Raw genomic sequence first — 115,343 nt, 5'->3', positions numbered from 1 at the left:
CGCGGCTGCGAGCAACCGATCACCGCGATGATCCGCGCTGCCGGCCTCGCCGCCACCACCGGGCTGTCCTCCGGCGGCGTGGAGTCCGGAGGGTTCTGGGAAGGCAAAGCACGCTCAGCAATCCAGGCCCTGCTCCACGCCGCCGCTCTGGGAAATCTGTCGACGCGTGAACTGTTCGAATGGTCGCTCTCCGCATCGTCAGCTGCCGACGCCATCGGGATCCTTGCCAGTGACACCCAAGCGGCGCCCGGATGGTCCGACTCGCTCGACACCATGATCAACGCCGACCCCAGGACCCGCGACTCGATCTGGATGGCCGTCAGCCAAGCCCTTACCTGCCTCGCCGACCCAGCCGTCCTCGATGCCGTCAACCCGTCGCCCGGCGAAGAGTTCGACCCCCGACAGTTCCTGGAACGGAACGGGACTCTCTACCTGCTCGCCACTGGCGCCGGGGCCGGAGCGTCCTGGCCCCTCGTCGCCGCATTCATGGAGGACCTCGCCGAGGTCGCCCGCCACATAGCGGCGGGGTCATCTGGGTCAAGACTCGACCCGCCGCTACTACTCGCGCTCGACGAAATCGGCAACCTGTCCCCGCTCCCCTCCCTACCCGTCCTCATGGCAGAAGGCGGCGGCACCGGCATCACCACCATGCCCGTCCTACAGTCACTCGCCCAAGCCAGATCACGCTGGGGCGACCACGCAGCCAGCACCATCTGGGACGCCTCCATCGTGAAGATCATCCTGGGCGGCGCGTCCGCCTCCAAGGACCTCCAAGAACTCTCCGTCCTCATCGGAGAACGAGACGAGAACGCCGACTCAATCACCATCGGCGACCACGGCCAACGCTCACACCAACGCTCAACGCGGCGGAGGGCAGTGCTACCCCCAGAGCGAATCCGGACGCTGCCCTTCGGCACCGGCCTCGTGCTCCTTCGCAGCGCTCCACCCATCGTCGCCGACCTTCGCCCGTGGACTGCTCGCTGACGATGGGAGAACCGCGTCATTGCGCCCACAATGGGGCAGTTCCGACTGTGATCAGTTCGTGCAGCAGCCCGTACCGCAGCGGGAACCGTTCTCGGCTAGTAGACCTTCGTAATGACGCCTGCTGGCGCTGTAGTGACGAGGTCGACGACAGGCACGTAGCGCGGTCGGTGGTCACCATCGGCGGGGTCAGCTGGAGCCCATTCGAAGGCGGTCATGCGCAACGTGTTGGTGAGCCTGCCCACGAGGACGGCCACACCGAACGGACAGTGCAGCAGAACATGGACATCAGCGTTGTCGTGCTTTGCCGAAAGTTCTCGCATGTGGTCTGCGACCTCACGAGCTAACGCACCCGCGTCGCTGGGGTCGAGCCGACCTTCTTGAGTGGGAACGACGTGGGCCCACGCCGCGAGGCCGCTCCCATGCTCATCGAGATACCGCCGGAAAGCAGCGTCAGAGCGGGGTGCGGTGAGATCCACATAAACGGCGACGGTTCGTCGCCCGGCTGGTGGCGTTTGGTTCGTCCAGTCAGATTCGGCTGAAACGAGCGCTTCGCTGTTCCCCGCATCGCTTGACCATGTGCAGCCGAAGGTGTCCGTGACGTCGATGTAACCAACGCGGGTCTCAGGAAGCGCGGCCCCGAGAGCGAAAGCGACGGCAAGGTGTGCACCGCCTTCGATGCGAACCCGTTGGGCGGCTGCTCGGGTGGCGGCGGTCGGCAGGTTACCGACGGTGTCGGCGAGGTCACGAAGGCCGTTCGGGCTAGGAAGGCGTTCGTCGCTCCCCGGCTGGAGACGAATGTCGAGGTCGGCGCCTGTGCGGTCGTAGACCTGTGGCGTGTTCCGAGTCTGCACCGAGATGGTGAACGGGGTGTCTTCGTAGATGCCTCTAGCGCGGCGGTTCGCGACCCGCTGGAGAACCATGCCCTTTGCCAACCCGACCATCCCGCCCCTACTGACTTCGGTCTGGTCTACGCCCGAAAGGGTTCCCTGGCGCTTGAGGAGGACCCGCTCGGGTGCCGTGTAATCAATCTTGCCGGGCTCGCGCTCGACTGCGTTGACGATGCCGAGAGTGAACTCCGGGTGTTGTTGGTGCAATTCGATCAACCGAGGCGATTCGACGTGCTGGACGACTTCGCTCTTCTCGACGTCTGGCGTGATGATAAGGACCGCGCCGCTCAAGCCATCACCCAAGGCCTGGTCGAGACGTTGTTCGGTGTCACCGGGCGGGAGATCGTCGCGGTCCCGCCAGACAGGCAGACCGGCAGCGCGGAGGATCCAAGCGAGTTCCGCGCATATATCGAAGCCGTCGCTATGACGGTACGAGATGAAAACTGGATCGGTCTGGTTGATGGTCATGAGGGTTCGCTTTCGACGACAAGTTCTTGGATCGTGACGGTGCGCCCGTGACGGCGACCGGCTGCTCCCAGTGGGCTGACTGCACCATCCGCATTAACCGCGAAGACGACAAGCGCGACTGTCTGATCGGTGACTTCGGTGAGCTCGGCGAGGCTGTCCAGATCGACGCGCGACGGTGGATGCGGGGCGGGGTGGCTGTGCCACTCGCCGACGTATCCGACGTTCTTGTCGGCGGTCTGCTTCCGGTGCTGGTTGAGGACGCGTTGGGCTCGCTTGTGGTTCCGGCTGTAGTGGTGCCCACCGGCGCGCTTGTCGAGAACGGGCAGGACGTCGGTGACTACAACGGTGTCGCCGTCGTACCAGCCGACGAGGATGCCGCCGGTTTCGCGGGGAAGGGCTGCCAGAGCCAGATCGGAGCCGTTAATGAGAGCCGTCGCGGCGAGTTGGAGCCGGGGCGCGACGGTCTCGTCATCGGTAGTCATTGACAACCCCCGTGGCATTGACGGGCTCATCGAGGAGAAGGCCGATGGCGTGGCGTGCCGTAAGAGCGCCTGCTTCGACAACGGCGTAATGCGGGGTCAGGGACACAGGATCTCCGCAACCGGTGGCGTAACCAACGGCGGCATGGGCACCTGACGGCGTGACCGGATCCGGGGTGGCTTGTCCATCGAGAGTCGGGATGACGTCGACGCGGACCACGGCTCCGTTCTCTTGGAGGCAGGCGGAGATGAAGCGTTCTCCGAGCGTCTCGGCGGCATGTTTGAGCATGGCGGTGACAGGTCCGCTAGCGGTCGCGTCGATCACGAGGTCGTAAGCCTGCAACAGGTCGGGCACTTCGCGTGGGTTGTTGAGGCTGTCAGCGATGGGACGCACTTCTGTCCGGTTGTACGACCGGCTCTCGACGACGTCTTTTACGGCGTGGGGCTTGGGCCAGCCAACGTGTCGGTCGGTGGCGATGTGTCGGACGAGGTTGCCGGGCTCGACGATGCCGTGGTCGCGGACGGTGAGTCGTCCGAGTCCTGCTCGGGCGAGCGAGTCACAGACGTAGGACCCGAGCGCTCCGGCACCGAGCACGAGCACATGCTTGGTCCGCAGGACCTCCTGTTGTGTTCCAGCCCGCAGTGCCAGGTCGGCAGGCTGGTTGCTGGCGACATCGGCCCACCGGGCATCGACCTCACCGTCGGCGGTGCCCGTGAGGGCGAGCGCGAGGAGTCCTTGGTGTCCGCCGCGTTCGTATTGGACGAGGGCGTATCCGATGTTGCCGCTCTTGGCGGCGCTGTCGACTTCGCGGGCTGTGTGCTCGTCAAGGCGGCTGAGGATGCCGGTCCACGTAGTCGGAGGTTCGGCGGGTGCCGTGATGTCGAGGACGTACCCGACCTGCCGACGGCCCTTCACCGAGCGTTGCCGGTTCGCTCGACGGGATGCCGTTGTCGGTCCGGTGACGGTGAGCGCGGTCTTGCTGGCTGCGAACTTCACGTAGGTCAGGCCAGTGAGGTCTCCGCAGACGACGAGCCTGGGCTCGTCAGAGCGTTTGAAGTAGGCGTTGAGGTCGAGGACGGGTGCGTCCTTGGGCCATCCGGCTGCTGATTCGTCGAACCAGCGGCTGATCATGGCGACCAGGTCATCCGGGTCGAGCCATGGGAGTCGTTCTTCGCGGTCTTCGCCGTATAGGCACATAGCGCCGTCGGGTTCGCGGTGCCACGACCGGGGGAAGTTGTCGCTGGGGTAGACCTTAGGAGCGCAGAACGGAAACTCATCTCGCAGGTCTACGCGGACCTGCTGAGGTCCGGCGGCTGTGGGGACAGAACCGGACAGCGTGGCGTAATCTTGGGCAATCACGCCGCGCTGTTCGAGCTGTTCGACGAACCGGGATCGGGTTGCGCCGATGCTGTCTGCCCAGTCGGTCATCCGAAGCGGCGGTCTCCGGCAGGAACGTTGTGGGCACCCGGCGTGATTAGCCGGGCTGCGGCCTTGGGGACCTCGGGGAATACGTCGTCGCCGTCACCGTTGACTCCGAGGAGGTCCCGGTATGCCTTCGCGGCTTCGTGCTCGTCGTCATTCTTGTAGGCGTCGCGGGCCTTGGTGGCAGCGGCCCGGAACTTGTCCCGTGCAGTCTCCCACTGCTTGTCCGTGGCGCGGAAGAACATGTCGTAGCCGGGTCGTGACGGGTCCGGGAGTTTCTTGCCCCACCCCACCTTCGCGTCGAGGTAATCCGCGATGGCTTCAAGCGCGGTCACGAACGCGAGAGCATGGCTCGCGGTGTCGACCTTCCGGTTGAGGAAAGCGTCGTAGAGGCACATCTCTACAAAGAACCCGCCTGGGCGTGCGTCGTTGATGGCGCGGCGGGCCTGCCGGGCCAACTTCACGGTTGGCACGTACATACCGTTGTGGTTCTTGTTCATCGCCGTTGTCAGTTCGTTGACGTTCAGCGGGTTCGTGGGCTGCCACTCGCCGTCCTTGGTCGGGATCTCCCACGTTCCGTCCCAATTCTGCCGGGCGGGGACAGCGTCGACATGGAGGTCGTCGTACTCAGGGAACGTGACCTTGAACGAGCGAGCGTTGCGGGTCACTCGGGCGCTCCCGAAGGCGTCTTCGAGCGCCTTGTAGAACCTGTTGAGCACGGTGACGGGCTGAACGTCGTCGCCGATGTCGTACATGCGACAGAACACGTCCACGTCTTTCACCCGTCGGATGGCGACACTGCGTGCATACGAGCCGATCAGGATCGGCTTCACGTCCCAGTCGTCGAGCCCGGTCGCGTCGGCGAGGGCGTCGCGGACCTCGTTGTGCGCGAGGGGTGCGTTCTTGATGTCGGCGTCGGACGGCTCGATCCGGGTGAGCGCGTCCTTAAACTTGCTGGTCAGGATCGCCATTCGGGTCCTTTGTTCGGGACCCTTCGGGTCACAGTGTCCGGTTGCTCTAACGATAGAGACCACCACCGACACTTTTCGGGTGCCGCAGTTGTCGTCACTCAGCCGCTCCCCGAGAACCTCCATATGTGACGCGGCCTACAACCAGAATAGGGATGGCGACGCAGCTATTCCGTCGAACGTCAGGCGACCAGTGGGCGTCGGATCAGATTTCGTCGGCGGTGGCAGTTTCCGCAGAGGACAGGTCGGAAGTTGCTGACCTTGCGGGCAGGGGTGCTTCCACGCTGTGCGCCGTGCCTTAGTAGTTGGCAAGCTCTCTGGCGGCTAAGGTCGGGCCGGTGGGAGCACGGGCGTGGTGGCGCGAGACAGGCCGGGGGCAGCGGTCCGTGGCCGTCCTCGGTGTGGCCGGGCTGGCCGCCGTCCTCGGCTCCATGCTGCCCAACCCTGGTCCGGACGACGCGTGGTTCCGCGACCTTCTGATGACGGTGGGCTCGTCGGCCCTCCTGTTTGTGCCGTTCTACGCCATCACGCGCTCGCTCGACCGGCACCTAGACCGGGTGGCCGATGACACGGCCCAGCAGGTCGAAGAGGTCCGGACCGACACGGCGCGGCAGGTAGAGGAGGTCCGGACCAAGACGGCCCAACAGGTAGAAGAGGTCCGGGCCGAGGCCCAGAGCCGCATAGACGACGTCACATCGCGGGTCGCCGCGCGACTGGAGGCCGAAGCCGCTGCCGACCGCGACGCCTTCGCGGCCCTACGCTCCCCCGACCCGACGCGTGACACCTTCTGGGATGCCTTCGATCGGGCACTGCGGCTCGGCCTCGTCAGCGAAACCCGGCACCCCCGGGTCAACATCAGCCGCCAGTCGCACCTCTACGTCAGCGTCGAGATCGACACCAACGACTGGGCCGACGAGCCACTGCAATTCCGTGTCGAGACGCTGGCGGGGCGGGTCGAGGATTACGTCCCGTGGCCAGCGGACCAGACCGCCGAGGACGTGCTGGTCGAAGTCGGGCGCTTGCTCTTCAAGCACACGGCTGAGGCGTTCGACCCCGCCCTGCTCCTCCGCGGGTTTGCCGACCTCCTGGAGGCGGCCATGTCTCACCCCGAGCGCCGCCCGGCGATCCAGTTGTGTCCGCCGCAGTGGATGGTTTGCGACTGGGGCGTGATCGCCTACGACGAGCACATATACGGCGTGAACCTGCCGAAGCTGCAGACCTCATCCACCATCTCGAGCCACGTTGCCGAGAAGGGCTGGGTGCACCTGGACTCGTGGGAATCCGCCTACGAGGCCGCGTTGGCGCTATTTCCCAAGCACGATCCGTGGGCGTCACCGGGCGACGACGCCCAGTTCTGAGTCAGCCGGCCGCCGGGAAATGGATGCCGAGATCCTGGCGGGCGATGGCAAGGAACCGCTCGAAGGACGCGTGCAGCCGCGCCCGCGCCTCCTCCTGCTTGCCGCACCGCTTGACGTGCCACTCGCCCCCGTGCGGCGGGGGGTTTGTCACCGACATCCCGAGTTGCAGGCTGAGTGAGGAGTCGGCGTAGTCCTCGAACTTCTCCAGCAACTCCTCGACCGCGTCCCGCGCTTCTGCGGAGCCGAGCACCTGCACGTCGGGCAGCGCGCCCCAGAGCACTGCGCGGCAGGCGTCGAGGTCGTCGTCGCCCCACTCAGCGCTGACCAACAGCCGTTGGCAGGCCCGAAGGATCTTCCGGTGCGCGTCGTAGCGGGCGTCCCGCCAGTGGTCTTCAAGGGCGTAGTGGCGCGCGGCCTCCCGGTCCTCCACGCGGGCCTTCGCCTCGTTGGTGAGCCTCGTGTCATCGCGCGCTTCCTGCCGCCGGGACTGCGCCAGTAGGAAGGACCCTGTGATCAGCGCGGACAGCACCGACCCAAGCCCGACCGCGCTGAGCAGGGCCAGCCACGGCGTCCCCGCGGGCTCGGAGGCGGCGGCGAGTACGAGCACGCCTGGATGCTACGTGGCTCCGCCGGGATTGGCGTCCGGTTCCGGGGGCATGGCGAGTCGCCCTGAACGCAAGGACCCGCCCAGACGACCCCGACGTCCGCACTCGGTGCACGTCACCACGGTCATATCGGGCTGCTGCACGGATCGGTGCCAGCCGACATGACCCATTCCGCGGCCTCCAGACGACGCCTACGACGCGCTGGAGTAACTGCGACTCTGGCTGTCTCTACGCCAGAGACCATGGCGTGATGCACCAACCGCCACCGGACCTCGGCCACGCGTACGTGTTCGCAAGGAAAGCGGCGATGTCAGTCGCGCGCACGGATTGCGCGGACCAAACCCGGTTGCAGGACCCAGTAAAGCGCGTGCCAAGCAACCGCTCCTCCGAGTCCGAGCGCCATCTGAGCCGCGAACGGGCGCCCGTCCGTTTCTAGCAAGTTGAGCGTCTGACCGAGCAATATCAGCGTCGCGCCAGTCGCGAGCACGAATGCCCAAAGGCGGGCCTTGCCCTCGGCTGTCTCTAGCCCACGCGGCGCCAGGTATCGCTCGACACGAAGATGGGCGCTGGAATGCAAACGCTCGGCAAGATCCTGGTCGAGCTGAATGAGTCCGGCCACCTCAAGCTCGTGGCGGGCCAGCGCGAGAGTCCTCCATCGTCGTCCTCCGCGAGTGACTCGATGCCCGATCCACAACAGAGCGGCACCGCTCAACACGGGCCCGGCAAGGTCTTCCCACATGCCCACAGACAGTAGTGATCATCGCGGACGCCCGAGGACGAACGAGGGCTCACCACGGTTCGGCAGCAAAGACCGCTCCATCACGTGCGTCTATTCGCCGCCTCGTTGCCACCGGGTTGCGGCGGATACCCCGAAGCGCGGGTGATCGCTGCGGCTCACCTCCGCGGCAACAGATCCTCCACCGCTTGCTGGATTGCTCTTCCCAGTGCTGCGTGGGTGCGCTTGATCCAATCTGTTGCCGCGTGAGCATCGGCATCGTCCGACCCCAAGAACTCGAGAAGCTTCGGATTGTCGTACTCGCTCTGGTAGTGAAAAACCTGATTGCGAAAGCGGCGCAGCTTGTCGACGTGGCCATCAGTCAGGAGAACGTCGAGTTCGGCATCAGCAAGGTTCGCGGTGCGCCACCCTTCGATGACTACGTAGACCGTGGCGTACCACAGGCTCATGGCGATCATGTCATCCATCGCAGTGACTGGATCCGTGTCTGCAGGCGACTGACCGCGTTTGATCCGGCGGACGAATACGTCACGCAGGAAGTCCGCATTGAGGAAGTACTTGTGCAGCGCCAACAACTGAAGAATCTGTTCGCCGTCGGGATCTCTAGGCTCGACCATGCCGGAACCCCTAGGACGACCATGGCGACCTCTTGATAGACCACTTAGGCTATTGGCGCGAGAGTTGCCTTTGCGTCCTACCGCCGCGCCAGGAAACATCCCCGCGCGGGGATTTCGTCCGCAGGAGCTCACCCGCCCTTCAAACTCGACATTTGGCTCGCGGGTCACTGTTGGGAATTGGGAAAGATCGGCTGGCACGGCAGGCCGCGGTCCTTTGCCCAGCGTTCTACCTCCCGGCGCCGGTCGCCCCATCCCCACGGCAAGATGGCGCCGTCCGCTTCGAGTTGACGTGGTTCAGGGAGTCCGAAGTGGTGGAGCAGGACGGTGAGGGCGTCTCGTGCAGTCCGCAGGCGCCCGGCAGGGTCTTCTCCCTCACTGAGGTCAGTGACACTGTTGGACTGGATCGGTCCGCGGATCGGGCGGGTGCCGTGGATCCGGCGAAGGTCTTGGTTCTCTGCGGATTGAAGCGTGAGTGGTTCGTCGAAGGAGCCTGTCAACAGGCCGTCCTTCGCAATGCCGATGACGATTTCCGCGGTGCCCCACGCGCCGGCCTGGTGGCATGACCAGGACACGGCGAGGTCCGTCAGGATGATCGTGTCGTCGGCGAGGGTGCGTTCGCCGATGCATGCAGGGTCTTCATGGCTGCTGTTCGCTGTGATCGGCGTTGCAACGAAGGCCCGTCCGTCTACCCACAGCTCCAGATATCCATTGCCGCGGGGGTCGGCATCTTCGTCGTCCTCGCGGTGTGCAGGCGTGGAGATGGTGATGCGGCCTGGTGCTGGCGTTGGTGTCCCTTGGAAATGGAAGCCGCGGTCAAGGGGAGAGGAGAACCCGTAGTCGCTCCGCCACCACTTGGTTGTTGCTTCGAGGGTGTGCCTGTCGAGCTGATGGGGAGCGGGCGCCTCGGGCACGATCGCAAGGTAGAGCCAGGTTTCGTTGTCGGCGCGTTGAAGGGCCTTCAGCCCTGTGTCCAGAGTCTCGTCGCGGAGCAATGCGAGTGCGGAGCGACCTGCGAACCGGGCGCGGTACCGCTCGGCGATCTCGTGCTCAAGGAGCCATCGGGTGTCTTGGCCGTCGCGTACGGGGTAGTGGAGGGGGCGCTTGTCGTTGCCTGCCGTGCCGCGCACGGCGTGCGGGGAGAGGGGGCTCGGCGCGACAATCAATGCGAGGTAGTAGCCGCCGGCGGCCGCCGCGATCGGGACCGGGTGAAATCGGGGCACGGGGCTGGCGTAATTCGAAAGAGCTTGGCGGAGCCGTTGGGTGAGTTTGCTGGGGTCGGTGACGGTGGGTGATGCGCTGACCGCGGCGCCCTTGTCGTCCTTCACACCGATCAGGAGGATTCCGCCGATGTGGTTGGCGAACGCGCACACATCCTTGGCGAACTCCTGCTCGGAACTCCAGCCCCTCTCCGAGGATGCCGCGGCCTTGCCGGATTCGGGGAGATGCGGTTCCAGCTTGAAGTCGAGCTGCTCGCCTTCGTGTACCGCGCTTGTGACCACTCGGTTGATAGCGGCCTCGGTGAGCCCGTCCTCGTCGAGCGAAGCTTCGAGGAGCGCTTCGAGGTCAGGGGATCGCCAGATGGGCACGGCCAGCCTTCCGTTGGAGGGTGCGGGACCGGCAAACCTACCGGGAGCATCTGATGGGTAGGTGTCTCTTGGGTGAAGTGGACGCCGCGGGGCTCCCGCCAATCAAAGCGCGATCAGGGGCATCGTGGCGAGTCGACCAAGCGGCCCAACTCTGAGCCCGCATTCCGCTTCGCCTTGCCTCATTTCTGTGACCATTCCTCATCTGGGTAGATGACATGTGCGCCAACGTCAGGGCGCATCGCGTCCACAGGCATCGGCGCATCGTTCCGCCGCTTGGAGCCCGCCCGATTGCTTGAGAGTGGTCGGCGTCGGGCCGGGTCCACAATCGCGACCTCGGCGCAATCCCGTTACTGGTCCTGCGTTCAGCAAGAGCCCTGCCTGACAACGCGATACCGTGCCCGCGCCCGCTCTGACCTTGTCGCACGAGGAGACCGCATGATCCGCACCGTAGCCGACCTTCTTAGTGCGGTGCTCGCGAGCGAGCTACCCAAACTCGACGCCAGCGAGGTGGTCCACGCGCCGACCATCGGCGACATGTATGAGGGCCTGTCAGGACATCTGCTTGAGCGAGCAGTGCCAGAGGGACTCGGTCTCCGCGTCGTGACTGGTTTCGTCCGTGGGCACGACGGGACGCTGAGCGGGCAGATAGACCGGATGCTCGTCGTAGGCGAAGGTGAGCAAGTTCCGCAGACGATCAACTACATCTACTCGGTTGAGGACGTCATCGCGGTTATCGAGGTCAAGAAGACGCTAACGAAGGCCGACCTTGGAGACGCGATGGCCCAACTTCAGCAGGTCCGGGCCATTGAGAAGTCTTACCGCGCCACGGCCCAGGGTCAGTTGCAGCCCGCCGACGAAATGTCCGCCTATAAGGCGTACTCCGAGATGACCGGGAGAGTCTTACCTCCCGTTTCGGACGCCGACTCCCTGACACTGTTCGATCAACTCTTGTTACAAGCGCTACTCGAGGAAGCCACATCCATTATCCGAGTTGCGATCGGTTGGCATGGATTCAAATTCGAGCGAGCACTCCGGAAGGCCGTCGGTGAGCTCGTCGCCGAGAATGTGGGCCAAGCCAGTTCCGGTCCAGCCAGCTTGCCTCAGTTGATCATCTCCGGGGACTTCTCGATTGTGAAGGCGAACGGACAGCCGTACTCGCCCAACACCGCAGGTGACCGCTGGCCCTTCTATGGCTCGAGCTCGATCAATCCCTTGCTTCTCCTACTCGAGTTCATCTGGACCCGGCTCGATGTCAAGTTCGGCCTCGGGAACCCCTGGGGTGAGGACCTGACCCAGGAAGTACTGAGAGCGTTGCTCATTGGCGAAGCCGTCGAGCAGAACGGTCAGCGAGGATGGCGTATCGAGGTAGTAGACGCGACTACGAAGGATCTCCGCGCGGCTCCCGTCGAAGAGCCTTGGGAACCCGAGCGGTTCACGCTGGAAGCGTTTGTGGTCATTCAGCGTCTATGCGCGGGGAAGATCGTTCGGCTCGACGACCCCAAACTGTTGGCTTGGCTCGGCGAACAGAGTCGGACCGTTGAAGACCTTGCAAGCGAACTGGTGGCGAGTCGACTCGTCGCTCGCACGGCGGACGGCAATGCGATCGAACTCATCACCAAGGAATGTCTGGCAGCCATCCTGCCAACCGGCCAGTACGTCGCCGCCGACAACAACACCGGCAGACTTACACGATGGATCGCGCAAGGCGTCGCCGCCCAGAGAGCAGGCACAGAAGGCGGCACAGGCAACACAACGGAGCAACGATGCGTCTGAGCTTGCGAACTGGGACCGCTGCACCTTGAGTCAAGGAGCACCGGCGGTGCCGCCAAACCGCGGTCGCAAAGCACATCATTCCGCCGCCAGAGTCGCAAACTCCTGCGGCCGCACCTGCGTGAACCAAAGTTGCTGTCGTGGTTCGAAACGGTCGAGTCATCATCCACCGCACGCAAGCGTCTGATTGGTGCGCAAGATGGACGGCCGACGATCGGGAGTTGGTTCGCGCTGCGGTCGACGCTGCGCCCCAAAGTCGTTCATCTATCAACCAGCGTCGAGCGACTACATCGCGATCAAGTACGACTTCTACTGGCCAGATCCGGCAGAGGGCGCCCGGTATGGGCACGGCATCGTGATTCACCGTGGCTTGATCCGCTGGCACGACGTCCACCACTTGCCGCGCGGCCAGGACGTCCGAGCGAGATTGCTCGAGGGCGCCGATCACTTCGGCCGCCTCGTCGCTTGGGTGCCGTTATCGCTGCACAACCCGGCGGGCCCAGGCGGTCATCGGCGGACGCTGAAGAAGCCCGACATCTGCCCCGGTTGTTTCATCGCACTTTCTGCGACCGGGGTCTGTTCGAACTCTTGAGACCCGCTCCGCTTCGCAGGGAAGCACTCGGCCGCAACGCTGCATTCCGCCGCACGGAGTCCTCCACGCCTGTCAGGATGAGCCCGGCCCGAGAGGAGAAGACGTGGATCCGGATTCCGTACCAGTATTGACCGGCTTCTCTGACTTCGAACTGATCGGCCGTGGCGGTTTCTCCAAGGTCTATCGCGCTCGGCAGGACGCTCTCAACCGAGTGGTCGCCGTAAAGGTGCTTGTCGACCCCGTTCACACGGACGCACCGGCTCTTGAGAGTCAGCTCGCTGCCTTGGGCGGGATAGCGCACCCCAACATCGTGACGGTGCTCGAAGCCGGGGTCGACAGCCTTAGACGTCCCTACATCGTGACTCCGTTCTACCCCGGCGGTTCCCTCGGGGATCGGATCGCTCGTCAGGGGGCTTTCGACGCCGAGGCCGTATTGCGCATTGGCGTGAAGTTGTGCGGAGCCGTGGCCACGTTGCACCACCAAGGCATCCTGCATTGCGACATCAAGCCTCAAAACGTCCTCCTGGACTCTTTCGGCGAAGTTGTCCTGGCCGACTTCGGCGTGGCGCGACAGATCTACGGAGAAGACGGCGCGGCCGCGGGAATCACCCTCCATTTCGCCGCTCCCGAGCTGCTCGGCAGTGGGCGTGTCACCGCGTCGGCAGACGTCTTCGCGCTGGGGATGACCCTCTACACGCTTATCGAGGGACGTCCGGCGGACTCGATGTTCTCGCAGGATCAGCTCCTGACACGACGCCTAAGGGGTTCCTCGATCAAGCTGAACGCTGAGGTCCCGCCCGGCCTGCGCGACGCGATCGCCGACTGCCTCTCGTCCGATCCTGCGGCGCGACCTAGTGCCGAGACCCTCGGACGCCTCCTGCAAGAGGTGCAGCGCGATTCTGGGCTCCCTGTGACACCGATGCCCTGGCGAGAAGACGACGGTTCGATAGGTTCGGGACCAGCGGTGGACCCGATTACCGGCGTTCCCGATTCCGGCACGACCATGACTTCGCCGGCTGGCACCCAGTCGTCGACGCTTGAACCTGGCGTCAAGGCTGTCCGGCGGTCGACTGACATTCCTCCGACGCCGGCCTACGGTCACACGACCGCCCCGCCACCCAGGGCAGCCGATAGCGAGCGTCAAGACAGCTGGCACCACAGACCACCAGACACCTCGGGATCAGCAAGTTTGCCGTGGGGCGACACGGGGCCGCTGCCGCAATGGGGTTCTCCCAGTCCGGGAATGGGGAACCCGCGCCGCCGAGATGGACTCAGCACCCGCCTCGCGGCGGCGGTGTCTTTGCCACTTGTGGGTCTCTCCCGACTAGTCGGGTCTATCGCACGCATCTTGGGACGCGCGACCCGATCGCTCATGCAGAGAATCAAGGCAAGGACCAAGCCGGACGCCGCACCCCGTCCGACTGTGTCGCTGGGCATGATGGCTCCGGACCGCCCGACCGCGATCGACCGTCTAGGTCAGGAGCCGTTGGTCGTCGGGCTTGGGCGACTACTCGACGATCCATGCACAGCACTGCCGTTGACCATCGGGATCGGTGGCCGCTGGGGAGCGGGAAAGTCCAGCCTGATGCTCCAACTTGCCGAGTACCTGACTTCGCCAGCGAGGTCGAGCGAATCACGAAGGTGGTTCCCCGTGCGGTTCGAGGCGTGGCGCTATCAGGGTCGGGAGACGGTCTGGGTTGGTCTGGCACGAGCCATCTACGAGCAGTGTCAGGGTCACCGCCTGCGCGAGCGCGTCTGGTTCCGAGTTCGTCTTGAAGTCCGGCGTCGCGGGTTCGTTCGGAGCGCCGCAGCCGTGTTCGTCCTCCTGATCGGCTTCGGGCTCGCAGTCTCGGTCGCAGGAAAGCAGTTCGCCGGCGACCGGGATCTCATCGTCGACGCCGGATTCGCGGCTGCGGCACTGTCGGCGCTCACGGCCGCCATCAGCTACCTAGGAATCGTCGGCCAACCGTTCTCGCGGGCTCTGCACCGTAGCGGGCCGGCCAAGGCCTTCGAGGACTTCCTCGGGGTGACGCACCAGGCAGAGAGAGACCTCAACTGCTTGTTCCGCACCATCACCCCGGCCGGACAACGTCAGGCCATCGTCGTGCTGCTCGACGATCTGGATCGGTGTCTGCCCTCCACCATCACCGAGACCCTCGCCACGATTACTGAGGTCTTCGCCAAGCATGACGATCGTGCCGTTGCGTTCGTACTCGGCGTCGACCTCGACATCGTCGCCAGCGCCGTCTCAAATTCTCTGCGAGACATCTCCACCGAGCTCGCGACCCTCGACCCCCGGCGATCGGCTCAACTGAGCGAGCAGTACTTGGAAAAGATCTTCCAACTGAGCGTCACCGTCTCCGGGCGCCCGCAGTTCAATCTAGACCGACTGCTCTTCGGACTGCAGGACGCGGACGGGATGGTGCTGCGCGGCGTGGGCGGTACGGCGACGACATCGACCACCTACGACGTCGACCTAGTCTCGTCCTGGGCGGCGAGGATCATCGCTGCCGAACCGTCGAATCCTGTCGAAGCCACCCTATCCGGACTTTTCGCCACGGGACACGTCTCGGAGCAGGATCGTAATGCCATGCAGCGAGCCCTCCGCGGCGTGCGCGCCGCCTTGCTCTCGGTGAACAGTTCAGACGTTCGCGAAGCCGAACTTCGTGCACTTAGGCCGCTGTCCTTAACGCCGCGAGCGATCAAACGCTTCGACAACGCCTTTCGACTCCAACTCCAAGTAGCCAACAGCAGTCCGAACAGCCAACTCGGCTACTCATTGCCCGAGTTGACCGCACTGGCCAAATGGGTCGCCGCTCGGATGTTCTTCCCGCGTCTTGTCCGCGTTCTTGACCGCGAACCGGGCATCCTGGGAGAACTGGAAGACCTCGCGACCGAGCAGGAAAACTTCAACCTCGTAACCCGACTTCAGGAGCTCCTACCCGGAACCCCGCCGGAAGTCGCCGCCGAGGCAGCTGGTCTGCTGCGCTCTCATACACTCGAGTCCCGGATCACCCGACTGCCGCTCGATTCATTCCTGAGCACGACCTGATCGCAGGCGGCGAGTGCGCCTCGCGAGCGAAGTCTTGTGATCGACTGGGTTGTAAAGCCCATGCAAACAGAAGAACCCCCACCGTTTCGGCGCTGAGACCTGCCACCAGTTCGTGCAGCAGATCCGGAGGTTCTCACACCGGCCAACATCTCCACCGGCTTCGCGAGTGTCGCTGAGTGCGTCAAAGCGCCGCGAACCAGCCAGGTCGATCCGAAGCGGACACGTCACACCAGCCACGTCGAACCGCCCTCTCGCAACTAGGGACTCAGGTCGTCGGAGGCGGACCCGCGTCGAGCGATGGTGTCTCAGTCGCCTTGAGGGTCGGGTCGGGTGAGCCCGGGTAATACGCCGCTCGGAATGCCGAGCTCCGGGCATCAACGCTGTCGGCACCCGTCAGCCTCAAGAAGACGTACGTCGCGACAAACTGGACTGGTCGCAGCACTGTAAGGAAACTCGCAAGGATGACAATGGTCGTGAGCCACACGGGCGCGCCCGAAGCAACTAGGCCAACCGTCGGTAGGGGCGCCGCAACGAGGCCGGCAAGCCGGTGTACCTCGCGCGACGGCAGCTCCTGTGAGACGCTCATATGGACCTCCCGGCACTCGGACTCAATGAGTCCATGATCCCGGGCACTGAGTACAAACTCGACGCTTTGCGGCGCGCATGAGCGCAGTGTCGTCCTGACAAATGCGAAAATCATGGCCATGCAAGAGCAGCACCTCCTACGTCTGGCACTCTTCCGAGAGATCGCGGAGACGGCCCACACCACGCTCGAACTCATCTCGAAGCCAAGTACGGCGCACCTTGAGCGGCTGCGGACCATCCGAGATGACCTCGACCGCATCGAAGCCGGCTTGGTCGCCATCCTGCGCGAGGAGGGCTCGACCTGGGAGAGTATGGCCGTAGCGGCAGGAGTGACCCGGCAGTCCTTGTATGGACGGCTCAAGAATCGAGCTCCGAGATGGGTCGACAGCGTTCGGCGCGTAGCTGGAGGGTCTGACGCCGCTCTCCAGACAATGCTTCGTCCAGCGTGGGAGCGTATTACTTCCGAACTGAGCATTTTGGTGACAGCCCTCACCGATCTTGACATCGATGGTCAGCCCGGCTTGGGGGCGTTGCCGCCGGTCCCAGCATTCACCTCGACACGTGTCGATGTCGAACGTCGCACTTCGCCGTCCAGAACGCCCCGATAGATCCTCGAGGCGCGACCCGCCAGCGCTGGGTGTGCTCGTAGATGCGATTGTTCACCCGCGGCGGAGCCACGTCATTCCGCCGCGTTCGCGGCGGGCCGGGCGAACGGCTACAGGGCCCAACGGCACGCGGTGCGCACCTTCTTGTTGAGAACTGGTTCCGATCGGAGGACCAGTCCATGGCAAGGAGGAAGAATGTCGATTCCCACCCAGATGAGTTTGGTCGGCTTCATCGCCTCTGATCCCGAGCTTCATTTCACCGAGGTCGGCAAGGAGCGCTGCCGGGTCCGGATCGGGGTCGAGCAATGGCGCAAGGAAGTCGACGGCAACTTCACGAAGCTGGATCCGACCTTCCACGACATGGTGGCCTTTGAGAGCACCGCGCGGGAGACCTATGCACGGTTCCGCAAGGGCGATTCTTTCGTGGCCAGCGGCTATGTCCACGAGTACGAGGTCGAGCGCACTGGCACGATCAAGGGGGAGTTCGTGGCCCGCAAGATCGGCCACAACGTGAACAAGACCGCCTACGAAGTCCAGCGGCGTCGCCTCGCGCCAGCCGAAGCCCCGCCGACTCCCCCGCCGCCGGTGTCTCCGCCATCGAGTCCGGCCGTCGGCTTCTGACGCCCCCACGGCGATGGGCGAGTACGAGCCGTCGTACGCCGACGACTATCCGTTCGAATCGGACGAGGAACGGCCGCCGGCGCCGGTCAACTGGAATCTGCTCGACGCCGAGGAGGCCGAGATCCACTGGCGGGACCTTGACGCCTGGGTGACCTGGCTGAAGGTCACGTTCGGCCTCCCGCCGGCGGTGGTGCCGCCGTACTGGCATCGTCATGACGAGCTGATCTGGGAGCTGTCGGCGCTGCACACCCACTTCCTCTCCTGCTACACCACCAACGGGTCGCCCTCGGCACCGGTCGTGTGGATGCGTGACTTCGCTGACGCCCGGATCCGGCTCCGGGACTGGGTAGCGGTGTGCGGAACGCGGCTGGACCGGGATCGGCCGACCCGCCAGACCCGGTGGCCGGGTGAGGCCGAACTCCCAACAGTCGGCGAGGTCGAGATCCGCGACCGGACCGGGGACTTCGAGGAGTTCGTCCGAGCGGACGTTCTTCGCCGACGACGCCTCCAGCACCTCATCGACACAACTGACTCCTGATGACGCCCCGGACACCGGGGCACATCCCGCGTCGCTGGGTGGCCCGCTGTCCACAGGCAACACCCGATCACGAGCCGACGGCGCCCTGCACGTGGAGCGTCGATGGCAACTCGCACGAAGGAGAGCCCATGCTGCTTGCTCACGAAGTCACCTTGGCCCAAGCCCGGTCGTACCTCGCTGCGCTGGCCGACAACGCGGCCACGCTCGACGCCTCGTCGGCCTACGAACACACCCTCATCGAACTGGACCAGATCTATCGCGACGAGGTGCCCGCGCTCGACGCCGAGGGCCTGACCACCGACCGGGCCATCCTGGCCGCGGACGCAACGTCGGCCATCAAGGAACTGATCGACCACGGCCTCGACCCGCTCCAGCACGAACTGCTCCTGGCGATGCTCCAGGACGCGGCCACCCTGGACGCGAGCTGATGTACGCCGAAACGGGTGCACTCCTGCGTACCGAACTCGCCGCCCTTCTCAAGATGCACCGAGTCCAGGGCCCCCTCCGAAACGTCGATAGCGCACCGGCCGAGCAGGAACGGACCGGACACCTGATCCGCCGCTATCGGCAATCCGTGCTGATCTGGTGCACCCAGTCCGCGATCTCGGCCCGCCCGCTGGCGTTCAGCAACCTGACCAAGCGGCCCAGCAACCCCTTTCTGCTGGCCGCAGCCGATGAGCCACTGGTCAGTGAACTGGTACGGGCCCTCGAACACACAAGAGCGGCGTCGACCACGCCCCTCGCCTCACTCGCCGAACTCACCACACCGCATCCGAATGACCTGGTCGAACACTGGCGCCATGCCGCTCGCGCCGCAGCACTGGCTGAACACGACACCGGGCCGGACCTCCACGGACGGCTCTCGACGCCGGAATCGCTCGCCCTGCTCGGCGACGTCGCCGCGGTGACCCAGGCCCTGGTCGTGCTCGACCAGCGGTACCGCAACACCCCCGGGTGGCAGCCCTTGGCCTCCAGCCAACGACTGGGCTGGAGCGCACTCGCCTGCGCCCTGGACGTCGGCCTGGGCCAACCGGACTACTCCGTCGACCAGGCCGGGTGGCAACCGCGCGTCAAAGCCATCCGCGGCCCCGTGAGGCCCGGAATCCTCGGCGTCCTCCAGGCCGAACACAACGTGCTCGTGCGACTCAAGGCCTTCCCCAATGTTCTCAACCTGCGCCGAATCGTCGACTCCCAACATCTCCTCTCCCCCGCCCTGGCGCGCCTGGCAGCACCGGTCGCCCCTGAGGTCGCCGACGCCTGGACCGACCGCGGCGAGACCTACGGCCTCGTCCAGAAGCAACTGCGCGACCTCGGCGGAAACCTCGGCGCCGGCGCCCACGCCGCAGCGGAAGCAGCCAACGCGGTCAGCCGGCTGCGCCACGTCCCCCACGACGACGTGCTCGAGCCCCGGACGATCTCCGCGTTCCAGATGCTCTTCCACAGGACCGACGACCGGATCTGCGACGTCATCGAGGAAGGTGTGCGCCGCGGCGCGTTCGTACAACGCGTCACCGTGCCCCGCCTCGTCGACAACACTCATCAGATGGTCCACCCCGTCCGCGAGCGCTTCGTCGTCGTCGCGGATCCCCGTGAACTCGCCGTGGTCACCACCGCCCGTGAACGCCTCCGTCCAACGGCCACCTCAGGCAGCCCGTCGTACTCGGATCGGACTCGCGCGGAACTCCAAGCCGCTCTCGTCCACCGCCCCCCGCCACGGCAGCGTTCAGTCCCGGATGCAGCGCAGCTCTGACCAACCCGGCTGGGCTACCAACCGAGCGCGGCGAGCGAATCGCTGATGTCGTCTTTGGCGCCCGAGACGTACCGAGCGATGGTGAACTCCGCGGACTCATGACCGGCCAGGGTCGCCACCCTCGAGGGTGGCTGCTGGAGATCTTCGAGCTGCCAAGTCACGAAGGTGTGCCGCAGCGAATGCCAGGTGAGTGCCCACGTGCGCTGGTGTCGGGTCTTCCCGACGCCCCACGGCTTGACCTCCTCGACATAGGGCCAAGCGGCCAGCAGCGCCGCAGGCTCGAAGACATCGCGGTGGAAGTTGCTGCCAAGCAGCCAGGTTCCGCGTTCGGACGGGAACAGCAGCCCCCGCGGATTGGTGCCGGCCGCCCGTTCGTGGGCGACTTCATCGAGTCGCTGCTGCACCGCGTCCGCGAGCCGGAAACCGGTCGGCGTGATCTGCGGATAGGTCGTCCAGCGACGCTTGTTTCCCTTCGGCAGGGCCAGGTGCGGACCACCGATGCTCTCCAGCCGCCACAGGACCCGCACGCGACCGTCCCGATGGACTGTGGTGTCATCCAGCACGGCGAGCTCGCCGCGACGCACCCCGGAGTACGCGGCCAGCTCGACGGCCAGTGCACGCCAGGACTTGTTCCCGCGCCGCCGCCGCTCGGAGGTGGCGGCGCGCAGCGCCTTCACCTGAGCGTGTGTAGGCCGCTTGGTGCGCGACACGAAGTCGGTCTTGTCGTCGCCCTGCTCGGCGGCCTTGACCCGACGCTCGCCATGCCACCACACCGTCGACAGGTCGATCATCTGGTTCTCGAGGAGGTAGTCGCCTTGGCGCAACGCACCGATCAGGGAGCGTGCCGCCCGGCGGACGTTGCGGCCCTCGGACTCGGTCGGCGCAAGGTTCACGGCTTGCTGGAAGTGGGCGCGCCGCAGGTCGAGGTGCCGGACACCGCCGAAGGTCGTCTTGAAGTACCGCTCGGCGTAGTACGTCATGGTCTTGGTGTGGGACTCGCCCCACGAGCCGCGCGGCTTTGGCCGATCCGGCGAGAGCCAGTAGTCGATCCCGACGAAGGTGGCCCACTCCGTCTTGGCAGTAGCGCCCGCGAGGATCAGCTGTTCGCGTGCCAGCGCCTTGCGCCAGGCCCGGTCGAAGCGACGCCCTGCGGTGGTGCCTTCCTGCGGGCTGCCCCAGACGATCCGGTAGTACGGCACGGCTCTGGTCGGCGCGTACATCGCGACCAGCCCGACCGGGGTCTCCCACGATGCGTCTTCACCGGCAGGGCGCGTCGTGTCGGTCCGACGCTCATAGGGTTGGGGGGTCGCCACGAACGTCCTCCGCTCACCGAGGCGTGCTCTCCGCCGCCGCCGCTGCCCCGGGCGAGCGACGTCGCCTGGCGCGGGGCCTGGGTGGGGCGGACGCCGGTCCGGCGCCGGAGGCGGCGCTCGGGTCGAGCGGGACGGCGCGTCGCTGGTGCTCCTTCTTGGGGGCGCGGCGCGAGGCGACGTACGCGGCGACCTCGTCCGCGTACCACCGGTAGCAGGAGCCCGAGATGACGAGCGGGTCGGGGAAGTCGGGGTCACGTGTTCGGGCGTATGCGGCGGTCCGGTGGATGCGGAGCAGGGCTGCGATGTCGTGGATGGTGAGGAGGGCCGGCACAGCGGTCGACCGGGAGGGCGAGGCGCTCATGTCCCCAAGGTGTGCGGGCCGTGCCGGAGTGTTCCGTTGTGACTTTCTGGACCGCGCCGCGGCCGGCCGCGGCCCAGATCCGTATGTCAATCTTCTGTCAACGGACCCAAGAGACCGGTGTTGTCGCAGGTCAGGGCGATAAGTGCAGCCGCCTCCTAAGCGAAAGGTCGCAAGTTCGACTCTTGCCTGGGGCACCATCACAAAAGCGCAGGTCAGGGAGCCGGATCGGCTCCTGATCGCCAGTGAGACCCGCCGGTCGCGACCCGGACCACAGGTCCCGGTCGCGACCCGAACTGCTGGTTCACGCTGCGTCGGGCGCGACCGTGCCGGAGAGCTGAGCAACGACTGCGGCACTGTCGATGAAGACGCGTTCGCCGACGACGCGACCGTCGTCGTCGAAGGTGATGACCGCGACCATCTCGAGGGAGATGGTGTTCCCGGTCGGTGCCATGCCTGCGTACCACCCGTCATGGGTGCCGGTGAAGCGGACGAGCGCGGCGCCCGTGGACTGCTCCTGCCCCAGGGGCTGGAGGGTGGCGGAGAGGTCGCTGAATCCCGCGAACAGGGCGGCCTCCCGCTCGGCCAGTGCAGCAAGGCCCTGCTGGGGACCGGTCATGGGCGAGTCGTAGGAGGCGGGCTCGCGCCACAGGGCGAGGATCTCCTCGACGTCGTGGTTGTTGACGGCGGCTGCAGCTGCGGCGGAAAAGTCGTTGATGAACATGGTGGCTCCTCGATCAGTTGGTGATGGTGGCGGTGGTGCTGGGTTGCGGCCGGACGGAGCGCTCGGCCAGGGCGATCGCCCATCGGGTGGGCAGGCGGCTGGCGGCGCGGGCGAGGAGCGCGTTCCCGGCCCCGTCGACCACCTCGCGACGGTCTGCCCGGAGGGCGCTCATCGCGACGTCGACGACCTGTTCCGGCGTACGGCGTCTCCCCACCGAGGCGTCGTCACCAGCGACGTCGAAGAACGCGGTGTCGGTCGCGCCCGGACTGACGACGAGAACCCGGACCCCGGTGCCGCGCGTCTCGGACCACAGGGCCCGCGAGAACGACAGCACGTAGGCCTTCGTGGCGGCGTACACGGCCATGTGGGGCACCGGCTGGAACGCGGCCGTGCTGGCCACGTTGACGATCGCCCCACGGCCACGAGCGACCATCGCCGGCAGCAGCAGCGCGGTGAGCTCGGTCAGTGCGGTGATGTTCACCGCGACCTGGGCGGAGACGTCCGCGAGGCGCGCACCCACCAGGTCGCCGTGGACACCGAGCCCGGCGTTGTTGACCAGCGCGTCGACGGTGATGCCCCGCGCCGACAGCTCCTGGACGATCCCGGCGGCCGCGCCGGGCAGGCTGAGATCGGCCGGTACGACGTCGACCCGGACGCCGTACCGCGCCTCGAGCTCCTCGCCCTGTGCCCGCAGGACGGGCGCGCGTCGTGCGACCAGCACCAGGTTGCCGCCCTCGGCGGCCACCCGCTCGGCCAGGGCACGCCCGATGCCCGACGACGCCCCGGTCACCAGCACGTGTTGCTTCTCGAAATGGCCTGTCATCTCACTCCTTTATTAAACCGACTCTTTGGTTTAATTAATAGCAGTAGGATGGGCACATGACAAGGTCATCGAGCACCCCCGCTCCCCGACGCGTCGGCCGCCCGCCCGGACCGACCCAGCACGGAGCCGCCTCGCGGGAGCGGATCCTCGACGCCGCAGCAGCCGTGTTCGCCCGGCTCGGCTACGACAAGGCGCGGATGGACGACGTCGTCGAGGCGAGCGGCATGACCAAGGGCTCGGTGTACTTCCACTTCACGAGCAAGGAGTCGCTCGCCGTCGCCGTACTCACCGAGAAGCACGCGCACTGGCTCGACCAGGTGCGCGCCCGCCTGGCCGCCACGCCGTCCGGGACGGAGCGGCTCGAGGCCCTCCTGCCCGCCATGGTGGGCCTGCACCGTGACGACCCGTACGCGTGGGCGGTCGCGCGGCTGACGCAGAACCTCTCCGAGCTGCCCGCCACCCGGCCCCTCGCCGCGGAGCTGACCCGGCGCTGGATCGATGACGTCGCGGACCTGGTCCGCGATGCCCTGCCCGTCGACCCCACCGTCGACCCGGTCGAGGTGGCCACCCTCCTCGTCGGCGCCTTCGACGGCCTGAAGGCCACGGTGCAGGTGCTGACCGACGACCCGGACACGGCCGCGCGCCAGCTCGAGAGCGGCGGCGCGCTCCTCATGAGGATGCTGCGTGCGGTGATCGCACCGTCCTGACCGACCGAACGAACGACCGGACGAGCGGGCCCGTCAGACCGTGATCGCGGGCACCGTCGCCCCGAGCGCTTCCAGCTCGGCCACGTACCGCTCCACGTTGCGCAGCTTCACGCCCTCGTAGCCGCGGACGACGTCGGGGAGCTCGGCGATCTGCACCGCCCGGTCGTAGCCCTCGGTCGAGAGCTCGCCGGCGAGGTCGGTCACCAGGGTCCGGTAGTGGTCGCGCAGCTCGCGCTCGACCTTGCGGAGGTGGGCGCGGCCGAAGGGGTCGGCGGCGGTGCCGCGGAGGACCTTCATCCGGGCCAGCGCGCGCAGGCTTCCGTGTGACCGCGGACCGAAGGCGATCTTCTTCTTCCGGCCCAGGGCACGCAGCGCCGGCGGGTGCAGCTGGAAGGCCACCGTGCCGCCGGGGAACTCCGCTCCGGTGTCGGCCAGGAAGGCCGGGTCCGTCAGGAGCCGGGCGACCTCGTACTCGTCCTTGTAGGCGGTGAGCTTGAACAGGTGGCGCGCCACGGCCTCGCTGAACCGCGTCTTGGTCGTCACCGACCGCTCGGCCGCGGCAACCCCGGCGACGAGGTCGACGTAGCTGTCGGCGAGCTTCTCGTCCTGGTAGTCGACCAGGTCCGCGGCGCGCTGGGCGACCAGGCGCAGCAGCTCACCGTCGAGGCCGGACGCCGCGACCGAGGCGGGGACGTGGCGCTCCCGCGGCGCGACCGACTTCTCGTTGGCCGCGCGGAACGCAGCCGGGTCGGCGACCGCGACGCGGCCCCAACGGAAGGCGGCCACGTTCGCGGCGACCGCGGTCCCGTTGATCCCGATGGCCTCCTCGATGGCGGCGGCAGGCAGCCGGAGTGCGCCGGTCTGGTACGCCGCGCCCACGAGGAGGAAGTTCGCAGCCACGGTGTTGCCGAAGATGCGGTCCGCGGCCTCGAGGCCGTCGAAGTCGAACAGCTCGACGCTCGCCGTACGGACCCGTTTCAACAGGTCGGCCTCGTCGGGGTGCTGGACGGTCAGGTCCTGCACCATCGCGCCGGTCGCCGTACGACTGGTCGAGACGACCGTCCGGGTGGCGGTCGCGTCGCCGAAGACGAGGTTGCGGTCCTCGGCGAGGGTGAGCAGGTCGAAGCCGAGCAGGCAGTCGGCCGAGCCGGGGGTGAGCCGGTTGGCCGGCTCGAGGTCGCCCTCGGCGAACCGGAGGTGACCGGTGACCGGCCCCGCCTTCTGGCTCAGGCCGGTCTGGTCGAGCGACTCGACGGCGTACCCGGCTCGGAGCGCAGCGGTGGCGAGGACCTGGTTGACGGTGACGATGCCCGTGCCGCCGATGCCGGCCATGAAGACGTTCTGGGTCGTGGTGACCCGGTCCTCGGCGGGGCTGGCGGCGACGACCGGCGGCGTCGGGTACGTACGGCGCTTCGTCGGCTTCGCGGCCTTCGCCGCCTCACGCTTCGCCTTGCGGAGCGTACGGCGGGTGCGGGGTGCCGTCTCGACGGTCACGAAGGACGGGCAGTCCCCGTCGAGGCAGCTGTAGTCGGTGTTGCAGGACGTCTGCTCGATGCGGGTCTTGCGGCCGTACTCGGTCTCGACCGGCTGGACGGAGAGGCAGTTGCTCTTCACGCCGCAGTCGCCGCAGCCCTCGCAGACGGCCTCGTTGATGACCACCCGCTTGGTGCGGGTCGGCAGCGAGCCGCGCTTGCGCTGGCGACGGGCGTCGGCGGCGCAGTGCTGGTCGTAGATCAGCACCGTCACTCCGGGGATGTCGCGCAGCATCCGCTGTGCCTCGTCGAGGCGGTCGCGGTCCCAGAGCAGGGTGCCGGGGGCCAGGTCGCGCTTGCGGTGCCGCTCGGGCTCGTCGGCGCAGATGATGATCTTCTTGACGCCCTCGGTGTGCAGCTTGTGGGACAGCAGCGGGACGGAGAGCGCGCCTTCGGCGTCCTGGGCGCCGGTCATCGCGACGACGTCGTTGTAGAGCACCTTGTAGGTGATGTTCACCCCGGCGGCGATGCAGGCCTGGACGGCCAGCTGGGCGGAGTGGAAGAAGGTGCCGTCGCCGACGTTCTGGAAGATGTGGGGGGCGTCGGTGAACCACGCCTGCCCGATCCACTGCGCGCCCTCGCCACCCATCTGGGTCACGCCGGTCACGGCGCTCTCCGGGCGGTCGGAGATGGTCACCATGGCGTGGCAGCCGATGCCGCCACCGCCCATCGAGCCCTCAGGGAGCACGGTGGAACGGTTGTGCGGGCAGCCGCTGCAGAAGTACGCACCGCGACCGGCCGAGAGCAGGGGCAACGGGGTGCGCTTCGCCGCCGGCACCTTGAGCTCAACGACACCCTGCAGGAGGTGCCGCATCGGCGCCAGCAATCGGCCCGAGGTGAGCTCGCCGTCAGCGGGAACCAGCGTCATCCCGTTGCTGTCGCGCTTGCCGAGGACCTCGGGTGCGGCAGGCGTGCCGTAGAGGATGTCGCGGACCTGCGCCTCGATGAACGAGGTCTTGTCCTCGATGACGACGATCCGGTCGAGGCCTTCGGCGAAGGTGCGGATGATCGACGGCGCGACCGGGCTCATCATGCCGAGGCGGAGCACCCGGATGCCGGCAGCGGCGAGCGCCTCGTCGGTGATGCCGAGGTCGGTCATCGCCTGGCGCATCGAGTCGTAACAGCTGCCGGAGGCGACGAATCCGGTGGTCGCACCCGCCACGTCGACGTCCATGACATCGAGGCCGTTGGCACCGGCGTACGCCCGCACCACCTCGGCGCGGGGGCCCACCAGCTCGGCCTCGGCTCCGACGATCATCGCCGGACGCAACACCATCGGGCTCTGCGTGTAGACGTAGGGGTGGCCATTCCACTCGATCGCCGGGACCACCGGGGAGAGGTCCAGGTCAGCACTGTCGACCACCCAGGCGCCGTCCGCGACGTCGGCGACGATCTTGATCGCGACGACACAGCCCGAGGCCCGTGACATCTCGACCGCGTGCAGCCCGAGGGTGACGATCTCGGAGGAGTTGCGGGGGAACAGCACCGGGATCCCCAGCGCCGCGAGCGACCGCTCGCTGACGGCCGGCACGGTCGAGGACTTCGAGGCAGGGTCGTCGCCGACCAGCAGCACAGCGCCGCCGTACCGGTTGACGCCGTACATGTTGAGGTGGCGCAGCGCATCGGTCGCCCGGTCGACGCCCGGGCCCTTGCCGTACCAGAAGCCGGTGACGCCGTCGTGCGTCGCCTTGGCCGCCGGGAGGTCGACCTGGCTGCCCCAGACAGCCGTCGCGGCGAGCTCCTCGTTGAGGCCGGGCACGAACCGGATGTCGTTCTCGTCGAGGACGTCCTGCATGTCGCCGAGCATCTTGTCGAGGCCGCCGAGCGGACTGCCCTGGTAGCCCGAGACGAAGGAGGCGGTGTGCAGCCCACGTCGACGGTCGAGCGCGCGGTGCTCGACCAGCAGGCGCGCAATGGCCTGGACGCCGGTCAGCAGGACCGGCGGCGCCGAGGGACGGAACCGGTCGTCGAGGTCGTACGGCGTCGGGACTGCCGGCTCCGCGACGGGACCGTCGATCAGGGCGGTCATGCGGACACCTCCTGCGTCCCGCGAGCCGGCGCGGCGGCCAGACGTTCTTCGACGATCTCGGCGGCGACGTCGAGCGTCCGGCGACCGGTGGCCGCGGAGCGGATCAGGATGTCGCGGACCGTCTCGCCGATGGCGGCGATCTGCCCGCGCGCGTGCTCCGGGGTGCGTTCCCAGATCTCGGCACCGACCTGGATCAGGCCACCCGCGTTCGCGACGAAGTCCGGGACCCAGGTGATGTCGCGGTCGTGGAGCAACGAGGCGACCGACGAGTCGGACAGCTGGTTGTTGGCCGCACCGCACACGATGCTCGCGCGGAGGTGGCCGACCGAGTCCGGCGTCAGCGTCGCACCGAGGGCGCAGGGGGCGTAGACGTCGACCTCCGCATCGAGCACGCTCGGCAGTACGGCGACGCCGGGGTGCCGCGCGAGCAGCCGGTCGATCGCGGCCGCCGACTGGTCCGTCACCGTGACCGTGGCACCCTCGGCGACCAGCAGGTCGACCAGGTGGGTGCCGACCTTGCCGATGCCCTCGACGCCGACCGAGCGACCGGCGAGACCCTCGGCGCCCCAGCGCTGCTCGGCGGCGGCCTTCATGGAGCAGAAGACACCGAAGGCGGTGGAGAAGCCGCTGTCGCCGGAGCCGCCGTTGCTGCCGACGACGTACTGCGTCGTCCGGGCGACCTCGTCGAGGTCCTCGGCGGTGGTGCCCACGTCGGCGGCCGTGAAGTAACGGCCGGACAGCGAGTCCACGAAACGTCCGTAGGCACGCATCAGCTCGGGGGTCTTCACCGTCGCCGGGTCACCGATGATCACGGCCTTGCCGCCGCCCAGGGCGATGCCGGCGGCTGCGGCCTTGTGGGTCATCCCCTGCGAGAGCCGGAGCACGTCGGTCAGGGCGTCGCCCTCCGAGGCGTAGGGGTAGAACCGGGTGCCGCCCAGCGCCGGGCCCAGCCGGGTGTCGTGGATGGCGATGATCGCCCTCAGGCCGGTGGCCTGGTCGCGGCAGAACACGACCTGCTCGTGGCCGGCGGTGCCGAGCTCGTCACTCCGCTCGAAGACCAGGTCGGCGGGCGCGGCGGTGATCGTCATCGGTTCTCCTGTGCACATGAGGTGGGGGCGCGCACGAGCCTGCTCCCTGGTGAGCCGGACCACAACAGCCATCGTCGAGTTTGGCGAAGATCCGCAATCCAAGCACTGCTTTACGCCCACTGGACGCAACAGATGAGGGGTGATGGGTATTGTTTGTTGCGTGAGCGAACAGGCCGTCCTCGACCGCACCGACCGCGAGATCCTCGACCTCCTGCGGGAGAACGCGCGCCGGCCGCTGCGCGAGATCGCCACCGCGGTCGGACTGACCGTCGCCCCGGTCCAGCGCCGGATCGCGCGGATGGAGAAGCTCGGCGTGATCGAGCGCTACACCGTCAAGATCAACCACGGCCGGATCGCGACGGGCATCGAGGCCGTGACCGAGCTCCAGTTCGCCGACGACCTCGACCTGGCCCAGATCATGGAGTTCGTCGCCGGCATCCCCGAGGTCGACGAGGTGCTCACCCTCGCGGGTGACCCCGACGCCCTGCTGCGGATCCGGGTCGACGGCGTCGAGGACCTGCGGCGGGTCGTCAGCCAGCTCCGCTCGGGCGGTCAGATCTCCAGCACGAAGACACTCGTGGTGCTCGAGCAGTGGACCCGCTTCGGTTGAGGTGGGGTCAGCTGCTGCGCAGGGCGAGCGCGGCGCCGTACCCCTCGGGAACGACGACGTCCCACAGCGACCACTCGCCGACCGTGCGGCCCGGCGCGGCGTCGGTGCCGAGGTAGTCGAGGTGCGGGTCGCGACCCAGGCCGATGCCGATGCCCTTGAGGTACGCCTCGGTCCGTGACCACGCACGGGTGAACCGAACCGCAGCGCGGCCGCCGTCGAGGGTGCCGCGGGCGGCGGCGTCGATCTCCGCCGTCTCCCGTGGGTGCAGCACGCCCGCCAGCGCGGTCGGGTCGTCGGGGTGGCTCTCGACGTCGACGCCCACCGGCACGTCGGCCACCGCGACCAGGACCTGGCCGGGGGTGTGCGACAGCGAGAACTCGATCGCGGTGCCCTCGGCACGGGGACGCCCGTGCGGCTCACCGCAACCGGGACAGGCGTGGCGGCCCCACACGACCTTCTCGGGCGGGATGTCCATCGACGTGCCGACGACCAGTCGCGCGGCGGCATGGGCGATCTCGTAGGCCCGGCGCAGCTCCGCGCGGACGTACGCCGACGCCTGCTTGCGCTCCGCCCCGTCGAGCCAGGCCCGGCCGATCTCGAGCTCGTGCTCCCCGACGCGGGCCGTGTCGACCAGCCAGATGCCCAGACCCACGCCATCGGCGGCGCGCGGCGCCGGATGGGTCAGGAACGACGCGAGGGTCGCGGGGACGATCGCGGTCGCGGAACGATCCGGCACTGCTTCCGATGTTTCTCGGTTCATCACCACCGAGGTTAACAAGACGCCGATGGCGTCGATCAGTCGCTCGCCCGCGCCGCTTTCGCCCGCGCCCGCTCCGCCTTGCCGATCGTGTCCTCCACGACAGCGTTCATCCGAGAGCCGTTGGGCCAGCCGTCGTAGTGGCAGGCCAGGATCACGAGCTCGCGCAGCGCCTGGTCGTCCAGCTCGCCGTTGGCGTGCGCTGCCGGGATCTGGATGCCGAGCACGTCGTTGGCCCGCTGGCCGACGAGGAGCCCGATGAGGAACAGCCTGCGGTCACGGTCCGAGAGGCCGGGACGCTGCCAGATGTCGGCGAAGAGGTGCTCGACGGTGTAGCGGAAGAAGTCACCGTCACCGTCGGACATGTCGAAGCCGTAGACCTGCTCCATCTTCTCGAGGCCCTTGCGGCGGGCCTCGGGGAGGTCGTCGAACTTGCCCATCAGTTCCGTCCTTCGGTTGCGGGGGTTTCGAGGCTCTCTGACGCTCGCACCTCAACCACCGGTGGGCTCGAGTCCCAGGCCGGGGCCGAGGCGGTCGATGGCCAGCTCGGCCAGGGGTACGTCGACGCCCAGCTGGTGGGCCAGGTCGATGGCGAAGCCGAGGTCCTTGACCCCGAGCGAGGTCACGTTGGTGAACACCCCGTGCCAGAAGTCGGCGGGATCGAGTGGCGCCGCGGTCTCGCGGTGCATGATCGCGCCCGGTCCGCCGGTGATGGCGTCGGTGTGGCGTACGACGTCGCCGAGTGCCTTGAGGTCCAGGCCGGCCGCTTCGGCCAGCCGCTGTGCCTCGGTCGCAGCGGTGAACGCGATGAAGTGCATCATGTTGCGGGCGAGCTTGAACTTCGTGCCCGCACCGATCGGCCCGGCGTGCACCACCTTGCTGCCGAGTGCGTGCAGCACGGGCTCGGCCGCCGCGAAGGCATCGTCGGCACCGCCGACCATCAGCGCGAGGCTGCCGTCGGCCGCACCCATCGCTCCGCCGGAGACGGGTGCGTCGAGCACCTGCACGCCGTGGCGCGAAGCCGTGGTCGCCAGCTCTGCCGGTGTGTTCGGAGCGACGGTGGAGTGGATGACGACCGTGAGCCGGTCACCGGCCACCCCGAGCGCCTCGCCGAGCACCTGGCGCACCTGGTCGTCGTCGCGCACCATCAGGCAGAGCACGTCGACCTTCGCCGCCAGCGCGGCGACACTCTCGGCGACCCTGGCCCCGGCACGCTCTGCCTCTGCCAACGGGTCGGGCGCGACGTCGTAGACCCAGACCTCGAGGTCGGCGGTCTCCTGCTGCGCGGCCAGCCGCAGCGCCATCGGCTTGCCGATGTTGCCGAGGCCGACGAAGCCGACTGTTGTCGTCATCAGAGTCGGAAGGTCTGGCCGCCGTCGACCGCCAGGATCTGGCCGGTCACCCACGAGGCGTCGTCGGACAGCAGGTAGAGCAGCGCGCCGACCATGTCCTCGACCCGGCCCATCCGCTTGATGGCGAGCGAGTTGCGCACGATGTCCTTGGCCGCGTCGCCGGCCTGGGTGCGCGTCGCCTCGGTGTCCGTCGGCCCGGGTGCGATCGCGTTGACCCGGATCCGCTGGCCGCCGAGCTCGTGGGCCAGCTGCTGGGTGAGGCTGTTGGTGGCTGCCTTGGCGAGGCCGTAGAAGCCGGAGTAGAGGTACGCCGCCGTGCTCGACTGGTTGACGATCGCTCCCCCGCCGCGCTTCGCGATCTCGGGGTAGACGGCGCGGGTCATCACGAGGGCACCGTCGAGGTTCACGCTCATGAACTTCTTGTAGTAGTCCCAGTCGACGGCGATGAGGAGGTTGAACTCCATCGCGCCGTAGATGGCGGCGTTGTTGACCAGGTGGTCGATCCCGCCGAACTCCTCCACGACGCGCGCGACCAGCGCCTCGGCGGACGCCGACGAGGAGACGTCGCACGGGACGAAGACAGCCCGGCCGCCCTCCTCGTTGATCGCCGCAGCGACCTTGGCGCCCGACTCCTCGTTCATGTCGGCGACCACGACGGCCGCCCCTTCCTTGGCGAGCGCGCGGGCGTAGGCCTCGCCGATGCCCTGCGCCGCGCCCGTGACGACCACGACCTTTTCTTCGAACCTCATTTTTCCAACTTCCTCATGTGTCACGAGTTTCACCGGCTGGGCGGTGAATCTCATGGTTGGCCGATGAAACTTCCTCGTCCAGGCGTGAGTTTCACCGGCTGGCCGGTGAAACTCCCGCGGGGCTCACGCCGGCTCGGCAATGGTCTTGGTCTCGAGGTACTCCTCGAAGCCGGCAACGCCCATCTCCCGGCCGAGGCCGGACTGCTTGTAGCCACCGAACGGTGCGTCGGGGCTGAACCAGACGCCGCCGTTCACGGCCAGGGTGCCGGTGCGGATCCGCGCGGCCACCGCCTTCGCCCGACCCAGGTCGGCCGAGTCGACGGAGCCGGACAGGCCGTACGCCGAGTCGTTGGCGATCCGGACCGCGTCGTCGTCGCCGTCGTGCGGGATGACGACGAGCACCGGACCGAAGATCTCCTCCTGCGCGAGGCGCGAGGAGTTGTCGAGTCCGGCGACGACTGTGGGCTGGATCCAGTTGCCGGGCTGGTCGATGACCGCACCGCCCGTGGCGAACGTGCCGCCCTCCGCGAGAGCGATGTCGAAGTACGCCGCCACCCGCTCGCGCTGCAGCGGCGAGATCACCGGTCCGCAGATCGTGCCGGGATCGGCGGGGTCCTGCGCACCGATGGACTCCATCGTCGCGGCGGCGACCCGGACGGCTTCGTCGTACTTCGCCCGCGGCACGATCAGCCGGGTGGTGAGCGCACAGCCCTGCCCCGCGTGGATGCAGGCGGCGAACGCCGTACCGCCGGCGACGGCAGCGACGTCGGCGTCATCGAGCGCGATCGCGGCCGACTTCCCGCCGAGCTCGAGGAACACCCGCTTCAGGGTGGGGGCGGCCGCGGCCATGATCGCCTTGCCGACCGAGGTGGATCCGGTGAAGGACACCATGTCGACGCGCGGGTCGGTGGACAGCACCGAGGCGACGTCGTTGGACCGGGGCGTCACCACGTTGAAGACGCCGGCCGGGATGTCGGTGTGCTCGGCGGCCAGGCGCCCGAGCTCGGCCGCCACCCACGGGGTGTCTGGCGCCGGCTTGAGGACGACGGTGCAGCCGGCCGCGAGGGCGGGACCGATCTTGGCGAGGTTGATCTGGGTCGGCACGTTCCACGGCGTGATGGCGGCGACCACACCGATCGGCTCGCGTCGTACCGTCCGCCGGGAGGGAATCCCCATCGGCGCGGCGACCCCGAGGTCGGTCTCGAACTCGTAGGTCTCGGCGAGGTCGGTGACCCACTTCAACGACTCGACCGGGACGTCGAACCCGGCCGCCATCATCATGAAGCCGGGCATCCCGACCTCGGCCGTGGTCAGCGCGCGGAAGTCGTCGGCGTTGTCGAGCAACGCCTGGTGCAGCTGGCGCAGGCACCGCACCCGCAGCTCGCGATCGGTCGACCACGTCGACTCGTCGAAGGCCCGGCGGGCAGCGGCGATCGCGGTCTCCACGTCCGCCGCCGTACCGTCCGGCGCGCGGCCGATCTCCTCGCCGTTGGCCGGGTTGAGGATCGGGTACGACGACCCGTCGGATGCCGCGACGAGCTTGCCATCGATCAGCTGCTGGGCCGCGGGAGGAAGCGCACTCATGCCGACACCTCGGGGGTTTCGAGGCTCGCTGACGCTCGCACCTCAACCACCGGTGGTGCCTGGGTCAAGTAGTCGCCGGCCTCGACCGGCGGCGGCCAGACGGGCGAGGGGACGTCCTTGAGGTGGTAGTGCCCGGGCACCTCGTGACCGAAGACCGACATCCGCTTGAGCAGGGTGTCCGAGGCCTTGTCGGCCTTCAGGATCTCCATGAACGTGTGGGTGGTCGACGGCATGTCGAACCAGTCGCGCTGCCAGGCGATCTTGATCTGCCCGGCATCGGCCCCCGAGGTCTGCCGCTCGACACCGAACCACGAGCCGCCGATGCCGAGGATCTCGTACTCCTCACCGGTCTCGTCATTGGTGATCCCGGAGCGCTGCTTCCAGAAGCCGAGCACCATCGACTTCTTCTCGTCGATCATCGTGCAGACGTAGTCGTAGTGCCAGCCGTCGAAGCCGTCCATCTCGATGCCGATCGCCCAGTCGCGGATCTGCTCGCGACCGACGGCCATGAAGTGCTCGTCGTGGCTGTACATCCAGCCGTAGTTGGCGTCCTCGGCGTACCAGTCGGCCATCACCCGCCAGTCGCCGCTCTGCTCGGCACGACGGTTGACGTCGAGCCAGGAGTCCCAGAACTCCTCGATCTCGGCCCTGCTCAGGGCGGGGGTCGGGTCACTCATGTCAGTCCTCTTCGATCGAAAGGGCGAAAGCGGGGCAGTACTTCACAGCAGTGGTGACGTCGGCACGTCGGGACTCGTCCGGGTGTTCCTCGAGGAGGGTCACCACGTCGGCGTCCTCGTCGAAGCCGAAGACGTCGGGGGCTTCTCCCTGGCAGAGCTGGTGGCCCTGGCAGATCCCGGCATCGGCGACGACCCTCATCGCGCCCGCCGGCGGTAGCGGACCTTCGCTGGCTGGGCCAGCTGGATGACCATCTTGGAGACGTCGTCGCGGTAGGAGTCCAGCGGCTGCACGGGCTCGAACTCGAAGTCGCGCAGGATCACCGAGAAGATCGCCTTCATCTGCATCATCGCGAACGCGTTGCCGACGCAGCGGTGCTTGCCGGCGCCGAACGGGATCCAGGTCCAGCGGTTCTGCAGGTCCTCCTGGCGCGGGTCGACGTAGCGGCCCGGATCGAACTCGTCGGCCTTCGGGAAGTCCTCCTCGATCCGGTTCGAGACCCGCGGTGAGGCGGCGAGGACGGTGCCGGCCGGGATCGTGTGGCCGAGCAGCTCGAAGTCCTCCTGCACCAGCCGCATCAGGATGACCAGCGGCGGGTGCAGCCGCAGCGTCTCCTTGAGGGTGGCTTCCAGGACCGGGATGGACCGCAGTGCCTGGAAGGAGACCTCGGATCCGTCGGCGTACAGCGCGTCGAGCTCGGCGACCACGTCCTCCATGACCGAGGGATTGCGGAGCAGCTCGATCATCGCCCAGGAGGCCGTGCCCGAGGAGGTGTGGTGTCCGGCGAACATCATCGAGATGAAGATGCCGGTGATGTAGTCGGCGTCCATGCCCACCGCGATCAGCACGTCGAGCAGGTCGCGTTCCTCCTTCGGCACCTCGCCGCGGGCGATACGGGCGTCGAGGATCGCCTGCACCTTGGCGACGAGCTCCTCCCGGGCCTCGTCGCGGAGCCGGAAGTTCTCGATGTCGGCGTACGGGTCGACGTACGCGATCGCGTCGGTGCCGTGCTCCAGCTGGTGGTAGACCGACGCGAAGGAGCTGTCGAGCTGGTCGCGGAACGGCTTGCCGATCAGGCAGGACGAGGTCGTGTAGATGGTCAGCTCGGCGAAGAAGTCGAGCAGGTCGATCTCACCCTCGTCGCCCCAGCCCGCGACCATCTTGCGGATCTCGGACTCGATGGTCTGCGCGTGCCCGCGCATCATGTCGCCCCGCAGCGCCTGGTTCTTCAGCATCTGCTGACGCTCCTCGGGCGAGGCGTCGAAGACGACGCCCTTGCCGAAGATCGGGGTCATGAAGGGGTACGCCGCGGCCTGGTCGAGCACGTTCTCGGGTGCCCGGAAGAAGGCCTCATTGGCCTCGCCACCGGTGACGAGCACGACGTTCTTGTCGGCGAGCCGGAACCGGCCGATGTCACCGCACTCCTCGCGAACCCGGTGGAACAGCGTGATCGGGTCGACCCGCATCTCGGGGAGGTGGCCGGTGCCCTTGATGATCGCGGGCACCGACGGATCCTGGTCGTCCAGGACGGTCGAGACCTCGGGGATCTGATCGAGACTCATCGCTTCTCCAGTGGTGCTTCGGGGTTCACGTCGACAGGGCTGATGTGCACGCCCCGCGGCGCGCTGACCACCGTGACGATCGCGTCCGCGATCGCTGTGGCCTTGAGGAAGTGGGAGTGCCGGGCGTGGCCCCACTTGACCCACTCGGTGAGGACCTTCGCTCCGGCTTCGGCGTCCCAGTCCGAGCCCATCTCCGACCAGGTCGGACCCGGGCGGACGACCGATGCACGCACCCCGGACCCTTCGAGCTCCATCTGCAGCGCCTCGACCAGTCCCTCCAGGCCGGACTTCGTCGCGCTGTAGCCCCGCATGAACGGGCGGGCCCGCAAGGCGGTGTCGGAGGAGACGAAGACCAGGTCGCCACGCTGCCGCTCGACCATCCCGGTGCCGAAGGCCCGGATCAGGCGGTGGGCGCCCAGCACGTTGACGTCGAACTCCGCGGCCAGCTGTTCGGTCGTGGCCTCGACGACGCTGCCGGGGGCGAGCAGCCCCGCGTTGCAGACCACGACCTCGGCGTCACCGAGCTCGGCGGCGACCGCGGCAGCGAACTTGTCGACCGACTCGGTCGACGCCACGTCGAGCGCGTGCACGAACGCCTCGCCGCCGGCGGTACGGATCTCAGCTGCCAGGTCCTCGAGCTTCTCGACGCGGCGGGCGCCGAGCGCCACCGGGAAGCCTGCTGCGGCAAGGGCTTTCGCCGTCTCGGCGCCGATCCCGGAGGAGGCGCCGGCGATGACCGCGGGACGGCGGTCGGGGTGGACGGGCTTGGGCATCAGGCACCCCGCTTGCGGAACGTGACGGGAAGCGAGGCGAAGCCGCGCACGCTGGTCGAGTGCACCCGGACCGCACGCTCGGCGTGCACCTCGAAGTGCTCGACGCGGCGCACCAGGCCCTCGAGGACCACGCGGGCCTCGAGCCGGGCGAGGTTGGCGCCGAGGCAGAAGTGGCGGCCGGTGCCGAAGCTGAGGATCTGGCTGAGCTCCGACTTCTCCCGATGGATGTCGTACGACGTCGGGTCACCGAACACGCGCTCGTCCCGGTTCGCCGAACCGAGCAGCACCAGCGCCTTCGAGCCACCGGGGATGGTGACGCCGGCGAGCTCGGTGTCCTCCACGACGTACCGCGCCAGCATCTGGCTGGAGGTGTCGTGGCGCAGCGTCTCCTCGATCCACGGCACCACCAGGGTGCCGGGATCCTGTGGCGAAGCCAGCACTTCGTCGCGCTGATCAGGATGGGCCGACAGGTGGAAGAGCGCGTTGCCGAGCAGCTTGGTGGTGGTCTCGTTGCCCGCGACCACCATCAGGAAGAGGAACGCCATGATCTCGCCGTCGCGCAGCTTCTCGCCGTCGAGCTCGGCGGCGATCAGCGCGGAGGTGAGGTCGTCGGTGGCGTTCTTCCGGCGCTGCGTGACCATGTCGGAGTAGTAGGTCATCAGCTCGACGGAGGCCAGCATGCCGGCCTCCGGCACGTCCCGGACGCCGTCCTCGCGGTGCACGACGAGGTCTGCCAGGCGGCGTACCTCGTCGCGATCGGGGACAGGCACTCCCATCATCTCGGAGATGACGTCCATCGGGAGCTTGCCGGCGAAGTCCTTGATCCAGTCGGCCTCACCGGCCTCGGCGTTGATGGCGAGCATCGACGTCAGGTAGCGCTCGGTGAGGGCCTCCACCTCCGGCGTCAGCTCCCGCACGCGGCGCGGGGTGAAGGCGGCCGACACGAGCTTGCGGACCCGCGACTGCTCGGCCCCGTCGAGGCCGAGGAAGGACATCACGCGGTGGGCGTCCGGGCTCCACGCCGTGGCGTCGAGGGAGACGCCCATCCGGTTGGAGAACACCTCGTCGTTGCGCAGCGCCTCGAAGACGTCGGCATGGCGCGAGATCACCCAGATGTCGTCGCCGGTGGCGTGGTGGACGGGCGCTTCGTCACGCAGGCGCCGGTACATGGGGTACGGGTCCTCGTGGAAGTCGTAGTCATAGGGGTCGAACAGCAGGGGCCCTGTCGTGGCCGTGCCGGTGGCGCTCATCAGTTGCCCCGCAGGATCACGTCGACGGCGGACGCGAGCCGCTCGGCGATCTGGTCGTAGGTCATCAGGCCCATGCCGGCCTGGAGCAGCGCCCCCGAGAAGGTGAGCACCAGGACCTCGAGCACGTCGGGGTCGGCGGGCGCGGCGGGCCGGTCGGGATCGCGCAGTGCGGCGTCGAAGCGGGCGAGGAACTCCCCACCGATCCGGAGGCGCAACCGCGCCACGTCGGGGTCGGTGCCGAGCAGCGCCGGGGTGACGGCGGCGGCGAGCTCGGGCTCCTCGACGATCCGCGCGGTCAGCGCGCGCACCGTGCGCTGGAGCCGCTGCACCGCGTTGTCACCCGCGAGGTGCGGGAGCGTCGCGTCGGCGGCGAGGTGGCGCCAGAACAGCTCGGCGAAGAGGTGGTTCTTCGAGGCGAGGTACGTGTACGCCGTCGCGGTCGAGACGCCTGCGCGCTGTGCGACCGTGCGCACCGTGAGCGCCTCGTGGCCGACGGCCCGCAGCTCCTCGAGCCCGGCGGCGAGCAATCGCTCGACCGTCTCGGCCTGACGCGGGTTGAGCCCCTGTCGCGGGGTTTCGAACACCTGACTGGACATGTGTCCAACATAGGAGACGTTCGCCCTCGATGCAAGACATTTTCCTAGAACACGTTCTATTCTTCGCTCATGCGCAACGGCATCGTTCTCTTCACCTCCGACCGCGGCATCTCGCCGGCCGACCTCGCGAAGGCCGCCGAGGAGCGCGGCTTCGACACGATCTACGTGCCGGAGCACACGCACATCCCGGTCCGGCGCGACGCACTGCACCCGACCGGCGGCGAGGACCTCCCCGACGACCGCTACCTGCGCACCCTGGACCCGTGGGTCTCCCTGGCCACCTGCGCCGCGGTCACGTCGCGGATCGGCCTGTCCACCGCGGTCTGCCTGCCGGTGGAGTCCGACCCGATCACCCTGGCCAAGACACTCGCGACGCTCGACCACCTGTCGGGCGGCCGCGTCACGATCGGTGCCGGCTTCGGCTGGAACACCGACGAGCTGACCGACCACCACGTGCCGGCGGACAAGCGTCGTACCGTCCTGAAGGAATACCTCGAGGCGATGCGTGCCCTGTGGACCCAGGAGGAGGCGTCGTACGACGGCGAGTTCGTCTCGTTCGGACCGAGCTGGGCCTACCCCAAGCCGCCGCAGGGCCGGATCCCCGTGATCATCGGCGCCGGCGCCGGGCCCAAGACCTTCGCCTGGATCGCCGCCCATGCGGACGGCTGGATGACCACGCCGACGACGAGCGACGTGGCGGCCAACGCCGACAAGCTCCGCAAGGCGTGGGCCGACGCGGGCCGCGAGGGCCAGCCCGACGTACGGATCCTGGTGGCGAAGCGGCCGACCGAGGAGGACTTCGCCGACTGGATGGCCGCGGGTGCGTCCGAGCTGATCTGGGGTGTCCCCGACTCCGACGAGACCGCCGTGATGACCTACCTCGACAAGCTCGCAGGTCGCCTCGGGCTCTCGGGTTCCTGATGACGAGCCGGTACGACGACCTCAGCCGGGCCGAGCTCGCCGTACTCGTGCCCGAGCTGCTCCTGATGGGGCAGCTGATCGACCGCTCCGGCATGGCCTGGTGCATCTCCGCCTTCGGTCGTGAAGAGATGTTGCAGATCGCGATCGAGGAGTGGGCGACAGCGAGCCCGATCTACACCCGCCGCATGCAGCAGGCTCTCGGCTACGCGCCGGAGGTGGCGGGCCAGGGCGACGTGGTCACCATCTTCAAGGGACTGCAGCTCGACATCGGCGCTCCCCCGCAGTTCATGGACTTCCGTTACACGGTGCACGACCCGTGGCACGGCGAGTTCCACCTCGACCACTGCGGTGCGCTGATGGACGTGGAGCCGATGGGCGAGGACTACGTCCGCGGCATGTGCCACGACATCGAGGACCCCACCTTCGACGCGACCGCGCTCGCGACCAACCCGCACGCCCAGGTGCGTCCGATCCACCGACCGCCGCGGTCCCCCGCCAACCGGAGCCCCCACTGCGCCTGGACGGTGAGGATCGATCCGTCGTACCCCGAGCCCGAGCCGTACCCCGCCCTCGCGGTCAACCAGCGCTCGCGCGCAGCCACCCTCGAGCTCGCACCGGTCGACGCGACCGACGAGGGGCAGTCCGACTACGCCGGCCCGCTGCTCTCCGACGTCGACTTCACCGCCTTCTCGAAATCGGCGCTGGTCCGGATCGCCGACGAGGTGTGCCTGCAGATGCACCTGCTCGACCGGGCGTTCGCGCTCGCCGTCGCCGACCGGGTCGAGACCGCGGACGAGCTGGAGAGGATCCGGCGCAAGCAGCTCATCGGCGTCGCCGGCATCGGCGGCGAACGCCTCGCTCGATCACTCGGCCTGGACCGGATCGACGACCCGGTGGCGGCCGCGACCCGGCTGCTGGCCGTGCACCCGCTGCTCAACCCGGCGGCCTACGTCGACGCCTCGGTCGGTGAAGGCACCGTCGTGGTGCGCCCCGGACCTGCCCACGAGGACGCTGCCTGGATCTCGCTGTGCGGGCCCGGCTGGGTCGATGCCCTGCAGGCCGTGGTCCGCGGCCTGGACCCGCACCTCGACGTCGAGGTGACGGGACTCGGTGCCGACGAGGAGTGGCAGCTCACGGTGGTCCGTCGTGCGGAGGCGGCACCGGAGGCGGGCGAGGTGGCCGTGGTGAAGTTCAGCACCGGGGCCACGTTCGAGTTCCAGCCCCGGCGCTCGCTCCCGATCACTCCCGTCTGAGACCGCGCTCGATCGTCGCGATCACCTTCGGGCGGAGGTCGCTGGCGGCGATCACCTCGTCCACCGAGCCGACCTCGACGGCACGGTGGATGTTGTGGACGCCGTCGAACTCCGTCGCGATCTCGGCGATCTTGTCCGCGCGCAGCTGCCCTCGCAGCTCGGCGAGCTCGACCACGAGACGGCCACGCTCGCCGTCCTCGGCGCCCTCGATCTGCGCTTCCAGGGCTCCGACCCTCGGGTCGGCGGCCGCACGCTTCGCGACCTCGGCCGCGAAGACCACGGCCGCCGCCGGGGCACCGCCGAGCACGGAGGCGAAGGAGCCCTCGATGGCCAGCACGGTCATCTCCGGGTTCAGGCGCTTGGAGAAGACCACGAACGCACCACCGTGGTAGCGGGAGATCACGCAGAAGACGATCGGGCCGCGGAAGTTGACGATCGCGCGACCGATCTCGGCGCCGTACTCCAGCTGCAGGTTCCGCATCGACTCCGGTGAACCGTCGAAGCCGGACAGGTTCGCGAGCACGACGACCGGCCGGTTGCCGGACGCGGCGTTGATCGCGCGGGCGACCTTCTTCGACGACCGCGGGAACAGGGTGCCCGCCGTGTAGGTGTCGGGACCGTCGGTGGGAGGGAATCCCGCCCGCGGCACCGGCTTGGACTCGATCCCGATCAGGCTGACCGGGTAACCGCCGAGGCGGGTGTCGACGACCACGGACGTGTCGGCGTCAGCCATGCCGGCCCACCGCTCGAGCATCTCGTGGTCGGCGTCGGCCAGCGCCCGCATCACGGTGCGGATGTCGAACGGCCGCTTCCGGTCGGGGTTGTGGACCGCGGAGAAGATCTCGCCGACGGTGGTGAAGTCGCCCTCGTGGGGGTGCGTGGTGACGTCGCGGTCGACCGGGTCGGTCGACGGCGCGCGCCGCGGTCCGGCCTCGCCGGGGATCACGTAGGTGTGCTCGTAGTGCGTCATCAGCACGCCCAACGCACCAGCCAGGTCGGGCGCCCAGTACTGCGCCTGCCCGTTCGGGCCCATCACGCGGTCGTAGCCGCCGATGCCGTGGTTGTCCTCGGCCGACACGCCGCCGGAGAAGTCGAGCGACTGCTTGCCGGTCAGCACCATCGCGCTGTCCGGCGTCATCACCAGGATGCCCTTGGTGTGCATCAGCATCGTGGCCTCGGCGTTCCAGTACGGCTGGGCGCCCACGTTGATCCCGGCGACGACGATGTTGATCTCGCCGCCGGCCTGGGTGAACTCCACGATCCGGCGCAGCGCATCCGCCACCCAGTCCATGTTCTCGGTGCCGCTCTCCATGGAGATCCGGGCACCGGCGGAGACGGCGAACCACTCCAGGGGTACGTCGAGCTCCTCGGCCAGGTCGATCGCAGCGATCACCCGGGCGCACTCCGGCTCCGAGAGGGCTCCGAGCGACTTGAGCGGATCGCCGCACAGCACGACCCGTCGCATTCCCTCGGGGTAGAGCGGCGTCGGGGTCGTGACGACGGCGACCATCAGGGCCGCGGAGTTCTGCCCACGCGGCCGGTCGACGGGCTTGAGCAGTCCGGTGTCATCGAAGTCGTACTCGACGAGCGTCCCGCTGCCGGCCAGCACCGACTCGAGCTCGTACGGGTACACCAGGCCACGACGCCGGGCGCGCAGCACCTTGCCGCTGTACTCGTCCAGCGGGGCCAGCGGCTCCGCCGGCGGCGTGATCACGTCGGCCACGACCCCCACGCCCGGCTTGGCGTGGAAGCGGATCGCGAGGGGGATCGGCGTGCCGTCGGGACCGGCGACCCGGCCCTCCGCGAGCACCTCCTCGATCCCGGCGCCCTCGCTGAGCGGCGTGATCTTGCCCTGCAATGCGGTCAGCTGGTCGAGGTCGGCCTCGATCACCGGCCACACCGTGACCCACACGTGGTTGACGTCGAGCTTGGTGCCCTCACGGCCGCGCGCCGTACGCACCCGCCGGATCGCCTCGAGGCAGTTCTCCACGGCACGCTCGGCGTGCGGGAGGGCGATGACGCGGCCCTCCTCGTCGCGGACCACCGCGAGCTGGCGGACCTGTGCGGCGGCAACGAGGCGGCGGTCGGCCGGGTTGGACCGGGCCACGCACTCGTAGAGCAGCACGTCGTCAGGGGCATCCAGTCGGGTCACGTCGAACTCGCGCAGGCGCGACAGGTTGAGGCGGCGCCCGACCATCGGGTGCATGCCCCGGATCAGGGTGTCCTCGACCAGCTCGCCGTCCTCCGTGCGGAAGGTGAAGTAGTCGACCGGCTGCGGCGCGGCCGGGCAGACCGCGACGGAGACGCGACGGACGCGGGTCGAGAAGTCCTGCATGGCAAGCAGCTTGACCACCTCGGCCGAGGCCCGGTCCGGGTCCGCGGGGGCGTCCGGCCAGCGCACGTAGATCTCCACGACGTCGTCGTGGTCCTCGGTGAGGATCGAGCTGATCGCCGTGCTGAGCGAGCTCTCCGGATCAGCGAGCTCGGCCACGTCGGCGATCGTGGAGACGACCCGGGTCTCGCCCTTCTCGTCGGTCGCGTACTCGGCGTGGACGACCGGACGTCCGGCGTGCTCGTCGGGTCCGCTGACGGTCAGGTCGTGGAGGTCGTGCTCCAGGTAGTGCCGGCGGATCAGCACCTCGAGGAGCGGCTCCCGCTGCGGCAGTCCGTCGACCATCCGGTCGCGCAGGAAGCCGACCAACGGTTCGGGGATCGCGGTGAGCGCGTCGATCCGGGCGTCCCTCTCGGGCGCAGCCGGGTCGGTGAGTGCGGCGACCTCGGTGGAGACGCCTTCGAGCACCGTACGGCGTTCGTCGTCGACCAGCGGCTGGTCGAACCAGGCGAACCGGATCGACCGGGCGAGGTCGCCGACCACGGCGAACCGGAGCTGGGTGGCCCGCACCAGGCGCTCCAGCAGCGCGCGCGCCTCGGCTGCGTCGCCCTCGCCCGCCGGCGGGTCGCTCAGCCAGCGCTGCAGCACGCCCACGGCGATGTCGACGTCGGACGGGTGCTGCTGGGCGAGGAAGATCCGGAAGACCGCACGCTCGAGCTCCGGGGTCCGCTCCAGGTCGGTGATGCCGTAGTGCGCCAGCACGCGCAGCAGCTTGTCCTGGAAGTGGCCGGGCAGCGCGCCACGGTCGGGGTCGAGGCTGCGCAGGTAGGTGTGGAAGTACTCGCGCGAGCTGTGCACGCGCAGCTCGGTGTGCTGCTCGTCGCCCGCGGGTCGGTTCCGGCTCAGCTCGGCGAAGTCCGCGAAGAGGGCGAGCAGGGCCATCTCGGCGCGCAGCGAGGTGGGCTGGCGGGTGGCGAGGTAGCCGGGGAGCACACCGCCACGGCGGTCCGGCGCGACGTCGTACCCGAGGAGCTGCGCGGAGAGCACCGCGAGGTCGTCGGCGTCACTGGCGCGGGAGGCGTCCGGCAGGTCGAGGTCGGGGTACGACGCAGCAGCGGTCGCCGCATCGTCGTCGTCGCCGGTCGGCTCGAGGCGCACCAGCGGAGCGCCCGTCTCGACCTGGCTGCCGACCCGGACCAGCATCTCCTTGACGCGGCCGGCGAACGGCGCGGACAGCACCGTCTCCATCTTCATCGACTCGAGCACCAGCACCGGCGCTCCGGCGGCGACCTCGTCACCGACGGACAGCGGGGTGGCGACGACCAGGGCGGGCGCGGGCGAACGGACCATGCCGCCCTCGTCCCGGCTCACCCGGTGCATCACGTCGTTGACCTCGACCATCTGGACGGTCCCGTGGGTGGCGGTCACCAACCGGTAGCGGTGGCCGTCGACCGTGAGCCGGCCGTGCACGTCGTCGATCCGGTCCAGCGTGGCCGTCACGGTGCGTGCGTCGCCGCCGCCCGCGATGGTGACCTGGTAGCGCGACGGACCCGTCAGCCGGACGGTCAGGGCGTAGGTCGCCCCGCGCAGCTTGAGCTCGATGGTGCGCGACGGGTCGTGCTGCACGTACGGGCGGCCGCCGTGGGCAACCTGCAGGAAGCGCGCGATCTCGGTGCGCTCCTCCTCGTCGTACGCCTCGACGGCGGCGGCGACCAGGGCGACTCCTGAGTGCCGGGCGGCCTGCAGCCGGCCCTCACCGCGCACGCGGTCGATCCAGCCCGTGTCGGCCCACGTCGGCGTGCCGGTGGTGACCTCGGGCTGGTCGAGGAGGTCGAGGATGAAGCTCTTGTTGGTGGCGCCACCGTCGATGACGACGGTGGTCTCGCCCATCGCACGGCGGAGTCGGGCCAGCGCCTGCTCGCGGTCGGCGCCCCAGGCGATCACCTTGGCGATCATCGAGTCGAAGTCGGCCGGGATCGTGTCGCCCTCAGCGACGCCGGTGTCGACGCGGATGCCGGGGCCGGCGGGCAGCTCGAGGCGGCTGATCCGGCCGGGAGCGGGAGCGAAGTCGCGGTCCGGGTCCTCGGCGTTGAGCCGGGCCTCCACCGCGTGCCCGCGCTCCGTCGGCCGTACGCCGGCAAGCGGGATGCCGCGCGCGACCTGGATCTGCAGCGCGACGAGGTCGGTGCCGGTCACCTCCTCGGTGATCGGGTGCTCGACCTGGAGCCGGGTGTTGACCTCGAGGAACGCGAAGACCTGCTCGCCCGGGTGGTAGAGGAACTCGACGGTTCCGGCGCCGGCGTACCCGACGGCGTTGGCCAGGCGCTCGGCAGAGGCCTTGAGCTCGGCGGTCTGTTCCTCGGTGAGGAGCGGGGAGGCGGACTCCTCGATGACCTTCTGGTTGCGGCGCTGCACGGAGCAGTCACGCACGCCGATGGCCCACGCGGTGCCCTGGCCGTCGGCGATGACCTGGACCTCGACGTGCCGGGCGTCGCTGACGAGCTTCTCGAGGAACACCACGCCGCTGCCGAACGCGCGCTCGGCCTCGTCGCGGGTCCGCTGGTAGGCGTCGGTGAGCTCGTCGCCGGACGTGACCTTGCGGATGCCGCGTCCGCCGCCACCCGCGGTGGCCTTGAGCATCAGCGGGTAGCCGATCTGCTCGGCGCTCGCGAGGGCGTCCTCGAGGCTGTCGACGCCACCGCGGCTCCACGGCGCCACGGGCACGCCGACCTCCTCGGCGATCAGCTTCGAGCCGATCTTGTCGCCGAGCTTGCGCATCGCGTCGGCGCTCGGACCGATGAAGGTGACGCCCAACCGAGCGCACAGCTCGGCGAAGGCGGGGTCCTCCGCCACGAAGCCCCAGCCGACCCAGGCGGCGTCCGCCTGGGTCTGGACGAGGGCCTGCTCGAGGACGGCGAGGTCGAGGTACGGGCGGTCCACCGCTGCACCGAGCAGGTGGGCCTCGTCGGCCTCCCGGACGAACGCCGATCCGGCGTCGACCTCGGTGTGGAGGGCGATCGTCCGGATGACCTCGCCCCGGGAGGTGTCCCGGGCGTTGAGGTCGCGAACGGCGTGGATGAGCCGCATGGCGGCTTCACCGCGGTTGACAATGGCGATTCGCGAGACCTGTGGCACGGTTCAGACGCTGCCATCTCGCGACGGGTCCGTGACAGTCGAACTCCCACAGGATTCCGACGGAATTGTTGTCGATCAGGCTCAGTGACCTGTGGGAAGTCGGCAAAAAACTGCAAGATCGCGCGCGCTCGGCGCTCTCACAGGTGTCCACACCACACGAGAGTCGAGAGGCACCGATGTGCAATCGAGCCGAAGTGCGTCCGTTTTCCCTGGGATCGCGCCAGGTTTCCCTAGGATCGCGCCATGACCCTCTCGGACGCGTCGACGGACGACGCGGACCTCGTTGCCGGCGTCCTCGCCGGGGACCGGGCTGCGTTTGCGGGCGTCTACGAGAAGTACGCCGACCGGCTCTACGACTTCGCGTACTCGATGCTGCGCAACCGGGAGGAAGCCTCCGACTGCGTGGCGGACTCGTTCGTGGTGATGGCGGAGAAGCTGGTGCAGCTGCGCGAAGCGAGCCGGTTGCGACCGTGGCTCTACTCCGTCGTACGCAACGAATGCCTGCGAACCCTGCGCGCCCGCGGGCGCGTGGCCCACGACGACGAATGGCTGGAAGCCATGCCTGACGAGACGAACGGACCCGAGCAGCAGGTCGTGCAGGACGACGTCCAGGCCGAGCTCAGCGAGCTCGTGTGGGCAGCGGCCGAGGGGCTCAACGACCGCGACCGATCGCTGCTGGACCTGCACCTGCGTCAGGGCCTCGACGGCGCCGAGCTCGCCGCCGCGATGGACGTGACGCCGGCCAACGCCTACGTGATGCTGAGCCGGGTCCGCGACCAGGTCGAGCGCTCGCTGGGCGCACTGCTCATCGCCCGTCGCGGCAGCGACGACTGCGACGACCTCTCCGAGCTGCTGAAGGACTGGGACGGCGGGTTCTCGCCGCTCATCCGCAAGCGCGTCGCCCGTCACATCGACGGCTGCGACGTCTGCGAGAGCCGCCGCAAGCGGATGGTCAGCCCGCTGGCCCTGCTGGCCGGCGTCCCGGCGTTCGCCGCCCCGTTGTCGCTGCGGGACCGGGTGCTCGAGGACGAGCGCCTCGTGTCGTACTACGTCGACTCGCCTGTCCCTGCTGCTCCCGTGGCGCCGGGTGGTCCGACGCAGGGCGACTCGAGCGACAGGCGTCGCGCCCTGCTGGTCGGGCTGATCGTGCTGCTGCTCGCCCTCGGCGGTACGGCGGCACTGGTCCTGTGGCCGAACGGAGACGACGACCTGGTCGGTGTCGACAGCCCCACCAGTGCGGCACCGACCTCGAGTGCGCCGCCGACGATCCCCTCGGTCCCGGTCCCCTCGGCGACCGCGACGGTCACCGAGGTCGCGCCCTCGCCGACCGAGCCGTCCAGCGCGGCCACCAGTGACGCACCCACCGTCGCGGCACCCGCCGAGCTCCAGGTCTCGACGCGCACCCTGCGCCTCGGCACCAGCGGCACCTCCGGAACGACCGGACTGAGCAACGTCGGCGGCACCGCACTCGACTTCACCGCGACGCCGCGCGTGAAGTGGCTCTCGGTCTCGACCGCGGGCGGATCGCTCGATCCCGGTGCCGACACGACCCTGCGGATCCGGGCCAACCGGTCCGGGCTGTCGGAGGGTGCGCACAGCGGGCAGGTCGCGATCACCTGGAGCGGGGGGACCGTGCTGGTGACAGTCAGCCTGACCGTGAACCGGGCGCCGGTGATCGGCACGATCACGGCGACAGGCACCGATTGCACCGGCAGGTCCATTGCCGCAACCATCACGGACGGGTCAGGTGTGCGATCGGCTCGAGCGTCCTGGAGTGGGCCGAGCGGAAATGGCCAAGTGGCGATGTCTCCCTCGAGTGGGAAGTGGCGGGCAACCATCGGGGCGTTCCCGATTGGTGGCGACGTCACGGTGACCATCACCGCGACTGACGGCACCGGACTTCGGTCCACCCGCAAGACCACCTTCTACGTCGCGCCCTGCCCCGGCTGAAAATCTGCAAGGTTCGCCCCGCGACCTGCTCCTACCTGCGTAACCACTCGACGCAGGAGGACAGGTCATGGGCATCAAGGCACGGCTGACCCGGATCGTGGCAGTGATCGGCATGCTCGCCGGTCTGGCCGCCGGCACGTTCGGCATCGTCGAACTCACCCAGCCCGAGCCGGTCACCGCACCCCCGACAACCGCGGTCTTCGCCGACAACGCACCCGCGCCCGTCGTACCCGCTGCTCCGGAGCCGGCGGTGCGGGTCGCCGTACCGACGCGGCTCGAGGTGCCGGCGATCGGCGTCGATGAGAAGCTGTCCGGCCGCGGCCTCAAGGCCGACGGTTCGCTCGACACCCCGGACTTCGGCAAGGCCGGCTGGTATCGCCCCGGCCCGCGCCCCGGCGAGCCCGGTGGTGCGGTCGTGGTCGCCCACGTCCACGGCCCAGACGGACCGGACGTGTTCTGGGACCTGGCGAAGCTGCAGCCCGGCGACGAGATCCGCATCCACCGCGCCGACGGGGTCGCGACGTTCGTGGTCGACGACGTGGACGACGTACCGAAGGAGCACCTGCCGTACGACAGGATCTGGCCCGACACCGACGAGCCGCTGCTGCGGCTGATCACCTGCGGTGGCAAGCGCACCGCAGCCGGGTACCCCGACAACACGGTGGTCTACGCGCACCTGGCCTCGACAAAGCCGGTCAGCTGAGCTACTTCTTCGACAGCCCGAACCCCGACGCAATCCGCGCCGTTCCGCCCCTGACCTACGATCAACGCCGTGTCCGCCGACGAAGCAACGAGCGAACAGATCCGTCGCGCCGAGGAGCGGCTCCACTTCCTGGATGCCATCGCGACGGCGCTGACCGACCCGCACCGGGTGCTCGACCTGATCCTCACCGCGCCCGATACCGACGCCGCCACCACTGCGCTCGAGAAGGAGTTCGGGTTCGACGCGGAGCAGGCAAGCGCCGTCACCAGCACGCAGTTCCGTATGGCGACGACCGGGTTCCGCACGGCCCTCGATGCCGAGCGGCAAGAGATCCAGGCGGCGTTGGACAACCTGCGCTCCGGGCTCGATCTGAACGAGTAGTCGCGCCCATACGAAGCTCATTGGGGTAATCCTGATCAACCTGGTTGATCAGGATTACCCCGTTCCCTCGCTCTGCGACATCGAGCCGGCAGCCCCTCCTCGCTACGCTCGCTGACGTGTTGACCGGCTCCATCCTCCTGCCCGACGGCACCCCGATCCGGGGTCGCGGTCGGCGGGAGCCGCTGCCCGACGGCCCACTGCCGCAGTTCACCCTGCACCTCGGCGGGCCCGGGAGCGGGGAGCTGCCCGCGTGGCCGTACGTGGTCGTCGACTGGCCGGACTTCCGGGTGCCGCGCGACCGGGTCACGGCCGAGGCGGCGATCGTCGCGGCGTACCAGCGCGCTCGTGAGGGACAGCGCGTCGAGGTGACCTGCGCGGGTGGCATGGGCCGGACCGGTACCGCCATCGCCTGCATGGCAGTCCTCGCCGGCCACCCGGCGAACGACGCGGTGGCGTGGACCCGGCGTACCTATCGGCGTCATGCCGTCGAGACGTGGAGGCAGAAACGGTGGGTCCGCCGGTTCGCGACCAGGATCGGCAAAGCCTGAAAGAAGTTCCGAGAACATTCCGAGGTTTCTGCAAGGTCTCGCTGGCGGGTTGCTCCTACCCCCAACGAACCAAACAGACGGAGCCGCCAAGAGGCCCCGACCTACCGAGGAGACACCATGAACACCACCACCCGCGCCGCCTTCCGCCTGCTGATCGCCACCCCGATCGCCGCCAGCGCGCTCGCCATCGGCGGCTTCGCCGGAGCCGCTCACGCCGAGACCCCCGGCTTCGACCCCAACCCCGGCCCGGTCATCGTCCAGCCGCACGACGACGAGGACCCGCGCCCCGAAGGGCCCGGTGACATCGCCAACCCCGAGGACGACGACCCGCGCCCCGAGGGCCCCGGCGACATCACCAACCCCGAGGGTGACGACGAGCCCGGCCCGCAGATCCCCGGCGACAAGGACGGCCCGAACCCGGGCGACGACGACCCGCAGATCCCCGGTGACAAGGACGGCCCGAACCCGGCCGACGAGCCCGAGGACGTCCCGGCGGACGAGGTGCCCGGTGACGACGTACCCGCCGACAAGAACGACAAGGGCGGCAAGAGCGTCAAGCAGGCCCCGGCCGAGCACAGCGACGTCGTCGTCCCGACCCGGATCGACGCCGGCGCCGGCCCGGTCGAGGAGGAGGGCTCCGGCCTGGTCTGGCTGCTCGTCGGTGGCGGCGCCGTCGCCGCCGCGGGCTCCGTGCTCGCCCGCAAGGGGGCGGCCACCACGCGCTGACCCCAGCCACACCCCCAGCACCACGCAACAGCACCACGCAACAGCACCACGCAACAGCGGCCTCCCGGATCACCGGGAGGCCGCTGTTCGTCGTACGCGAGCGCAACGCCCCCTAGTCTCAGGACATGGCCGACGAACCGCGCACGACGTACGTCCTTGTCGACGGCGAGAACATCGACGCCACGCTCGGGTCCTCGATCCTGGGCCGACGGCCCCGGCCCGACGAACGCCCCCGCTGGGAGCGGCTGCTGCAGTTCGCGAGCGAGGGTGCCGACAAGCCGGCCAACGGTCTGTTCTTCCTGGCCGCCAACAACGAGCTCCCGATGTCGTTCGTGCAGGCGCTGATCGCGATCGGGTACAAGCCGATCCCGCTGTCGGGCGACGCCGGCGAGAAGGTCGTGGACATCGCCATCCAGCGCACGCTGGTCGAGCTGAGGAACCGCGACGCCGACGTGCTCCTGGTCAGCAACGACGGCGACTTCGTCGACCAGATCCGTGACCTGCTGGACGGAAGCCGGCGCGTCGGTGTCGTCGGGTTCGCGGAGTTCCGCAACAACGCGTTCCTGCAGCTCGCCAACCAGGGTCTCGCCTTCTACGACCTCGAGTACGACGTGCACGCCTTCAACGAACGCCTCCCGCGGGTGCGAATCATCCCGATCGAGGAGTTCGACCCGGTGCAGTTCCTGTAGCGGCGCCCGCCGTCGCACAGGGGTCCCGGAGCCCCGAAAAAAGAAATCCGGAAAGTTCTCCAGAAAATCTGCAAGGTCCTCAGGCCGGCTTGCTCCTACCACCAAGAACGCAAGCCAACGGGCACCGCGAAAGGGCCCGAACCCGACCTGAGGAGAACACCATGAACGCCACCACCCGCGCCGCCTTCCGCCTGCTGATCGCCACCCCGATCGCCGCCAGCGCGCTCGCCCTCGGCGGCTTCGCCGGGGCAGCCCACGCCGACGGTTTCGAGCCCGGCCCGATCATCATCGCCCAGCCCCACGACGACGGAGACCCGACGCCGGAAGGCCCCAGCGACATCGCCATCCCGGCACCCGACGAGGACCCGAAGCCGCAGGGACCCGGCGACATCGCCGTCCCGCAGGACGACGACGACCCGGCCCCGCAGCCGCAGGGCCCGGACGACATCGCCAACCCCGAGGGCGACGACGACCCCAAGCCGCACGGCCCGGGCGACATCACGAACCCCGAGGGCGACGACGACCCGAAGCCTCAGGGCCCTGACGACCTGGCCATCCCGGACCCGGGCGACAAGCCGGAGGACGTGCCGGCCGATGTGCCGGCCGACAAGAACGACAAGGGCGGCGACAAGGCCGACCAGGGTGCCGACAAGTCCGACGAGGTCGGCGGCACCGAGGACGTCCAGCTCCCGAACCGGATCGACGCCGGAGCCGGCTCGTCCGACGACGGTGCCGATGGGGGCCTCAACCTGGCCTGGGTCCTCGCCGGTGGCGGGGTCGTGACGGCAGCGGGCTCACTGCTCGCCCGCCGTCGGATGGTGGCCAACCGCTGACCGCCACCCCACCGACGTGGGCTGAGGAGTGGGGCCACAGCCCGCAAACGAGACGGCCGCCCGGCTTTGCCGGGCGGCCGTTTCACTTGTGTACGGCGAGCGTCAGCGCCGTTCGAAGGTGATCCCGGCCCGCTCCAGGCGGGCCAGCAGGGTGTCGCCCATCGCGGTGGCTGTGGTGACCTGTCCCGACACGTTCGGGTTGTCGTCCAGGGCGAGGCACAACGCCGCTTCGGCCAGCATCTTGGCGGTCTCGGTGTAGCCCGGGTCGCCACCGGAGACCCGCGTGCGCACGGTGGTCCCGGCCGACTCCGCCACGAAGTCGACGGTGAACCAGGACTTCTCGCGCCGGCTCGCCGACGGGCCTTCGCCCTGCGGCACCCGCTTGAGCAGCGCATTGCGCAGCGGCGGCACCTGGGAAGCGACAGCGATTCCGCTGGCGCCGACCGCGCCACCCGCGGCGTACCGCAGGGTCTTGGTGCCGGCGAAGTGCGAGTACGTGAAGGCCGGGCCGTACGACGGCAGCGCGGCCCCGCTGCGTGCCACCACGAACGGGTCGATGGTCGGCAGCGGCAGCAGCCAGTAGCCGAGCTCGCTGTCACGGCCGGGTCGTCCGGCGGTCGCGCGCGAACGGCGACCCTCGGGACGCGGCTCCATCTTGCGGCGGGCGCCGGAGGCCTCCTTCATCTGGCGGGCGCGGGAGAAGGCCGTCAGCGCCGAGTGGAACGTGCCGCCGGAGAAGCCCGCCTTCGAGCGCACCACGCCGCGCATCTTGACGGGGGCGGTCAGCTCGCCGCCGACCTCCTTCTCCAGCTCCTTGATGGTGAAGTAGGCGCCCAGGTCGTGCGGGATCGAGTCGAAGCCGCAGGAGTGCACGATCCGTGCGCCGGAGCCCTCGGCGGCGGCGTTGTGCTCGACGTAGGTGCGGTCGACGAACTCGGGCTCGCCGGTCAGGTCGACGTAGTCGGTGCCGGCAGCGGCGCACGCGGCGACCAGCGGGCCGCCGTACTCGATGTAGGGGCCGACCGTGGTCGCGACGACCTTGGTGGTGGCGACCACCTCGGCCAGTGCGGCCGCATCGGTGGCGTCGGCGACGAGCAGCGGGAGGTCGGCGAGGGCCGGGTTGACGCCCGCCAGCCGCGCACGGACCGCCTCGAGCTTCTTCTCGCTGCGACCGGCAAGGGCCCAGCGCAGGTCCTTCGGTGCGTGCTCGGCGAGGTAGTCGGCGGTGAGTCCACCCGTGAAGCCGGTGGCTCCGAACAGGACGACGTCATAGGGGCGCGGGGAGGAAGCCATGGGGTCCACTCTCGCACTGACGTGGAATCCGATGGAACCCCGACGCGGGTCGGCTGCGTCATAGGTTCAGCACATCATCGAAACAACGGAGCGCACGTGGATCCCGAGACCGAAGCGGTCTATGCCGACTATGTCGAGCAGAGCTGGCCGACCCTGGTGCGGGCGGCCATCTTCCTCGGCGCCCGGCCGCACGAGGCCGAGGATCTCGCGCAGACCACCCTCGTGCGCTGCTACACCGGCTGGGAGCGGGTCAACTCCGCCGACAACCGCGAGGCGTACGTCTACCGGATGCTCCTCAACTGCCTGCGCGACACCCGGCGCACCCGATGGTGGAAGGACCGGCAGTACGACGACCCGCGCTCCCTCGAACGCAGTGACCGTGCCGTGGGCGGGGACTCCGCCGAGCGGCTCGCCGTCGCCGACGCCGTACAGCGAGCGCTCGGCACCCTGACCAAGCCCAACCGCGACGTGGTGGTGCTGCGCTATTTCGTGCAGCTCACCGAGAAGCAGACCGCCGAGGCACTCGGAATACCGCCCGGCACCGTGAAGAGCCGGCTGTCCCGTGCGCTGGCCCACCTCGCCTCCAACGACCACCTCCTCGATCTCTCCGGAGGGACGAAGAAATGACCGACCTCGAGAACCTCTGGGACGACTACCCCGTCGGCAAGGCGCCGACCGGCGCGATCCTCGCCGCGGCGACCAAGGGCCAGCAGCACCGCCGGCGGATCGTCGTACGACCGCTGTTGACGGCGGCCGCCGTGACCGGGCTGGCCGGCGCGTTCCTGACCGGGATGCTCGTCGACGACGGCTCGGGCGGTGGCGGCAACCCGCCGGGCGCCGAGGCACTGCCGAGCCATGTGGCGTTCCAGGCGGACCTGGAGCCCGCGAAGAACTGTGACGACCTGCTGGAGACCTACATCAACCGGGCGCTCGACCTGGTCGGGCCGTACGGCTGGGGCGGGGGCGGGCCGATCTACTACGCGGAGGACGGGGTGCAGCTCGGAGGCCTCGATCGGCTCAGCGGGACCCTCACCGACGGCACCGGCGCGATGCGTCGCGACTACAAGAGCCTCAACTCGGCCGCGCGCATCCCCCAGACCAGCCGCCAGGAGAGCAGCGAGACCGGCACCAACGTCCAGGAGATGGCGGTCGACGAGCCGGACACCGCCAAGACCGACGGCAAGATCCTGACCCTGGTCCGCGACGACGCCCTCGTCGTGTACGACGTCACCGGGTCCTCCACGAAGAAGCTCGGCCGGATCGGGCTGCCCGGGCTGGAGAACGCCGAGATCCTGTTGAGCGGCGACACCGTCGTCGCGATCGGCGCCGACGATGACGCGGAGGACCGCCCGAGCGACGAGTACGGCTACGGCTACGTCCAGCCCACCGGCACCCGGGTGCTGACCATCTCGCTCGCCGACCCGGCGAAGCCGAAGGTCACCCACGACGTCACCTACGACTCCGGGCTGTCCTCGGCCCGCCAGCACGGCTCGACCATCCGGCTGGTGCTGTCCTCGGGCCTGCCGGACTTCGACTTCGTCGAACCGGGCGGCAAGCGCAGCGACAACAAGGCGCGCAAGCACAACCGCAAGCTGGTCAAGGACTCCAAGATCGAGGACTGGCTGCCCACGATCACCACGGACGACAAGAGCCAGCAGCTCCTCGACTGCACGAACGTCGCGATCCCGTCCGACGACCTCGCTCTCGACACCACCAGCGTGGTCGGCTTCGACGCCGAGTCACCCGACAAGGTCGACGCGATCGGCCTCGCCGGCCAGACCGGCATCGCCTACGAGTCGGCGGACCACCTCTACCTCGCCACGGGCGGCGGCTGGGGCGGCCCCATGGACCGGTGCTTCGACGAGTGCATGGGCAGCCGCATCCGCGGCACGACCAGCGGGTCGTCGTACCTCTTCGACTTCGAGCTGGACGGCAAGCAGGCCACGCACGTGGCGTCCGGCGAGGTCGAGGGTGCGATCCGCGACCGCTGGTCGATCGACGAGGCCGACGGCGTACTGCGCCTGGCCGTCGGGCCGACCCAGGAGACCGGCAACTTCAACTCGATCGTCACGTTCCAGCGCGACGGTGAGGACCTGGTCGAGCACGGCCGCCTCGACAACCTCGGACGCAACGAGGAGATCAAGTCGATGCGCTGGTTCGACGGCCTGGCGATCATGGTGACCTTCCGCAACGTGGACCCGCTCTACGCGATCGACCTGAGCGACACCGCGAAGCCGAAGCTCCTCGGCAAGCTCAAGATCCCGGGCTTCTCGTCGTACCTCCACCCGCTCGGGCCGAACCGGATGATCGGCGTCGGCGAGGGCCCCAACGGCAAGAGGGGCTGGGGCGCCCAGATCGCCCTGTTCAACGTCCGCGACGTCACGAACGTCCGGCGCATGGACGTGCACAACTACGACGCCAACACGGTGGCTCGCGCCGGCATGGACCCGCGCGCCTTCACGTGGCTTCCCGACGAGCGAGTGGCGCTCACGGTGCTGGAGAAGTACACGAGCCGCCGGATCGGCTACGTGTCGGTGGTCCGGGTCAAGGACGGCAAGCTCCACGAGCGCCTCCAGCAGGTGGAGTACGGCGACGACGTGGACGACGTCCGCGCGCTGCCGATGCCGGACGGGCGGGTGGTGCTGGTGACCGGCGAGGACGCGCAGTTCTTCGAACTGTAGGAACGGTCAGCCGCGGATCCAGGCGCTGACCGTGTCGGCGAGCGCGGTGGGCCGGGCGTCACCGTCGAGGAGCAGCCGGTAGCCGTGGCCGGACTCGGCCGGCTCGAACCGGCTGCTCTCCGGTGCCTGGTCGACGATCGACTGCGACCCGGCGACCGCGTCCTCGCCTTCGTCATCGGCCATGGCGACCAACACCGGGACCCGGAGTGCCCGTCCACCGTCGATGACCTCGATGCCGTCCCAGTCCAGCGGGCCGGACAAGTCCACGGCCGTGTCGATCTTCACGTCACCCGCAGCCGCCATCAGCGCAACGCTGCCGCCCATCGACGCACCGACCACGACGACCCGGGTGGCGTGCAGCCTGGTCCGTGCCTCCTTCACGGCGATGGTGACCGCATCGGCCTGCGCCGCCCCCGACCGGCGGCCACCGGGGCAGTCCGACTCACCGAACCCGCACAGGTCGATCGCCAGGACCTGCACGCCCGGCTCGGCGACCAGGTCAGCGGCGTACGGCAACCAGCCGCACAAGCCGTTGCCATCGGTCTGGTGGAGCAGGATCGCGACCGTCGGCCCGGTTCCGGCCGTCACGGCGGTGATCTTCCCGATCGCCTCGTCCTGCAGCACGGTCGGCGCGAACCCGGCGTCAGTCACGTCCGAAGGCTGGGGTCCACAGCGGCCGAGGGGACCGTCGAGTGCCTGCCACGGCTCCTGCTCGGGCGCGCCGCTCGTCGTGCTCGTCGTACCTGTCGGCTGGCTGGACTCATGGGTCCCGCCCTCCGGGGCGTCGTCTCCGCCGCAGCCGCCGAGCAGCAGGCTCACCGCGAGGACGGCCGCCACTGCCCCGATCCGAGATCTCATCCGGTCATTGTGCGCCCTGGCCGCAACCCGCACGTACCTGACGAACCTGTCGTCGATGCGGCGAATTCGGAGCAGATTCGTCAGGTACGACGAGGGCCGCGGCGTACGCTCGGAGCATGTGCCGCAACATCCGGACACTCCACAACTTCGAGCCCCCGGCGACCAACGACGAGGTGACGGCGGCTGCCCTGCAGTACGTCCGCAAGGTCAGCGGAGCGACCAGGCCGAGCCAGGCCAACCAGGCCGCGTTCGACAAGGCCGTCGCCGAGATCGCCCACATCACCCAGCACCTGCTGGAGGACCTCGTCAGCGCGGCGCCGCCGAAGGACCGCGAGGTCGAGGCAGCGAAGGCCCGCGAACGTGCCAAGCTCCGCTACGGCTGAGTCGGCCGGACCGGCCGCACTCGCGCTCTGCGCGCGCGGCCCGCTGGTCGTGCTGACCGGCGCCGGCCTCTCCACCGACTCGGGCATCCCGGACTACCGCGGCCCCTTGGCGCCCGTTCGGACGCCGATGACCTACCAGGAGTTCGTGGCCACGCCCGCCGCCCACCAGCGGTACTGGGCGCGCAGCCACCTCGGCTGGGCACGCATGGGCCACGCCGCCCCGAATGCCGGGCACCACGCGGTCGCCGCGCTCGGCGCCGACCTCGTGATCACCCAGAACGTCGACGGCCTCCACGAAGCCGCCGGCACCCCGAACCTGGTCGCCCTGCACGGCCGCGTCGCCGACGTCATCTGCCTCTCCTGCAGGAGTACGACGGCCCGCACTGCGCTGCAGGAACGGCTCGAGCGCGCCAACCCTGGCTGGGCCACCCGGCACGCGGACGTTGCGGACCGCCCGGACGGCGACGTCGCTCTCGAGGAGACGGCCGGGTTCGTCGTACCCCCGTGCGAGAAGTGCGGCGGCCTGCTGAAGCCGGACGTCGTGTTCTTCGGCGAGAACGTGCCGAAGGAACGCGTGGCTCGCTGCTACACGGCCGTGGAGGCGCTGGCAGACACGAACGGCACCCTGCTCGTCGCCGGGTCGAGCCTGACCGTGATGAGTGGTCTCCGGTTCGTGCGTCGCGCAGCACAGCACGAAATACCCGTGGTGATCGTCAACCGCGGACCGACGCGCGGCGACGCGCTGGCGACCCACAAGGTCGAGGCCGGCACCACCGACTGGCTGCCCGAGCTGGCTCAGAGCCGCTTGACGAAGATGTGATCGGCCGCTTCAGGGAAGATCTCGGCGGTCTCGCCACCGGAGCCGACCAGCACGCCGTCGGCGGTGGCCTGGATCGTGATCGTCTTGTCGGGCAGGGCACCCACGCGACGCATCGCGCTCATCAGTGCCTCGTCCTTCTGCATCTCCTCGGAGATGCGGCGGACCAGGGCCCGCGACACCTCGGGGCCGGCAGCCTTGGAGAGCGGCTCGACGTCGGCCATGAAGCGCTCGCCGACGTTCTCCTCGCCGAGCTCGCCCAGACCCGGGATCGGGTTGCCGTACGGCGACTCGGTCGGGTGGTTGAGCAGCTCCAGCAGGCGGCGCTCGACGGTCTCGGACATGACGTGCTCCCAGCGGCACGCCTCCTCGTGCACGAGCTCCCAGTCCAGGCCGATGACGTCGACGAGGAGTCGCTCGGCCAGCCGGTGCTTGCGCATGACGCGGGTGGCGAGACGCTGGCCGTCCTCGGTCAGCTGGAGGTGGCGGTCGCCCTCGACCGTGAGCAGGCCGTCGCGCTCCATGCGGGCAACCGTCTGCGACACCGTGGGTCCGCTCTGGTGCAGGCGCTCGGCGATGCGCGCGCGCAGCGGCGTGATGCCCTCCTCGATCAGCTCGTAGATCGTGCGGAGGTACATCTCTGTGGTGTCGATGAGATCGCTCACGTAACCCATTCTGTCCTATCGGCTGGCAGGCTTGGCGCGTGACCACGCTCGCTGTCCCCCGCCGCTTCAACGGTCCGCCCCGATCCGGCAACGGGGGCTGGGTCGCCGGCGCCCTGGCGTCGACCCTCCCCGACCAGGCCATCGGCCAGTCGGTCACGGTGACCCTGCGCCAGCCGCCGCCGCTGGAGACACCGATGCAGGTCAGCGTCACGGCTGCCGGGGCCACGTTGAGCCACGACGGTCGCCCCGTCGCCGATGCCGTGTACGCCGACCTCGACCCGTCACCGGTCGCGCCCGTCTCCGTCGGGGTCGCCGCCGTTGCGGAGGCCGCGTTCCGCGGACATGGCAAGCACCCGTTCGCGCGCTGCTTCGTCTGTGGCACGGACCGGCGTCCCGGCGACGGACTCCGGATCTTCGCCGGGCCGCTCCCTGACGAGGCCCGCAGCTCCCCGGACGATGGCCGCGTGGCGAGCACCTGGTCGCCGTACGAGACCGGCGTGGCGCTGACCTGGGCCGCCCTCGACTGCCCCGGCGGCTGGTCCAGCGACCTCGAAGGCCGGCCGGCCGTCCTCGGCCGCATCACCACCCAGGTCCGACGCCTGCCTCGCACCTCCGAGCGTTACGTCATCGTCGGCGAGGAGCGTCGGATCGAGGGGCGCAAGACCTTCACCGCCGCGACGCTCTACGGCGAGGGCGGCGACGTCGTCGCCAGCGCCGAACACGTCTGGATCGCCATCGACCCCGAGGAGTTCCGATGACCAACGCCCCGTGGTGGCGCGACGCCGTCGTCTACCAGGTCTACGTCCGCAGCTTCGCCGACGAGATGGGCGCCGACGGGATCGGCGACCTGCCCGGGATCACCTCGCGGTTGCCGTACCTGCGCGACCTCGGCGTCGACGCCCTGTGGATCACGCCGTTCTACACCTCGCCCCAGAAGGACCACGGGTACGACGTGGCCGACTACACCGACGTCGATCCACTGTTCGGCAGCCTGGCCGACGCCGACGCCCTGCTCGAGACCGCGCACGGACTCGGCCTGCGGGTGATCGTCGATCTCGTCCCGAACCACACCTCGGACCAGCACGCGTGGTTCCGGGCGGCCCTGGCTGCCGCACCCGGCTCGCCCGAGCGCGCCCGCTACCTGTTCCGCGAGGGCCGCGGTCCCGACGGGAGCGAGCCGCCGAACAACTGGCTGTCGATCTTCGGCGGGCCGGCCTGGACACGCGTACCCGACGGCTCCTGGTATCTCCACCTGTTCGACACCTCGCAGCCCGACCTCGACTGGCGCAACCCCGAGGTCGGCGACATGTTCGAGGGCGTGCTGCGGTTCTGGCTCGACCGGGGCGTCGACGGGTTCCGGGTCGACGTGGCGCACGGCCTCTACAAGGAGGCGGCACTGCGGGACCAGGTCCGCCCGGAGCCAGCCACCGACACGTCCGGCAAGAAGTCCGGCAAGAAGAAGCCGAAGGTCGCCGAGTCGATGGTCGAGCGCGTCCTCAAGGACGAACCGATGTGGGACCAGCCGGAGGTGCACGACGTCTACCGCCGTTGGCGCAAGGTCCTCGACTCCTACCCCGGCGAACGGATGGCCGTCGCCGAGGCCTGGACCCAGACGGCCGAGTCGATGGCGCTCTTCATCCGCCCCGACGAGCTCCACCAGGCCTTCAACTTCGGCTGGCTCGGCACCCCCTGGTCGGCGAAGGACTTCGCCGAGGTCGTCAACAACTCCATCGCCGCAGTCAGCGCCGCCGCGTCCGCCCCCACCTGGGTGCTGTCCAACCACGACGTCATCCGCCACCCCACGCGGTACGGCGGCGGGCCGGTCGGCCTCGCGCGCGGCCGCGCGGCCACCCTCGCCATGCTCGCCCTGCCGGGCTCGGCCTACCTGTACCAGGGCGAGGAGCTCGGTCTGGAGCAGGTGGACGTGCCGCCCGAGGCGCGCCAGGACCCCTCCTGGTTCCGCACCGGCGAGCCCGGTCGGGACGGCTGCCGGGTGCCGTTGCCGTGGTCCGGGTCCGCGCCGCCGTACGGCTTCGGCGGGACGGGCCAACCGTGGATTCCCCAGCCCGATGATTGGACGGACCTGACCGTTGACGCCCAGCAGGACGACGACGCCTCGACCCTGGCGTTCTACCGCCGGGCGCTCGCCGCTCGTCGCGACGTGTTCGCCGGAGCCGACGAGACCACGGAGGCCACCACGCAGGGCAAGCTGCTCGTCGTACGACGGGCGGGGGTGACCGTGCTGCTCAACACCAGCAAGTACCCGAAGGCCCTGCCCGACGGCGAGGTGCTGATCAGCAGCGGACCGGTCATCGACGGCCTGCTGCCGCCCGACACCGCTGTCTGGCTGCGCTGACCCGGGTGGGGTGACTCAGCGGTCGGCGGGGATCCCGAGCGCGTCGTTGTAGCGACGCAGCGACCCGGAGAATGCGGTCAGCTCGTCGGCCGACCAGTCGGCGAGCCGCTCGGCCAGGAGCTCGCGACGTTCGACCGCAACCGCCTCGAGACGCTGCTCGCCCTCCGTGCTGATGCTGAGCAGGGTGGCCCTGCCGTCCTCGGGGTCGGGCTGCTTGTCGACGAGGCCGAGGTCGATCAGGTGCTGCACCTGACGACTGATCGCCCCCTTGTCGATGTCGAACACCGCGCACATCGCGGAAGCCCGGATCGGCTCGTGGTCGCGGACGTAGGCGAGCATCAGGTACGACGCCGGCAGCAGCTCCGGGTGCACCGCGCGGGCCCGTTCACCGATGACCCGGCGGATCCTCCGGATCAGTACGCCGACCTCGGACTCGAGCTCGCGGACCACGTCGATCCGGTCATCGGCCCGGTCATCAATCCGGGCATCGGTCTGGGCGTTCATCGCACGGCCTCCAGCTCGGAGTCCTCGACCACCGGTCCGGTGGTGGTGCGCAACGGCACCTCCTTGATGAACAGGATGCAGAGGAACGCCACGATCGTGAACGGAACCGACACCAGGAACAGGTGGCCCACGGCCTCACCGAACGAGTTCTCGTAGAGCGCGCGGATCGGGAGCGGCAGGCTGGCCAGGTCGGGGATGTCCCCGGTGGAGTGCTCCATCGTGGCCAACTGCTCAGGCGTGATCTTGCCGGAACTGACGAGGCTGGCGATGCCGTCCTTGACGCCGCTGGTGACCTGGTGCGCGAGCACCGCGCCGAGCGCGGCGACACCGGCGGAGCCACCGATCGAGCGGAACATCGCCACGACCGAGCTGGCCGCTCCGAGGTCCTGCGGGGAGGCGTTGTTCTGGACCGCGAGCACGAGGTTCTGCATGGTGGCACCCAGACCGATGCCGACGATCGCCATGTAGCCGCCGACGACCCACAGCGCGGTGTGCGCGTCGATCGTGCCGAGCAGCGCGAGACCGACCATGACCAGGACCATGCCGCCGACCAGCCACCGCTTCCACAGTCCCGTCTCGGAGATGATCCGGCCGCTGACGATGCTCGAGACCAGCAGGCCGCCGACCATGGCGATCGACATCAGGCCGGCCTCGGTCGGGCTCATGCCGCGAGCGAGCTGGAAGTACTGGCTGAGGTAGACCGTCGCCCCGAACATGGCCACGCCGATCATCACCGACGCGGCGGTCGCCAGCGCCGTCGTACGGTCACGGAAGAGGCGGAGCGGGATGACCGGCTCGCTGGCCACCCGCGCCTCGACCCACAGGGCCGCGCCGATGAGGGCCACGCTGCCGCCGACGAGGGCCGCCGACGTACCGGAGATCCAGTCGAAGTTGGTGCCGGCCAGGCTGACCCAGACGAGGATCAGGCTGATGCCGCCCATGATCAGGGTGGCGCCGGCGTAGTCGATCTTCACCTGGCGCTTGACCACCGGCAGGTGCAGCGTCTTCTGGAGCACGACGAAGGCGAGTGCCGCCACGGGGAGGCCGATCATGAAGCAGCCGCGCCAACCGAGGGGGCTGTCGACGACGAGACCGCCGAGCAACGGACCGCTCACGGTGGCGGTCGCGAAGACCGCGCCGATGTAGCCGCTGTAACGACCGCGCTCACGCGGGGAGACCATCGAGGCGATCACGACCTGGACCAGTGCGGTCAGCCCGCCGACGCCGAGGCCCTGGATCGCGCGGGCGCCGATCAGCACGCCCATGCTGGGCGCCAGCGCGGCGATGACCGAGCCGATGGAGAAGATGATCAAGGCGGCCTGCACGAGGAGCTTCTTGCTGAACAGGTCCGCGAGCTTGCCCCAGATCGGGGTGGTCGCGGTCATGGTGAGCAGCGTCGCCACGACGATCCACGTGTAGCCGGTCTGGCTGCCGTGGAGGTCGGTGACGATCGCCGGGAGGGCGTTGCTCACCACGGTGCTGGAGAGCATCGCCACGAACATGGCGAGCAGGAGCCCGGTCAGGGCTTCCATGATCTCGCGGTGGGTCATCTGGCCCGGTTCCGCGGTAGCGGTCTGATTGGTTGCCATTCGTCAACCATAACTGAATTGGTTGACGTCGGCAACTTGTCGCAGCGACCTGGCTGCGCCATCGACTCGGTCTCGATACGGGCGTCACGACCTCGTCCCTCGGTCGCGGCCCTACTCGACCTCCCCGCCTGATCCGTACGCCGCGAGCGAGCTCGCGTCGTACGGGGCGGTGAAAAATGCAGCGACCCGCAGGCGTGGTCCGGTGGACCTGACCGGGGGACGTCCCGGTGCACCTGCGGGTCGGGTGGCTGCTGTGATTTCGCGAGCAGCCCTGGTCGACGAAGCCGACCAGTTCGTACTCGGGCTGCTAGCGGGCAGCCACCTCACGCGTCCTCAAAGAAATCATTCTTCGGACCACCTCCTTTCCCGTGTGCGACAACGGTAGGTCGGCACCGGCGCCGACACAACGGGATTTTCCGGCAACATTTTCTGCGCCCGCGTCGTCGGACCAGGCATGACCACCCACTGCCTGCGCCGTACACCCGCCGCCGTTGCCCTGCTGCTCGCCGCGACCACCCTGCTCGCAGGATGCAGCGACGAGGGCGCCCCCGCCGCTGCGAAGGACGAGACCGCGACGACGACCCCGATCACACCCACGACCAGCCCCACGACCAGCCCCACGACCAGCCCCTCGGCCAGGGACGACCTCGATCACCTGGTCATCCTGCCGGGGTCCATCGGCGAGGCGCGCGTGGGCATGACGCGCGCGCAGTGGACGCCGACCGGGCTGTTCGAGGACGGTGCGGTGCTCTGCGGAGGCGAGGTGATCCACTGGGCGGCCGACCCGACGGCCCAGCAGCTCCTCGTGCTCACCGACCAGGACGCCACGATCACCCAGCTGTCCGTGTCGGTCCCCGGGCCGCACACCCAACAGGGGGACCTCGAGGTCGGGTCGACGTACGGCGAGCTCAAGCGTGCGTTCCCGAACATCACGGCACCCGTCGCTGACGGGTTCGAGGAGACGTCGTCGGTCTACCCGCCCGCCGAGGAGGACGGCCTGGCCTACCTCGGGTTCCTGCTCGACGCACTGCCCGAGGACGTCACCGACGACACCAGAATCGCCCGGATCGCCGTCACGGGCGGGGAGAAGCCGTACTTCCAGTACGACTGCTGATGTGGAGGCTCGCGCACCAACCAGATTTGTCCTCCGGACGGGTCCGGAGCGACAAATTCGGTTGGTACGCCGCGTGCGGGCTCAGCTGACAGCAGCAGCGAACTGCGCCGCGTGCAGTCGCGCGAATGCACCGTCCCGCTCCAGCAGCTCCGCGTGCGAACCCTGCTCCACGATCCGGCCGTTCTCCATCACCAGGATGAGGTCGGCGTCGCGGATCGTGGAGAGCCGGTGGGCGATCACGAACGACGTCCGGTCGGTGCGCAGCGCCGCCATCGCGTGCTGCAGCAACAGCTCCGTACGGGTGTCGACCGACGACGTCGCCTCGTCGAGGATCAGCAACGCAGGTTGGGCGAGGAAGGCCCGCGCGATGGTGATCAGCTGGCGTTCACCGGCGGACAGGTTCGAGCCCTCGTCGTCGACACGGGTGTCGTAGCCGTCGGGCAGGGAGTGCACGAAGCGGTCGACGTACGTCGCCCGGGCCGCCACCCGCACCTCCTCCTCGGTCGCGTCGGGACGGCCGTAGGCGATGTTGTCGCGGATCGTGCCCTCGAACAGCCAGGTGTCCTGGAGCACCATGCCGATCCTGCTGCGCAGCTCCGCGCGGGAGACGTCGGTGATGTCGGTGCCGTCGAGGGTGATCCGGCCGGCGTTGAGCTCGTAGAACCGCATGATCAGGTTGACCAGTGTGGTCTTCCCTGCGCCGGTCGGACCGACGATGGCGACCATCTCGCCGGGGTGGGCGACGAGGGACAGGTCCTCGATCAGCGGTTCGTCCGGGTCGTACGAGAACGACACGCCCTCGAACGCCACCTCGCCACGGGTCTCCTCACGCGCTGCGGCCGCGGCCCGGGCAGCGTCCACGGTGTCGACCACCGAGGCATCGGTCTCCTCCTCGGCGTCCAGCAGCTCGAACACCCGCTCCGCCGAGGCGACGCCCGACTGCAGGAGGTTCGCCATCGACGCGATCTGCGTGATCGGCTGCGAGAACATCCGGGAGTACTGGATGAACGCCTGCACGTCGCCGATGCTCATCGTCCCTGAGGTGACCCGAAGGCCACCGACGACGGCGATGATCACGTAGTTGAGGTTGCCGACGAGCATCATCAGGGGCATCACGAGACCACTGATGAACTGCGCGCGGAACGACGACTGGTACAGCTCCTCGTTGGCCTCGTCGAAGCCCGCCTCGACGCTCTCGCGACGGCCGAACACCGACACCAGTGCGTGCCCGGAGATGGCCTCCTCGACCTGGCCGTTGAGCTTGCCGGTCTGGCGCCACTGGTTGATGAACTGGCTCTGCGACCGCTTCATGATCCGGCCGGTCGTGAACATCGCGATCGGCACCGAGATCAGCGCGATCAGCGCGAGGAGGGGCGAGACCCAGAACATCATCCCGAGCACGCCGACGACCATCAGCAGCGATGTGAGCAGCTGGCTCATCGTCTGCTGGAGGTTCTGCGCGACGTTGTCGATGTCGTTGGTGACGCGGCTCAGCAGCTCCCCACGCGGCTGCTTGTCGAAGTACGACAGGGGCAGCCGGTGCACCTTGTCCTCGACGTCGGACCGCATCTTGCGCACGGTCGCCTGGACCACGTCGTTGACGAACCAGCCCTGCAACCAGCCGAGCACCTGGCCACCGACGTAGATCAGCAGCGTGATCAGCAGCAGGTGGGCCACCTTGTCGAAGTCGACGCCCTGACCCGGGACGAGGTCCAGCCCGCGCAGGAAGTCGGCGAGCTGGCTGTCACCCCTCGACTCCGCAGCCGCGATGGCGTCGGTCTTGGTCGCGCCCGGGGGCAGCTGCTCGCCGACCTGCTTGCCGACGAACCCGGTGAACACAGCATCGGTGGCCTTGCCGAGCAGCCAGGGCCCGACGACGACGGAGGCGACGGAGCCGATGCCGAGCAGCAGTACGGCGAACGCCCGGCCCCGTGCCGGACGCAACAGCCCCACCAGGCGCCGGGCGGAGGCACCGAAGTTGTCGGCCTTCTGGCCGACCATGCCACTCATCGGGCCGCGACCGGGTCCGCCCTGCTGGACGATCCGCTCGGTCGTCTTCATCGTCTTCGAGTCGCTCATGCGACGACCTCCTCGGTCGTGATGCCTTGCGAGGCAGCGATCTCCTGGTACGTCGGGTCGTCCGCCATCAGCTCGTCGTGCGTGCCGCGGCCGACCACCTCACCGTCCTCGAGCACGAGGATCAGGTCGGCGTCGCGGATCGTGGCGATCCGCTGGCCGACGATCACCACGGTCGCGTCACGCGTGACGGGAGCCAGCGCCGCCCGCAGTCGCGCATCGGTGGCGACGTCCAGCGCGGAGAACGCGTCGTCGAAGAGGTAGATCTCCGGTCGTCGTACCAGCGCACGGGCGATGGCCAGACGCTGGCGCTGGCCACCGGAGACCGTCGTACCGCCCTGAGCGACGGGGGTGTCGAGGCCCACGGGCATGTCGCGCACGAAGTCCGCCGCCTGGGCGATCTCGAGCGCGGCCCACAGCTCGTCGTCCGTCGCGTCCTCACGGCCGTAGCGCAGGTTCGTGGCGACGGTGCCGGAGAAGAGGAAGGCACGCTGCGGCACCAGTCCGATCTTCGACCAGAGCAGCTCCGGGTCGAGCTCACGTACGTCGACGCCGTCGACCCGTACGACGCCCTCGGTCGCGTCGAGCAGCCGGGGAACCAGGTTGACCAGCGTGGTCTTGCCGGCGCCGGTGGAACCGATCAGGGCGATCGTCTGCCCCGGACGGGCGCTGAAGGACACGTCGCGCAGCACGGGTGCCTCAGCGCCGGGATAGGTGAGCCCGACACCCTCGATGTCGAGGTGGCCGGCGACGTCGACCGAGGTGACCGGACGGTCCGACGGGACCACGCTGGAGTCGGTGTCGAGCACCTCGGCGATCCGGGCCGCGCTGACCGATGCCCGCGGGATCATCATCAGCATGAACGTGCCCATCATCACCGACATCAGGATCTGCATCAGGTAGGAGAGGAAGGCGGTCAGTGCGCCGACCTCCATCTCGCCACTGTCGACCCGGTGGCCGCCGAACCAGATCACGCCAACCATGGCGACGTTGGTGACGCCCATGACGAGCGGGAACATCAGCGCCATCCAGCGACCGGCGCGGATCGACACCTCCGTGAGGTCGTCGTTGGAGCGGGCGAACCGGGCCGTCTCCTGCGGTTCGCGGACGAACGCGCGTACGACGCGGATGCCGGTGATCTGCTCGCGCAGGATCCGGTTGACGTCGTCGATCCGGGCCTGCACCGTCTGGAACGCCGGCACCATGCGGGACACGACGAGCCCGATGCAAACGAAGAGGACGGGGACCACCACGAGGACCAGCCAGGACAGGCCGAGATCCTCGCGCATCGCCATGATGACGCCACCGATCATCATGATCGGGATCATCACGCCCATCAGGCACACCATCATCGCCAGCATCTGCACCTGCTGGACGTCGTTGGTGGCGCGGGTGATCAGGGACGGCGCACCGAAGGTGGACACCTCACGGGCCGAGAAGCTCCCGACCCGGCCGAACACGGCCTTGCGCAGGTCGCGACCGAACGCCATCGCGGCCTGGCCACCGAACCACGCCGACGCCATCGAGCACGCCGCCTGGACGAGCGACACGGCGAGCATGACGCCGCCGATCTTCACGACGTAGTCGGTGTCGCCGCGGGCGACGCCCTTGTCGATGATGTCGGCGTTGAGGCTGGGCAAGTACAGCATCGCGGCGGTCGCCGTGAACTGCAGCAGCACGATCGCTGAGAGCCAGCCCTTGTACGGCGACAGGTAGGTGCGGAGCATGCGGGGCAGCATCAGCCGTCCCTCCTCTCGACGCCGTTCAGGACGACGTCGACGATCTGGGCAGGGGCCAACAGGTCGTTGTCGGCGATCTCCTGGTGGGAGCCGGCGAAGGTGAGCAGCCGCCACACGTGGAGCACCTGCTCGGGCGGCAGGGTCAGCCGGTCCGCGTCCGGGGCAATGAGGGCGAGCAGGCGGTGGCGCACGTCCTCGAGCCCCTTCTTGAGCTCGGGCCGGTCGTGCAGGTGTTGCGGCGGGCCGACGGTCCCCATCGCGCGCATCAGTCCGAAGATCGCGAGGAACCGCTGCTGCAGGATCGACGTCATCGCGAGCATCCGCTCACGCAGCGGCAGCCCGGGGTCGATCTCGTCGAGGCGGCGCAGCACGTCGCCGGGCTCGAAGGCCCGGGTGACGGTCGCGTCGATCAGCTCCTCCTTCGAGGAGAACACCCGGAAGATCGTGCCCTCCGCGACGCCGGCGGCCTCGGCGATCAGCTTGGTCGTCACTCCCCGGCCGTGGTCGTAGAGCAACGGCCGGGTCGCCCGGATCAACGCCTCGCGCCTGTCCTCGGGCGAGAGTGGCGCGGCACGGGGTGGCATGCCGACCAGCGTAGGTGAGTGAGCACTCACTCACAAACCCCTTTTCGCGACTTGGGGTTTGTCACCGCCGACTTGGGGTTTGTCTACGGCGTCAGCGCAGCAGCCAGGTCGCTCCCCGGCAGCACCGGCACCCGCAGCCGGGCGCCGTCCGCGCCCCCGATGCGCAGGTTGTGGATCGCGGGCAGCGCCAGCGGCGAGGCGAGCGACGTACCGACGACCTGGATCCGGATCCGGTGGCCCTTCTCGAAACGGTTGCCGACCGGCCACAGCTCCACCTGGTAGCGCCGGAACTGCAGCGGCGTGGCAGGCGAGGAGTGGGAGTAGTCGCCGTACGGCTGGACGATCCGGCCCTGGCTGTCGGTCAGCGACTTCGCGGGTACGACGCCCGGGTAGTTCGTGTTCAGCCGGCCGACCGTGAGCGGGTTCGACGTGCCGTCGGGGGCGACGTCGGACAGCACGGCCCAGATGCCCGAGCCCGGCGTCGTGGTCGACAGGTTCAGGTCCAGCGCGACCGGACCGGCGAGGTCGACGTCCGTGTCGAGCGCGCCCGTCGTGTAGGTCAGCCCGGTCAACCCGTCGATGCTCGCGAGCGTCGTCTGGGTGAGCAGCGGCAGTGCGCCGGTCAGGGCGCTCGCACCTCCGGCGTCGATCAGCGCGATGTTCGGGACGTCGGTCATCGTGGGCAGCGTCGGAACGGTGAGGTACGACGCCGTACCCCGGGTCGTCGGGGGCGTCAGCGTGAGCGACCGACCGGGTGCGAGGGCCAGCTCGGTCCACGCGGTGCCCGGCAACGGCCAGTCGGTTCCCTGGACGGTGACGTTCTCGCCCCTGAGGTACGACGCCCGGTCGCCCTTGGCGAGCGTGAGGCTCACCCGCGGCTCGCTCTCGATCCCGTTGTCCTCGCCGCGGACGAAGTGGTCGAGCCACGCAGCCGCCTCGGCCGCTCCGCCGTCGGTTCCGGCCGGTACGCCGTCGTGGCCGCCCTCCATCACCAGGTGGGCGCCATCGGCACGCAACGCCCGGTAGCCCTGGAACGCTCCGCGCGACTCGACGTCGTAGAACCCGTTGATCATCAGCACCGGGATGTCGTTGGCGTCGCCGCGCCAGCCGCGCTCGGCCCACCAGGCGTCGAGGCTGGGGTGCGCCAGACCCGCGTTCACACCGGACGTGAAGAGTCCGCCGATCACGTCGAGCGCGGAGCCGGGGTTGCGCTGGAGGCGGTCGATGCCCTGCAGGAGGGCGGGGGCACCGATCAGCGCGAGCACGCCGGCGCCGGGCACCAGGTTCATCAGGCCCCCGGGCACCAGCAGGTCGCGGTACAGCTCGTGGGTGCCGGACTTGAGGATCGCGGCCTTCACGCACGGCAGCTCCTGGTGCCAGGAGTTGTAGAGCACGATCGCGCTCGCCGAGAAGCCGTTGAGCGCGAGCCGGCCGTCACTGAACGGCTGCGAGCACGCCCACTCGAGCACTTCGACCACGTCGCTCTGGCTCTTCGGGCCGAGCGCGTCGAACGACCCGTCGCTGTCCCCCGTACCGCGGATCTGGACGAGCAGGTAGTTGTAGTCCGGCCCCACCTCGAGCGTCTGGCTGTTGTCGCCGTACGGCGAGAACTCGACCACCGTCGGCTTCGCCTGGACAGGTCCCGAGCTGATGAGCGTGGTCTGGAGCTCGACGCCGTCGGAAACGGTGAACCGCTGGTCGACGACGACCGGCGCCGGTGTGTCCTCCGCGTCCGCCCGACCGGGTGCCGCAGTGATCCCGGCAGCGACCGTGACGACCGCAAGGGTGAGTGCTCCGAGTCGGGTGCCCATGGATGGTCAACGACGCGTGCTGGTGAGGGCTATGTCGTCCGCCTCCTACCACCTCCGGGCCGATTCGGTTCGTTGTGACCGGTCTCGCCAATTCGGTCACGCGACGCCCTTTCGCGAGGGAGGATGCGGCCATGGACATGGGGCTTCCTGCTGACGAGCGCGCCACGCTGCGTGCGCTCATCGAGGCGGCCGCGCCGGAGCCGCTGCCTGCCGACCAGGCGCTCGCGCTCCTGCAGGGCGTCAGGGGCCTGGACCCCGAATCGCTGGGCCGGCTCGCCTATCACGCACTGACCGGGATCGACCCCGGCGCTTCCGACCCCGCACCCCCGAACGAGGTCCTGCCCGGGTTCCCGCCCTTCGCCGCGGAGGTGTTGATGCGGGCCATCTGCGGTCCGGACCACCGGCGCCCCACCGCCCAGGCGATCCTGATCGTGCTGGACACCGTGCCCGCCTCCGCGTGGCCGACGTCGGGTCGCCCGGCCGTGGTGCCCGGGGACGCACCGGTCGAGGACGTGGCGGTCGAGGAGCACGTGGAGGTCGCGGCCCCGGAGCCGGAGCCCGAGAAGTACGTCGAGCCGGAACCCGAGCCGCAGCCCGAGCCCGAGCCCGCGCTGGTCAGCGACCACGTCGGCCGCGACCAGGAGTTCCGCAACCTGATCGCGCCCGGCCGCCCGGTCCCGCGCTTCGACCCGCTGTCCGACCCCTGGGAGCCGGAGCCCGAGGAGCACGTCGGACCGGAACCGGTCATCGAGCCCGAGCCCGATCCGGTGGTCGAGCCCGAGCCCGACGTCGAGCCGATCGTCGAGCCGGTCCCGGAGCCCGATCCGGTGGTCGAGCCCGAGCCCGAGCCCGAACCAGAACCTGCACGCCCCGTGATCCGCGGCGTCGACCCGCCCGCGGAGGGCGGCATGCACGCGGAGTTCCGCAACCTCGTGCCCGCGTCCTTCGAGGTACCCCGCTTCGACCGGCTCCCGGACCCGGTCGGCATCGCGCTCACCGACGACGCCCGCCAGCACACGAGCGGACGCCGGCGTACCCGCAGCAGCTCAACCGGCCGGTCCCGGCGCGACAGGAACCAGGTGCTGCTCCTGATCGCGGTGTTCGTCGTGATCGTCCTGCTCGCGGCGGCCTATCTCGCCACCAAGGGCACGCAGGAGGATCCGGACGACGCGGGGACCCCTCAGGGCGCGAGCCGCGTGACGTCCCAGCCGGACGACGCCCGGCCGTAGTGGATCCGGTCGTGCAGGCGCCCCTGCCGACCCTGCCAGAACTCGAAGGTCGCCGGCCGCACGCGGTAGCCGCCCCAGGTCGGCGGCACGGGCACGTCCTGCCCGTCGAACCGCGCCTCCGCGTCGCGGTAGGCCTGTTCGAGCTCCCCGCGCCCGCTGACCACCCGCGACTGCGGTGAGGCCCAGGCCCCGAGCTGGGATCCGCGCGGACGGGAGGAGAAGTAGGCCTGCACCACGGCGGCATCCAGCGGGATCGCAAGACCCTCGACGCGGACCTGCCGCTCGAGGGGGTGCCACGGGAACAGCAGCGCGCACAGCGACTCGTGCGCGAGTGCGCGCCCCTTGCGCGACGCGGTGTTGGTGAAGAAGGTGAAGCCGTCGTCGGGTCGGTCCGGGGCGACGCCCTTGAGCAGCACCGTCCGCGACGAGGGCGCGCCGTCCGCGTCGACGGTCGAGAGGATCATCGCGTTCGGCTCGTGGATGCCTGCCGCGGTCGCGTCGTCGTACCACCGCTGCCACTGGACCCACGGATCCGGATCGACGTCGGACTCGTCGAGCCCGATGGCGCCGTACTCCTTGCGCAGCAGGGCAAGGTCGGGCGTCGTTTGGTCCCCGGGCATGTCCCCAAACTAGCGAGTGCGGCAGAATGCCGGATGGCCTGCGCGCCGTTCGTGACCCGAACGGTTCGCCCCACGGACGAAGGAGCTGTCGATGCCTGAGGTACACCACGGACTTGAGGGCGTCGTTGCCTTCGAAACGCAGATCGCAGAGCCGGACAAGGAAGGCTCGGCCCTGCGCTACCGCGGTGTCGACATCGAGGACCTCGCTGGACGGGTTCCCTTCGAGAACGTGTGGGGCCTGCTGATCGACGGCTCCTTCACGCCCGGCCTCCCGCCCGCCGAGGCGTACAGCCTCCCCGTGCACACCGGTGACGTCCGCGTGGACGTCCAGGCCGCTATCGCGATGCTGGCGCCGGCCTTCGGCTTCGGCCAGACCTACGACATCTCCGACGAGCAGGCCCGCGCCGACCTCGCCCGGGTCGCCGTCATGGTCCTGTCGTACGCCGGCCAGTCGGCCCGCGACCTGCACCTGCCCGTCGTACCGCAGCGCCTGGTCGACGAGGGTCAGACGCTCGCCGAGAAGTTCCTGATCCGGTGGCGCGGCGAGGCCGACCCGAAGCACGCGCACGCCATCGACGCCTACTGGTCCTCGGCCGCCGAGCACGGCATGAACGCCTCGACGTTCACCGCGCGCGTGATCACCTCGACCGGTGCCGACGTCGCGGCGGCCTTCTCCGGCGCCATCGGTGCGATGAGCGGCCCGCTGCACGGCGGTGCGCCCTCGCGCGTGCTCGGGATGATCGAGGACGTCGAGAAGTCCGGCGACGCCCGCGCCTACGTCAAGAACCTGCTCGACTCCGGCGAGCGCCTGATGGGCTTCGGCCACCGCGTCTACCGCGCCGAGGACCCGCGCGCCCGCGTGCTGCGCCGTACGGCGAAGGAGCTCGACGCTCCTCGCTACGCCGTTGCGGAGGCCCTCGAGCAGGCCGCCCTGGCCGAGCTCCGTGAGCGCCGTCCCGACCGCGTGCTCGAGACGAACGTGGAGTTCTGGGCGGCGATCGTCCTGGACTTCGCCGAGGTCCCGGCCCACATGTTCACCTCGATGTTCACCTGCGCCCGCACGGGCGGCTGGTCGGCGCACATCCTGGAGCAGAAGACGACCGGTCGCCTGATCCGCCCGTCGGCCATCTACACCGGCCCCGCGACGCGCCCCGCGAGCGAGATCGAGGGCTGGGACACCGCCTGGGCGAAGTAGCCCCACGACCCTCGCGGGAAGTCATGCGAACTGGCTGCTCCAGCGACCAGTTCGCATGACGTCCCGCATCCAGCTCACCCCGCGACGTGCTCCAGCAGCTCGGCGCTGGCAGCCGCTGCAGCATGGACGTCCCCGGCCCGGATGGCGGCGAGTACCGCGTCGTGCTCGGGTCCGAGGTCGTCGGCATCCCCCGGGTGGTCGATGCTGGCGCGCAGGGTCTCCACCAGGCCGTCGTACAGCTCGACGAGCAGGGGGTTGTGGGCGGCGGCGACGACCGCGATGTGGAAGTCCACGTCCGCGGTGACGAAGGCGGGGCCGTCGTCCGCGGCCAGGGCGGCCAGCCGGCGGGCCATGGCCGCGTCCAGCACCGCCAGGTCGTCAGGGGTACGACGCTCGGCGGCCAGCGCGGCTGCCCGCACCTCGATGGCGTGGCGCACCTCCAGCAGGTGGGCCAGGTCGACGCGATCGACCTGCCGGCGCATCAATGCCTGCATCTCGGTGGCCGCGGCCACATAGGTGCCGTCGCCGCGGCGTACCTCCAGCAGGCCGACGTGGGCCAGCGCCTTGACCGCCTCGCGGACGGTGTTGCGGCTGACCCCGAGGGCGGCACCGAGCACCGGCTCGGGCGGGATCCGGGTGCCGACGGTCCACTCGCCGCTGGCGAGCAGCGCGCGCATCCCCTCGATCGCCTGGTCGACCAGCGAGGCGGGGGTGGTGGGGGCGAGCGGCATCGGCGTCCTTTCGTCCAATCATCCTACGTCTGTCTACACTAGTCGACATGCCGCCCTCCGCGCAGCCGTCGCGCCTCTCGCACCTCCTTCGGGGACATCTCTCCGAAGGCGCCGAGGTGACCCCGCTGACGCGGCGTCGGGCCACCATCAGTCTGGTCGTTGCGGTCCTGCTTGTCGCATTCAACCTGCGCATCGCGGTCACCAGCCTCGGCGCGATGCTGGACCGGCTCGCCTCGATGGGCCTCTCCGCCACGACCCAGGGCGTCCTGACGTCCCTGCCCGTGCTCTGCTTCGCCGCCGTCGGCGCGACCGCCATGGTCGTCACCCGCCGCGTGGGCGTGGACCGCGGCCTCGAAGGGGCGCTCGTCCTGCTGGCTGTCGGCCTCGTCCTGCGCGTCGTCGACGGCACTCCGGCCCTGATCGCCGGCACCCTGGTCGCCTGCGCCGGCATCGCACTGGCGAACGTGCTGATCCCCGCGATCGTCAAGGAGCACTTCCCCACCCGCGTCGGCGCGATGACCGGCGCCTACAGCGCGGTCCTCTCGCTCGGCTCGGCCTTCGGCGCCGCGCTCACCGTGCCGATCGCCAACGCGACCGGCAGCTGGCGCGTGGGTCTCGGCGTCTGGGCGTTGCTCGCCCTCGTCGCCGCGGTCGCGTGGGCGCCGTACGCCCGCGGCCGCAACCGCCAGCGCTCCACCGCCCGCGGCACCACGATGTGGCGCAACCCGACTGCGTGGGCGGTCACCGTCCTGTTCGGCACGCAGTCGCTGTTCGCCTACGTGATGATGAGCTGGCTCCCGAGCCTGTACGTCGACGCCGGCTTCAGCGACGAGACGGCCGGCCTGCTCCTGGCGGTGAGCATCCTGATCGGCGTCCCGTGCTTCTTCATCGTCCCGAGCATCGCCGGCCGGTTGCGCCACCAGGGCCACCTGGTCGCCGTACTGACCTCGCTGACCGTCCTCGGCTGGCTCGGCCTGTGGCTGGCGCCGGCCGGTGGCGCCTGGCTGTGGGCGGCACTGCTCGGCATCGGTGGCTCGGTCTTCCCCGTCGTGCTGTCGTTCTTCGCGCTGCGCACCCACTCCTCGGCCGACACCGCTGCCCTGTCGACGATGGCGCAGAGCATCGGCTACCTGTTGGCGGCCGGCGGCCCGTTCGTCGTCGGCGTCATGCACCACGCCACCGGTGGCTGGACGCTGCCCTGCGTGCTGCTCGCGGGCCTCGGCGTGGTCCAGATCGGCACCGGCTACCTCGCCGGCCGTCCGGTCCGGATCGGCGCACACTGACCACCCTTCCGACAGGGCATCGTTTCGGATAGCGTCCCCCTCGGAACAGGGAGGCGCCCGATGGAGACCACTCCGGCTCGACGGTACGGCGGCCAGTCGGCCGAGGAACGCGACCACGGTCGGCTGCTGCGACTACGAGCCGCGGCCCTCGACCTGTTCGGCACCCACGGCTACCAGGCGGTCTCGATCGACCGGCTCTGCTCGACCGCATCGGTCTCCACGCGGCACTTCTACCAGCAGTTCAGCTGCAAGGAGGACCTCCTCCTCGACCTCTACGGCGCCATCACCGCCGAGGCCTACGAAGCGGTCGGTCACTCTTTGGCCGCCACCGGGGACGACGACTTCCGTCGTCGCCTGGACGCCGCCGTACGCGCCTACCTCCGTCCGGTGCTGGCCGATCCCCGCACCGCCCGGATCGCGTTCGTCGAGATCGTCGGCGTCAGCCCCCGCGTCGAGCAGCAACGGCTCGACTTCCGCGCGACCATCGTGGCCCTGGTCGAGGACGAAGGAGGCCGGGCCGTGGATCGCGGCGAGATCGCCCCGCGCGACTTCCGTTTCCTCGCCCTCGCCCTGAGCGGCGCGATCAATGTCGTGGTCCACGACTGGATGCGCCGGCCCCGCCGCGGTTCGGCCCGACGGCTCGAGGACCAGCTGTGCGCGCTCGCGGTGCACCTCATGACGGGCGAGGCAGCACCCGTCTGACGGGCTCCATCTGAAAAGGTGTCTGGCTGCTTGCGCCGGAGCCGCCTACGCTCCGCTCATGCGAAAGATGATCGTTTCGCTTTGTGGACTGCTCGCGGTTCTCATCGCTGTCGTGTTGCTCGCCCCTGCCGCCACCGCCGGGCCCGCACCCGTGCCCCTCCCCGAGGACGACCCGTTCTTCGCAGCGCCGGCCGACCTGGCGTCGTACCGACCGGGCCAGGTGATCGCGTCACGGAAGGTCCAGGTCAAGGCGTTCGAGCTGCCCGTGCCCGCCGCCGCGTGGCAGCTCGTCTACCGGACCTCCGACCGCGTCGGGACCCCGACGGTGACCGTCACGACCGTGATCGTGCCGGCGGCTCCGTGGAGCGGCCCGGGCACGCGTCCCCTGGTCTCCTACCAGACCGCGGAGGACGGCGTCTCCACCCGCTGCGCACCGTCGTACGCCCTGACGGCCGGTGGCCAGGGCGGCCTGACCGGTTCCTACTCGGAGACGCCGATCATCGTCACTGCCCTCCTCCAGGGCTGGGCAGTGTCGGTGCCGGACTACGAAGGCATGCAGTCCCAGTTCCTCGTCGCCGACGTCGCCGCCAAGGCGGTCCTCGACGGGCTCCGCGCGGCCCGGCAGTTCGCCGCGGCCGGGCTGCAGGACGCACCCCTGGCGATCTGGGGCTACTCGGGCGGGGCCTTCGCCACTGCCAACGCGGCACAGCTCCAGGGTTCCTACGCCCCGGAGCTGCCGCTGCGCGCCGTGGCCCTCGGTGGGCTGCTCGGCGACGTGCGGGCGACGATCGACGCGTTCGACGGCAGCATCGCGGGCGGCGCCATCCCGATGGGCATGCACGGCCTCGACCGGGCCTATCCCGAGATCGGCATCCAGCAGTACCTCAACCCGCTCGGTCAGCAGCTGTTCGCGACCATGAAGGACGACTGCCTCTTCGACGCCGTTCCGCGGCGCCCGTTCCTGCGGATGCGTGACATCGAGAGCGTCCCGAACGCCCTCGACACCCCGGCCGTGGCCGCGATGCTGCGCGAGAACAGCCCGCGCCATCGCGCCGGGACGCCGACCGCACCGGTGTACGAGTACCACACCCTCCTCGACGAATTCGCCCCGATCGGTCCCGCGAAGGACGCGCTCCGCAACTACTGCAGAGGCGGTGTCGCCGTCCAGCAGGACGTCAAGCTGCTCGGCGAGCACCTCACCGAGATCGTGCTCGGCATCCCCGGAGCGATCGGCTATCTCCGCGCCCGGTTCGCCGGCAGGCCCGCCCCGAGCAACTGCGCCGGGCTGCTCCGGTGAGCAGGCTCCGGGCAGCTGGTGCGTCCGCCGCAGCCGGTGTCCTGACGACGGGCCTGCTGGTCAGCGGCTGGATGAGTGCCGGCCCGGCCGCGTCGGCCGTGGACACCTGGTACGTCAAGGCGGGCGCCACGACCATCACCGGCACCGCCGACCGTCCGTTCGGCTCGCTCGCGCAGGTGGAGAGCGCCTCGCACGCCGGTGACACCATCGTCGTGCTGCCAGCGGACGGAGTCCTGGACGGCGGCATCCAGCTCAAGCCCGGGCAGACCCTCCAGGGCTCCGGTCCCTCGGCGTTGACGGCCGGTACGACGGCCGCTCGGCTCACCAACACGACCACCCGGTTGTCGGGTGACGCCGTCCGTCTTGCCGACGGGGCCACGGTCGCCAACCTGCGCATCACCGACGCGCGTCGGGGCGCCGTCTACGGCGTCGACGTCACCGACGTGCACATCACCGGCAACGACGTCTCCGGCCAGAACGCCGACTGCATCGACGGCTACCTGATCCCGCCGTTCATGGCCCCCACGAACCTGCCCGGCATCGGCATCCCCATCGCGAACGGGCTCCAGAACGGCTGGGCCGGCCTGATGGTCGACGCCTCCAGCCGGCAGGACATCGCCGTTAGCATCACCGGGAACCTGGTGCACGACGCGATGTGTGGCGACGGCATCGACGTACGGCTGTCCGGCACGGCCACCGGTACGGCGACCATCACCGACAACACCATCCACTCCCTGCGTCAGGGCAAGGACTTCCGGTCGGTGCTTGCCATCGGCCTCCAGGCACGCGACGCCGCCCGGCTCCGGGGCCTCCTGCACCGCAACACGCAGGCACTGCTCGGCAACCCCGACGACCTCAACCTCGCAGTCGAGGGCGCCGACTCCGAGGGCGTCTTCCTCAACGCGGTCGGCCCCGCCCAGCTGACGGCGACGGTCACCCACAACGCGTACACGAACGAGCACGGCTGGGGCGGCTTCTCGGCGAACGGCCTCGAAGCGGTCACCATGGGGTCCGGGGCGCGGCTCGACGTGCTGGTGCAGGACAGCTCCTTCTCCGGCTCCCCCGGCGACGTCATCGAGCACGGCGGCCTCGGCACGGACGCCCTGATGACGATGACGCTCGAACGGGTGACCGCCGAGCGTTCGAGGGGCATCGGGAACACCGTCCTGCTCCCGTTCAACAACGGGGACTGCGTGCTCGCGGGGAGCCTCGGGGCACGCAACACCATCCGGCTGGCCGTGCGCGACAGCGTGCTGCGGCGCTGCGCGAACAACGGGCTGTCCCTTGGCAGCAACGTCGTCAACGGCAAGGGGCCGACCACGGAGATCACCGCCACGGTCGACGGATCGACGATCACCGACAACCGCGGCGCCAACATCGGCGTCCGCAACTTCACCGCGCTCGAGAAGCTGTCGGTCAAGGTGCAGCGCACCGACCTCTCGCGGGCCGGTGGGCTGGGCTCGGGCATCGCCGACTTCTCTGCGGAGAACCTGGGTACGACGCGCGCCCATGTCATCGACATCGGCGGCGGACCGCTCGGCAGCGTGGGGCAGAACTGCCTGGTCGGAGGACTGCTGGCGGCCGACGTGCTGCGGTACGACGTCTCCGCCCGTCACAACTGGTGGGGGCGACCGGGAGGACCGGGTCTGCTGCGGACCCTCAGCCTCGGCGGTGTGCTCGACACCTCCGCGGCCCTGGCGTCCACACCCTGCGGCGCCTGACCAGCTGACCCGTGGGGTCACGCCCGGCGCAGTCCCGACTCGATCGCGAACACCACGAGCTGGGCGCGGTCGCGGGCCTGCAGCTTCACCATCGCGCGGCTGACATGGGTGCGCACGGTGTCCGGGCTGACCACGAGCTCGGCCGCGATCTCGGCGTTGGAGCGCCCGGTGGCGACCCAGCCCAGGATCTCGCGCTCGCGCTCGGTCAGGTCACCGAGGCGCGGGTGCACGCGTTCGGGCCGGCTCGCACCGAAGTGCTCGATCACGCGGCGGGTGACGGAGGGGGCCAGCAGTGAGCCGCCCTCGGCGACGACTCTGATCGCGTCGAGCAGGGCCGTCGGTTCCGCGTCCTTGAGCAGGAAGCCGCTGGCGCCGTTGCGCAGCGCCTCGAAGACGTACTCGTCCAGCTCGAAGGTGGTCAACATGACCACCTTGACCCCCGCGAGGGCAGGGTCCGCGCCGACCTCCGCCAGCAGCGAGAGCCCGTCGAGCACCGGCATCCGGATGTCGCAGAGCACGACGTCCGGCAGCGTGCGGCGCAGGAGAGCCAGGCCCTCACGACCGTCCGCCGCCTCACCCACCAGCTCCAGGTCGGGCTCGGAGCTGATCAGCGTCGCGAGGCCCATCCGCACCAGCGGCTGGTCGTCGACGAGCGCGACGCGAATCGGCGTACTCATGCGGGCAGCTCCGCGACGACCTCGAAGCCGCCCCGCGCACCGGGACCCGCGCGGAACGTGCCGCCGATCCCCTCGACCCGGGTCCGCATGCCACCGATGCCCATGCCTTCATCCTGCACCGCGCCGCCGCGCCCGTCATCGCTGACCATGACCACGACCAGGTCCCCACGCCGCTCCCAGCGGACCTGCGCGGCGCTCGCTCCCGCGTGCCGCAGCACATTGGTCAGGGCTTCCTGCACGACGCCGTACGCCGCCTCTCCAGAGGCCGACGGCAGGTCACCCGGGTCGCCGATGACCTCGACCACCAGTCCGGCCGAACGCACCCGCTCGACCAGTGCGGGGATCGCTTCGACGCCAGCGGCCGGGCGGCGTGGAGCCGGCTCCCCCGCGATGCTGGCCAGCTCGGACCGCAACGCGTCCAGCGCTTCCCGCGCGGTCGACCGGATCGCCTCCAGGCTCTCTCGCGCCGCAGCGGGGTCGCGGTCGAGGACGTGCAGCGCGACACCGGCCTGCATGGCGATCACGGCCAGCCCGTGGCCGACGCCGTCGTGCAGGTCCTGGGCCATCCGGAGCCGCTCCTCGGTCGCGGCACGCCCCGCCCGCTCCGCATGGGCTTCCATCCGGCTGCGGGCCGCCGTGGCGATCGCACCGGTCGCGGCGACGACGGCCACCGCACCCACGGCCTGCCAGAAGTGCTGGTGACCGGCGTCCGGCTCCCACCACACGTAGCGACCGGCGAGACCGAGCGCGACGAGCACCAGCGCGGGAACCGCCCACCGGATCCACTGCGCCACCGGCGTGCTGATCGCGACCACGAACGTGACGGCCGGCAGGGCCAGGAAGATCGGGCCGTCGGCGTAGCCGCACGCGAAGTAGGCGCCGGTGAACGCACCCGCCGTCAGCAGCAGGGCACCGACCGGCACGCCCCAGCGACTCCCGAGCCCCGGCAACACCGTCGGCAGCATCGCGGCCGTGGCCAGCAGGACGCCGAGGATCGCGGGCGAGGGAGAGCCGACGGCATGGTTCGCTGCGGCCGTCCCCACCACCAGCAGCGCCGTGAGGACCCACGGCCACACCCGCAGGCTCGCGGTGAGGGCAGGCGTGGGCCCCGATGGCACAGTGGTCATGGTCCGAGGCTAGAGGGATCGGCCCCCGCCGTCGTACGACGACAGGCAGCGCCGTCGTACGCATAACTGCGTACGCAGCGACCGCCTCGCAGCGGACGCGCGGACGGCTTCCACACCGCAGGCTGGGAGCCATGGACCAGAACCTTGACCCGGTGGTCACCACCGAAGCGCTGACCAAGCGGTACGGCGACCGACTCGCCGTCGACGGCGTCAGCATGACCGTGCAGCGCGGCGAGGTCTACGGCTTCCTGGGCCCGAACGGGGCCGGCAAGACGACCACGCTGCGGATGATGCTGGGCCTGATCCGGCCCACGTCCGGATCGGCCACCATCCTGGGCCGCCCCTCCGACAAGCCCCACGGCTCGACGTCCGTGGGCGCCCTGATCGAGGGCCCCGGCTTCTACCCCTACCTGTCCGGCCGCGGCAACCTGCGCGTGCTGGCCCGCCAGCGCGGCTTCGACGAGACCGAGGTCGAGCGGGTCCTCGAGCGGGTCGACCTGGTCGACCGAGGCGAGGACAGGTTCAAGGGCTACTCACTGGGCATGAAGCAGCGCCTCGGCGTCGCGGCCGCCCTGATGGGCAACCCCGAGCTGATCATCCTCGACGAGCCGACCAACGGCCTCGACCCGGCCGGCATGGCCGACATGCGGGCCCTCATCGTCGAGCTCGCCCGCGGGGGCCAGACCGTCCTGCTCTCCAGCCACCTGCTGGCCGAGGTGCAGGAGATCTGCCACCGGGTCGGCGTCATCAACGGCGGGCGCCTCCTTCGGGAGTCCACCGTCGCCGACCTCCGCGGCGGCATCTCACTGCGGGTCCGGGCCACGCCGGAGGCCGACGCCCTGGCCGTCGCCATGCGCCTCGCCGGCGACGACGGCGTGCGTCGTACCGACGACGGAGCACTGCTGCTCAGCCTCTCCCCCGACCGGGCACCCGACGTGGTCCGCGCGCTCGTCACCGCCGGCGCCGACGTCCACGAGATCACCGCTGCCGAGCGCAGCCTCGAAGAGGTCTTCTTCGAGATGACGTCCAGCACCACCACTGCCAAGGAGCACGTGTCATGAGTACGACGACCACGACCGCCCGGCCCGCACCGACGGGCCTGCTGACGGCGACCCTGCACAGCACCCGTGCGGAGCTGATGCGCCTGCGCGCCTGGCCCGCCGTGTGGATCACGTTGGGCGCCTGGCTCGCCCTGAGCCTGATGTTCGGCTACCTGTTCACCTACCTGTCCTACACGAGCGGCGACCCCGGGTTCGCCGACGAGGGCACCACGCAGGCCGAGCAGCTCGCGCGGATGCTGCCGGACGCCGTACCCGATGTCTTCCTGCAGGGCATGCCGATGTTCGGTGGAGCGCTGATGATGGTGCTCGGAGCGCTCGTCGCCGGCAACGGCTACGGCTGGGGCACCTGGAAGACGCTGTTCTCCCAGGGCGTGCGCCGCGGCCCGGCCGTGATCGGCTCGGTCACTGCGCTCACGGTCATCGTCGTGGGCACCCTCGTGGTGACGCTCGGCTTCGACCTGGGGATCTCGCTGGTGATCACCGCCAGCGAGTCGCAGGACGTCGTGATGCCGTCCTTCGGCTCGGTGGCCGAGGCGTTCGGTGCCGGCTTCCTGGTCCTGGAGATGTGGGCCGTGCTCGGCTTCGCGCTCGGCACGGTGGCCCGCGGCCCGGCACTGTCCGTCGGCCTCGGCCTGGTCTGGGCCCTGGTGGTCGAGAACCTGCTGCGCGGCGTCGGCCAGCTCCTCGGCTGGGTGGAGAACCTCACCGAGGTGCTGCCCGGCACGTCGGCCGGGTCGCTGATCGGTTCGATCGTGGGCGTCGAGTCCGGTGACGGGACGCCGGGTGTCCTCGACACCGTCCCGGCCGACCGGGCAGCGATCACGGTGGCCGTCTACATCGTGCTCGCCATGCTCCTCAGCCTGGCCCTGGTACGACGCCGTGACGTCACGTGAGCCGCTTGCCGTAGGACCGGGCCAGCTCGTGGCCGGCGTAGAACCCGAACACCGGGATCTCGACGTAGCCCGCGCTGAGGTAGAGCGCGATCGCCTCCGGTTGCATCAGCCCGGTCCCGAGCACGACGACGTCGGCACCGGCTGCGGAGGCGGTCCGCTCCAGCTCGGCGAGGATGCGTCGGGCGAAGCCGCGGCCGCGGGCCTCGGGGACGACGTACATCCGTTTCAGCTCCACTGCGCTGGTGCCGCCGAGGGCCTGCTCGGGGGATCGCCGCCAGGCGCCGGTCACGACCGGCGTCTGGCGGTCGTCGTACCCGACGAGGAAGAGGCCGTCCGGGGCGTCGAACTCTCGAGGGTCCGCGTGTCCGCCGTCCGGTGAGCCGTAACGCTCGGCGTACTCGAGCTGGACCCGCGCGACCAGTGCGATGGCATCGGGATGGTCGTAGGCGACCGGGCGCAACTCGAGTTCGTGGTCCATGAGGCTTAACGATTTATCACCGATGTGATGCGGCTGTCACACTGGTTTCATCTCTGACAGCGTCGTCAGCCTGCCCCTCCGCTCACTTCGATGAGAAGGTTGAACCCGTGACTGACGCGATCGTGATCCCTGCCGACATCAAGCCTGTGGACGGCCGCTTCGGCGCCGGCCCCTCGAAGGTCGCCCCCGGCGCCCTCGACGCCCTCGCCGCGACCGGCACGTCCCTGATGGGCACCTCGCACCGCCAGGCGGCCGTGAAGAACACCGTCGGCCGCGTGCGGGACGGCCTCGGCACCTTCTTCGACCTGCCCGAGGGCTACGAGGTGGTGTTCGGCAACGGCGGCGCGACCGCGTTCTGGGACATCGCCACGTTCGGCCTGATCCGCGAGAAGTCGCAGCACCTGACCTTCGGTGAGTTCTCCTCGAAGTTCGCCAAGGCAGCTGCGGACGCACCGTGGCTCCAGGCGCCGTCGATCATCAAGGCCGACCCGGGTTCGCGTCCCGTCTCGGTCGCCGAAGAGGGCATCGACGTCTACGGCTGGGCCCACAACGAGACCTCGACGGCCGTCATGGCGCCGGTCATCCGCCCCGCGGGCATCGCCGACGACGCACTGGTCCTGATCGACGCCACGTCGGGCGCGGGCGGCCTGCCGGTCGACCTGACCGAGGTCGACGTCTACTACTTCGCGCCCCAGAAGTGCTTCGCCTCGGACGGCGGCATCTGGTTCGCGATCATGTCGCCGAAGGCGCTTGCCCGCGTCGAGGAGATCAAGGCCTCGGGTCGATTCATCCCGGCGTTCTTCGACCTGCAGACCGCGGTCGAGAACTCGCGCCTCAACCAGACCTACAACACCCCGTCCATCGCGACCTTCTTCCTGATGGCCGAGCAGCTGGACTGGATGAACGCCAACGGCAGCCTCAAGGGCATGGTCGAGCGGACCACGGCGTCCTCGGACGCGCTCTACGGCTGGGCCGAGAAGACGTCGTACACGACGCCGTACGTCGCCAAGGCGGAGGACCGCTCGCTCGTGATCGGCACCATCGACTTCGACGACGCCATCGACGCGGCCGCGATCGCCAAGGCGCTGCGCGCCAACGGCATCGTGGACACCGAGCCGTACCGCAAGCTGGGCCGCAACCAGCTGCGCATCGCGATGTACCCCGCGATCGACCCGACCGACATCGAGCTGCTGACGAAGTCCATCGACCACGTCGTGGGCCAGCTCTGACGCAGCAGATGTCGCAGCGCTGAAAAACGACTGCAGGTCATCTCCCCCACGCGGAGATGACCTGCAGTCGTTTTGGGAGTCAGGCGAAGGTGTCGACCCTCAGGCCGACAGCCGCGGTCAGCTCGGTGCGGGCCCGGCCGGAGACGGCGCCGGGCGTCGCGAGGACCTCGGCGACGGTGCGCTCGAGGACCTTGTGCTGGTGGAAGTGCTCGAGGGCGGCGGAGCGCCACTCCTCGACGTCCGGACCGGCCACCTGGACCCGCGCAGCGGGCCGCATGAGCGAGACGGCGCAGAAGCACGCGAGGACCATCAGGAGGAACGCGGAGGTGAGCTCGAACGGCATGGTCGTCTCCTTTCAGCGGTACCGGGGGTTCGGTAGCTGAACAACGACGCCGACCACTCAGGAGTGACGATCGGTCACCAGAATCGGGACCTTGTCCCGGGTCCGACCGTCAGAGGCGGCTCACGATCAGGTCGTACGACGACCTCCCGAACGCCACGAGTGTTGCCTTTTCCACCTGCGTGGGGGTGCCGCGCAGGGTCTCCAAGGCCGCGTCCACGGCGTCCTCCTTGGGCCAGCCGTAGACGCCGGCGCTGATCAACGGGAAGGCGACAGAACGCGCCCCGAGCTCGTCGGCGACCTCGAGCGCCCGGCGGTAGCAGGACGTGAGGAGGGACCGGTCGGTCTGGCCGGCGTTGCGGTTCGGCCCGACCACGTGGATCACCCACTGCGCGGGCATTGCGCCGGCAGTCGTCCACCCCGCGTCGCCGGTGGCCAGGCCATCAGGGAACCGGCGGATGCAGTCGGCGAGGACCTCGGGGCCGCCCGCGGCATGGATGGCTCCGTCCACCCCGCCACCCCCGCGCATCCGGTTGTTGGCGGCGTTGACGACCGCATCGACCTGCTGCTGGGCGATGTCACCCTCGACGACCTCGATCTCCATGTGCCGAGACTGCCACGTCACCCCGACACGCAGCGAAGGTCGTCGAGTAGCGGGGAGCGCCAGCGAGCCGCGTATCGAGACGCCCCGTTGGTCGAGGAGGTTGCGCAGCAACCGTCTCGAGACCATCAACTGTCCACAGGTGCGCAGACGACTTTCCCCTGTCCACAGGCGGGTTTCCGGGCCGTGGTTGTGTCGCCACCTCATGATCCAATACAGGTATGGGCCAGGGGAACAGCAACAACCTGACCGGACGGCACGAGAGCCGCCCGGCCGGCACGCTGCTGTCCCGGCTCAGCGGTCGCGTGAAGGCACGCGAGGAGTCACTGGTCGAGGATTGGACCGACCTGGTGACCTGGGCCGACCAGCACACCGTCACCACCCCGGAGCAGGCCGCGACCATCATCGACGGTGTCATCGACACCGGTGTCCCGATCGCCGGCGACGGTGCACCGCTGGTGTCGGAGTTCCACCTGATGGAACTCATCGCCGTGCTCGGCCGCTCACCTGACGGGGGACGTGCCTACGTCGGACGGATCATCGAGTGCGCCTGGCGGCTCCCCAACATCTACAAGTCCGTGGTCGAGGGCAGGTTGGCGCCNTGTCATCGACACCGGTGTCCCGATCGCGGGTGACGGTGCACCGCTGGTCTCGGAATTCCACCTGATGGAACTCATCGCCGTACTGGGCCGCTCACCTGACGGGGGACGTGCCTACGTCGGACGGATCATCGAGTGCGCCTGGCGGCTCCCCAACATCTACAAGTCCGTGGTCGAGGGCAGGTTGGCGCCGTGGCGTGCCGAACGCATCGCTGACCTGACCCGGTCGTTGAATGCTGAGGCGGCTGGGTTCGTGGACCGCCAGCTCGCCGCGGTTGGTGGGGTGGGTTGGGCACAGCTCGACCGCCTCGTGACTGAGGCCATCCTGCGGTTCGATCCCGAACGTGCCGAGCAAGAGCGCCAAGCCGCAGCCGACCGGCGGCACTTCGACTTCGACGACATCGACTCCAACGGCCAGGTCGAGTCCCACAGCCTGATGGACGGCGCCGATGCCCACGACCTCGACCAGGCCCTCACCCGCCGCGCGATCGTCCGAGGCAAGCTGGGTGANCGGCCAGGTCGAGTCCCACAGCCTGATGGACGGCGCCGATGCCCACGACCTCGACCAGGCCCTCACCCGCCGCGCGATCGTCCGAGGCAAGCTGGGTGACACCGACTCCTTCGATGTGCGCCGCTCCAAGTCGGCCGGCGACCTCGCCCGCCAGGACCTGTCCCTGGACCTGCTCTTCGCCGACGAAGAAACCGGTGAAGTCATCGCGCAGTCACCGGGCCGCAAGGTCGTCCTCAACGTCCACATCACCGACACCACCCTCAACGACGACGAGACAGGCAACGAGTCCGAGAACCCGTTCGTGAAGCCCGACCCGAANCCGCAAGGTCGTCCTCAACGTCCACATCACCGACACCACCCTCAACGACGACGAGACAGGCAACGAGTCCGAGAACCCGTTCGTGAAGCCCGACCCGAACCCGGTCGCGAATCCGGTGGGGCGGTGGGCCGACAAGCAGGTCCCGGTGTCCACGGCGCAGATCAAGGAATGGCTCCGCGCACGCGACACCACCGTGATCGTCCGCCCGGTCATCGACCTCGCCGACTGCGTCCCGGTCGATTCGTACGAGATCCCCGACCGCATCCGCCGCAGAGTCGAGCTCCGCGACCACCAATGCCGGTTCCCCGGCTGCCCGAAGCAAGCCACGCGCTGCGACCTCGACCATGCACAACCCCACGGCCAGGGCGGATCCACGTGTCCCTGCAACCTCGTCCCGCTCTGCAGACGACACCACCGCGCAAAGACCTTCTCCCGGTGGCGCTACCTCATCGTCCTGCCCGGGTACTACCTGTGGACCAGCCCGAACAATCGACACTTCCTCGTCGGACCCGAAGGCACGAGAGCCCTCGACCCACCCGCCTCACCGGACCCCGAGAAATAGCTCCCCCGCCCCGCACCCCGCCCACCAGCGGGGTCGCAGGCAGCCCGCTCACACCGATGACCGCTCGCGGCGCCGGATCAGGGCGAGTGACACGAACGGCACCTCTCAGCGGTCCGAACGCGTGTCGTTCGTGTCTCTCGCGGTCTGGACCGTCCCGACTCGGATCCGCGCTCATTGCCGCTGTCGAAGCGGAACGCCCGACCACCGCGGGATTCAGCCGAACTGGCGACGAATGCGATCGATTGTTGTCCACGCGCCGTGCGGAGGGGCGACACTGGCCGACATGGGCTCGCACCAATGGTCGCGCGGCATGAGCGTCGCTCTCACCCTGGTCCTCCTCTCGGCGAGCCTCGTCACGCTCCGCGCCGGCGGTTTCATCCTGTTCGACGACACCACGGGCTACGGCACGAACACCTCAGGCGTGGGACTGCTCGTGGCCCTGCTTCTGGCTTCGGGTGCGCTCTACACAGCCTTGGGCGACGCGATCGCCCGCCGCGTCCTGGGCGGCGCATTGGCGGTTCTCGACGCCACGATCGTCGCGATCGGGGCTTCGGACGACGGGTTCCGATTCTTCTGGACCACCTACGAGGGCGAACTCCTCCAGTTCGAGGTCGTGCTGGGCCTCGTTGCGCTGGTACTGCTCACACCCTCCTTCCTCCGGTCAACGCGATCGCCCCACATGGCAGCCGCCTCGGCGCCGAGAACCTTGACCGGGCGGGGCCTCACGGCATGGGCGCGCGCCAGTCTCTACCTCTGCGCACTCGCCGTCGCCATGTTCATCGCCTTCGGCATCGGAATCGCCCACTTCGAGGCAACCCAGTGCAGCGGACCCGAGTTCGGTGGGGAGTGCGACCTCGCCGCGCTCGAAGGACTGCTGTGGGCCGCTGGCGCGCTCGTGCTCGGCGTGATCGCCATCCTCGTCATGGAGGTTCGCGGCGCCCGCAGCCGGCGAGCCGACCGAGGGCACCACCAGCACGCCAGCTTGTAGGCCCCTCGGTCGTATCGAGTTGAGGGCGTTCGCGTTGGCCCTCAACGAGGGCGTACCCCACCAATGTCGGGTTCGGCTCCAGTCATGGCCACCCGTGTCGGCCATCCCGACGGCGTACTGGCCCAAGCGCGGCTTGACGAACGGTGCCCACCATTCAAGTGCCCCGCTGGCCTCAGTCAGACGGCGCGCAGCCGGACCTCGCAGGAGCCGCCCTCGTCGAGGCCCTCGGCCGTACGCACCGCCTTCTTGATCGGCAGCACGTAGGTCTTCTCCTCGACGCTCGGGAACACCGAGGTCTGCCAGGTACTGGACCCGATCGTCACCTCGACCTTCACGCTCCCGAACCCCTTGCCCGGCACGGCTTCCGCCTCGAGCGCGTCGAAGGCGTCGAAGGGCAGGCTGACGAAGAACCAGGCACCGCTCTTCTCCTCGTCCTTCGCGGCCCAGCGCCACAGGGACGCCGTGAACACGTGCTCGGTCATGGTCGCGGCCTCAGCGATCGGATCAGCACCACGATGACGGCGAGGCCGGCGACGCCACCAAGTGCCCACGGCCACAGGGAACGGTCGTCGGCGGCCGTCACGGGGACGCCCTCGTTCGACGCGCCGGGTGTGGGGGCGGCCGACTCATCGGTCGGCAAGTCGACCCGGAGCACCTCGGAGTTCACGCCCTCGGACCCGATCAGCACCTCGCCGGACTCGCTGACCGCGATCCCTTCGCCCTGCTGCTGAGCCGGCAGGTCCACCGTGGCGACCCGGTCGAGGTCGGGCCACGTGTACACAGCGGCCTGTCCGTAGTTGCGCAGCACCAGGTGCTCACCGTCGGGGAAGAACGCTCCGTCGGTGGCGGTGCCGAGCACCTCGTCGACCGCAGCCAGCTCGTTGAGCCCCTTCTCGTCCAGGTCGTTCGGCGCCGCATAGATCCGGCCGATGAACTCCTTGGCCACCACGAACACCTGCCCGGTCTTGGGGTGCACCAGCAGCGTCTCCGCGTCGTGCGGACCGTCGGGATAGACCAGGTCGTAGGTCGCCGCGTCGACGTCCTGGTTGCCGCGACCGAAGGGCACCCGCGCGATCTCGATCTCCTCGCGCGTCGCCGCGTTGTCGCCGATGTCGCCGACGTAGACCTCGCCGTCGCCGGCCGGTGCGATCGCCTCGATGTCGCGGGCATCGCCCTGCCAGCGGGTGACGCCGACGGTGTCGCCGGTGGCCGGGTCGACGGTGAAGATCCGGTTGCTGTCGCCCGAGTCGTTGACCGTGACCACCAGGCCGTCGCGAGCAACGAGCCCGCTCGACTCGACGATCTCGGGATCGGTGTAGCTGAACACGACCGTCCCGGGCACCGGTTCACTCGCCGCGCCCGGAGCCATGAAGCCGATCACGAAGGGCACCGGCAGCAGGAGGAGCAGCAACTTCTCCATCCGCGTCACGCCTCGGGTGCGGGCGCGTGCCCGAGGAGCTCGCCGAGGCGCGGCCGGATCGCCCAGGTGGCCACCAGGGCGTCGTACTCCTCGACGGCGGGGCCGGTGTCGGTCACGTCGCCGGTGCGGACCGCTCGCAGCAGGGTGTTGCGCGGGGTGTGCTGGCTGTCGACGAACTCCATCACGTCGACGCGGTAGCCCTGCTGGCGCAGGAGCAGGGAGCGCAGGGCGTCGGTGAGGGTGTCGGCGAACCGCTCCCGCAGGATGCCGTCGCGCACCAGCGCGGAGTACGGCGCCGGTGCAGGCGTACGACGGAGCTGGGACGCGATGTCGTGGTGACAGCACGGCGCGGCGAGCACCAGTGGCGCCTCCCACGCGACCGCACGGGCCAGGGCGTCGTCGGTGGCCGTGTCGCAAGCGTGCAGAGCCAGTACGACGTCGGGCGGTGTCGCGAGCGCAGCGCCCCCGATGGTGCCGGCCACGAACTCGGCGTCGATCCCGAGCTTCGCTGCGACCGATGCGTTGTGGTCGCGGGACTGCTCCTTCACGTCCACGCCGGTGAGGCGCACCGGCAGCCCACTGCGGCCCGACAGCATCCGGTGCGCAGCGAAGGTGAGGTAGCCGTTGCCGCAGCCGAGGTCGACGACGTGGAGGGGCCGCTCCTCGGTCGGCTCGCGCAGGTGTCCCTTCGCGCGGGCGTCGGCAACCGATCGGTCCAGGATCCGCAGGAAGTCCTCGACCTGGCGGTACTTCGCCATCCGGCTGGGCTTGATCCGGCCCTGCCCGTCGGTCATCCCGAGCGCCGCGAACACCGGGTCGTCGGCCGGCAGCATCCGCTCCTTGGCGCGGTCGTGGCTGCGGTCTGGCGCCGTCTCCTCGCCGGAGGCAGAGCCTGTCGACGCCCGCACGTGCAGCGCGGCGTCACCCTTCTTCGTCACCCGCAACGAGAGCGCGTGCTCGGTGGTCTCGACGGTCCAGTTGCCGAACGGCTCCGCAAGCAGCTCGGTGACGGCCTCGTGGGCGGCCTCGCCGGCGAGGTGGTTCGCCGTGTGGGCCTGTGTGGCGTCGTACCGCACGATCTGGAGGTGGCGGCCCGCCTTGAGGTCGACCCAGCGGAGCTCGACACGGCGCCACGGCGGCACCGCCGTACGACGGCGACCCGAACCGACCGCACGGACCAGGCGGTCCTCGGCGAGCAGGTCCTGCGCGACGCGGGCCAGCCCGTCCTCGAGGGACTCGGTCGAGCTGCTCACAACGCCGCCAGCACCACGATCAGCAGCAGGATCACCAGCGCGGCCGGAATGATGAGTCGACGGTGGCGCGGGTTCACCCACCGATCGTAGAGGGGCGAGCCGCGCACAGCCTCACCAGTGCGACAGGGAAGACCGGATGATGCCGGCCAGGTCGTCGCCGGTGACGTCCTTCGGAGCGGTCGCGAGCAGGCGTTGCTGCTGCAGGGCTCCGTCCACCAGGTTGTCGACGTCGCCCTCGCCGTAGCCCACCTCGGCCAGGCCGTTGGGGATCCCGATGTCCTGCATCAGGCGGGCGAGCACCGCGGGGAGCACCTCCGGACCGTTCCCCTGGGCCGCCGGGTCGAGCAGTCGAGCCGCGCGCAGGTGCCGCTCCGGGGCTGCGTCGAACGTGAACCGGAAGGCCTCTGGTGCGGTCAGGGACACCGCCATCCCGTGCGGCACCATCGGCTCGTGGTCGGGGTAGCCCACCGGGTGGAAGTCCCGCACCCGACCAGCGATCGGATAGGCGTTCGCGTGCGGGATGTGGACACCGGCGTTGCCGAACCCCAGCCCCGCGAAGGTCGCCGCGAGGGCCATCTGGTCGGCAGCGTCCGCCGCGTCGGCACCCTCGAGATCCCGTCGTACGGCGGCACGGAACGCCGTGGCCAACAGGCCCAGCGCTCGTTCCGACCACAGGTCCGCGATCGGGTTGGACCCGCAGTAGGGCACCCGCTGCTCGGGTCGCTTGGCCTCGAAGTCGCCGTACCAGCGGGCGGTGTAGCTCTCCAGCGCGTGGCACAGGATGTCCATCCCCGCGGCCGCGACGACGCCGGCCGGTTGCGTCGCGGAGAAGGTCGGGTCCACGACCGCGAGCCGCGGCCGCAGCGCCGCGTGGCTGATCCCGGTCTTCACCTTCAGCGCCAGCACGTCCATCACGCAGATCGTGGTGGACTCGCTGCCCGTGCCGGTGGTCGTGGGCACGGCCACCAACGGCAGGACCGGCTGCTCGGGTGCGCGGGCCTTGCCGACCGGCGCGTTGACGTAGTCCATCAGCTCGCCCGGGTTGGTCACGAGCAGTGCGACCGCCTTCGCGGTGTCGATGGCGGACCCGCCACCCACCGCCACGACCGCGTCGAACGGTCCCTCGGCGCGCGCGAACGCCACCGCCTCCTCCAGCGACACGTCCGTGGGCTCGACCCGGGCGCGGTCGAACACGATCACCTCGAGGCCGTGACCGCGCAGCGACTCCGCCACGGTGTCCGGATGCCCGGCAGCGGCGACCCCCGGATCAGTCACCAGCAGGACCCGCTTCGCGCCCCAGCCGCGGACGTCGTACCCGATCTCGGCGGCAGCGCCGCGCCCGAACTTCAGTGCCGGTGCGGCGTAGGTGAAGACTGTTTCGCTCACCCAGCCACGGTATCGCCCGCCGCAGCGATCGCGGCGCGCACCGACCCGTACACCTTCAGCTTGCCCGCGTCGATGTCGGCCAGCGGCACCCAGGCCACCGCGTCCGTCGTACCGTCCTCCTCGACGACGCGAGGCTCGCCGGCCCCGACCGTGGCGCGGTAGATGATCCCGATCGCGTGGAAGTCCTCGGCGCGCCCGTTGGGCGCCGTACCCGTGAAGTGGTGGTCGAGCACCGTCAGCAGGTCGGTGACCTCACCCTCGAGCCCACACTCCTCCCACAGCTCGCGGCGGACCGTGTCCATCGGCGTCTCGCCGTGGTCGATGCCGCCCCCGGGCAGGTGCCAGGTCCCCGGATCGGGCGCCAGGTCGGAGGTCCGGGTCAACAGGATGGCCGCGTCGCGGACGACGTACGCGTAGGCAGCCGCGCGCTGCCGCTGCCGGATCCGGTACGACGCCAGGGCGTCGGTGACGAGCCCGACCGTCGGCACCGTGCCGTCGAGCACGTCCGCGATCGGCTTCCAGGCCGCGTCGGCGGTCGATCCGTCGACCTCGGTCACCCGGGGCTTCGGCGAGTCCGCGGGCACCCAGCCTTCGTAGACGATCCGCACCGAGTGCGCGTCGACGCGGCGACCGCGGCGCCACGAGTCGGCGACGTGCAGGGAGAAGACGTGCGCGGTGAGGTCGACCTCGGCCCGCAACCCGGTCTCCTCGTAGACCTCGCGGACCACCGCGTCACGCGGGTCCTCGCCGTGGTCGACGCCGCCACCGGGCAGCGACCACAGCTCCTTGGTCGTCACCTTCTCCGCCAGCCGCGAGAGCAGGATCTGGTCGTCACGGATGATCACGGCGTAGGCCGCCAACCGCTGCACCCGCTGACCCATGTCCACCACCCTAGCCATCGCCGGCTCGGCGTTGGTCACCGCGCGCGTCAGCTGAAGGGGGGGCGGGCGTCGCGGGCGAGCGAACGACGACCGGCCCAGCGCCACACGCGCGCGGAGCGATCGCGGTCCTCGTCGGTCACCAGGTTGCCCATCCAGCGCAGCGCCAGGGTCATCATCAGGTCCGAACGCATCCCGATGGGCCCCAGGGCCGGGAGCAGCCGCGGAACGGTCACCAGGCCCGCGAGCCGGCGGGCGATCGAGAAGGACTCGCCGTAGTGCTCGCGCAGCAGGGCGGGCCATGCCTGACCGAGATCGATGTCGGGCGTGTCGGACAGCAGGTCGGCGATCACCCGGCCGGTCTCGAGGCCGTAGTCGATGCCCTCACCGTTGAGCGGGTTGACGCACGCGGCGGCGTCGCCGATCAGCGCCCAGTTGCGCCCGGCGACGTTCGAGACCGCGCCGCCCATCGGGAGCAGGGCCGACGTCGGCGCCCGCAGCTCCTCGCCGAGTCCGAACTCCTGACGGAGCCGGTCGGCGTACAGCTTCATCAAGGGCTTGATCGCCACGTCGGTCGGACGCTTCGCCGTCGCCAGGGTGCCGGCGCCGAGGTTGACCTCGCCGCTCTCCTTGCCGAGCGGGAAGATCCAGCCGTAGCCGGACAGGATCTCGTCCTGCTCGCCACGCAGCTCGAGGTGCGAGCTGATCCACGGGTCGTCGGCCCGGGTCGACGTGACGTAGGCGCGGCCAGCAACGCCGTAGACCGTGTCGCGGTGCCATTCGCGGCCCAGCACCTTCCCCAGCGGGGACCGGACGCCGTCGGCGACGACCAGGCGCTTGCAGGCGACTTCCCGACCGTCCTTGAAGACGACCGCAGCAACGCGGTCGCCCTCCATCCGTACGTCGACCGCGCGGGCGCCGTCCAGAGCGGTGGCACCGGCCTTCAGGGCCGTCGTGCGCAGGTGGTCGTCGAGCTCGGTCCGGGGCACCGCGCTCCCCCAGTCGGGAAGGTTCCCGCCCGGCCAAGGCAGGTGCAGGGTCTGGCCGAAGCCGTGCGCCCGCAGACCCTGGTTGACGGTGTGCGAGCGCACCCAGTCGCGCAGCCCGAGCCGGTCCAGCTCGCCGATCGCGCGGGGCGTCAGCCCGTCGCCGCAGGTCTTGTCGCGCGGGAAGATCGCCGCATCAGCGAGCAGCACGTCGGCGCCCCCACGTGCTGCCCAGGCGGCCGCGGCCGATCCGGCCGGTCCGGCGCCGACGACGAGGACGTCGGTGCTCACCGGGCTGTTGTCGCTCACCCCGTGATTGTCTCAGGAGCCGGCGTGACCAGACGCCACGGGTCCGTCAGGCGTCCAGCAGGCCCGCCGCCCGGAACGCCCGGTCGTAGATCTCCCGGATCACCGCCTGCTTCCGCGCGTTGTACTGCATGGTGTGCTCCCCCGCGGCGTTCGCCGCCTCCGCGGCCTCGACCTTGGCGTCGCGGTACAGCGCGAGGTCGTCCGGATTGCCCCGAAGCCAGTCCCGGAACAACCGGTGCCGCACCGGTTCCGGCGCCGCCGGCCCGAACACGTGCAGGTTGCAGCGCGGTGCCTCGTGCCGCAGCATCCGGTGCTCCCACGCCCACGGCTCACGCACTCGCAGCACGAACCCGGCACCCACGAGCGCCGGCAGGTAGGCCCCCTCCGCGGCCGGGTCGGCCACGATCAGGTCCACGTCGATGATCGCCTTCGCAGGCAGACCCACCACGGACGTCGACCCGACATGCTCGACCTGCAACGCCCGCCACCCGAGAGCCGTACGAATCCGCGCGGCAAGCCTCTCGAAGTCACCCGGCCACCCGTCGTCGTACGACGCCAGCGAGATGCCGGTCTCCGGCACCGCCCCATCCACCCAAGGGTCAGACCCAGGCGGAGCCGGCGGCGAGGTGAAGTCAACGATCTCCCCAGGCAAAGGCACCAGACGATGCTAACCGGGCACGTGGGCGCCTTCGGCGCAGGACGAACACACACCGTCGCTGGCGCTTCGGGTCCCGCTGGCGGCGTCGCCAAGGGGAACCGCAACGGACATACCCAAGGCCCGACGCCGCCGGCGGGACCCGCTCCTAAGCCAGAGGCGGTGTGTGTTCGTCAGGCGCCGAAGGCGCCCAACCCGGCAGCCCCCGACCCACCAACCCGGAAACCCGGAAACCCGGAAACGGCACGAGGCCCTCCCGAGCGAACTCGGAAGGGCCTCGATGCTGGTGCGATCAGCTCTGGTACGAACCAAAGTCGAAGTCGTCGAGGGCGACAGCCTGGCCCCCGGCGTTGCCGAACTCGTAGTCGTAGGACTCGTAGCCCGTGACGGCGTACGCCGCGGCGCGCGCCTCCTCGGTCGGCTCGACACGGATGTTGCGGTAGCGCTCCAGACCGGTACCGGCCGGGATGAGCTTTCCGATGATCACGTTCTCCTTCAGGCCACGCAGGCTGTCGGAGCGGCCGTTGATCGCGGCGTCGGTGAGCACCCGGGTGGTCTCCTGGAAGGAGGCCGCCGAGAGCCACGACTCGGTCGCGAGCGACGCCTTCGTGATACCCATCAGCTCCGGACGACCCGAGGCCGGCTTGCCGCCCTCGGAGACGACGCGACGGTTCTCGGTCTCGAACTTCGCGCGGTCCACCAGGTCCGAGGGGAGCAGGTTGGTCTCGCCCGACTCGAGCACCGTGACCCGGCGCAGCATCTGCCGCACGATGATCTCGATGTGCTTGTCGTGGATCGACACACCCTGGCTCCGGTAGACCTCCTGGACCTCGTCGACGAGGTGCTGCTGCGTACGGCGGACACCGAGGATGCGGAGCACCTCCTTCGGGTCAGGCGTACCGACGGTCAGCGGCTGGCCGACCTCGATGTGGTCACCGTCGGCAACGAGCAGACGCGAGCGACGGCTCACGACGTACTCGATGACCTCGGCGCCGTCATCGGGGGTGACCAGGACCTTGCGGGACTTGTCGGTGTCCTCGATCTCCACACGGCCAGCGGCCTCGGAGATGTGGGTGACACCCTTGGGGGTCCGCGCTTCGAAGAGCTCGACCACGCGGGGAAGACCCTGCGTGATGTCGCTCGCCGAGGCCACGCCACCGGTGTGGAAGGTACGCATCGTCAGCTGCGTGCCGGGCTCACCGATCGACTGGGCCGCGATGATGCCGACGGCCTCGCCGATGTCGACGAGCTTGCCGGTGGCCAGCGAACGGCCGTAGCACTTCGCGCAGGTACCGGTCTTGGCGTCACAGGTCAGCACCGAGCGGACCACGACGGTCTCGACGCCGGCTGCGATCAGCTCGGCGATCTTGACGTCACCGAGGTCGTCGCCGGCCGCGGCGAGGGCTTCGCCGGTGGTCGGGTGGGCGATCTCGGTGGCCGCGCTCCGGGCGTAGGCAGCGGTCTCGGCGTTGTCGTCCTTGACGACGACGCCTTCCTCGTTGCGCACACCGATGGTCTTCGGCAGACCACGCTCGGTGCCGCAGTCGTCCTCACGGATGATGACGTCCTGCGACACGTCGACGAGACGACGCGTGAGGTAACCCGAGTCGGCCGTACGAAGCGCCGTGTCGGCCAGACCCTTGCGGGCACCGTGCGTGGAGATGAAGTACTCCAGCACGGACAGGCCCTCGCGGAAGTTGGCCTTGATCGGGCGGGGGATGATCTCGCCCTTCGGGTTGGCCACCAGACCACGCATGGCACCGACCTGGCGGATCTGGTTGAAGTTACCGGAGGCGCCCGAGTAGACCTGCATGTAGATCGGGTTCGACGGCTGGGACTTGAAGGCGTCCTCCATCGCGTCTCCGACCTTCTTGCCGGCCTCGGTCCAGATCTCGATGAGCTCCTGACGACGCTCGTCGTCGGTGACCAGACCACGCTCGAACTGGGTCTGGATCTTGGCGGCCTTCTCCTCGAAGACCGACAGGATCTCGATCTTGTTGTCGGGCGTGACGACGTCGTCGATCGAGACGGTCACGCCGGAGCGCGTCGCCCAGTGGAAGCCGGTGTCCTTCAGTGCGTCCAGCGACGCAGCGACCTCGACCTTGCCGTAACGCTCCGCGAGGTCGTTGACGATGGCGCCGAGGCGCTTCTTGCCGACCTCCTCGTTGACGAACGGGTAGTCCGCCGGGAGCGTGTCGTTGAAGAGCGTGCGGCCCAGCGTGGTCTCGAGCAGCACGCGCTCGCCCGGCTCCACACCGTCGACGATGACGTCGGTGAGGCGGATCCGGACCTTGCTCTGCAGCGTGATCTCGTTGCGGTCGTAGGCCATGATCGCCTCGGCCTGCGAGGAGAACACCCGGCCCTCGCCCACCGAACCGGGACGGTCGGTCGTCATGAAGAACAGGCCGATGATCATGTCCTGGGTGGGCATGGTGACCGGACGGCCGTCCGACGGCTTGAGGATGTTGTTGGTCGAGAGCATCAGGATCCGCGCCTCGGCCTGGGCCTCGGCCGACAGCGGCAGGTGCACCGCCATCTGGTCACCGTCGAAGTCCGCGTTGAACGCGGTGCAGACGAGCGGGTGGATCTGGATGGCCTTGCCCTCGATCAGCTGGGGCTCGAACGCCTGGATGCCGAGACGGTGCAGCGTGGGCGCACGGTTCAGCAGGACCGGGTGCTCGGTGATGACCTCTTCGAGGACGTCCCACACGACCGGACGGCCGCGCTCGACCATCCGCTTGGCGGACTTGATGTTCTGCGCGTGCGACAGGTCGACGAGGCGCTTCATCACGAACGGCTTGAAGAGCTCGAGCGCCATCTGCTTGGGCAGACCGCACTGGTGCAGCTTGAGCTGCGGACCCGAGACGATGACCGAACGGCCCGAGTAGTCCACGCGCTTGCCGAGCAGGTTCTGACGGAAACGACCCTGCTTGCCCTTGAGCATGTCGGACAGCGACTTCAGCGGCCGGTTGCCCGGGCCGGTGACGGGACGACCACGGCGACCGTTGTCGAACAGCGAGTCGACGGCCTCCTGGAGCATCCGCTTCTCGTTGTTGACGATGATCTCCGGCGCGCCGAGGTCCAGGAGCCGCTTGAGGCGGTTGTTCCGGTTGATGACGCGGCGGTAGAGGTCGTTGAGGTCGGAGGTCGCGAAGCGGCCACCGTCGAGCTGCACCATCGGGCGCAGGTCCGGCGGGATGACCGGAACGGCGTCGAGGACCATGCCCTCGGGCTTGTTGCCGGTCTTGCGGAACGCGTCGACGACCTTGAGGCGCTTGAGTGCACGCACCTTGCGCTGGCCCTTGCCGGTGGCGATGGTCTCGCGCAGCGACTCGACCTCGGCCTCGATGTCGAAGCTCTGCAGGCGCTTCTGGATCGCCGTGGCGCCCATGTGGCCCTCGAAGTACTTGCCGAACCAGTTCTTCATCTCGCGGTAGAGAACCTCGTCACCCATGAGGTCCTGCACCTTGAGGGTCTTGAACGTGCTCCAGACCTCGTCGAGGCGGTCCAGCTCGCGCTGGGCACGGTCACGCATCTGCTTGAGCTCGCGCTCGGCACCGTCACGCACCTTGCGGCGCTGGTCGGCCTTGGCACCTTCGGCCTCGAGGGCAGCGATGTCCTCTTCGAGCTTCTTGGTGCGGTCCTCGAGACCCGAGTCGCGGCGCTTCTCGACGTTCTGGCGCTGCAGACCGATCTTGGTCTCCAGGTCGGGCAGGTCGCGGTGGCGCGCGTCCTCGTCGACCGAGGTGATCATGTAGGCCGCGAAGTAGATGACCTTCTCGAGGTCCTTCGGGGCCAGGTCGAGCAGGTAGCCCAGGCGGCTCGGAACACCCTTGAAGTACCAGATGTGGGTGACCGGGGCGGCGAGCTCGATGTGGCCCATCCGCTCGCGGCGAACCTTGGAGCGGGTCACCTCGACGCCGCAGCGCTCGCAGATGATGCCCTTGAAGCGCACGCGCTTGTACTTGCCGCAGTAGCACTCCCAGTCCCGGGTGGGACCGAAGATCTTTTCACAGAAGAGGCCGTCACGCTCGGGCTTGAGCGTGCGGTAGTTGATGGTCTCCGGCTTCTTGACCTCGCCGTGGCTCCACGTACGGATGTCGTCCGCGGTGGCCAGGCCGATCTTGAGCTGGTCGAAGAAGTTCACGTCGAGCACGATGGCTGCTGTCCTTCGTTAGTTCTGGTGCAAATGAGGCTGGGAGGACTGAGGGGGTACGGCGACCGGATCCGGCCGCCGTACCGATGACTCAGACTTCTTCGACGGAGCTGGGCTCGCGACGGGAAAGGTCGATGCCGAGCTCTTCGGCCGCGCGGAAGACGTCTTCCTCGGCGTCCTTCAACGAGATGGCGGAACCGTCCTGCGACAGCACCTCCACGTTGAGGCAGAGCGACTGCATCTCCTTGACGAGGACCTTGAACGACTCGGGGATACCGGAGTCGGGGATGTTCTCGCCCTTCACGATGGCTTCGTAGACCTTCACGCGCCCGGGCACGTCGTCGGACTTGATCGTGAGCAGCTCCTGCAGGGCGTAGGCGGCGCCGTACGCCTCCATTGCCCAGACCTCCATCTCGCCGAACCGCTGGCCACCGAACTGGGCCTTACCGCCCAGGGGCTGCTGCGTGATCATCGAGTAGGGGCCGGTGGAGCGAGCGTGGATCTTGTCGTCGACCAGGTGGTGGAGCTTGAGGATGTACATGTAGCCCACCGACACCGGCTCCTTGTACGGCTCGCCGGAGCGACCGTCGAAGAGGCTGGCCTTGCCCGTCTCGTCGATCAGGCGGTTGCCGTCACGGTTGAGCGTGGTGGCACCGAGGAGGCCGATGATCTCGTCCTCACGGGCACCGTCGAAGACCGGCGTGGCGACCTTCGTGTTCGGGCCGGTCTTGTCGACACCGATCGAGATGAGCCGCTGCTTCCAGTCGGCGTTCTCCGGGTCACCGGACAGGTTGATGTCCCAACCCTGCTTGCCGAGCCAGCCCAGGTGGAGCTCCAGGATCTGGCCGATGTTCATCCGTCGCGGGACACCGAGGGGGTTCAGCACGACGTCGACCGGGGTGCCGTCCTCCATGAACGGCATGTCCTCGATCGGCAGGATCTTCGCGATGACACCCTTGTTGCCGTGACGGCCGGCGAGCTTGTCACCCACCGAGATCTTGCGCTTCTGCGCGACGTAGACCCGAACCAGCTGGTTGACGCCCGGCGGCAGCTCGTCGCCCTCTTCACGGTCGAACACCCGGACGCCGATGACCGTGCCGGTCTCGCCGTGCGGAACCTTCATCGAGGTGTCGCGGACCTCGCGCGCCTTCTCACCGAAGATCGCGCGGAGCAGCCGCTCCTCCGGCGTCAGCTCGGTCTCGCCCTTGGGCGTGACCTTGCCGACCAGGAGGTCGCCGTCGCGGACCTCGGCGCCGATGCGGATGATGCCCCGCTCGTCGAGGTCAGCAAGCATTTCCTCGCTGATGTTGGGGATGTCGCGGGTGATCTCCTCCGGCCCGAGCTTGGTGTCGCGGGCGTCGACCTCGTGCTCCTCGATGTGGATCGAGGTGAGGACGTCTTCCTGCACCAGGCGCTGGCTGAGGATGATCGCGTCCTCGTAGTTGTGGCCTTCCCACGGCATGAACGCCACGAGCAGGTTGGTACCGAGGGCCATCTCCGCGTTGTCCGTGCAGGGACCGTCAGCGATCGGCGAGCCGACCTCGAGGCGGTCGCCCACCTCGACGATCGGGCGCTGGTTGATGCAGGTGCCCTGGTTGGAGCGCTTGAACTTCGCGAGGCGGTACGACGAGTACGAGCCGTCGTCGTTCATGGACTCGATGAGGTCGGCCGAGACCGACTTCACGACACCGGCCGCGGTGGCGACGACGACATCGCCGGCGTCCACAGCGGCACGGAACTCGATGCCGGTGCCGACGATCGGGCTGTCGCTGCGGATCAGCGGAACGGCCTGACGCTGCATGTTGGCGCCCATGAGCGCACGGTTCGCGTCGTCGTGCTCGAGGAACGGGATCAGCGCCGTGGCGACCGACACCATCTGGCGAGGCGAGACGTCCATGTAGTCGACGTCGTCGGCCAGGACCTCGGAGACCTCACCACGGCGCTGACGGACCAGCACGCGTGCCTCGGCGAACCGGTTGTTCTTGTCGAGCCCGGCGTTGGCCTGCGCGATGACGTAACGGTCCTCGTCGTCGGCGGTGAGGTAGTCGATCTTGTCGGTGACCTTGCCGTTCTCGACCTTGCGGTACGGCGTCTCCACGAAGCCGAACGGGTTGATCCGTCCGTAGGAGGCCAGCGAACCGATCAGGCCGATGTTCGGGCCTTCCGGGGTCTCGATCGGGCACATGCGGCCGTAGTGCGACGGGTGGACGTCACGGACCTCCATGCCGGCGCGGTCACGGGACAGACCACCCGGGCCGAGCGCGGACAGGCGACGCTTGTGCGTCAGGCCCGCGATCGGGTTGGTCTGGTCCATGAACTGCGAGAGCTGCGAGGTTCCGAAGAACTCCTTCAGCGCCGCAACCACAGGACGGATGTTGATCAGCGACTGAGGCGTGATGGCCTCCACGTCCTGGGTCGTCATCCGCTCGCGGACCACACGCTCCATGCGCGCCAGACCGGTGCGGAGCTGGTTCTGGATCAGCTCGCCCACGGTGCGCATGCGGCGGTTGCCGAAGTGGTCGATGTCGTCGGAGCTGATCTCGAGCGTGCCCTGGGCCGACGCCATGTCGGCGCGACCGTCGTGCAGCGCCACGATGTAGCGGATCGTCGCGACCATGTCGGAGATCGTCATCGTCTGCTGGTCGAACGCCAGCTCCTGGCCCAGCTTCTTGTTGATCTTGTAGCGACCAACCTTCGCCAGGTCGTAACGCTTGGGGTTGAAGTAGTAGTTCTTCAACAGCGTCAGCGCAGCCTCACGCGTCGGCGGTTCGCCGGGACGGAGCTTGCGGTAGATGTCGAGCAGCGCGTCGTCGGGTCCGGACGTGTTGTCCTTCTCCTCGGTCAGCTGGATCGACTCGAAGGTACGCAGGTCGGCCATGACGGCCTCGTAGTCGTACTCCTCGCCGGTGTCCTCGGCAACGGCCTGGAGGGCCTTGAGGAGAACGGTGACGTTCTGCTTGCGCTTGCGGTCGAGGCGGACGCCGACCATGTCGCGCTTGTCGATCTCGAACTCGAGCCAGGCACCACGGCTCGGGATGAGCTTGGCGGTGTAGATGTCCTTGTCGGACGTCTTGTCGGCCGTGCGCTCGAAGTAGACACCGGGCGAACGCACGAGCTGCGACACGACGACGCGCTCGGTGCCGTTGATGACGAAGGTGCCCTTGGGCGTCATGAGCGGGAAGTCGCCCATGAAGACCGTCTGGCCCTTGATCTCACCGGTCTCGTTGTTGGTGAACTCGGCGGAGACGTAGAGCGGAGCGGAGTAGGTGAGGTCCTTCTCCTTGCACTCGTCGACCGTGTACTTGGGGTCGTAGAAGACCGGGTTCTCGAATGAGAGGGACATCGTCTCGGAGAAGTCCTCGATCGGGGAGATCTCCTCGAAGATCTCCTCGAGTCCAGACTTGTCGGAGGCGTCCACGCCGCCTGCACGGCGGGCCTCGATCCGAGCCTTGTGGGCCTCGTTGCCGATCAGCCAGTCGAAGCTGTCGGTCTGCAAAGAAAGAAGCTGCGGAAGTGCCAGCGGCTCCGAGATCTTCGCGAAAGAGATGCGGGACTTACCGGGGGTGGTGCGCGCGGCCAAGAGTTGTCCTTCGACGGTTCGACTCTTCGATTACGCCGTCCCACCACACATCGGCCACCGGGCAGGCCGAAGCGCATCTGAGGGCAGGCGCAAGGACCCACGATACATGAACTGGGCGCGCTCAACAATACCGGCTGCGCAACTTCACACAGTCGAGGAGCGGCCGCCGTCATCGCGCACGGAAACCGGTGCGCCGATCATGCTTCGCGAGCCGCCCGTCGTCAAGCATCCCCGCCGTCGTGCCCGGGGCTCAGGCGGGTGAGATCAGCCGCAGGTGTCGTCGGTGCACAGGTCGTCGAGCAGCCAGCGACCGTCGGCCCCGCCCTCGCGCACCAGCGACATGGTCGCCCACATGTGCAGCACGAACGGCTCCGTCGACTTCTTCTCGACGTACTGGTTGATGAAGACCACCACGGTGGCCCGCTTGCCGTTCGGGTCCACGCGGGTGAGGGCAGTCCCGGTCGGGGTCGCCTCCACCACGATCTGCTGCGCCTGGGCTTCCTTGGTCAGCTCGGGCCAGGCAGCCGACTGCTTGTCGGCCATCTTGGTGGTGAGGAAGCCCTTGAGGCGCGCGAGGTCCTCGTCCATCGTCTTGTGGTTGTACGACAGCACCGGAGCGACCATCCGCTCCGCCGCGCCCTCCACCGCCAGGGTGATCTTGTCCTGGTCCGTCCTCCGCTCGGCGACCGCGCTCGGCAGGTCGTCGCCACGGACGCTGACCACGGCGAACAGTCCGACCGCGATCAGGAACGAGAGCGCGGCCGCGATCCCGACTCCGACCAGGGTGCCGACGCTCGGGCCCGGCGCGGACCCCGTCTTCGCATCGCCGGAGTCGACCTGCGCTGCGGCAGCCGTCGTGTCCGGCTTCGCAGCCGCGTCGACAGGGGTCCCGTCGACAGGGGTCACGTCGACGGGGGTGACGTCGGCAGCCGCAGGCGGCTCCTGCGTTGCCTCGGCCTCGATCCGTGCCTGCACGAGGCCGGCGTCGTACGACGCCCGCTTCTCCTCGTCGAGCAGGACGCCGGCCGCGTCGTTGTAGGCCCGGAACCGTCGGTCGCTCGGGTCGAGGTCGGCGATCGCGGCCTTCCAGGCGGCGCGGATCTCGTCTGCCGTGGCTGACTCGTCGACGTTCAGCAGGTCGTAGTTGTTCACGCTCATCGTCACTCCCCCGTCCCGGACGTCGTGGGGCTGGGATCGGTCGACGGGTCCGCGGACGGGTCACCCGAGGGGCTGCCCGACGGCTGACCGGACGGGTCGGACGACGGCGCACCCTGCGGGATCGAGGCCTCCCCGAAAGAGGGCAGCTCGTCATCCAGGTCGTCGAGGTCGTCGACCTTCCACGATCCACCGCTCTTCACCAGGGACACCTGGTAGCGGAAGCGCAGGGGGGCGAACTCGATGCGCTCACCCGTCTTCTTCGGGTCCGGGTAGGAGAAGTTGACGATCCCGGCGACGAGGAGCTCGGAGGAGTCGTTGTCGATGGAGGCGACGCCGACGGCGTACACCGTCCCCTTCCGGTCGATCCCGGTGTCCTTGACGACCTGGGCCGCGTAGCCCGCGTTGTCCTTGAAGATCTTGGCGAACTTGGCCGTCATCAGCTCACCGACCGCTGAGTACTCCGGCATCGTCCCGTCGGTCTCGAGCATGTCCGGGCCATAGGTGTTGAAGCGCTGCACGAACGTGCGGGCAGCAGCCAGCGCCTGCTCGCGGCCCTTCGCGGGGTCGGACCCGGACTCGAACAGGGAGCCCAGCTTGCTGGCCGGGTTGGAGCCGACACCCTTGTCGAGGACGAGGTAGGCCGAGACGCCGAGCCCGGCGACGAGCACACCCAGCAGCAACCCGAGAATGCCCCAACGGAACCGTGCATTCGGGGTGGTGCTGCGTGCCGTTGAGATTTCTTCAGCGGTCACGCGACAAGTCCCCTAGTGGTCGAGCATCGGTTGCAGGTACAGCCACTTCCAGGAGTCTCCTCCGAGCGACGGCGGAGCCACGTTACCCCGCGTCGCCGACGAGTCTGCCGGAGCGCCCCAAGTCAGCTCGCCCGTGGTCTCGTCGTAGCCGGCGACGACCTGGGAGGTCCCGGTCATGTCAGGCGCCACGCGCGGCAGGTTCTGCGGACCGCGCGGGTTGCTCTTGGTGATGGGCTCGTTGCAGCGCACGTCGTACTCCATCGGGATGTCGCCGCGTTCCGACTCGGGGTTGCGGCGGTCCGTCAGGTAGCCGTCGCGGCACAGCGCGTGGCCACCGGGCGTGGGCAGCTCGGCCTGGAGGATGAGACCGAAGTGGGCATCCCAGAACCCGGAGCCGCCGGCAGCCTTGGAGCGCTTCCCGACGACCACCATGCCGCCGAGGACTGCCCAGGGGTAGACGACGAGCAGCTGCTTGAGCCCGGGCAGGTGCTTGACCACGACGTCGTTGGTGGCGACGACGTTGGCGAGCAGCTCACTGAGCTCGACGCCGTTCTGCTCGAGGAAGGTGCGCAGCTGGGTGGCCGCGAGCGAGCCCGAGTCGATGACCTTGCGCAACGAGCCGTCGGCGCCGGCCAGTGCCGTCGAGAACGCCGAGAGCTGCGTCGCGAAGGTCCGCAACGAGGACTCCGAGGCGAGCTGACCGCGCAACACGGTGTTGCTGTCGCGGATCAGGGCGGTGGTGATGTCGAAGTTGTCGCTGGCCGTCTCGATGAACGAGTTGCCCGTGTCGATGATCTTCTGCAGGTCGGGGCCGGTGCCGCCGAAGGCGGTGCCCAGCTCCTCGATGGTGGTGCGCAGGGCATCGCGATCGATGCTGCCGACCGTCGCCGACAGGTCGCCCAGAATCTTCTCCGTGGCCAGCGGGGTGGCGACGTCGTCGATCTCGGAGCCGTCGACGAGGTAGGGCCCGTCGTCGGTCTTCGGCTGCAGCTCGACGTACTGCTCACCGACCGCCGACTTGTTGCCGACCAGCGCGAGCGTGTCGCGCGGGATCTTGTCCCACTTCTTGTCGATGTCGAGCTTGACGTCGACGCCGTCCTCGGTGAGGACGAGGTCCCCGACCCGGCCGATGCCGACGCCGCGGTAGGTGACCTCCGCACCGGTGAAGATGCCGCCGGACTGCGGGTAGTGCGCCGTCACGGTGTAGTCGCGGTCGATGACCAGGCGGTCGAGCTTGGCGTAGCGGGCCCCGACGAACGAGACGCCGACGAGCGTGATGATCGCGAAGATGACCAGCTGGATCCGGGTACGACGGGTGATCACTGGGCTGCCCTCCGAGCTGTGCCGGACGTGGTCAGCGGGCCGGCGTACAGGCTCACCATGTCGGTGTCATAGGCGTGGTCGAAGTCGCGCCACATGGCGTTGGCGTCGCTGGACGCACCCGGCGCGGGTCGACCCAGCCCACCGCCCTTCAGCACGCTGTTCAGCAGGTCCTGGATCGGGTTGCTGGCCGCGCTCCCGGAGCTCGCGCCACCGGTGAGGGCGCACAGCAGCTGGACCGCGTCGCAGACGTTGTCGAGGAGGTACTGCGGGAGCTTCGCGCAGGCGGCCGCGTCGGGCGGCGTCTTGAGGCAGCTCTGCAGCGCCTTGGTCGCGCCGGCACAGAGGTCCTTGAGGTCGATGAGCTCGTCGAGCGGCGAGTCCGGGAGCTCGTTGATCGGGATGCAGACGAGATCGGGGATGTCCAGGTTCCCGAGGTCGAGCTGCAGGTCGATGGAGAGGTTGACGTAGTCGCCCATGTGGAGGTTGTTGGCCACCGCCGGGTCACGTCCGACCGCCTCGTCGATGAACGGGAAGGTCAGGAAGGTGCTGAACCCGTCGACGAAGTCGTCGCCTGCCTTGGAGATCTGCGTGAGGATCGGGTCGAGCGCCCGCAGCGAGTTGACGGTCGCGGTCTGCGTCGTCTGGATGACCCGGACACCGACGTCACTGAGCTTGGTGAGTCCCTGCAGCATCGCCACGAGGTCCTCGCGCTGGCGGTCGAGCGAGTCGAGCGCGCTCGGGAGCTCCTCGAGAGCGGTGTCGATGCTCTTCTGGTGGGTGCGGGCAGTGACGGCGAGCCGGTTGATCGACTCGATCGCGTTGACGATGTCGCCCTTGCGCTCGTCGAGCTGCGACACGAGCGAGGAGACCTGGGTCAGGACGGACTTCGCCGAGTCCTCCCGGCCCTCGAGAGCCAGGTTGAGCTCGGAGGCGATCGTCTTGAGCTGCGCGACGCCGCCGCCGTTGAGGACCAGGCTGAGGGCACCCAGGACCTCTTCGACCTCGGGGTTGCGTCCGCCCTTCTTGATGACGTCTCCGTCGGACAGCTTGCCGGTGGCGCCGGTGCTCGGCGGAGCGAGCGAGACGAACTTCTCTCCCAACAGGCTGGTCTGCCGGATCGACGCGACCGGGTTGTCGGGAAGCTCCGTGTCGCCGCGCAGCTCGAGCGTGACGACGGCCTTGTAGCCGTCGAGCTCGACGTCCTTCACCTGTCCGACCGACACGTCGTTGACCTTGACCGAGGACATCGGCACCAGGTCGAGGACGTCGTCGAACGTGACCTTGACCTGGATCGGGTTGTCACCCGTGTCCGCGCCACCCGGTAGCGGGAGCTGGTAGACGTCGAAGTCGCAGCCGGACATCAGCACCATGCCGAGTGCGAGCAGTGCGGCAGCGCGCATCCGGGAGCGGAGTCCAGTCTTCGCGCGGGTCATCGGCCGACCTCCACGAGTCCGTTGAGGCTCGGGTCGTAGGGCTGGGTGTGCCAGGACCCGGTGCCGAAGGGAGCGCTGCGGGGCAGCAACCCTCCGATCAGGTCGCACAGGTTGCCGTCCGCGTCCTGGGAGGCGACCAGCGTGCAGAGCAGGTCGGCAGGGTTCGACGTCAGCTCGTTCACCAGGTTGCCGATGTTGGCGTTGGTGTCGAGCGTGCCGTTGCCCGGGTTGTAGGTGTGGTAGAGGTTCGTCAGCGCCAGCGGACCGGCCTCGAGGATCTCGTCGAGGGCAGCGCGCTGGCGAACCAGGACCTTCGCCACCCGGTTCACGTCCTTGATGTTGCGGCCCAACACGTCGCGGTTCGTCTTGACGAAGCTGCCTACCTCGTCGAGGGCGACGCCCAGGTTGCTCAGGGCCGTGGTCAGCTCCTGCCGCTCGTCAGAGAGCAGGCTCGACACGTCGCCGAGCGACTTGTTGAAGCCGCGCACGGTGTCGTCGTTGTCGGCGAGGGTCTTGATGAAGCCCTCGAGCTGCTCTGCGGACTCGAAGAGATCGTCCTTGTTGTTGTCGAGCGTCTCGCTGAACCGACCGAAGTCCTTGATGGTCTGGTTGAACTGCTCGCCCTGACCACCGAAGTTCTTCGCGGTCTGCTCCAGGAGGTCGGTCAGCGCGCCGTCGCGGTTGGCCCCGTCAGGGCCGATCGCCACGGTGAGCCGGTCGATGCTGGAGAAGACCTGGTCGAGCTCGAGCGGGATCGCGGTCTTGTCCACCTTGATCACGGTGTTGTCAGCCATCACGGCGCCCGACTCGTAGGCCGGGGTCAGCTGGATGTAGCGGTCACCCACGACGGACGGCGAGACGATGACGGCCTCGGCGTCCTGAGGGAGCTTCAGGTCCTCGTCGTAGGTCATCACGACCTTGACCTGGGTGCCCTCCGGCACGACCTCGGTGACCCGTCCGACAGTGACGCCGAGGACCCGGACGTCGCTGCCTTCGTAGATCGACACCGCACGCGGGAAGTGGGCGGTCACGGTCTTCGTGCCGCCACCGCTGCCGAACAGCCAGACCAGGCCGCTGATGATCAGCAGGCCGATCACGGCCAGCGGCAGCCAGCGCCGCAGCGCACTCACCTCGGTCGTCATCCGACACCCACCCCCGGTCCCGGAACAGGCGGCAGGTTGAACAGGAAGGTGTCGAACCAGGGCCCGTTGCCGAGCGTGCTGGCGAAGACCCGGTAGAAGGGCGCCATCGTCTTGATCGACAACTCGAGATTGTCCTCGTTCTTCTTGATCACCTGGAGCACGGAATCGAGGTGGTCCAGGGCCGGCTTGAGGTCAGCGCGGGTCTCCCGGATCAGGCCGGTGAGCTTGGTGCTCAGGGTCGTCGTCGACTCCAGCAACCGGTGGATCTGGGCCTTGCGGAGGAGCAGCGCCTTGAACAGGCTGTCCGCGTCGGCCATCAGGGCCACGATGTCCTCGTCCCGGGCATCGAGCACCGTCGAGACCCGGTTCAGGTTCTTGAGCAACGAGTTGATCTCGTCATCACGCGAGGCCACCACCTCGGACAGGGCCGATACGCCGTCGAGGGCGGCCCGGAACTCCTCGGGGGTGTTGCGGGTCAGCTCGGCGAGCGTCGTCAGGGACGCGGCGAGCTGGTCGGTGTCGATGTCGGCCGAGGTCTCGGCAAGGCCCGAGAACGCCTCGACGATGTCGAAGGGCGAGGTGGTGCGGTCCTTCGGGATGACCGCGCCCTCGGCGAGCTGGCCCTGACCGGCCGGGGTGAGCGCGACGAACATCGACCCGAGGATCGTCTTCACCTTGATGTCCGCGCGGGTCTGGTCGCCGAACTCGGCATCGGTCTTGACCTGGAAGCCGACCTTGACGGAGTTCCCGTCCAGCTCCATCGAGGTCACCTGACCGACGCGGACGCCGGAGATGCGCACCTCGTCCTTGACCTTGAGCCCACCCGCCTCGGAGAAGGAGGCGTAGTAGGTGTCGCCGCCGCCGATCAGCGGAAGGTCCTGGGCACGCAGCGCGGCCACGAGCAACAGGAGGAGCGTGGCGATGCTGACCGCGCCCACCACGACGGGGTTGCGTTCGCGGAAGGGGATCACTGGCCCACCTCCCGTGCGAGCCCGCAGCGCTTGGCGCCGACGGTGTAACCCACCGGAGGCAGCGCAGCAGCGCCGGGGAGCTTGACGGTCGCCTTGAAGTGGCACAGGTAGAAGTTGAACCACGACCCGTACGTCGCCGTACGACCGATCTTGGTGAGCTTGATCGGCAGCACCTGGAGTGCGCGGTCGATCTCCTTGCGGTTGCGGTCGAGGTTGGTGGCCACCTGCCGCAGCTCCTTGATGTCCTTGACGAGCGGGTCCTTGATGTCGGTCACGAGGGCGGCGGTCTGCACCGAGAGCTCCGAGATCGACTCGAGCGAGGACAAGATCGCCTCCCGGTCGTCGTTGAGCCCACCGATGAGGCCACGGAAGCTGTCGATGAGCTGGGTCAGCTGCTCGTCGCGGTCCGCGACGTGGTCCAGGACGTAGTCGAGGTTGTCGAGCAGCTCGCCGATCACCTTGTCGCGGTCCGCGAGCGTCTGGGTGATCGAGGCGGTGCTGCCGAGCAGGCCCTCCACCGTGCCGCCCTCGCCCTGGAAGACCTGGACGATCTCGAACGACAGCTTGTTGATGTCGTCGGGCGACAGCGCCTGGAAGAGCGGCTTGAACCCGTTGAACAGGACGGTCAGGTCGAGCGCGGGCTTGGTGCGGGACACCGGCAGGGCGTCGCCCTCGTCCAGGCGTTCGCCGCCGTTCCCGTCCTGGGTCAGCGAGATGTAGCGCTGCCCGATCAGGTTGCGGTAGCGGATGCTGGCGTGCGTGGCCTGGTCGATGACCGTGTCGGCGTCGACGTTGAAGGTGACCTTGGCACGGTCGACGCCGAGGACCTCGACCTTCTGCACCGTGCCGACCTTGACCCCCGCGATCCGGATGTCGTCGCCCTTGTTGACGCCGGTCGCGTCGACGAACTCGGCGGCGTACTCCTTGGTGGCACCGAAGGAGAGGTTGCCGATCGTGATGACCAGGACGCCGGTCGCCAGCGCCGTGGTCACCATGAAGATGATCAACCGGACGAGGTCACCGCTCGTCTTCTTGTCGAGTCCGCGAACGGCCATCAGCGAGCACCTCCCTGCGCCACGATCGGTCCGGTGAGCAGGACGTTGAAGTCGGTGCCGGCGTCGCCGTACTCCTGGGTCAGCAGGGACCGCAGGGTCGAGACGTCGTCCGGCGTGCCGTAGTAGCCGGAAGCCGAGGTACCCGGCGCAGCCCGGAAGTTGCCCTTCCCCGTGTCACCGTTCATCCCGTCGTTGAGCGGCGGCAGGCCCGGAGCAGGGTTCTGCTGGCTGTAGGGCGTGTTCGGGAGACCCGCACAGTTCGGACCGGTGTCGGTGCCGAAGATCGGCCGGTCGGCCGGTGTGTAGGCGCGCGGCTGGTCCTTGAGCGTCTCCAGCACGATGTGGAGCTCGTAGCCACGGAACGCCTCGGCCAGTCGGCCCTGGGTGATCACGATGGATCGGGACATGCACGGAATCGTCGGTGCGTAACGAGCCACCGCGCGAAGGATCGGCGTGCTGGTCTCCCCCAGGCGCTTGAGGCGGGCAGCGTTGGCGTCGAGGAAGGACGTGGCCGTGTCCGAGAAGCTCTTGATGTCACGCAGGGTCGCGCTCAGCGCCGCTTCCTTCTCCTCGATCGTGCCCGTCGTCTTGACCGTGTTGTCGAGGATCTTCGCCACCTCGGGAAGGATGTCGGCGTACGTGTCGGACACCTGGGCGGTGAGCTTGAGGTCCTCGAGCAGCGCCGGGATCTGCGGATTGAGCTTCTTGAGGTAGGTGTCGACCGTCTCGAGGTTCTGTCCGAGCTGCTCGCCGCGACCCTCCAGCGCCGTCGCCAGCGCGGTCAGGGTGAGGTTGAGGTCGGCCGGCTGCACCGTGCGCAGCAGCGGGTAGAGGTCGGACAGGACGGCCTCGAGCTCGATGCTGACCTTGGTGCGGTCGATGACGTCGCCGGCCTTCATCGTGCCGCTCGGCCCGGTCTCGGGAACCTCGAGCGAGACGTACTTCTCGCCGAACAGCGTCTTGGGCACGATCGAGCCCGTCACGTTGGCCGGGACCAGGTCGATCTTGTCGGAGTAGAGGCCGAGCGTGAGCTCCGCACCGTCAGCGTTGCCGGCCCGCGCTTCGAGCACCTCGCCGACGATCACGCCGCGCACCTTGACGTCCGCACGGCTGGGCAGCTGCAGCCCGATGGTCGAGGTCTGCAGGGTGACCTCGTCGTAGTCGGTGAACTTCTTCGTGAACACCGCATAGGTCAGCCACACGCCGAGCACCAGCAGGGCGACGAAGATGACGCCGAGCGTCTTGTGAGCGCTGAGAGCCTTGTCCATGATCAACCCGCCAGCCTGACCGTGGTCGAGGCGCCCCAGATGGCCATCGACAAGAAGAGGTCGATCACGTTGATCGCCACGATGCTCGTCCGGACCGCCTTGCCGACGGCCACGCCCACGCCGGCAGGCCCGCCCGAAGCGGTGTAGCCGTGGTAGCAGTGGATGAGGATGACGACGACGGCGAAGACCAGCACCTTGCCGAAGGACCACAGGACGTCGCCCGGTGGCAGGAACTGGTTGAAGTAGTGGTCATAGGTACCGGACGACTGTCCGTAGAACTGGGTGACCACGAGCCGGCTCGCGACGTACGACGACAACAGGCCGACGACGTACAACGGAACGATGGCGATCAGACCGCCGACGACCCGGGTGGTGACCAGGAACTGCATCGACGGGATCGCCATCACCTCGACGGCGTCGATCTCCTCGGAGATCCGCATCGCGCCGAGCTGGGCGGTGAAACCGCAGCCGACGGTCGCGGCGAGTGCGATGCCCGCGACGAGCGGGGCGATCTCACGGGTGTTGAAGTACGCCGACACGAATCCGGCGAAGGCAGCCGTGCCCAGCTGGTTGAGCGCGGCGTAGCCGGACAGGCCGACCTGGGCACCGGTGAAGAAGGTCATGCCGATGATGACGCCGACCGTGCCGCCGATGACCGCGAGCGCACCGGACCCGAGGGTGACCTCGGCCAGGATGCGCAGGATCTCGCGCGGGTAGTGCATCACGGAGCGCGGCAGCGCGAGCAGCACCTTGATGTAGAACGACAGCTCGTGACCGAGCGTGTCCAGCCCCTTCAGGGGCCGGTCGTAGACCGCCTTGAGGTTTGCCATGTCTCTCGCCTCAACCCGTCTTCGGTGGGACGACTTGGAGGTAGATCGTGCTCAGCGTGAAGTTCACGACGAACAGCAGCAGGAAGGTGATGACGACCGATTCGTTCACCGCGTCACCCACGCCCTTCGGACCGCCGGCGGCGTTCATCCCCTTGTAGGCGGCAACCACGGCTGCGATCAACCCGAAGATGAGGGCCTTGACCATGCCGATCCACACGTCGGGCAGCTGCGCGAGGGCGGTGAAGCTGGCGAGGTAGGCACCGGGGGTGCCGTCCTGCAGGATCACGTTGAAGACGTAGCCACCGCCGACACCGACGACGCTGACCATGCCGTTGAGGAACACCGCCACGAGCATGCACGCGAGCACGCGCGGCACCACGAGGCGCTGGATCGGGTCGATGCCGAGCACCATCATGGCGTCGAGCTCTTCACGGATCTTGCGGGCGCCGAGGTCAGCAGCGATCGCCGAACCGCCGGCGCCTGCGATCAACAGAGCCGTCGCGATCGGGCCGGCCTGCTGGATGACTGCGAGGACCGACGCCGAACCGGTGAAGGACTGTGCGCCGAACTGCTTGATCAGGCCGCCGACCTGGAGCGCGATGACCGCGCCGAAGGGGATGGCGACCAGAGCCGTCGGGACGATCGTCACCGAAGCAATGAACCAGGCCTGCTGGATGAACTCCCGAAACTGGAACGGGCGCCGAAACAGGCCGCGGCCCACGTCGAGGGCGAAGGCGAACAGCTTGCCTGCTGTGCCGATCGGCCTCAGTACACGCGCGGTTGTTGTCGAGGACAAGGGCTGTCCGTCAGTGCTGCTGGGAGCCGCTGGAGTGCTCGGCTTCCTTGGTGAATGAGCCCTTCGGCGGGATGACGCCGTTCTCGCGGCACCACGCGCCCGGCTCCCGCTGGCTACGGCGCGGGATGCCGTTGGACGGCTCCAGCTGCAGCGGGATCGGCGGGATCGGCGGAAGGTCCATGTCCTTCTCGGCCGCGAGCTGGTCGGCGTCCTTCTCCTCGGACATGCCGATCGGGCCGACGGTCTGTGCGTTGAGGAACTGGCGCACCACGGGCGTGTCGGAGGACAGGAGCATCTCGCGCGGGCCGTACATGGCCAGGTGCTTGTGGTAGAGCAGGCCGATGTTGTCCGGCACGATCCGGACACTGTGGATGTCGTGCGTCACGATCAGGAACGTCGCGTCGATCTGCGCGTTCAGGTCGATGAAGAGCTGGTTGATGAACGAGGTGCGCACCGGGTCGAGGCCCGAGTCGGGCTCGTCGATCAGCAGGATCTCGGGGTCCAGCACGAGGGCGCGGGCCAGGCCGGCACGCTTGCGCATACCGCCGGAGATCTCACCGGGGAGCTTCATCTCGGCGCCGAGCAGACCGACGAGGTCCATCTTCTCCATGACGATGTCACGGATCTCGGACTCGCCCTTGCGGGTGTGCTCGCGCAGGGGGAAGGCGACGTTGTCGTAGAGGTTCATCGAGCCGAACATGGCGCCGTCCTGGAACAGCACGCCGAACAGCTTGCGGATCTCGTAGAGCTCCTTCTCGGAGCAGGACGCGATGTCGGTGCCCTCGATCACGATCGAGCCCTCGTCGGGCTTGATCAGACCGATCAGCGCCTTGAGGAAGACCGACTTGCCCGTTCCGGACGGGCCGAGCATGACCGACACCTCACCGGCAGGGAGCGTCAGTGTGACGCCCTTCCAGATGAGCTGCTTGCCGAAACTCTTGGTCAGGTTCGTCACTGCGACATCGACGCCCATTTTGACCCTCTTCCTCAAAAGACATTGCTGGCCCACCGAAACGGCTGCGTGGGAACAACGCAGCCGCGTGGCGCACGTTACGCCGAAACCGTGTCGCGCGTCACGCGTAGCCGGACTCCGGGACGAGATTGGTACTGACGAGTAGCCAGACCGGTACTGACGAGTAGCCACAGGCCCCGGATCCCGGCGGCGATCGGAGGAGGAAAAATGGACACGAGGCCGGCAGAGCTTGCGCTCTGCCGGCCTCGCGACGCTGGATCAGCGACAGGTCACTTGAGGGTGACGGTGGCGCCGGCGCCCTCGAGCGCCTCCTTGGCCTTCTCGGCAGCAGCCTTGTCGACGCCCTCGAGGATCGCCTTCGGGGCGGCCTCGACGAGGTCCTTGGCTTCCTTCAGACCGAGGGAGGTCAGCGCGCGGACCTCCTTGATGACGTTGATCTTCTTGTCGCCAGCGGCCTCGAGCACGACGTCGAACGAGTCCTGCTCGGCAGCAGCCTCGGCAGCCGGGGCACCCGGGCCAGCAGCAGCGGCAACGGCGACCGGGGCAGCAGCGGTGACGCCGAAGGTCTCCTCGAACTGCTTCACGAACTCGGAGAGCTCGATGAGGGTCATCTCCTTGAACGCGTCCAGCAGTTCGTCGGTGGTGAGCTTCGCCATGGTGGCGGTTCCTTTCTCAGGTGGTCGGGCCGCGCTGTGCGACCGACCGTGGTTTCAGGTGGTGTACGTCGGCCTGGATGCCGACCTTGTCGGCTACCCTCAATCGCCTCGGCACACGAGCAAGCTCGTCTGCGCTCGGCTCAATCGGGTCTC

The 115,343-nt window shown here is 69.0% G+C and carries 101 protein-coding genes (2 of these 101 only partly in view); 37 read left to right on the top strand and 64 right to left on the bottom strand.

All coding sequences use genetic code 11. The features are described from left to right. A protein-coding gene (locus ASD84_RS16140) for a TraM recognition domain-containing protein (RefSeq protein ID WP_056712692.1) crosses the window boundary here: on the top strand, nt 1–984 show its 3' portion. Its footprint begins 732 nt before the window's first position; 984 of the gene's 1,716 nt are visible here — the last part of the coding sequence; its start codon lies off the left edge, out of view; it ends in the stop codon at nt 982–984. A 95-nt stretch (nt 985–1,079) separates the two neighbouring features. Here ASD84_RS16140 and ASD84_RS16135 read toward each other — a convergent pair whose 3' ends face one another. The 4 genes from ASD84_RS16135 to ASD84_RS16120 form a co-directional block, all read right to left on the bottom strand. Beyond that, nucleotides 1,080–2,339 carry an SAVED domain-containing protein gene (locus tag ASD84_RS16135; protein ID WP_056712690.1) on the bottom strand — a complete coding sequence of 420 codons (1,260 nt, stop codon included), beginning with the start codon at nt 2,337–2,339 and terminating at the stop codon, nt 1,080–1,082. Then, on the bottom strand, nt 2,336–2,821 hold the full coding sequence (locus tag ASD84_RS24800) for a Mov34/MPN/PAD-1 family protein (protein WP_162251543.1): 486 nt from the start codon (nt 2,819–2,821) through the stop codon (nt 2,336–2,338). The genes ASD84_RS16135 and ASD84_RS24800 overlap by 4 nt, the downstream gene beginning before the upstream one ends. Next, the gene (locus ASD84_RS16125) at nt 2,808–3,950 is read right to left on the bottom strand and encodes a HesA/MoeB/ThiF family protein (protein ID WP_056712685.1); all 1,143 of its coding nucleotides are present in this window, start codon (nt 3,948–3,950) and stop codon (nt 2,808–2,810) included. The genes ASD84_RS24800 and ASD84_RS16125 overlap by 14 nt, the downstream gene beginning before the upstream one ends. 293 nt (nt 3,951–4,243) lie before the next feature. Continuing rightward, the gene (locus ASD84_RS16120; protein WP_056712683.1) at nt 4,244–5,212 is read right to left on the bottom strand and encodes an SMODS domain-containing nucleotidyltransferase; all 969 of its coding nucleotides are present in this window, start codon (nt 5,210–5,212) and stop codon (nt 4,244–4,246) included. A 383-nt stretch (nt 5,213–5,595) separates the two neighbouring features. Between ASD84_RS16120 and ASD84_RS16115 the strand changes: the two genes are divergently transcribed. Further along, nucleotides 5,596–6,567, top strand: a complete 972-nt coding sequence (locus ASD84_RS16115; RefSeq protein ID WP_056914070.1) for a hypothetical protein — start codon at nt 5,596–5,598, stop codon at nt 6,565–6,567. A gap of 1 nt (nt 6,568) precedes the next feature. Here ASD84_RS16115 and ASD84_RS16110 read toward each other — a convergent pair whose 3' ends face one another. The 4 genes from ASD84_RS16110 to ASD84_RS16095 all read right to left on the bottom strand — a co-directional run bounded on the left by ASD84_RS16110 (nt 6,569) and on the right by ASD84_RS16095 (nt 10,111). Beyond that, entirely contained in the window at nt 6,569–7,174 is a 606-nt protein-coding gene (locus ASD84_RS16110) for a hypothetical protein (protein WP_056712679.1), read from the bottom strand. A 308-nt stretch (nt 7,175–7,482) separates the two neighbouring features. Continuing rightward, entirely contained in the window at nt 7,483–7,791 is a 309-nt protein-coding gene (locus ASD84_RS16105) for a hypothetical protein (protein ID WP_056712677.1), read from the bottom strand. A 275-nt stretch (nt 7,792–8,066) separates the two neighbouring features. Then, nucleotides 8,067–8,525: a hypothetical protein gene (locus tag ASD84_RS16100; RefSeq protein WP_056712672.1), complete on the bottom strand. Its 459-nt coding sequence runs from the start codon at nt 8,523–8,525 to the stop codon at nt 8,067–8,069. A gap of 164 nt (nt 8,526–8,689) precedes the next feature. Further along, on the bottom strand, nt 8,690–10,111 hold the full coding sequence (locus ASD84_RS16095; protein WP_056712670.1) for a helix-turn-helix domain-containing protein: 1,422 nt from the start codon (nt 10,109–10,111) through the stop codon (nt 8,690–8,692). 435 nt (nt 10,112–10,546) lie between these two features. Between ASD84_RS16095 and ASD84_RS16090 the strand changes: the two genes are divergently transcribed. The 7 genes from ASD84_RS16090 (at nt 10,547) to ASD84_RS16050 (ending at nt 19,624) form a co-directional block, all read left to right on the top strand. Next, entirely contained in the window at nt 10,547–11,884 is a 1,338-nt protein-coding gene (locus tag ASD84_RS16090; protein ID WP_056712667.1) for a DUF6602 domain-containing protein, read from the top strand. A 187-nt stretch (nt 11,885–12,071) separates the two neighbouring features. Continuing rightward, nucleotides 12,072–12,473, top strand: a complete 402-nt coding sequence (locus ASD84_RS25165) for a hypothetical protein (RefSeq protein ID WP_156392014.1) — start codon at nt 12,072–12,074, stop codon at nt 12,471–12,473. Nucleotides 12,474–12,576: 103 nt separating this feature from the next. After that, entirely contained in the window at nt 12,577–15,525 is a 2,949-nt protein-coding gene (locus ASD84_RS24795; RefSeq protein ID WP_082573651.1) for a serine/threonine-protein kinase, read from the top strand. A gap of 1,385 nt (nt 15,526–16,910) precedes the next feature. Beyond that, nucleotides 16,911–17,336 (top strand): single-stranded DNA-binding protein, encoded by a 426-nt coding sequence (locus ASD84_RS16065; protein WP_082573650.1) that lies wholly within the window; start codon nt 16,911–16,913, stop codon nt 17,334–17,336. A 13-nt stretch (nt 17,337–17,349) separates the two neighbouring features. Beyond that, nucleotides 17,350–17,874, top strand: a complete 525-nt coding sequence (locus ASD84_RS16060; RefSeq protein ID WP_056712657.1) for a hypothetical protein — start codon at nt 17,350–17,352, stop codon at nt 17,872–17,874. A gap of 128 nt (nt 17,875–18,002) precedes the next feature. Further along, complete coding sequence (locus tag ASD84_RS16055) at nt 18,003–18,302, top strand: hypothetical protein (protein WP_056712653.1); 300 nt, start codon at nt 18,003–18,005, stop codon at nt 18,300–18,302. 146 nt (nt 18,303–18,448) lie between these two features. Further along, the gene (locus tag ASD84_RS16050) at nt 18,449–19,624 is read left to right on the top strand and encodes a hypothetical protein (protein WP_156392012.1); all 1,176 of its coding nucleotides are present in this window, start codon (nt 18,449–18,451) and stop codon (nt 19,622–19,624) included. A gap of 14 nt (nt 19,625–19,638) precedes the next feature. On the opposite strand, the gene ASD84_RS16045 is transcribed toward ASD84_RS16050, so the two are convergent. From ASD84_RS16045 to ASD84_RS16030, 4 genes are all read right to left on the bottom strand, one after another. Continuing rightward, nucleotides 19,639–20,937, bottom strand: coding sequence for a tyrosine-type recombinase/integrase (locus ASD84_RS16045; RefSeq protein WP_056712649.1), 1,299 nt, complete (start codon nt 20,935–20,937; stop codon nt 19,639–19,641). A 13-nt stretch (nt 20,938–20,950) separates the two neighbouring features. Continuing rightward, the gene (locus tag ASD84_RS16040) at nt 20,951–21,298 is read right to left on the bottom strand and encodes a helix-turn-helix transcriptional regulator (RefSeq protein WP_156392010.1); all 348 of its coding nucleotides are present in this window, start codon (nt 21,296–21,298) and stop codon (nt 20,951–20,953) included. A 301-nt stretch (nt 21,299–21,599) separates the two neighbouring features. Next, the gene (locus ASD84_RS16035) at nt 21,600–22,019 is read right to left on the bottom strand and encodes an ester cyclase (RefSeq protein WP_056712646.1); all 420 of its coding nucleotides are present in this window, start codon (nt 22,017–22,019) and stop codon (nt 21,600–21,602) included. A gap of 13 nt (nt 22,020–22,032) precedes the next feature. Continuing rightward, on the bottom strand, nt 22,033–22,842 hold the full coding sequence (locus ASD84_RS16030) for an SDR family NAD(P)-dependent oxidoreductase (RefSeq protein WP_056712630.1): 810 nt from the start codon (nt 22,840–22,842) through the stop codon (nt 22,033–22,035). A 56-nt stretch (nt 22,843–22,898) separates the two neighbouring features. On the opposite strand from ASD84_RS16030, the gene ASD84_RS16025 reads away from it, so the two are divergent. After that, on the top strand, nt 22,899–23,549 hold the full coding sequence (locus ASD84_RS16025; protein WP_056712628.1) for a TetR/AcrR family transcriptional regulator: 651 nt from the start codon (nt 22,899–22,901) through the stop codon (nt 23,547–23,549). Between the two features lie 33 nt (nt 23,550–23,582). Here the strand turns inward: ASD84_RS16025 and ASD84_RS16020 are convergent, their stop codons facing one another. Together ASD84_RS16020 and ASD84_RS16015 are read right to left on the bottom strand one after the other, a co-directional pair. Then, nucleotides 23,583–27,110 carry an indolepyruvate ferredoxin oxidoreductase family protein gene (locus ASD84_RS16020; RefSeq protein WP_056712626.1) on the bottom strand — a complete coding sequence of 1,176 codons (3,528 nt, stop codon included), beginning with the start codon at nt 27,108–27,110 and terminating at the stop codon, nt 23,583–23,585. Continuing rightward, the gene (locus ASD84_RS16015) at nt 27,107–28,198 is read right to left on the bottom strand and encodes a Leu/Phe/Val dehydrogenase (protein WP_056712624.1); all 1,092 of its coding nucleotides are present in this window, start codon (nt 28,196–28,198) and stop codon (nt 27,107–27,109) included. Before ASD84_RS16015 ends, ASD84_RS16020 begins: the two co-directional genes overlap by 4 nt. A gap of 160 nt (nt 28,199–28,358) precedes the next feature. Here ASD84_RS16015 and ASD84_RS16010 point away from each other — a divergent pair, with 160 nt between their 5' ends. Further along, the gene (locus ASD84_RS16010; RefSeq protein WP_200954613.1) at nt 28,359–28,808 is read left to right on the top strand and encodes an Lrp/AsnC family transcriptional regulator; all 450 of its coding nucleotides are present in this window, start codon (nt 28,359–28,361) and stop codon (nt 28,806–28,808) included. Between the two features lie 7 nt (nt 28,809–28,815). Here the strand turns inward: ASD84_RS16010 and ASD84_RS16005 are convergent, their stop codons facing one another. From ASD84_RS16005 to ASD84_RS15955, 11 genes are all read right to left on the bottom strand, one after another. Next, complete coding sequence (locus tag ASD84_RS16005; RefSeq protein WP_082573649.1) at nt 28,816–29,568, bottom strand: 4'-phosphopantetheinyl transferase family protein; 753 nt, start codon at nt 29,566–29,568, stop codon at nt 28,816–28,818. 35 nt (nt 29,569–29,603) lie between these two features. After that, nucleotides 29,604–30,005, bottom strand: a complete 402-nt coding sequence (locus ASD84_RS16000) for a carboxymuconolactone decarboxylase family protein (RefSeq protein ID WP_056712618.1) — start codon at nt 30,003–30,005, stop codon at nt 29,604–29,606. 51 nt (nt 30,006–30,056) lie between these two features. Further along, on the bottom strand, nt 30,057–30,917 hold the full coding sequence (locus tag ASD84_RS15995) for an NAD(P)-dependent oxidoreductase (RefSeq protein ID WP_056712616.1): 861 nt from the start codon (nt 30,915–30,917) through the stop codon (nt 30,057–30,059). After that, entirely contained in the window at nt 30,917–31,666 is a 750-nt protein-coding gene (locus ASD84_RS15990; RefSeq protein WP_056712613.1) for an SDR family oxidoreductase, read from the bottom strand. The genes ASD84_RS15995 and ASD84_RS15990 overlap by 1 nt, the downstream gene beginning before the upstream one ends. A 123-nt stretch (nt 31,667–31,789) precedes the next feature. Beyond that, complete coding sequence (locus tag ASD84_RS15985; RefSeq protein ID WP_056712611.1) at nt 31,790–33,250, bottom strand: aldehyde dehydrogenase; 1,461 nt, start codon at nt 33,248–33,250, stop codon at nt 31,790–31,792. After that, a complete protein-coding gene (locus ASD84_RS15980; RefSeq protein ID WP_056712607.1) occupies nt 33,247–33,927 on the bottom strand; it encodes a hypothetical protein in 681 nt (226 codons plus the stop codon). Before ASD84_RS15980 ends, ASD84_RS15985 begins: the two co-directional genes overlap by 4 nt. Before the next feature lies 1 nt (nt 33,928). Then, complete coding sequence (locus ASD84_RS15975) at nt 33,929–34,126, bottom strand: ferredoxin (protein ID WP_056712604.1); 198 nt, start codon at nt 34,124–34,126, stop codon at nt 33,929–33,931. Further along, nucleotides 34,123–35,487 (bottom strand): cytochrome P450, encoded by a 1,365-nt coding sequence (locus ASD84_RS15970; RefSeq protein ID WP_082573647.1) that lies wholly within the window; start codon nt 35,485–35,487, stop codon nt 34,123–34,125. The genes ASD84_RS15975 and ASD84_RS15970 overlap by 4 nt, the downstream gene beginning before the upstream one ends. Further along, a complete protein-coding gene (locus tag ASD84_RS15965) occupies nt 35,484–36,260 on the bottom strand; it encodes an SDR family oxidoreductase (RefSeq protein WP_056712602.1) in 777 nt (258 codons plus the stop codon). The genes ASD84_RS15970 and ASD84_RS15965 overlap by 4 nt, the downstream gene beginning before the upstream one ends. Further along, nucleotides 36,260–37,510 (bottom strand): cytochrome P450, encoded by a 1,251-nt coding sequence (locus ASD84_RS15960; protein WP_056712600.1) that lies wholly within the window; start codon nt 37,508–37,510, stop codon nt 36,260–36,262. The genes ASD84_RS15965 and ASD84_RS15960 overlap by 1 nt, the downstream gene beginning before the upstream one ends. Next, a complete protein-coding gene (locus tag ASD84_RS15955; protein WP_056712598.1) occupies nt 37,510–38,106 on the bottom strand; it encodes a TetR/AcrR family transcriptional regulator in 597 nt (198 codons plus the stop codon). Before ASD84_RS15955 ends, ASD84_RS15960 begins: the two co-directional genes overlap by 1 nt. A 69-nt stretch (nt 38,107–38,175) precedes the next feature. Here ASD84_RS15955 and ASD84_RS15950 point away from each other — a divergent pair, with 69 nt between their 5' ends. Next, the gene (locus ASD84_RS15950; protein ID WP_056712596.1) at nt 38,176–39,027 is read left to right on the top strand and encodes an LLM class F420-dependent oxidoreductase; all 852 of its coding nucleotides are present in this window, start codon (nt 38,176–38,178) and stop codon (nt 39,025–39,027) included. After that, the gene (locus ASD84_RS15945; protein ID WP_056712593.1) at nt 39,027–40,280 is read left to right on the top strand and encodes a hypothetical protein; all 1,254 of its coding nucleotides are present in this window, start codon (nt 39,027–39,029) and stop codon (nt 40,278–40,280) included. Before ASD84_RS15950 ends, ASD84_RS15945 begins: the two co-directional genes overlap by 1 nt. On the opposite strand, the gene ASD84_RS15940 is transcribed toward ASD84_RS15945, so the two are convergent. Then, nucleotides 40,267–45,747, bottom strand: coding sequence for a carboxyl transferase domain-containing protein (locus ASD84_RS15940; RefSeq protein ID WP_082573645.1), 5,481 nt, complete (start codon nt 45,745–45,747; stop codon nt 40,267–40,269). The two genes, ASD84_RS15945 and ASD84_RS15940, sit on opposite strands and share 14 nt — an antisense overlap. 243 nt (nt 45,748–45,990) lie before the next feature. Here ASD84_RS15940 and ASD84_RS15935 point away from each other — a divergent pair, with 243 nt between their 5' ends. From ASD84_RS15935 to ASD84_RS15905, 7 genes are all read left to right on the top strand, one after another. Then, on the top strand, nt 45,991–47,697 hold the full coding sequence (locus tag ASD84_RS15935) for a sigma-70 family RNA polymerase sigma factor (protein ID WP_056712589.1): 1,707 nt from the start codon (nt 45,991–45,993) through the stop codon (nt 47,695–47,697). A gap of 67 nt (nt 47,698–47,764) precedes the next feature. Further along, on the top strand, nt 47,765–48,400 hold the full coding sequence (locus tag ASD84_RS15930) for a sortase domain-bontaining protein (RefSeq protein ID WP_056712587.1): 636 nt from the start codon (nt 47,765–47,767) through the stop codon (nt 48,398–48,400). Nucleotides 48,401–48,469: 69 nt separating this feature from the next. Then, nucleotides 48,470–48,781 carry a hypothetical protein gene (locus ASD84_RS15925; RefSeq protein ID WP_056712584.1) on the top strand — a complete coding sequence of 104 codons (312 nt, stop codon included), beginning with the start codon at nt 48,470–48,472 and terminating at the stop codon, nt 48,779–48,781. 116 nt (nt 48,782–48,897) lie between these two features. Then, nucleotides 48,898–49,329, top strand: coding sequence for a protein-tyrosine phosphatase family protein (locus ASD84_RS15920; protein ID WP_056712582.1), 432 nt, complete (start codon nt 48,898–48,900; stop codon nt 49,327–49,329). 117 nt (nt 49,330–49,446) lie between these two features. After that, on the top strand, nt 49,447–50,055 hold the full coding sequence (locus ASD84_RS15915) for a hypothetical protein (protein ID WP_056712577.1): 609 nt from the start codon (nt 49,447–49,449) through the stop codon (nt 50,053–50,055). Between the two features lie 125 nt (nt 50,056–50,180). Further along, nucleotides 50,181–50,744, top strand: a complete 564-nt coding sequence (locus tag ASD84_RS15910) for an NYN domain-containing protein (RefSeq protein ID WP_056712575.1) — start codon at nt 50,181–50,183, stop codon at nt 50,742–50,744. Nucleotides 50,745–50,905: 161 nt separating this feature from the next. Continuing rightward, nucleotides 50,906–51,577, top strand: a complete 672-nt coding sequence (locus ASD84_RS15905; RefSeq protein ID WP_056712573.1) for a hypothetical protein — start codon at nt 50,906–50,908, stop codon at nt 51,575–51,577. A 102-nt stretch (nt 51,578–51,679) separates the two neighbouring features. Here ASD84_RS15905 and ASD84_RS15900 read toward each other — a convergent pair whose 3' ends face one another. Beyond that, the gene (locus tag ASD84_RS15900) at nt 51,680–52,870 is read right to left on the bottom strand and encodes a saccharopine dehydrogenase family protein (RefSeq protein ID WP_056712572.1); all 1,191 of its coding nucleotides are present in this window, start codon (nt 52,868–52,870) and stop codon (nt 51,680–51,682) included. Nucleotides 52,871–52,966: 96 nt separating this feature from the next. Between ASD84_RS15900 and ASD84_RS15895 the strand changes: the two genes are divergently transcribed. Continuing rightward, nucleotides 52,967–53,497 carry a SigE family RNA polymerase sigma factor gene (locus tag ASD84_RS15895; RefSeq protein WP_056712570.1) on the top strand — a complete coding sequence of 177 codons (531 nt, stop codon included), beginning with the start codon at nt 52,967–52,969 and terminating at the stop codon, nt 53,495–53,497. Further along, a complete protein-coding gene (locus ASD84_RS15890) occupies nt 53,494–55,551 on the top strand; it encodes a beta-propeller domain-containing protein (RefSeq protein WP_056712568.1) in 2,058 nt (685 codons plus the stop codon). Before ASD84_RS15895 ends, ASD84_RS15890 begins: the two co-directional genes overlap by 4 nt. A 6-nt stretch (nt 55,552–55,557) precedes the next feature. On the opposite strand, the gene ASD84_RS15885 is transcribed toward ASD84_RS15890, so the two are convergent. Further along, nucleotides 55,558–56,409 carry an alpha/beta fold hydrolase gene (locus tag ASD84_RS15885; RefSeq protein WP_082573643.1) on the bottom strand — a complete coding sequence of 284 codons (852 nt, stop codon included), beginning with the start codon at nt 56,407–56,409 and terminating at the stop codon, nt 55,558–55,560. 116 nt (nt 56,410–56,525) lie between these two features. On the opposite strand from ASD84_RS15885, the gene ASD84_RS15880 reads away from it, so the two are divergent. Beyond that, complete coding sequence (locus ASD84_RS15880) at nt 56,526–56,792, top strand: DUF2277 domain-containing protein (protein ID WP_056712564.1); 267 nt, start codon at nt 56,526–56,528, stop codon at nt 56,790–56,792. After that, the gene (locus tag ASD84_RS15875; RefSeq protein ID WP_056712562.1) at nt 56,770–57,612 is read left to right on the top strand and encodes a Sir2 family NAD-dependent protein deacetylase; all 843 of its coding nucleotides are present in this window, start codon (nt 56,770–56,772) and stop codon (nt 57,610–57,612) included. Before ASD84_RS15880 ends, ASD84_RS15875 begins: the two co-directional genes overlap by 23 nt. On the opposite strand, the gene ASD84_RS15870 is transcribed toward ASD84_RS15875, so the two are convergent. Then, entirely contained in the window at nt 57,588–58,274 is a 687-nt protein-coding gene (locus tag ASD84_RS15870; RefSeq protein ID WP_056714726.1) for a metal-dependent transcriptional regulator, read from the bottom strand. The genes ASD84_RS15875 and ASD84_RS15870 overlap by 25 nt on opposite strands. Nucleotides 58,275–58,312: 38 nt before the next feature. Between ASD84_RS15870 and ASD84_RS15865 the strand changes: the two genes are divergently transcribed. Beyond that, nucleotides 58,313–59,032, top strand: coding sequence for a hypothetical protein (locus tag ASD84_RS15865; protein WP_056712559.1), 720 nt, complete (start codon nt 58,313–58,315; stop codon nt 59,030–59,032). Further along, nucleotides 59,029–60,630, top strand: coding sequence for an alpha-amylase family glycosyl hydrolase (locus ASD84_RS15860; RefSeq protein WP_056712557.1), 1,602 nt, complete (start codon nt 59,029–59,031; stop codon nt 60,628–60,630). Before ASD84_RS15865 ends, ASD84_RS15860 begins: the two co-directional genes overlap by 4 nt. A gap of 15 nt (nt 60,631–60,645) precedes the next feature. Here the strand turns inward: ASD84_RS15860 and ASD84_RS15855 are convergent, their stop codons facing one another. Next, nucleotides 60,646–61,134: a MarR family winged helix-turn-helix transcriptional regulator gene (locus ASD84_RS15855; protein WP_056712555.1), complete on the bottom strand. Its 489-nt coding sequence runs from the start codon at nt 61,132–61,134 to the stop codon at nt 60,646–60,648. After that, the gene (locus ASD84_RS15850; RefSeq protein ID WP_235531142.1) at nt 61,131–62,723 is read right to left on the bottom strand and encodes an MDR family MFS transporter; all 1,593 of its coding nucleotides are present in this window, start codon (nt 62,721–62,723) and stop codon (nt 61,131–61,133) included. The genes ASD84_RS15855 and ASD84_RS15850 overlap by 4 nt, the downstream gene beginning before the upstream one ends. 454 nt (nt 62,724–63,177) lie before the next feature. On the opposite strand from ASD84_RS15850, the gene ASD84_RS15845 reads away from it, so the two are divergent. Further along, nucleotides 63,178–63,837: a hypothetical protein gene (locus tag ASD84_RS15845; protein WP_056712553.1), complete on the top strand. Its 660-nt coding sequence runs from the start codon at nt 63,178–63,180 to the stop codon at nt 63,835–63,837. 81 nt (nt 63,838–63,918) lie between these two features. On the opposite strand, the gene ASD84_RS15840 is transcribed toward ASD84_RS15845, so the two are convergent. From ASD84_RS15840 to ASD84_RS15825, 4 genes are all read right to left on the bottom strand, one after another. Continuing rightward, nucleotides 63,919–65,916, bottom strand: coding sequence for an ABC transporter ATP-binding protein (locus ASD84_RS15840; protein ID WP_056712551.1), 1,998 nt, complete (start codon nt 65,914–65,916; stop codon nt 63,919–63,921). Further along, complete coding sequence (locus ASD84_RS15835; RefSeq protein WP_056712544.1) at nt 65,913–67,652, bottom strand: ABC transporter ATP-binding protein; 1,740 nt, start codon at nt 67,650–67,652, stop codon at nt 65,913–65,915. The genes ASD84_RS15840 and ASD84_RS15835 overlap by 4 nt, the downstream gene beginning before the upstream one ends. Beyond that, nucleotides 67,652–68,236: a TetR/AcrR family transcriptional regulator gene (locus tag ASD84_RS15830; protein WP_082573639.1), complete on the bottom strand. Its 585-nt coding sequence runs from the start codon at nt 68,234–68,236 to the stop codon at nt 67,652–67,654. The genes ASD84_RS15835 and ASD84_RS15830 overlap by 1 nt, the downstream gene beginning before the upstream one ends. Nucleotides 68,237–68,319: 83 nt before the next feature. Continuing rightward, nucleotides 68,320–70,047, bottom strand: coding sequence for a CocE/NonD family hydrolase (locus ASD84_RS15825; protein WP_056712540.1), 1,728 nt, complete (start codon nt 70,045–70,047; stop codon nt 68,320–68,322). A 131-nt stretch (nt 70,048–70,178) separates the two neighbouring features. Between ASD84_RS15825 and ASD84_RS15820 the strand changes: the two genes are divergently transcribed. Beyond that, nucleotides 70,179–71,276 (top strand): hypothetical protein, encoded by a 1,098-nt coding sequence (locus ASD84_RS15820; RefSeq protein WP_056712539.1) that lies wholly within the window; start codon nt 70,179–70,181, stop codon nt 71,274–71,276. On the opposite strand, the gene pdxH is transcribed toward ASD84_RS15820, so the two are convergent. Then, nucleotides 71,228–71,896 (bottom strand): pyridoxamine 5'-phosphate oxidase, encoded by a 669-nt coding sequence (gene pdxH, locus ASD84_RS15815; RefSeq protein WP_200954612.1) that lies wholly within the window; start codon nt 71,894–71,896, stop codon nt 71,228–71,230. The two genes, ASD84_RS15820 and pdxH, sit on opposite strands and share 49 nt — an antisense overlap. A 91-nt stretch (nt 71,897–71,987) precedes the next feature. Here pdxH and ASD84_RS15810 point away from each other — a divergent pair, with 91 nt between their 5' ends. Further along, nucleotides 71,988–73,091 (top strand): citrate synthase 2, encoded by a 1,104-nt coding sequence (locus tag ASD84_RS15810; protein ID WP_056712537.1) that lies wholly within the window; start codon nt 71,988–71,990, stop codon nt 73,089–73,091. Between the two features lie 74 nt (nt 73,092–73,165). On the opposite strand, the gene ASD84_RS15805 is transcribed toward ASD84_RS15810, so the two are convergent. Further along, the gene (locus ASD84_RS15805) at nt 73,166–73,822 is read right to left on the bottom strand and encodes a FadR/GntR family transcriptional regulator (protein ID WP_056712535.1); all 657 of its coding nucleotides are present in this window, start codon (nt 73,820–73,822) and stop codon (nt 73,166–73,168) included. A 47-nt stretch (nt 73,823–73,869) separates the two neighbouring features. Between ASD84_RS15805 and ASD84_RS15800 the strand changes: the two genes are divergently transcribed. From ASD84_RS15800 to ASD84_RS15785, 4 genes are read left to right on the top strand one after another with little or no spacing between them, the layout of a single operon-like run. Beyond that, nucleotides 73,870–75,105, top strand: a complete 1,236-nt coding sequence (locus ASD84_RS15800; protein WP_056712533.1) for a CynX/NimT family MFS transporter — start codon at nt 73,870–73,872, stop codon at nt 75,103–75,105. A 60-nt stretch (nt 75,106–75,165) separates the two neighbouring features. Next, nucleotides 75,166–75,807 carry a TetR/AcrR family transcriptional regulator gene (locus tag ASD84_RS15795; RefSeq protein ID WP_056712532.1) on the top strand — a complete coding sequence of 214 codons (642 nt, stop codon included), beginning with the start codon at nt 75,166–75,168 and terminating at the stop codon, nt 75,805–75,807. Between the two features lie 58 nt (nt 75,808–75,865). After that, the gene (locus ASD84_RS15790; RefSeq protein WP_082573637.1) at nt 75,866–77,104 is read left to right on the top strand and encodes a lipase family protein; all 1,239 of its coding nucleotides are present in this window, start codon (nt 75,866–75,868) and stop codon (nt 77,102–77,104) included. After that, complete coding sequence (locus ASD84_RS15785) at nt 77,101–78,825, top strand: hypothetical protein (RefSeq protein WP_056712527.1); 1,725 nt, start codon at nt 77,101–77,103, stop codon at nt 78,823–78,825. The genes ASD84_RS15790 and ASD84_RS15785 overlap by 4 nt, the downstream gene beginning before the upstream one ends. 17 nt (nt 78,826–78,842) lie before the next feature. On the opposite strand, the gene ASD84_RS15780 is transcribed toward ASD84_RS15785, so the two are convergent. Both ASD84_RS15780 and ASD84_RS15775 read right to left on the bottom strand, forming a co-directional pair. Further along, nucleotides 78,843–79,502 carry a response regulator gene (locus ASD84_RS15780; protein WP_056712524.1) on the bottom strand — a complete coding sequence of 220 codons (660 nt, stop codon included), beginning with the start codon at nt 79,500–79,502 and terminating at the stop codon, nt 78,843–78,845. Beyond that, nucleotides 79,499–80,629: a sensor histidine kinase gene (locus ASD84_RS15775; RefSeq protein WP_082573635.1), complete on the bottom strand. Its 1,131-nt coding sequence runs from the start codon at nt 80,627–80,629 to the stop codon at nt 79,499–79,501. Before ASD84_RS15775 ends, ASD84_RS15780 begins: the two co-directional genes overlap by 4 nt. 131 nt (nt 80,630–80,760) lie before the next feature. On the opposite strand from ASD84_RS15775, the gene ASD84_RS15770 reads away from it, so the two are divergent. Further along, a complete protein-coding gene (locus ASD84_RS15770; protein WP_056712521.1) occupies nt 80,761–81,690 on the top strand; it encodes an ABC transporter ATP-binding protein in 930 nt (309 codons plus the stop codon). Further along, nucleotides 81,687–82,583, top strand: coding sequence for an ABC transporter permease subunit (locus ASD84_RS15765; protein ID WP_056712518.1), 897 nt, complete (start codon nt 81,687–81,689; stop codon nt 82,581–82,583). The genes ASD84_RS15770 and ASD84_RS15765 overlap by 4 nt, the downstream gene beginning before the upstream one ends. Here ASD84_RS15765 and ASD84_RS15760 read toward each other — a convergent pair. Then, the gene (locus ASD84_RS15760) at nt 82,576–83,061 is read right to left on the bottom strand and encodes a GNAT family N-acetyltransferase (RefSeq protein WP_056712516.1); all 486 of its coding nucleotides are present in this window, start codon (nt 83,059–83,061) and stop codon (nt 82,576–82,578) included. The two genes, ASD84_RS15765 and ASD84_RS15760, sit on opposite strands and share 8 nt — an antisense overlap. Nucleotides 83,062–83,168: 107 nt before the next feature. Here ASD84_RS15760 and serC point away from each other — a divergent pair, with 107 nt between their 5' ends. Next, the gene (serC, locus tag ASD84_RS15755; protein WP_056712511.1) at nt 83,169–84,290 is read left to right on the top strand and encodes a phosphoserine transaminase; all 1,122 of its coding nucleotides are present in this window, start codon (nt 83,169–83,171) and stop codon (nt 84,288–84,290) included. A gap of 79 nt (nt 84,291–84,369) precedes the next feature. On the opposite strand, the gene ASD84_RS15750 is transcribed toward serC, so the two are convergent. Then, nucleotides 84,370–84,633, bottom strand: a complete 264-nt coding sequence (locus ASD84_RS15750) for a hypothetical protein (RefSeq protein ID WP_056712509.1) — start codon at nt 84,631–84,633, stop codon at nt 84,370–84,372. Nucleotides 84,634–84,742: 109 nt separating this feature from the next. Further along, nucleotides 84,743–85,234: an O-acetyl-ADP-ribose deacetylase gene (locus tag ASD84_RS15745; RefSeq protein WP_056712507.1), complete on the bottom strand. Its 492-nt coding sequence runs from the start codon at nt 85,232–85,234 to the stop codon at nt 84,743–84,745. A 2,298-nt stretch (nt 85,235–87,532) separates the two neighbouring features. Here ASD84_RS15745 and ASD84_RS15720 point away from each other — a divergent pair. After that, nucleotides 87,533–88,210, top strand: coding sequence for a hypothetical protein (locus ASD84_RS15720; RefSeq protein WP_056712496.1), 678 nt, complete (start codon nt 87,533–87,535; stop codon nt 88,208–88,210). A 176-nt stretch (nt 88,211–88,386) separates the two neighbouring features. On the opposite strand, the gene ASD84_RS15715 is transcribed toward ASD84_RS15720, so the two are convergent. The 22 genes from ASD84_RS15715 to rplJ all read right to left on the bottom strand — a co-directional run. Then, on the bottom strand, nt 88,387–88,692 hold the full coding sequence (locus ASD84_RS15715) for a DUF1905 domain-containing protein (protein WP_056712495.1): 306 nt from the start codon (nt 88,690–88,692) through the stop codon (nt 88,387–88,389). Further along, nucleotides 88,689–89,630, bottom strand: a complete 942-nt coding sequence (locus tag ASD84_RS15710) for a hypothetical protein (protein ID WP_056712492.1) — start codon at nt 89,628–89,630, stop codon at nt 88,689–88,691. Before ASD84_RS15710 ends, ASD84_RS15715 begins: the two co-directional genes overlap by 4 nt. 5 nt (nt 89,631–89,635) lie before the next feature. Then, nucleotides 89,636–90,883, bottom strand: coding sequence for a class I SAM-dependent methyltransferase (locus ASD84_RS15705; RefSeq protein WP_056712490.1), 1,248 nt, complete (start codon nt 90,881–90,883; stop codon nt 89,636–89,638). Nucleotides 90,884–90,994: 111 nt separating this feature from the next. Beyond that, a complete protein-coding gene (locus ASD84_RS15700) occupies nt 90,995–92,269 on the bottom strand; it encodes a hydroxyacid-oxoacid transhydrogenase (RefSeq protein WP_056712489.1) in 1,275 nt (424 codons plus the stop codon). Next, on the bottom strand, nt 92,266–93,150 hold the full coding sequence (locus tag ASD84_RS15695; protein ID WP_235531141.1) for an NUDIX domain-containing protein: 885 nt from the start codon (nt 93,148–93,150) through the stop codon (nt 92,266–92,268). Before ASD84_RS15695 ends, ASD84_RS15700 begins: the two co-directional genes overlap by 4 nt. Before the next feature lie 47 nt (nt 93,151–93,197). After that, nucleotides 93,198–94,442 carry a geranylgeranyl reductase family protein gene (locus ASD84_RS15690; protein ID WP_056712487.1) on the bottom strand — a complete coding sequence of 415 codons (1,245 nt, stop codon included), beginning with the start codon at nt 94,440–94,442 and terminating at the stop codon, nt 93,198–93,200. 46 nt (nt 94,443–94,488) lie between these two features. Next, nucleotides 94,489–95,022 (bottom strand): GrpB family protein, encoded by a 534-nt coding sequence (locus ASD84_RS15685; protein ID WP_200954611.1) that lies wholly within the window; start codon nt 95,020–95,022, stop codon nt 94,489–94,491. Nucleotides 95,023–95,389: 367 nt separating this feature from the next. After that, nucleotides 95,390–99,253: a DNA-directed RNA polymerase subunit beta' gene (locus ASD84_RS15680; RefSeq protein ID WP_056712484.1), complete on the bottom strand. Its 3,864-nt coding sequence runs from the start codon at nt 99,251–99,253 to the stop codon at nt 95,390–95,392. A gap of 91 nt (nt 99,254–99,344) precedes the next feature. Next, a complete protein-coding gene (gene rpoB, locus ASD84_RS15675) occupies nt 99,345–102,833 on the bottom strand; it encodes a DNA-directed RNA polymerase subunit beta (protein WP_056712481.1) in 3,489 nt (1,162 codons plus the stop codon). A 264-nt stretch (nt 102,834–103,097) separates the two neighbouring features. Then, entirely contained in the window at nt 103,098–103,991 is an 894-nt protein-coding gene (locus tag ASD84_RS15670) for a J domain-containing protein (RefSeq protein ID WP_056712478.1), read from the bottom strand. 2 nt (nt 103,992–103,993) lie between these two features. Then, a complete protein-coding gene (locus ASD84_RS15665) occupies nt 103,994–104,743 on the bottom strand; it encodes a hypothetical protein (protein ID WP_156392004.1) in 750 nt (249 codons plus the stop codon). Between the two features lie 12 nt (nt 104,744–104,755). Next, a complete protein-coding gene (locus ASD84_RS15660) occupies nt 104,756–106,066 on the bottom strand; it encodes an MCE family protein (RefSeq protein ID WP_056712472.1) in 1,311 nt (436 codons plus the stop codon). Continuing rightward, nucleotides 106,063–107,499: an MCE family protein gene (locus tag ASD84_RS15655; protein WP_056914066.1), complete on the bottom strand. Its 1,437-nt coding sequence runs from the start codon at nt 107,497–107,499 to the stop codon at nt 106,063–106,065. Before ASD84_RS15655 ends, ASD84_RS15660 begins: the two co-directional genes overlap by 4 nt. Continuing rightward, complete coding sequence (locus ASD84_RS15650) at nt 107,496–108,641, bottom strand: MCE family protein (RefSeq protein WP_056712469.1); 1,146 nt, start codon at nt 108,639–108,641, stop codon at nt 107,496–107,498. Before ASD84_RS15650 ends, ASD84_RS15655 begins: the two co-directional genes overlap by 4 nt. Beyond that, complete coding sequence (locus tag ASD84_RS15645) at nt 108,638–109,612, bottom strand: MCE family protein (RefSeq protein WP_056712468.1); 975 nt, start codon at nt 109,610–109,612, stop codon at nt 108,638–108,640. Before ASD84_RS15645 ends, ASD84_RS15650 begins: the two co-directional genes overlap by 4 nt. Further along, on the bottom strand, nt 109,609–110,667 hold the full coding sequence (locus tag ASD84_RS15640; protein ID WP_056712465.1) for an MCE family protein: 1,059 nt from the start codon (nt 110,665–110,667) through the stop codon (nt 109,609–109,611). The genes ASD84_RS15645 and ASD84_RS15640 overlap by 4 nt, the downstream gene beginning before the upstream one ends. Next, a complete protein-coding gene (locus tag ASD84_RS15635) occupies nt 110,667–111,935 on the bottom strand; it encodes an MCE family protein (protein WP_056712463.1) in 1,269 nt (422 codons plus the stop codon). The genes ASD84_RS15640 and ASD84_RS15635 overlap by 1 nt, the downstream gene beginning before the upstream one ends. Before the next feature lie 2 nt (nt 111,936–111,937). Continuing rightward, a complete protein-coding gene (locus tag ASD84_RS15630) occupies nt 111,938–112,765 on the bottom strand; it encodes an MlaE family ABC transporter permease (protein WP_056712456.1) in 828 nt (275 codons plus the stop codon). Between the two features lie 10 nt (nt 112,766–112,775). Further along, nucleotides 112,776–113,561, bottom strand: a complete 786-nt coding sequence (locus tag ASD84_RS15625; RefSeq protein WP_056712454.1) for an MlaE family ABC transporter permease — start codon at nt 113,559–113,561, stop codon at nt 112,776–112,778. Nucleotides 113,562–113,571: 10 nt separating this feature from the next. Next, a complete protein-coding gene (locus ASD84_RS15620; protein ID WP_056712453.1) occupies nt 113,572–114,534 on the bottom strand; it encodes an ABC transporter ATP-binding protein in 963 nt (320 codons plus the stop codon). Between the two features lie 269 nt (nt 114,535–114,803). Continuing rightward, a complete protein-coding gene (rplL, locus tag ASD84_RS15615; protein ID WP_056712451.1) occupies nt 114,804–115,190 on the bottom strand; it encodes a 50S ribosomal protein L7/L12 in 387 nt (128 codons plus the stop codon). Nucleotides 115,191–115,341: 151 nt separating this feature from the next. Then, on the bottom strand, nt 115,342–115,343 hold a 2-nt sliver of the coding sequence (gene rplJ, locus ASD84_RS15610; protein ID WP_056712449.1) for a 50S ribosomal protein L10. It continues 679 nt past the right edge of the window; a 2-nt sliver of its 681-nt coding sequence is all that appears in the window; the start codon falls outside the window, past its right edge — the gene reads right to left on this strand; its stop codon straddles the right edge of the window (only 2 of its three bases are visible, at nt 115,342–115,343).

This window comes from Nocardioides sp. Root682, from assembly GCF_001427795.1.
Lineage (GTDB): Bacteria > Actinomycetota > Actinomycetes > Propionibacteriales > Nocardioidaceae > Nocardioides.
Note: the sequence above shows the minus strand (reverse complement) of the source record. Positions and strands in the feature narration are given on the sequence as shown.

Excerpts from the sequence above, each read along its gene's own strand:
- ASD84_RS15830 (WP_082573639.1), bottom strand. The coding sequence starts at position 68,236 with ATGCCACCCCGTGCCGCGCCACTCTCGCCCGAGGACAGGCGCGAGGCG.
- ASD84_RS15840 (WP_056712551.1), bottom strand. The coding sequence starts at position 65,916 with ATGAGCGACTCGAAGACGATGAAGACGACCGAGCGGATCGTCCAGCAG.
- ASD84_RS15855 (WP_056712555.1), bottom strand. The coding sequence starts at position 61,134 with ATGAACGCCCAGACCGATGCCCGGATTGATGACCGGGCCGATGACCGG.
- ASD84_RS15695 (WP_235531141.1), bottom strand. The coding sequence starts at position 93,150 with ATGGGTCAGCGGGTGCAGCGGTTGGCGGCCTACGCCGTGATCATCCGT.
- ASD84_RS15810 (WP_056712537.1), top strand. The coding sequence starts at position 71,988 with ATGCCTGAGGTACACCACGGACTTGAGGGCGTCGTTGCCTTCGAAACG.
- ASD84_RS16025 (WP_056712628.1), top strand. The coding sequence starts at position 22,899 with ATGACAAGGTCATCGAGCACCCCCGCTCCCCGACGCGTCGGCCGCCCG.
- ASD84_RS15835 (WP_056712544.1), bottom strand. The coding sequence starts at position 67,652 with ATGCTGCCCCGCATGCTCCGCACCTACCTGTCGCCGTACAAGGGCTGG.
- ASD84_RS15655 (WP_056914066.1), bottom strand. The coding sequence starts at position 107,499 with ATGACCCGCGCGAAGACTGGACTCCGCTCCCGGATGCGCGCTGCCGCA.
- ASD84_RS15915 (WP_056712577.1), top strand. The coding sequence starts at position 49,447 with ATGAACACCACCACCCGCGCCGCCTTCCGCCTGCTGATCGCCACCCCG.
- ASD84_RS15990 (WP_056712613.1), bottom strand. The coding sequence starts at position 31,666 with ATGAGGTTCGAAGAAAAGGTCGTGGTCGTCACGGGCGCGGCGCAGGGC.
- ASD84_RS15850 (WP_235531142.1), bottom strand. The coding sequence starts at position 62,723 with ATGGCAACCAATCAGACCGCTACCGCGGAACCGGGCCAGATGACCCAC.
- ASD84_RS16035 (WP_056712646.1), bottom strand. The coding sequence starts at position 22,019 with ATGTTCATCAACGACTTTTCCGCCGCAGCTGCAGCCGCCGTCAACAAC.
- ASD84_RS15890 (WP_056712568.1), top strand. The coding sequence starts at position 53,494 with ATGACCGACCTCGAGAACCTCTGGGACGACTACCCCGTCGGCAAGGCG.
- ASD84_RS16005 (WP_082573649.1), bottom strand. The coding sequence starts at position 29,568 with ATGAACCGAGAAACATCGGAAGCAGTGCCGGATCGTTCCGCGACCGCG.
- ASD84_RS15900 (WP_056712572.1), bottom strand. The coding sequence starts at position 52,870 with ATGGCTTCCTCCCCGCGCCCCTATGACGTCGTCCTGTTCGGAGCCACC.
- ASD84_RS15885 (WP_082573643.1), bottom strand. The coding sequence starts at position 56,409 with ATGAGATCTCGGATCGGGGCAGTGGCGGCCGTCCTCGCGGTGAGCCTG.
- ASD84_RS15975 (WP_056712604.1), bottom strand. The coding sequence starts at position 34,126 with ATGAGGGTCGTCGCCGATGCCGGGATCTGCCAGGGCCACCAGCTCTGC.
- ASD84_RS15950 (WP_056712596.1), top strand. The coding sequence starts at position 38,176 with ATGCGCAACGGCATCGTTCTCTTCACCTCCGACCGCGGCATCTCGCCG.
- ASD84_RS15765 (WP_056712518.1), top strand. The coding sequence starts at position 81,687 with ATGAGTACGACGACCACGACCGCCCGGCCCGCACCGACGGGCCTGCTG.
- ASD84_RS16015 (WP_056712624.1), bottom strand. The coding sequence starts at position 28,198 with ATGACGATCACCGCCGCGCCCGCCGACCTGGTCTTCGAGCGGAGTGAC.
- ASD84_RS15945 (WP_056712593.1), top strand. The coding sequence starts at position 39,027 with ATGACGAGCCGGTACGACGACCTCAGCCGGGCCGAGCTCGCCGTACTC.
- ASD84_RS15620 (WP_056712453.1), bottom strand. The coding sequence starts at position 114,534 with ATGGGCGTCGATGTCGCAGTGACGAACCTGACCAAGAGTTTCGGCAAG.
- ASD84_RS15635 (WP_056712463.1), bottom strand. The coding sequence starts at position 111,935 with ATGGACAAGGCTCTCAGCGCTCACAAGACGCTCGGCGTCATCTTCGTC.
- ASD84_RS15995 (WP_056712616.1), bottom strand. The coding sequence starts at position 30,917 with ATGACGACAACAGTCGGCTTCGTCGGCCTCGGCAACATCGGCAAGCCG.
- ASD84_RS15930 (WP_056712587.1), top strand. The coding sequence starts at position 47,765 with ATGGGCATCAAGGCACGGCTGACCCGGATCGTGGCAGTGATCGGCATG.
- ASD84_RS15805 (WP_056712535.1), bottom strand. The coding sequence starts at position 73,822 with ATGCCGCTCGCCCCCACCACCCCCGCCTCGCTGGTCGACCAGGCGATC.
- ASD84_RS15790 (WP_082573637.1), top strand. The coding sequence starts at position 75,866 with ATGCGAAAGATGATCGTTTCGCTTTGTGGACTGCTCGCGGTTCTCATC.
- ASD84_RS16030 (WP_056712630.1), bottom strand. The coding sequence starts at position 22,842 with ATGACAGGCCATTTCGAGAAGCAACACGTGCTGGTGACCGGGGCGTCG.
- ASD84_RS15965 (WP_056712602.1), bottom strand. The coding sequence starts at position 36,260 with ATGCCCAAGCCCGTCCACCCCGACCGCCGTCCCGCGGTCATCGCCGGC.
- ASD84_RS15820 (WP_056712539.1), top strand. The coding sequence starts at position 70,179 with ATGGACATGGGGCTTCCTGCTGACGAGCGCGCCACGCTGCGTGCGCTC.
- ASD84_RS15720 (WP_056712496.1), top strand. The coding sequence starts at position 87,533 with ATGAGCGTCGCTCTCACCCTGGTCCTCCTCTCGGCGAGCCTCGTCACG.
- ASD84_RS15770 (WP_056712521.1), top strand. The coding sequence starts at position 80,761 with ATGGACCAGAACCTTGACCCGGTGGTCACCACCGAAGCGCTGACCAAG.
- pdxH (WP_200954612.1), bottom strand. The coding sequence starts at position 71,896 with ATGCCCGGGGACCAAACGACGCCCGACCTTGCCCTGCTGCGCAAGGAG.
- ASD84_RS15880 (WP_056712564.1), top strand. The coding sequence starts at position 56,526 with ATGTGCCGCAACATCCGGACACTCCACAACTTCGAGCCCCCGGCGACC.
- ASD84_RS15980 (WP_056712607.1), bottom strand. The coding sequence starts at position 33,927 with ATGAGTGACCCGACCCCCGCCCTGAGCAGGGCCGAGATCGAGGAGTTC.
- ASD84_RS15795 (WP_056712532.1), top strand. The coding sequence starts at position 75,166 with ATGGAGACCACTCCGGCTCGACGGTACGGCGGCCAGTCGGCCGAGGAA.
- ASD84_RS16055 (WP_056712653.1), top strand. The coding sequence starts at position 18,003 with ATGCTGCTTGCTCACGAAGTCACCTTGGCCCAAGCCCGGTCGTACCTC.
- ASD84_RS15750 (WP_056712509.1), bottom strand. The coding sequence starts at position 84,633 with ATGCCGTTCGAGCTCACCTCCGCGTTCCTCCTGATGGTCCTCGCGTGC.
- ASD84_RS15860 (WP_056712557.1), top strand. The coding sequence starts at position 59,029 with ATGACCAACGCCCCGTGGTGGCGCGACGCCGTCGTCTACCAGGTCTAC.
- ASD84_RS15970 (WP_082573647.1), bottom strand. The coding sequence starts at position 35,487 with ATGAGTCTCGATCAGATCCCCGAGGTCTCGACCGTCCTGGACGACCAG.
- ASD84_RS15670 (WP_056712478.1), bottom strand. The coding sequence starts at position 103,991 with ATGAGCGTGAACAACTACGACCTGCTGAACGTCGACGAGTCAGCCACG.
- ASD84_RS15955 (WP_056712598.1), bottom strand. The coding sequence starts at position 38,106 with ATGTCCAGTCAGGTGTTCGAAACCCCGCGACAGGGGCTCAACCCGCGT.
- ASD84_RS16120 (WP_056712683.1), bottom strand. The coding sequence starts at position 5,212 with ATGGCGATCCTGACCAGCAAGTTTAAGGACGCGCTCACCCGGATCGAG.
- ASD84_RS15745 (WP_056712507.1), bottom strand. The coding sequence starts at position 85,234 with ATGGAGATCGAGGTCGTCGAGGGTGACATCGCCCAGCAGCAGGTCGAT.
- ASD84_RS15650 (WP_056712469.1), bottom strand. The coding sequence starts at position 108,641 with ATGACGACCGAGGTGAGTGCGCTGCGGCGCTGGCTGCCGCTGGCCGTG.
- ASD84_RS16065 (WP_082573650.1), top strand. The coding sequence starts at position 16,911 with ATGTCGATTCCCACCCAGATGAGTTTGGTCGGCTTCATCGCCTCTGAT.
- ASD84_RS15760 (WP_056712516.1), bottom strand. The coding sequence starts at position 83,061 with ATGGACCACGAACTCGAGTTGCGCCCGGTCGCCTACGACCATCCCGAT.
- ASD84_RS24800 (WP_162251543.1), bottom strand. The coding sequence starts at position 2,821 with ATGACTACCGATGACGAGACCGTCGCGCCCCGGCTCCAACTCGCCGCG.
- ASD84_RS16100 (WP_056712672.1), bottom strand. The coding sequence starts at position 8,525 with ATGGTCGAGCCTAGAGATCCCGACGGCGAACAGATTCTTCAGTTGTTG.
- ASD84_RS15985 (WP_056712611.1), bottom strand. The coding sequence starts at position 33,250 with ATGAGTGCGCTTCCTCCCGCGGCCCAGCAGCTGATCGATGGCAAGCTC.
- ASD84_RS15935 (WP_056712589.1), top strand. The coding sequence starts at position 45,991 with ATGACCCTCTCGGACGCGTCGACGGACGACGCGGACCTCGTTGCCGGC.
- ASD84_RS16060 (WP_056712657.1), top strand. The coding sequence starts at position 17,350 with ATGGGCGAGTACGAGCCGTCGTACGCCGACGACTATCCGTTCGAATCG.
- ASD84_RS16135 (WP_056712690.1), bottom strand. The coding sequence starts at position 2,339 with ATGACCATCAACCAGACCGATCCAGTTTTCATCTCGTACCGTCATAGC.
- ASD84_RS15910 (WP_056712575.1), top strand. The coding sequence starts at position 50,181 with ATGGCCGACGAACCGCGCACGACGTACGTCCTTGTCGACGGCGAGAAC.
- ASD84_RS15640 (WP_056712465.1), bottom strand. The coding sequence starts at position 110,667 with ATGGCCGTTCGCGGACTCGACAAGAAGACGAGCGGTGACCTCGTCCGG.
- ASD84_RS16000 (WP_056712618.1), bottom strand. The coding sequence starts at position 30,005 with ATGGGCAAGTTCGACGACCTCCCCGAGGCCCGCCGCAAGGGCCTCGAG.
- ASD84_RS15905 (WP_056712573.1), top strand. The coding sequence starts at position 50,906 with ATGAACGCCACCACCCGCGCCGCCTTCCGCCTGCTGATCGCCACCCCG.
- ASD84_RS15960 (WP_056712600.1), bottom strand. The coding sequence starts at position 37,510 with ATGAGCGCCACCGGCACGGCCACGACAGGGCCCCTGCTGTTCGACCCC.
- ASD84_RS15800 (WP_056712533.1), top strand. The coding sequence starts at position 73,870 with ATGCCGCCCTCCGCGCAGCCGTCGCGCCTCTCGCACCTCCTTCGGGGA.
- ASD84_RS16090 (WP_056712667.1), top strand. The coding sequence starts at position 10,547 with ATGATCCGCACCGTAGCCGACCTTCTTAGTGCGGTGCTCGCGAGCGAG.
- ASD84_RS16125 (WP_056712685.1), bottom strand. The coding sequence starts at position 3,950 with ATGATCAGCCGCTGGTTCGACGAATCAGCAGCCGGATGGCCCAAGGAC.
- ASD84_RS15825 (WP_056712540.1), bottom strand. The coding sequence starts at position 70,047 with ATGGGCACCCGACTCGGAGCACTCACCCTTGCGGTCGTCACGGTCGCT.
- ASD84_RS15630 (WP_056712456.1), bottom strand. The coding sequence starts at position 112,765 with ATGGCAAACCTCAAGGCGGTCTACGACCGGCCCCTGAAGGGGCTGGAC.
- rplL (WP_056712451.1), bottom strand. The coding sequence starts at position 115,190 with ATGGCGAAGCTCACCACCGACGAACTGCTGGACGCGTTCAAGGAGATG.
- ASD84_RS15775 (WP_082573635.1), bottom strand. The coding sequence starts at position 80,629 with ATGACCACTGTGCCATCGGGGCCCACGCCTGCCCTCACCGCGAGCCTG.
- ASD84_RS15710 (WP_056712492.1), bottom strand. The coding sequence starts at position 89,630 with ATGGAGAAGTTGCTGCTCCTCCTGCTGCCGGTGCCCTTCGTGATCGGC.
- ASD84_RS15780 (WP_056712524.1), bottom strand. The coding sequence starts at position 79,502 with ATGAGTACGCCGATTCGCGTCGCGCTCGTCGACGACCAGCCGCTGGTG.
- ASD84_RS15845 (WP_056712553.1), top strand. The coding sequence starts at position 63,178 with ATGACCACCCACTGCCTGCGCCGTACACCCGCCGCCGTTGCCCTGCTG.
- ASD84_RS15715 (WP_056712495.1), bottom strand. The coding sequence starts at position 88,692 with ATGACCGAGCACGTGTTCACGGCGTCCCTGTGGCGCTGGGCCGCGAAG.
- ASD84_RS16040 (WP_156392010.1), bottom strand. The coding sequence starts at position 21,298 with ATGAGCGCCTCGCCCTCCCGGTCGACCGCTGTGCCGGCCCTCCTCACC.
- ASD84_RS16020 (WP_056712626.1), bottom strand. The coding sequence starts at position 27,110 with ATGACCGCCCTGATCGACGGTCCCGTCGCGGAGCCGGCAGTCCCGACG.